General features: G+C 61.8%; 108 protein-coding genes and 1 tRNA gene (1 of these 109 running past the window's edge). 51 read left to right on the top strand and 58 right to left on the bottom strand.

From position 1 onward, the window contains the following. The 4 genes in view from rnr to dapE are tightly spaced (at most 51 nt apart) and all read right to left on the bottom strand, a layout consistent with a single transcriptional unit that may run on beyond the window. Positions 1-1,898: the 5' portion of a ribonuclease R gene (gene rnr / locus RA26_RS13780; protein ID WP_039184388.1), read on the bottom strand. It extends 376 nt beyond the left edge of the window; 1,898 of the gene's 2,274 nt are visible here — the first part of the coding sequence; its start codon is at positions 1,896-1,898; its stop codon lies off the left edge, out of view. Positions 1,899-1,949: 51 nt separating this feature from the next. Further along, entirely contained in the window at positions 1,950-2,522 is a 573-nt protein-coding gene (locus RA26_RS13775) for a TIGR04282 family arsenosugar biosynthesis glycosyltransferase (protein WP_039184387.1), read from the bottom strand. Beyond that, the gene (locus RA26_RS13770; protein WP_039184386.1) at positions 2,519-2,944 is read right to left on the bottom strand and encodes a GNAT family N-acetyltransferase; all 426 of its coding nucleotides are present in this window, start codon (positions 2,942-2,944) and stop codon (positions 2,519-2,521) included. Before RA26_RS13770 ends, RA26_RS13775 begins: the two co-directional genes overlap by 4 nt. Further along, positions 2,941-4,086: a succinyl-diaminopimelate desuccinylase gene (dapE, locus tag RA26_RS13765; RefSeq protein ID WP_039184385.1), complete on the bottom strand. Its 1,146-nt coding sequence runs from the start codon at positions 4,084-4,086 to the stop codon at positions 2,941-2,943. The genes RA26_RS13770 and dapE overlap by 4 nt, the downstream gene beginning before the upstream one ends. Before the next feature lie 318 nt (positions 4,087-4,404). On the opposite strand from dapE, the gene RA26_RS13760 reads away from it, so the two are divergent. Beyond that, entirely contained in the window at positions 4,405-5,409 is a 1,005-nt protein-coding gene (locus RA26_RS13760) for a transporter substrate-binding domain-containing protein (RefSeq protein ID WP_446720178.1), read from the top strand. A gap of 9 nt (positions 5,410-5,418) precedes the next feature. Here RA26_RS13760 and RA26_RS13755 read toward each other — a convergent pair whose 3' ends face one another. Next, complete coding sequence (locus RA26_RS13755) at positions 5,419-5,766, bottom strand: hypothetical protein (RefSeq protein WP_029204715.1); 348 nt, start codon at positions 5,764-5,766, stop codon at positions 5,419-5,421. A 145-nt stretch (positions 5,767-5,911) separates the two neighbouring features. On the opposite strand from RA26_RS13755, the gene RA26_RS13750 reads away from it, so the two are divergent. After that, complete coding sequence (locus RA26_RS13750; protein ID WP_039184382.1) at positions 5,912-6,445, top strand: HutD/Ves family protein; 534 nt, start codon at positions 5,912-5,914, stop codon at positions 6,443-6,445. Here RA26_RS13750 and RA26_RS13745 read toward each other — a convergent pair. The 4 genes from RA26_RS13745 to RA26_RS13730 form a co-directional block, all read right to left on the bottom strand. After that, positions 6,442-7,809 carry a formimidoylglutamate deiminase gene (locus RA26_RS13745; protein ID WP_039184381.1) on the bottom strand — a complete coding sequence of 456 codons (1,368 nt, stop codon included), beginning with the start codon at positions 7,807-7,809 and terminating at the stop codon, positions 6,442-6,444. The genes RA26_RS13750 and RA26_RS13745 overlap by 4 nt on opposite strands. A 153-nt stretch (positions 7,810-7,962) precedes the next feature. Further along, complete coding sequence (gene dapD, locus RA26_RS13740) at positions 7,963-8,790, bottom strand: 2,3,4,5-tetrahydropyridine-2,6-dicarboxylate N-succinyltransferase (protein WP_039184380.1); 828 nt, start codon at positions 8,788-8,790, stop codon at positions 7,963-7,965. Between the two features lie 118 nt (positions 8,791-8,908). Beyond that, positions 8,909-9,508: a GntR family transcriptional regulator gene (locus RA26_RS13735; protein WP_039184379.1), complete on the bottom strand. Its 600-nt coding sequence runs from the start codon at positions 9,506-9,508 to the stop codon at positions 8,909-8,911. Between the two features lie 38 nt (positions 9,509-9,546). Further along, complete coding sequence (locus RA26_RS13730; RefSeq protein ID WP_039184378.1) at positions 9,547-10,467, bottom strand: threonine/serine dehydratase; 921 nt, start codon at positions 10,465-10,467, stop codon at positions 9,547-9,549. Between the two features lie 148 nt (positions 10,468-10,615). Between RA26_RS13730 and RA26_RS13725 the strand changes: the two genes are divergently transcribed. Beyond that, entirely contained in the window at positions 10,616-11,464 is an 849-nt protein-coding gene (locus RA26_RS13725; RefSeq protein WP_039184377.1) for an LOG family protein, read from the top strand. 30 nt (positions 11,465-11,494) lie between these two features. Here the strand turns inward: RA26_RS13725 and RA26_RS13720 are convergent, their stop codons facing one another. The 4 genes from RA26_RS13720 to RA26_RS13705 all read right to left on the bottom strand — a co-directional run bounded on the left by RA26_RS13720 (position 11,495) and on the right by RA26_RS13705 (position 14,202). Then, positions 11,495-11,704, bottom strand: coding sequence for a hypothetical protein (locus tag RA26_RS13720; RefSeq protein ID WP_039184375.1), 210 nt, complete (start codon positions 11,702-11,704; stop codon positions 11,495-11,497). Between the two features lie 201 nt (positions 11,705-11,905). Continuing rightward, the gene (rlmN, locus tag RA26_RS13715; protein WP_039184374.1) at positions 11,906-13,093 is read right to left on the bottom strand and encodes a 23S rRNA (adenine(2503)-C(2))-methyltransferase RlmN; all 1,188 of its coding nucleotides are present in this window, start codon (positions 13,091-13,093) and stop codon (positions 11,906-11,908) included. A 95-nt stretch (positions 13,094-13,188) separates the two neighbouring features. Further along, the gene (locus tag RA26_RS13710) at positions 13,189-13,572 is read right to left on the bottom strand and encodes a lysozyme inhibitor LprI family protein (RefSeq protein ID WP_039184373.1); all 384 of its coding nucleotides are present in this window, start codon (positions 13,570-13,572) and stop codon (positions 13,189-13,191) included. A 99-nt stretch (positions 13,573-13,671) separates the two neighbouring features. Continuing rightward, a complete protein-coding gene (locus RA26_RS13705) occupies positions 13,672-14,202 on the bottom strand; it encodes an invasion associated locus B family protein (RefSeq protein WP_039184371.1) in 531 nt (176 codons plus the stop codon). A 181-nt stretch (positions 14,203-14,383) separates the two neighbouring features. Here RA26_RS13705 and RA26_RS13700 point away from each other — a divergent pair, with 181 nt between their 5' ends. Further along, a complete protein-coding gene (locus tag RA26_RS13700; protein WP_039184370.1) occupies positions 14,384-15,382 on the top strand; it encodes an asparaginase in 999 nt (332 codons plus the stop codon). A gap of 35 nt (positions 15,383-15,417) precedes the next feature. Here the strand turns inward: RA26_RS13700 and RA26_RS13695 are convergent, their stop codons facing one another. The 6 genes from RA26_RS13695 to RA26_RS13670 form a co-directional block, all read right to left on the bottom strand. Further along, positions 15,418-15,738: a YciI family protein gene (locus RA26_RS13695; RefSeq protein ID WP_039147683.1), complete on the bottom strand. Its 321-nt coding sequence runs from the start codon at positions 15,736-15,738 to the stop codon at positions 15,418-15,420. Positions 15,739-15,767: 29 nt separating this feature from the next. Then, the gene (locus RA26_RS13690) at positions 15,768-16,205 is read right to left on the bottom strand and encodes an SRPBCC family protein (RefSeq protein WP_039184369.1); all 438 of its coding nucleotides are present in this window, start codon (positions 16,203-16,205) and stop codon (positions 15,768-15,770) included. Next, positions 16,202-16,522 carry an ArsR/SmtB family transcription factor gene (locus RA26_RS13685; protein WP_039184368.1) on the bottom strand — a complete coding sequence of 107 codons (321 nt, stop codon included), beginning with the start codon at positions 16,520-16,522 and terminating at the stop codon, positions 16,202-16,204. The genes RA26_RS13690 and RA26_RS13685 overlap by 4 nt, the downstream gene beginning before the upstream one ends. 65 nt (positions 16,523-16,587) lie before the next feature. Next, positions 16,588-17,346, bottom strand: a complete 759-nt coding sequence (locus RA26_RS13680) for a TSUP family transporter (protein ID WP_039184367.1) — start codon at positions 17,344-17,346, stop codon at positions 16,588-16,590. A 7-nt stretch (positions 17,347-17,353) separates the two neighbouring features. Next, the gene (serB, locus tag RA26_RS13675; RefSeq protein ID WP_039184366.1) at positions 17,354-18,229 is read right to left on the bottom strand and encodes a phosphoserine phosphatase SerB; all 876 of its coding nucleotides are present in this window, start codon (positions 18,227-18,229) and stop codon (positions 17,354-17,356) included. Positions 18,230-18,296: 67 nt separating this feature from the next. Next, the gene (locus RA26_RS13670) at positions 18,297-18,758 is read right to left on the bottom strand and encodes a hypothetical protein (protein WP_039184365.1); all 462 of its coding nucleotides are present in this window, start codon (positions 18,756-18,758) and stop codon (positions 18,297-18,299) included. Positions 18,759-18,978: 220 nt separating this feature from the next. Between RA26_RS13670 and RA26_RS13665 the strand changes: the two genes are divergently transcribed. Next, a complete protein-coding gene (locus RA26_RS13665; protein ID WP_039184363.1) occupies positions 18,979-20,133 on the top strand; it encodes a phosphoserine transaminase in 1,155 nt (384 codons plus the stop codon). Positions 20,134-20,196: 63 nt separating this feature from the next. Further along, complete coding sequence (gene serA, locus RA26_RS13660) at positions 20,197-21,792, top strand: phosphoglycerate dehydrogenase (protein WP_039184362.1); 1,596 nt, start codon at positions 20,197-20,199, stop codon at positions 21,790-21,792. A gap of 56 nt (positions 21,793-21,848) precedes the next feature. Here serA and RA26_RS13655 read toward each other — a convergent pair whose 3' ends face one another. After that, on the bottom strand, positions 21,849-22,241 hold the full coding sequence (locus tag RA26_RS13655; RefSeq protein ID WP_039184360.1) for a hypothetical protein: 393 nt from the start codon (positions 22,239-22,241) through the stop codon (positions 21,849-21,851). 179 nt (positions 22,242-22,420) lie between these two features. Between RA26_RS13655 and RA26_RS13650 the strand changes: the two genes are divergently transcribed. Beyond that, complete coding sequence (locus RA26_RS13650) at positions 22,421-23,149, top strand: metallophosphoesterase family protein (protein ID WP_039184635.1); 729 nt, start codon at positions 22,421-22,423, stop codon at positions 23,147-23,149. 134 nt (positions 23,150-23,283) lie between these two features. Here RA26_RS13650 and tdh read toward each other — a convergent pair whose 3' ends face one another. Further along, entirely contained in the window at positions 23,284-24,312 is a 1,029-nt protein-coding gene (gene tdh, locus RA26_RS13645; RefSeq protein ID WP_039184359.1) for an L-threonine 3-dehydrogenase, read from the bottom strand. Positions 24,313-24,326: 14 nt separating this feature from the next. After that, complete coding sequence (locus RA26_RS13640; RefSeq protein WP_039184358.1) at positions 24,327-25,514, bottom strand: glycine C-acetyltransferase; 1,188 nt, start codon at positions 25,512-25,514, stop codon at positions 24,327-24,329. 161 nt (positions 25,515-25,675) lie between these two features. Between RA26_RS13640 and RA26_RS13635 the strand changes: the two genes are divergently transcribed. Continuing rightward, complete coding sequence (locus RA26_RS13635; RefSeq protein ID WP_039184357.1) at positions 25,676-26,077, top strand: VOC family protein; 402 nt, start codon at positions 25,676-25,678, stop codon at positions 26,075-26,077. A 62-nt stretch (positions 26,078-26,139) separates the two neighbouring features. On the opposite strand, the gene RA26_RS13630 is transcribed toward RA26_RS13635, so the two are convergent. Together RA26_RS13630 and RA26_RS13620 are read right to left on the bottom strand one after the other, a co-directional pair. Next, the gene (locus RA26_RS13630; protein WP_039184356.1) at positions 26,140-26,346 is read right to left on the bottom strand and encodes a cold-shock protein; all 207 of its coding nucleotides are present in this window, start codon (positions 26,344-26,346) and stop codon (positions 26,140-26,142) included. 528 nt (positions 26,347-26,874) lie between these two features. Further along, entirely contained in the window at positions 26,875-27,441 is a 567-nt protein-coding gene (locus RA26_RS13620) for a helix-turn-helix domain-containing protein (RefSeq protein ID WP_039184354.1), read from the bottom strand. A gap of 198 nt (positions 27,442-27,639) precedes the next feature. On the opposite strand from RA26_RS13620, the gene RA26_RS13615 reads away from it, so the two are divergent. Both RA26_RS13615 and RA26_RS13610 read left to right on the top strand, forming a co-directional pair. After that, positions 27,640-28,815 (top strand): acetyl-CoA C-acyltransferase family protein, encoded by a 1,176-nt coding sequence (locus RA26_RS13615; RefSeq protein ID WP_039184352.1) that lies wholly within the window; start codon positions 27,640-27,642, stop codon positions 28,813-28,815. Positions 28,816-29,078: 263 nt separating this feature from the next. After that, positions 29,079-29,465, top strand: coding sequence for a response regulator (locus RA26_RS13610; protein WP_039184350.1), 387 nt, complete (start codon positions 29,079-29,081; stop codon positions 29,463-29,465). Positions 29,466-29,477: 12 nt separating this feature from the next. On the opposite strand, the gene RA26_RS13605 is transcribed toward RA26_RS13610, so the two are convergent. The 5 genes from RA26_RS13605 to ubiE form a co-directional block, all read right to left on the bottom strand. Beyond that, complete coding sequence (locus RA26_RS13605) at positions 29,478-30,641, bottom strand: sensor histidine kinase (RefSeq protein ID WP_241482649.1); 1,164 nt, start codon at positions 30,639-30,641, stop codon at positions 29,478-29,480. Positions 30,642-30,732: 91 nt separating this feature from the next. Beyond that, complete coding sequence (locus tag RA26_RS13600; RefSeq protein ID WP_039184347.1) at positions 30,733-34,011, bottom strand: chemotaxis protein CheB; 3,279 nt, start codon at positions 34,009-34,011, stop codon at positions 30,733-30,735. A 78-nt stretch (positions 34,012-34,089) separates the two neighbouring features. Continuing rightward, a complete protein-coding gene (locus RA26_RS13595; RefSeq protein WP_241482648.1) occupies positions 34,090-34,530 on the bottom strand; it encodes a response regulator in 441 nt (146 codons plus the stop codon). 270 nt (positions 34,531-34,800) lie between these two features. Then, on the bottom strand, positions 34,801-36,330 hold the full coding sequence (gene ubiB / locus RA26_RS13590; RefSeq protein WP_039184345.1) for a 2-polyprenylphenol 6-hydroxylase: 1,530 nt from the start codon (positions 36,328-36,330) through the stop codon (positions 34,801-34,803). A gap of 3 nt (positions 36,331-36,333) precedes the next feature. Further along, positions 36,334-37,086 (bottom strand): bifunctional demethylmenaquinone methyltransferase/2-methoxy-6-polyprenyl-1,4-benzoquinol methylase UbiE, encoded by a 753-nt coding sequence (ubiE, locus tag RA26_RS13585; protein ID WP_039184344.1) that lies wholly within the window; start codon positions 37,084-37,086, stop codon positions 36,334-36,336. Positions 37,087-37,172: 86 nt separating this feature from the next. Between ubiE and mutM the strand changes: the two genes are divergently transcribed. The 5 genes from mutM to rarD all read left to right on the top strand — a co-directional run bounded on the left by mutM (position 37,173) and on the right by rarD (position 42,376). Next, positions 37,173-38,024, top strand: a complete 852-nt coding sequence (gene mutM, locus RA26_RS13580; RefSeq protein WP_039184343.1) for a bifunctional DNA-formamidopyrimidine glycosylase/DNA-(apurinic or apyrimidinic site) lyase — start codon at positions 37,173-37,175, stop codon at positions 38,022-38,024. 63 nt (positions 38,025-38,087) lie between these two features. Then, entirely contained in the window at positions 38,088-38,864 is a 777-nt protein-coding gene (locus tag RA26_RS13575) for an enoyl-CoA hydratase (protein WP_039184342.1), read from the top strand. Positions 38,865-39,075: 211 nt separating this feature from the next. Next, on the top strand, positions 39,076-39,339 hold the full coding sequence (gene rpsT, locus RA26_RS13570) for a 30S ribosomal protein S20 (protein ID WP_019295144.1): 264 nt from the start codon (positions 39,076-39,078) through the stop codon (positions 39,337-39,339). A 546-nt stretch (positions 39,340-39,885) separates the two neighbouring features. Beyond that, a complete protein-coding gene (gene dnaA, locus RA26_RS13560) occupies positions 39,886-41,289 on the top strand; it encodes a chromosomal replication initiator protein DnaA (protein WP_039184340.1) in 1,404 nt (467 codons plus the stop codon). Positions 41,290-41,473: 184 nt separating this feature from the next. Then, on the top strand, positions 41,474-42,376 hold the full coding sequence (rarD, locus tag RA26_RS13555; protein ID WP_039184338.1) for an EamA family transporter RarD: 903 nt from the start codon (positions 41,474-41,476) through the stop codon (positions 42,374-42,376). Positions 42,377-42,383: 7 nt separating this feature from the next. On the opposite strand, the gene RA26_RS13550 is transcribed toward rarD, so the two are convergent. Next, entirely contained in the window at positions 42,384-43,133 is a 750-nt protein-coding gene (locus RA26_RS13550; RefSeq protein WP_039184337.1) for a phosphodiester glycosidase family protein, read from the bottom strand. Further along, positions 43,130-43,525 carry a 30S ribosome-binding factor RbfA gene (gene rbfA / locus RA26_RS13545; protein ID WP_019295139.1) on the bottom strand — a complete coding sequence of 132 codons (396 nt, stop codon included), beginning with the start codon at positions 43,523-43,525 and terminating at the stop codon, positions 43,130-43,132. Before rbfA ends, RA26_RS13550 begins: the two co-directional genes overlap by 4 nt. Positions 43,526-43,611: 86 nt before the next feature. On the opposite strand from rbfA, the gene dapB reads away from it, so the two are divergent. Continuing rightward, positions 43,612-44,421, top strand: coding sequence for a 4-hydroxy-tetrahydrodipicolinate reductase (dapB, locus tag RA26_RS13540; protein WP_039184336.1), 810 nt, complete (start codon positions 43,612-43,614; stop codon positions 44,419-44,421). Between the two features lie 123 nt (positions 44,422-44,544). Here dapB and RA26_RS13535 read toward each other — a convergent pair whose 3' ends face one another. Beyond that, positions 44,545-44,736: a DUF1674 domain-containing protein gene (locus RA26_RS13535; protein WP_039184335.1), complete on the bottom strand. Its 192-nt coding sequence runs from the start codon at positions 44,734-44,736 to the stop codon at positions 44,545-44,547. A gap of 77 nt (positions 44,737-44,813) precedes the next feature. Here RA26_RS13535 and RA26_RS13530 point away from each other — a divergent pair, with 77 nt between their 5' ends. From RA26_RS13530 to RA26_RS22440, 9 genes are all read left to right on the top strand, one after another. Continuing rightward, complete coding sequence (locus tag RA26_RS13530; protein ID WP_039184334.1) at positions 44,814-46,076, top strand: RsmB/NOP family class I SAM-dependent RNA methyltransferase; 1,263 nt, start codon at positions 44,814-44,816, stop codon at positions 46,074-46,076. A gap of 99 nt (positions 46,077-46,175) precedes the next feature. Continuing rightward, positions 46,176-47,918, top strand: coding sequence for a heparinase II/III family protein (locus tag RA26_RS13525; RefSeq protein ID WP_039184333.1), 1,743 nt, complete (start codon positions 46,176-46,178; stop codon positions 47,916-47,918). A gap of 24 nt (positions 47,919-47,942) precedes the next feature. Beyond that, positions 47,943-49,532 carry a bifunctional phosphoribosylaminoimidazolecarboxamide formyltransferase/IMP cyclohydrolase gene (gene purH, locus RA26_RS13520; protein ID WP_039184332.1) on the top strand — a complete coding sequence of 530 codons (1,590 nt, stop codon included), beginning with the start codon at positions 47,943-47,945 and terminating at the stop codon, positions 49,530-49,532. Between the two features lie 16 nt (positions 49,533-49,548). After that, positions 49,549-50,031, top strand: a complete 483-nt coding sequence (gene lspA / locus RA26_RS13515) for a signal peptidase II (RefSeq protein ID WP_039184331.1) — start codon at positions 49,549-49,551, stop codon at positions 50,029-50,031. Between the two features lie 55 nt (positions 50,032-50,086). Beyond that, complete coding sequence (locus tag RA26_RS13510; RefSeq protein ID WP_039184330.1) at positions 50,087-50,608, top strand: DUF3035 domain-containing protein; 522 nt, start codon at positions 50,087-50,089, stop codon at positions 50,606-50,608. Between the two features lie 175 nt (positions 50,609-50,783). Continuing rightward, complete coding sequence (locus RA26_RS13505; RefSeq protein ID WP_039184329.1) at positions 50,784-52,127, top strand: M16 family metallopeptidase; 1,344 nt, start codon at positions 50,784-50,786, stop codon at positions 52,125-52,127. Further along, the gene (locus RA26_RS13500) at positions 52,124-53,443 is read left to right on the top strand and encodes a M16 family metallopeptidase (protein ID WP_039184328.1); all 1,320 of its coding nucleotides are present in this window, start codon (positions 52,124-52,126) and stop codon (positions 53,441-53,443) included. Before RA26_RS13505 ends, RA26_RS13500 begins: the two co-directional genes overlap by 4 nt. 247 nt (positions 53,444-53,690) lie before the next feature. Continuing rightward, positions 53,691-55,832: a polyribonucleotide nucleotidyltransferase gene (gene pnp, locus RA26_RS13495; RefSeq protein ID WP_039184327.1), complete on the top strand. Its 2,142-nt coding sequence runs from the start codon at positions 53,691-53,693 to the stop codon at positions 55,830-55,832. 143 nt (positions 55,833-55,975) lie between these two features. Further along, positions 55,976-58,033: a rhamnan synthesis F family protein gene (locus RA26_RS22440; protein ID WP_082015833.1), complete on the top strand. Its 2,058-nt coding sequence runs from the start codon at positions 55,976-55,978 to the stop codon at positions 58,031-58,033. A gap of 29 nt (positions 58,034-58,062) precedes the next feature. On the opposite strand, the gene RA26_RS13485 is transcribed toward RA26_RS22440, so the two are convergent. Continuing rightward, positions 58,063-58,716: a peroxiredoxin gene (locus tag RA26_RS13485; protein ID WP_039184325.1), complete on the bottom strand. Its 654-nt coding sequence runs from the start codon at positions 58,714-58,716 to the stop codon at positions 58,063-58,065. A gap of 267 nt (positions 58,717-58,983) precedes the next feature. Between RA26_RS13485 and RA26_RS13480 the strand changes: the two genes are divergently transcribed. Then, on the top strand, positions 58,984-60,423 hold the full coding sequence (locus RA26_RS13480; protein WP_039184324.1) for an aldehyde dehydrogenase family protein: 1,440 nt from the start codon (positions 58,984-58,986) through the stop codon (positions 60,421-60,423). Positions 60,424-60,626: 203 nt separating this feature from the next. Here the strand turns inward: RA26_RS13480 and RA26_RS13475 are convergent, their stop codons facing one another. After that, positions 60,627-60,920 carry an AzlD family protein gene (locus RA26_RS13475; RefSeq protein ID WP_039184321.1) on the bottom strand — a complete coding sequence of 98 codons (294 nt, stop codon included), beginning with the start codon at positions 60,918-60,920 and terminating at the stop codon, positions 60,627-60,629. Next, positions 60,913-61,626, bottom strand: a complete 714-nt coding sequence (locus RA26_RS13470) for an AzlC family ABC transporter permease (protein ID WP_052272430.1) — start codon at positions 61,624-61,626, stop codon at positions 60,913-60,915. The genes RA26_RS13475 and RA26_RS13470 overlap by 8 nt, the downstream gene beginning before the upstream one ends. 105 nt (positions 61,627-61,731) lie before the next feature. Here RA26_RS13470 and RA26_RS13465 point away from each other — a divergent pair, with 105 nt between their 5' ends. Next, a complete protein-coding gene (locus RA26_RS13465) occupies positions 61,732-62,286 on the top strand; it encodes a helix-turn-helix domain-containing protein (RefSeq protein ID WP_241482647.1) in 555 nt (184 codons plus the stop codon). Between the two features lie 6 nt (positions 62,287-62,292). Here the strand turns inward: RA26_RS13465 and RA26_RS13460 are convergent, their stop codons facing one another. Next, entirely contained in the window at positions 62,293-62,946 is a 654-nt protein-coding gene (locus RA26_RS13460; protein WP_039184318.1) for an RluA family pseudouridine synthase, read from the bottom strand. A gap of 137 nt (positions 62,947-63,083) precedes the next feature. Here RA26_RS13460 and truB point away from each other — a divergent pair, with 137 nt between their 5' ends. After that, positions 63,084-64,010, top strand: a complete 927-nt coding sequence (gene truB / locus RA26_RS13455) for a tRNA pseudouridine(55) synthase TruB (protein ID WP_039184317.1) — start codon at positions 63,084-63,086, stop codon at positions 64,008-64,010. 106 nt (positions 64,011-64,116) lie between these two features. On the opposite strand, the gene RA26_RS13450 is transcribed toward truB, so the two are convergent. Beyond that, the gene (locus RA26_RS13450; RefSeq protein ID WP_152612611.1) at positions 64,117-65,424 is read right to left on the bottom strand and encodes a hypothetical protein; all 1,308 of its coding nucleotides are present in this window, start codon (positions 65,422-65,424) and stop codon (positions 64,117-64,119) included. A 118-nt stretch (positions 65,425-65,542) separates the two neighbouring features. Here RA26_RS13450 and RA26_RS13445 point away from each other — a divergent pair, with 118 nt between their 5' ends. The 3 genes from RA26_RS13445 (at position 65,543) to rpsO (ending at position 67,576) form a co-directional block, all read left to right on the top strand. Further along, positions 65,543-66,064, top strand: a complete 522-nt coding sequence (locus RA26_RS13445) for a DUF1643 domain-containing protein (RefSeq protein WP_039184315.1) — start codon at positions 65,543-65,545, stop codon at positions 66,062-66,064. A gap of 114 nt (positions 66,065-66,178) precedes the next feature. After that, positions 66,179-67,141 carry a calcium-binding protein gene (locus RA26_RS13440; protein ID WP_342586115.1) on the top strand — a complete coding sequence of 321 codons (963 nt, stop codon included), beginning with the start codon at positions 66,179-66,181 and terminating at the stop codon, positions 67,139-67,141. A gap of 165 nt (positions 67,142-67,306) precedes the next feature. Next, a complete protein-coding gene (gene rpsO / locus RA26_RS13435) occupies positions 67,307-67,576 on the top strand; it encodes a 30S ribosomal protein S15 (protein WP_019295116.1) in 270 nt (89 codons plus the stop codon). 269 nt (positions 67,577-67,845) lie between these two features. Here rpsO and RA26_RS13430 read toward each other — a convergent pair whose 3' ends face one another. Then, the gene (locus RA26_RS13430; protein ID WP_039184313.1) at positions 67,846-70,182 is read right to left on the bottom strand and encodes an aldehyde dehydrogenase family protein; all 2,337 of its coding nucleotides are present in this window, start codon (positions 70,180-70,182) and stop codon (positions 67,846-67,848) included. 11 nt (positions 70,183-70,193) lie between these two features. After that, entirely contained in the window at positions 70,194-71,183 is a 990-nt protein-coding gene (gene deoC, locus RA26_RS13425) for a deoxyribose-phosphate aldolase (RefSeq protein WP_039184312.1), read from the bottom strand. Between the two features lie 232 nt (positions 71,184-71,415). Between deoC and mutL the strand changes: the two genes are divergently transcribed. The 4 genes from mutL to RA26_RS13405 all read left to right on the top strand — a co-directional run bounded on the left by mutL (position 71,416) and on the right by RA26_RS13405 (position 76,492). Then, positions 71,416-73,362, top strand: coding sequence for a DNA mismatch repair endonuclease MutL (mutL, locus tag RA26_RS13420; protein WP_039184311.1), 1,947 nt, complete (start codon positions 71,416-71,418; stop codon positions 73,360-73,362). A 31-nt stretch (positions 73,363-73,393) separates the two neighbouring features. Continuing rightward, positions 73,394-74,776: a DNA recombination protein RmuC gene (gene rmuC, locus RA26_RS13415; protein WP_039184310.1), complete on the top strand. Its 1,383-nt coding sequence runs from the start codon at positions 73,394-73,396 to the stop codon at positions 74,774-74,776. Further along, the gene (locus RA26_RS13410) at positions 74,777-76,081 is read left to right on the top strand and encodes an adenylate/guanylate cyclase domain-containing protein (protein WP_052272429.1); all 1,305 of its coding nucleotides are present in this window, start codon (positions 74,777-74,779) and stop codon (positions 76,079-76,081) included. An 87-nt stretch (positions 76,082-76,168) separates the two neighbouring features. Next, positions 76,169-76,492, top strand: coding sequence for a DUF3775 domain-containing protein (locus tag RA26_RS13405; protein ID WP_019295110.1), 324 nt, complete (start codon positions 76,169-76,171; stop codon positions 76,490-76,492). A 69-nt stretch (positions 76,493-76,561) separates the two neighbouring features. On the opposite strand, the gene RA26_RS13400 is transcribed toward RA26_RS13405, so the two are convergent. The 5 genes from RA26_RS13400 to RA26_RS13380 are packed head-to-tail and all read right to left on the bottom strand — an operon-like array spanning position 76,562 to position 80,314. Beyond that, positions 76,562-77,704 (bottom strand): saccharopine dehydrogenase family protein, encoded by a 1,143-nt coding sequence (locus RA26_RS13400; RefSeq protein WP_039184309.1) that lies wholly within the window; start codon positions 77,702-77,704, stop codon positions 76,562-76,564. Further along, positions 77,701-77,967: a SemiSWEET family sugar transporter gene (locus tag RA26_RS13395; protein WP_039184308.1), complete on the bottom strand. Its 267-nt coding sequence runs from the start codon at positions 77,965-77,967 to the stop codon at positions 77,701-77,703. Before RA26_RS13395 ends, RA26_RS13400 begins: the two co-directional genes overlap by 4 nt. Continuing rightward, on the bottom strand, positions 77,964-79,016 hold the full coding sequence (locus RA26_RS13390; protein ID WP_039184307.1) for a saccharopine dehydrogenase: 1,053 nt from the start codon (positions 79,014-79,016) through the stop codon (positions 77,964-77,966). Before RA26_RS13390 ends, RA26_RS13395 begins: the two co-directional genes overlap by 4 nt. 11 nt (positions 79,017-79,027) lie before the next feature. Continuing rightward, the gene (locus RA26_RS13385; RefSeq protein WP_039184306.1) at positions 79,028-79,642 is read right to left on the bottom strand and encodes a glutathione S-transferase family protein; all 615 of its coding nucleotides are present in this window, start codon (positions 79,640-79,642) and stop codon (positions 79,028-79,030) included. 21 nt (positions 79,643-79,663) lie between these two features. Next, positions 79,664-80,314: a histidine phosphatase family protein gene (locus tag RA26_RS13380; RefSeq protein WP_039184303.1), complete on the bottom strand. Its 651-nt coding sequence runs from the start codon at positions 80,312-80,314 to the stop codon at positions 79,664-79,666. A 143-nt stretch (positions 80,315-80,457) separates the two neighbouring features. Here RA26_RS13380 and RA26_RS13375 point away from each other — a divergent pair, with 143 nt between their 5' ends. After that, positions 80,458-81,657: a Zn-dependent hydrolase gene (locus tag RA26_RS13375; RefSeq protein ID WP_039184302.1), complete on the top strand. Its 1,200-nt coding sequence runs from the start codon at positions 80,458-80,460 to the stop codon at positions 81,655-81,657. A 73-nt stretch (positions 81,658-81,730) separates the two neighbouring features. On the opposite strand, the gene RA26_RS13370 is transcribed toward RA26_RS13375, so the two are convergent. The 3 genes from RA26_RS13370 to RA26_RS13360 all read right to left on the bottom strand — a co-directional run bounded on the left by RA26_RS13370 (position 81,731) and on the right by RA26_RS13360 (position 84,723). Beyond that, a complete protein-coding gene (locus RA26_RS13370) occupies positions 81,731-81,958 on the bottom strand; it encodes a WGR domain-containing protein (RefSeq protein WP_039184301.1) in 228 nt (75 codons plus the stop codon). A 162-nt stretch (positions 81,959-82,120) separates the two neighbouring features. After that, positions 82,121-82,825 carry a response regulator transcription factor gene (locus RA26_RS13365; RefSeq protein WP_039184300.1) on the bottom strand — a complete coding sequence of 235 codons (705 nt, stop codon included), beginning with the start codon at positions 82,823-82,825 and terminating at the stop codon, positions 82,121-82,123. Further along, a complete protein-coding gene (locus RA26_RS13360) occupies positions 82,822-84,723 on the bottom strand; it encodes a hybrid sensor histidine kinase/response regulator (protein ID WP_039184299.1) in 1,902 nt (633 codons plus the stop codon). The genes RA26_RS13365 and RA26_RS13360 overlap by 4 nt, the downstream gene beginning before the upstream one ends. Before the next feature lie 456 nt (positions 84,724-85,179). Here RA26_RS13360 and RA26_RS13355 point away from each other — a divergent pair, with 456 nt between their 5' ends. After that, entirely contained in the window at positions 85,180-87,144 is a 1,965-nt protein-coding gene (locus tag RA26_RS13355; protein ID WP_039184298.1) for an AMP-binding protein, read from the top strand. 53 nt (positions 87,145-87,197) lie between these two features. On the opposite strand, the gene RA26_RS13350 is transcribed toward RA26_RS13355, so the two are convergent. Then, on the bottom strand, positions 87,198-87,383 hold the full coding sequence (locus RA26_RS13350; RefSeq protein WP_019295098.1) for a hypothetical protein: 186 nt from the start codon (positions 87,381-87,383) through the stop codon (positions 87,198-87,200). Positions 87,384-87,471: 88 nt separating this feature from the next. Between RA26_RS13350 and RA26_RS13345 the strand changes: the two genes are divergently transcribed. Together RA26_RS13345 and RA26_RS13340 are read left to right on the top strand one after the other, a co-directional pair. After that, entirely contained in the window at positions 87,472-88,290 is an 819-nt protein-coding gene (locus tag RA26_RS13345; protein WP_029204703.1) for an ABC transporter ATP-binding protein, read from the top strand. A 102-nt stretch (positions 88,291-88,392) separates the two neighbouring features. After that, the gene (locus RA26_RS13340) at positions 88,393-89,379 is read left to right on the top strand and encodes a branched-chain amino acid ABC transporter permease (RefSeq protein ID WP_019295096.1); all 987 of its coding nucleotides are present in this window, start codon (positions 88,393-88,395) and stop codon (positions 89,377-89,379) included. A 27-nt stretch (positions 89,380-89,406) separates the two neighbouring features. On the opposite strand, the gene RA26_RS13335 is transcribed toward RA26_RS13340, so the two are convergent. Continuing rightward, positions 89,407-89,739, bottom strand: a complete 333-nt coding sequence (locus RA26_RS13335) for an SHOCT domain-containing protein (protein WP_039184297.1) — start codon at positions 89,737-89,739, stop codon at positions 89,407-89,409. Between the two features lie 102 nt (positions 89,740-89,841). Between RA26_RS13335 and RA26_RS13330 the strand changes: the two genes are divergently transcribed. The 6 genes from RA26_RS13330 to RA26_RS13305 all read left to right on the top strand — a co-directional run bounded on the left by RA26_RS13330 (position 89,842) and on the right by RA26_RS13305 (position 96,656). After that, on the top strand, positions 89,842-90,105 hold the full coding sequence (locus tag RA26_RS13330; protein ID WP_039147757.1) for a hypothetical protein: 264 nt from the start codon (positions 89,842-89,844) through the stop codon (positions 90,103-90,105). 74 nt (positions 90,106-90,179) lie between these two features. Further along, positions 90,180-91,256 (top strand): branched-chain amino acid ABC transporter permease, encoded by a 1,077-nt coding sequence (locus RA26_RS13325; protein ID WP_039184296.1) that lies wholly within the window; start codon positions 90,180-90,182, stop codon positions 91,254-91,256. Between the two features lie 92 nt (positions 91,257-91,348). Beyond that, a complete protein-coding gene (locus RA26_RS13320) occupies positions 91,349-92,632 on the top strand; it encodes an ABC transporter substrate-binding protein (RefSeq protein ID WP_039184295.1) in 1,284 nt (427 codons plus the stop codon). Positions 92,633-92,749: 117 nt separating this feature from the next. Further along, the gene (locus RA26_RS13315; protein WP_039184294.1) at positions 92,750-93,586 is read left to right on the top strand and encodes an ABC transporter ATP-binding protein; all 837 of its coding nucleotides are present in this window, start codon (positions 92,750-92,752) and stop codon (positions 93,584-93,586) included. A 17-nt stretch (positions 93,587-93,603) separates the two neighbouring features. Continuing rightward, positions 93,604-94,821, top strand: coding sequence for a phenylacetate--CoA ligase family protein (locus RA26_RS13310; protein ID WP_039184626.1), 1,218 nt, complete (start codon positions 93,604-93,606; stop codon positions 94,819-94,821). Positions 94,822-94,976: 155 nt separating this feature from the next. Continuing rightward, positions 94,977-96,656, top strand: a complete 1,680-nt coding sequence (locus RA26_RS13305) for an ABC transporter permease (RefSeq protein ID WP_039184293.1) — start codon at positions 94,977-94,979, stop codon at positions 96,654-96,656. A gap of 21 nt (positions 96,657-96,677) precedes the next feature. Here RA26_RS13305 and RA26_RS13300 read toward each other — a convergent pair whose 3' ends face one another. From RA26_RS13300 to RA26_RS13285, 4 genes are all read right to left on the bottom strand, one after another. Further along, a complete protein-coding gene (locus RA26_RS13300; protein WP_039184292.1) occupies positions 96,678-97,538 on the bottom strand; it encodes a CobW family GTP-binding protein in 861 nt (286 codons plus the stop codon). Between the two features lie 258 nt (positions 97,539-97,796). Then, complete coding sequence (locus RA26_RS13295; RefSeq protein ID WP_039184290.1) at positions 97,797-98,813, bottom strand: Fe(3+) ABC transporter substrate-binding protein; 1,017 nt, start codon at positions 98,811-98,813, stop codon at positions 97,797-97,799. A gap of 231 nt (positions 98,814-99,044) precedes the next feature. Continuing rightward, positions 99,045-99,170 (bottom strand): type B 50S ribosomal protein L36, encoded by a 126-nt coding sequence (gene ykgO, locus RA26_RS13290; RefSeq protein WP_005648635.1) that lies wholly within the window; start codon positions 99,168-99,170, stop codon positions 99,045-99,047. Between the two features lie 79 nt (positions 99,171-99,249). After that, a tRNA-Val gene (locus RA26_RS13285) sits at positions 99,250-99,324 on the bottom strand. A gap of 163 nt (positions 99,325-99,487) precedes the next feature. Here RA26_RS13285 and RA26_RS13280 point away from each other — a divergent pair. Next, a complete protein-coding gene (locus RA26_RS13280; RefSeq protein ID WP_039184289.1) occupies positions 99,488-100,348 on the top strand; it encodes an N-formylglutamate amidohydrolase in 861 nt (286 codons plus the stop codon). Between the two features lie 15 nt (positions 100,349-100,363). Here the strand turns inward: RA26_RS13280 and RA26_RS13275 are convergent, their stop codons facing one another. After that, the gene (locus RA26_RS13275; RefSeq protein WP_082015831.1) at positions 100,364-101,617 is read right to left on the bottom strand and encodes a DNA polymerase IV; all 1,254 of its coding nucleotides are present in this window, start codon (positions 101,615-101,617) and stop codon (positions 100,364-100,366) included. Between the two features lie 89 nt (positions 101,618-101,706). Between RA26_RS13275 and RA26_RS13270 the strand changes: the two genes are divergently transcribed. Next, positions 101,707-102,129: an NUDIX hydrolase gene (locus tag RA26_RS13270; RefSeq protein ID WP_039184287.1), complete on the top strand. Its 423-nt coding sequence runs from the start codon at positions 101,707-101,709 to the stop codon at positions 102,127-102,129. Positions 102,130-102,526: 397 nt separating this feature from the next. Here the strand turns inward: RA26_RS13270 and pyrF are convergent, their stop codons facing one another. Further along, on the bottom strand, positions 102,527-103,243 hold the full coding sequence (gene pyrF / locus RA26_RS13265; RefSeq protein WP_039184625.1) for an orotidine-5'-phosphate decarboxylase: 717 nt from the start codon (positions 103,241-103,243) through the stop codon (positions 102,527-102,529). 337 nt (positions 103,244-103,580) lie between these two features. Here pyrF and clpB point away from each other — a divergent pair, with 337 nt between their 5' ends. Then, entirely contained in the window at positions 103,581-106,199 is a 2,619-nt protein-coding gene (gene clpB / locus RA26_RS13260; RefSeq protein WP_039184286.1) for an ATP-dependent chaperone ClpB, read from the top strand. A 61-nt stretch (positions 106,200-106,260) separates the two neighbouring features. On the opposite strand, the gene RA26_RS13255 is transcribed toward clpB, so the two are convergent. Together RA26_RS13255 and RA26_RS13250 are read right to left on the bottom strand one after the other, a co-directional pair. After that, the gene (locus tag RA26_RS13255; RefSeq protein WP_039184285.1) at positions 106,261-106,542 is read right to left on the bottom strand and encodes a twin-arginine translocation signal domain-containing protein; all 282 of its coding nucleotides are present in this window, start codon (positions 106,540-106,542) and stop codon (positions 106,261-106,263) included. Then, positions 106,542-106,832: an antibiotic biosynthesis monooxygenase gene (locus tag RA26_RS13250; RefSeq protein WP_039184284.1), complete on the bottom strand. Its 291-nt coding sequence runs from the start codon at positions 106,830-106,832 to the stop codon at positions 106,542-106,544. Before RA26_RS13250 ends, RA26_RS13255 begins: the two co-directional genes overlap by 1 nt. A gap of 171 nt (positions 106,833-107,003) precedes the next feature. Here RA26_RS13250 and RA26_RS13245 point away from each other — a divergent pair, with 171 nt between their 5' ends. Continuing rightward, positions 107,004-107,894, top strand: a complete 891-nt coding sequence (locus RA26_RS13245) for an AraC family transcriptional regulator (RefSeq protein ID WP_039184283.1) — start codon at positions 107,004-107,006, stop codon at positions 107,892-107,894. 16 nt (positions 107,895-107,910) lie between these two features. Here RA26_RS13245 and RA26_RS13240 read toward each other — a convergent pair whose 3' ends face one another. Beyond that, positions 107,911-108,477 carry a hypothetical protein gene (locus tag RA26_RS13240; RefSeq protein WP_039184623.1) on the bottom strand — a complete coding sequence of 189 codons (567 nt, stop codon included), beginning with the start codon at positions 108,475-108,477 and terminating at the stop codon, positions 107,911-107,913. A gap of 276 nt (positions 108,478-108,753) precedes the next feature. Here RA26_RS13240 and msrP point away from each other — a divergent pair, with 276 nt between their 5' ends. Continuing rightward, entirely contained in the window at positions 108,754-109,659 is a 906-nt protein-coding gene (gene msrP, locus RA26_RS13235) for a protein-methionine-sulfoxide reductase catalytic subunit MsrP (protein WP_039184282.1), read from the top strand. Positions 109,660-109,671: 12 nt separating this feature from the next. Further along, a complete protein-coding gene (gene msrQ, locus RA26_RS13230; protein WP_039184280.1) occupies positions 109,672-110,295 on the top strand; it encodes a protein-methionine-sulfoxide reductase heme-binding subunit MsrQ in 624 nt (207 codons plus the stop codon). Positions 110,296-110,618: the final 323 nt, after the last annotated feature.

Below are 110,618 nucleotides of genomic sequence, written 5' to 3'. Positions count from 1 at the left end.
CCTTCGAATTCATTGCCCACACGCTCACTGAGGTAGGAGGCCAAATAGCGGTCGGTGGTGTCCCGCTCCGCAATCATCGAGCGCCGCTCGGTGTCGGAAATATGGGTGGCAGTGTCTTCCAGCCGCTCGATCTGAGCCTCATCGAGCCCGTCATCCCCCCAGCCGTGCGAGGAGATCAGCGAGCGGTGCACGATCAGGTCAGCGTAACGGCGGATCGGCGAGGTGAAATGCGCGTAGTTTCTGAGCGCCAGGCCGAAATGCCCGAAGTTTTCCGGGTTGTAGTAGGCCTGCTGCATCGAGCGGAGTGTGGAGATGTTGATCAGCTCCGCGTCATCCGTTCCCGCGGCCTGGTTCAGCAGCGCATTCAGGTGCCGGGTCTGCAGAACCTGACCCTTGGCCAGGCTGAGGCCCGCTGCCTGCGCAGTTTCACGCAGGCTTTCCAGTTTCTCCTGTGCCGGTTCCTCGTGCACCCGGAACAACAGCGGCGAACGTTTTTTGATCAGCGTTTCGGCTGCGGCCACATTGGCGAGGATCATGAACTCCTCGATCAGCTTGTGCGCATCCAGCCGGTCGCGGAAGGCGACCGAGGTGACATTACCTTCGTCATCCAGCACGATCTTGCGTTCCGGCAGGTCCAGGTCCAGCGGCTCACGTGCGGCCCGGGCCTTTGTTAGAGCCTTGTATGCAGCAAACAAGGGTTTGATGACATCGTCCAGCAGCGGTGCGGTTCTGTCGTTTGCATTGCCGTCCTGCGCCTCTTGCACCTCGGCGTAGTTGAGCGAAGCGACAGACTGCATCAGCCCGCGCACGAATGTGTGGGCAATCTTGTTGCCCTCGGCGTCCACCTGCATCCGAACGGCGATACAGGCCCGCGGCACGCCTTCGTGCAAGGAGCACAGATCGCCAGACAGCCGGTCCGGCAGCATTGGCACCACCCGGTCGGGGAAATAGCTGGAGTTGCCGCGCTTCTTCGCCTCGCGGTCCAGTGCTGAACCTGGGCGCACGTAGGCAGCGACATCTGCAATCGCCACCCAGATCACATGACCGCCGGGGTTCTTCGGGTCATCATCGGCATGGGCATAGCAGGCGTCGTCATGGTCGCGCGCATCTGCAGGGTCAATGGTGACCAGCGGAAGTTCGCGCAGGTCCTCGCGGCCCTTCAGGCCCACGGGTTTGGCGGCATCAGCCTCTGCCATCACCGGATCGGGGAAATGGTCTGGAATGCCGTGCTGGTGTATGGCAATGAGCGACACGGCCTTGGGCGCCGTCGGGTCGCCCAGCCGTTCCACGACGCGCGCGCGCGGCAGGCCCATGCGGCCCTTGGGACCGGCCTGCTCGGCTTCGACCAGTTCGCCGTCCCGGGCACCATTGACGGCGTCTTGCGCCACCATCCACTCATTCGACGCCGCCTTGTCGATCGGCACGATCCGCCCGCCCTCGGATCCTTTGCGGAAGATACCCAGGACCCGCTTGGGGTTGGTTCCGATGCGGCGGATCAGGCGGGCCTCGTAATTGTGGTCCTGATCCGGAACCATCTGCAGCTTGGCCAGGATCTTGTCGCCCTCTCCCAGTGCCGGGTCCGAGGGTTTGGTCAGGATCAGAATAATGGGTTCCACACCCTCGCCGTGCCATTCCAATGGACGTCCGTACAGGTCGCCATCCTCATTCGGCGCCTTCACCTGCAGGACCGTTACCGGCGGCAGCTGGTCCGGGTCACGGTAGGTCTTCTTACGCTTCTGCAAATGCCCTTCGGCCTCCAGCTCCTTCAGGATGCGCTTGAGGTCGATGCGGTCGGCGCCTTTGATGCCAAAGGCCTTGGCAATGTCGCGCTTGGAGGTGTGGGTCGGGTTGGCGGAGATCCAGTCGAGGATTTCGGCCTTGGAGGGAATGCGGCTCATACTTCCCGCGTAACATGGCGCGGGGGCGGCGTCATGGTGAAAAGCGAAGCGTCAGCGCCGCGGCAGATCCGCGGCGGTGTCGACATCCTGCAGGGTATCGGTCAGCGCGATGCGCCAGCCAGGCAGAGTCTGCAGCGTGTCGGCCAGTGCATGTACACTGGACCAGCGGACATCCTCGAACATGTCTTGCGGCAGGCGGGACGGATATTTAGCGCCCGCTAACCAGTAACCCCCATCCGCTGCCGGGCCGAAGACTGCGTCGTGATTGCCGAGGGCCGAGAACGCACGAGAGATATGGCTGCGGGTAATGCCGGGAATGTCGGCACCGATCAGGCAGACATGGCCTGTCGCGGATTGAAGCATCCGCTTCATGCGTGCGCCCAGATCGCCTTGCCCTTGCGGCCAGCGCGGCAAATCAGCAGGCCAGACCTTGGAGCGCACTGCCAGGTCCGGCGCCACCGCCAGCACAATCTGCCAGCGCGGATCCCGCAGGGACAGGATCAGCCGGGCGGACTGATGGCGGAACCACCAGGTGGCCGGGATCACGCCGATATCGCGGCCCAGACGTGTCTTGACCCGTCCGGGGCGCGGTTCCTTGATCATGATGATCAGGGTGCGTTTCACGTGAAATCACGCACCATGTCCCGATGGTCGATGCCGGCATCGTCATAGACCGGGCCAAAGGCGATGAAGCCAAGCTTTTCATAGAACCCGAGCGCATGGATCTGCGCGCCAAGCTTGGCCTTGGTTACGCCGGGATGTGCCCGTGCGGTATCCACTGCAGCCTCAATCAGCTTGGCGCCAAGCCCGGTGCCGCGGGTAGAGGACAGCACGCAAACCCGGCCGATCTTGGCAGTGTTCCCATTGAACACAATCCGCGCCGTCCCAACCGGGACACTGTCCTGCAGCGCCAGAAGATGAGTGGCGGAGGCGTCCAGGTCGTCCTGCTCCTCCTCCACCGGCACACCTTGCTCCTCGACAAACACACGGTGGCGCAAGGCAAAGCATGTTTTGAGATCCTCGGTGACCGAGATGCTCAGGCTCATGCGAAATAGTCCTGCAGGATGCGGGTATAGATGGCTTTGAGCTGATGGATCTGGGCGACCTCGACCCGCTCATCCACCTGATGCATGGTCTTGCCAACCAGGCCGAATTCCACCACGGGGCAGTGGTTTTTCACAAAGCGTGCATCCGATGTGCCGCCGGTGGTCGACAGCTCAGGCTTGCGGCCGGTTTCTGCTTCGACCGCTTTTGAAACCAGATCAGAGAGCGCCCCGGGCGGGGTAATGAAGCTCTCTCCTGAGATCTTCACCTTCATCCCGATATCAACGCCGAATTCAGCAGCCACTTTGTCCGCCTCGCTTTGCAGCCAGTCTGAGAGGCCGGCACCTGTATGGGCGTCGTTGAAGCGGATGTTCACCGCAGAAGTCGCCTGCGCCGGTATTACATTGGTTGCGGCATTGCCGGTGTCGATGGTGACCACTGCCAGGGTGGAGGCATCGAAATGCTCGGTGCCCTTGTCCAGCTCATGGCTTGCCAGCCGGTCCATCAGCCGCGCCATTGCATTCAGCGGATTGTTGGCCCGGTGCGGATAGGCCGAATGCCCCTGCACACCGGTGACCGTAAACCAGGCGGTCATCGACCCCCGGCGGCCGATCTTGATCATCTCGCCCATCTCGTTGGGGCAAGTAGGCTCGCCCACAAGGCAGACAGACATCTGTTCGCCCGCATCTGCCATGTAGTCCAGAAGCGCGGTGGTTCCGTCGACGGCATCGCCTTCCTCGTCGCCGGTGATGGTCAGGATGATGGCGCCATCCGGCGGGGTGTCCTGCACGAGGTCCACAGCGGCCGCGGCAAAGGCGGCAACCCCGGACTTCATGTCGGTGGCGCCGCGGCCGTACATGAAGCCGTCCTTCTCCTCGGCTCCAAAGGGAGGCATTGTCCAGGCAGCTTCATCCCCCAGCGGCACCACATCGGTGTGGCCGTTGAAGCCAAAGGTTTTGGCGTGGCCTTTGGCGCCCCAGCGGGCAAACAGGTTGCTGACTTCGCCGCGGTCGGCGCGCGTACAGGTGAAACCAGCCTGGCTCAGCAGTTTTTCCAGCAGAACCAATGCGCCGCCCTCCTCAGGCGTGACCGACGGGCAGCGGATCAGGTCGGCGGTCAGGCGGGCGGGATCGGTTGGCGGCATCGTCTGGCTCCTCAGGTTCCTGTTGGCACAGGCCTAGCCCGGATCGCGGCGCAGCGCAATTCACAGCACAGGCAATGAAACTGGCAAGATCTCGACGGACAGCACCTCACCTGCAGCGGCGGCCAAACAGCTCAAAACTGCCGCTTCGGCTGCCTGCCGGACACAGTTCCGGCGGCAATTCTGCCTCTGTTGCCAAAGCGCTTGCTTGAAAAACGTGATCCGCCTAAGGACGTTGAAACTCTGTCAGAGGCCAAACCGAGCGTTTCCGTGCTGTACTCCCGCCTGATCACCGCTGCCCTTTTCATGCTTTGGGGGCAAATGCTCTCTGCGCAGGTTCTGACGGTCAACACCGTGACCCGCCCGCCGTTCTCCATGGTCGAAGAGGGTGGCGACACCGGATTTTCGCTGGAACTGTTCAAGATCCTGGCTGAGCGGCTGGATTTGGAGTACCGCATCAACCGCACCGGCAGTTTTGCAGAGATGCTGGACGGTGTCCGCAACGGCGAGGCGGATCTGGCAGCGGCCAATATCTCGATCACGGCCTCCCGTGAGATCCAGATGGATTTCAGCCATCCGATCTTCGAAAGCGGCCTTCAGATCATGGTGCAGGCCGATGATATCCGCGAGCCGTCTCTGTTGCGGGCGCTGCTGTCCTGGGACCTGGCCGCCGCCATCGGCATCGCCTTTCTGCTGCTGTTCGGGGGCGGCATGATGATGTGGGCGTTTGAACGCCGCGCCCAACCCTACTTCGACCGCCCGCTGAAGGAGGCTTGGTTTCCGTCTTTCTGGTGGGCATTGAACCTGGTGGTGAACGGCGGATTTGAGGAACGGGTGCCGCGCACGCCCATTGGCCGCATGTTCGGCGTTCTGCTGGTGATCTCCTCGCTCTTCATCGTCTCCATTTTTGTTGCCAAGATCACGGCAGTGATGACGGTGGAAGCCATCAGCGGCTCCGTGAACTCTGTTAATGACCTCTACGGCAGATCTGTCGGCACCATTGGCGGCTCCACCGCTGCGGGTTTCCTCGACCGGCGTGAGATCGATTATGCCGCCTTTGAAGGCCTGGAAGGTATGCTCGCCGCGTTTGAGGCGTCTGAGATCAAGGCGGTGGTCTTTGATGCGCCGGTGCTGAAATTCTACGAGCAGCAGGGCGGGCATAAGTACGGGCAGACCATCGGTCAGCCGTTTTTGCGCGAAAACTACGGGCTGGTCTTCCCGGCCGGATCACCGCTGGTAGAGGATGTGAATCAGGTGCTTCTGACGATGCAGGAGGACGGCAGCTATGACGCCCTATACCGCAAATGGTTCGGCAGTCAGAACTGACGTCTTCTGCTAGTGGAAAACCGGCTCTTCGCCGTCGAAGAATGGGGTCATCTGAGCGACAATCACTGCGTTTTCCTCCAGCGCCCGCTGCATCAGATCACGTTCTTCGTCCCCGATTTCATGGCCTTCGGCCTCGCGCTCTTCCAGGGTGCCATATCCGGTCACATCCAGCGGTGCGGTGTCGGCCTGTTTAAGGATCGCCACGGTTTCCCGCACCGCCTCAGCTTCATCAATGCCAGACGCATAGATCATCAGCGCAGCACCGGTGGCGCCATCGGGCAGGCCGTCTCCTTCCTTGCGTCCGATCTGGACAAGCAGGGTATAGACTTGCTGGCGGGAGGGTTTCTTCTTTTCCATGGCGCCGCCATAGCGCCGGGGCAGGGGGATGGTCAATCAAATTGCGCGGGCGGCACGGGCCGGGTGAGCGGGAAATGGAAACCTTGCAGTTCCAGGCATCCGGGTTTTATGCCTGTGCTGAAATACCCTCTGCAAGGATTCTGCAATGCGCTTCTCTGCCCTGACTGCCCAGCCTGTTCCGTGGAAGAACGGCGGCGGCGTGACCCGCGAACTGGCGTCTCATGCTGAAGGTGGAGAGCTGGTTTGGCGCCTGAGCTTGGCGGACATCACCCGGGACGGCCCGTTTTCCTCATTCCCGGGCCTCGCCCGTATCCATTGCGTCGTCGAAGGGGCCGGACACACCCTGTCGAATGAAACCGCACGGGTGGAAGCCCGGCCGCTCGATCCGCTGTGTTTTGATGGCGAAGCAGCGCTGGGCTGCCAGTTGCGCGATGGGCCCTGCAAGGCCTTCAATGTGATATATGATCCGGTACTGGTGACGGCAGAGCCCAGTATTCTCGCTGACGGCCCGGTGCCGGAGACCGAAGGGCTGCGCGTTCTGTTTGTGGTCTCAGGCGGCCTGGAGGCGGCAGGCACAGGCCGGCTTGGTCCGGGCGAAGGGGTTGTTACACAAGGCGCCGGCGCCGCGGTGGTCACCGGCGGCGGCACCGTTGTCCAAGTGCGGATATTGTGTGCTTAGAGACTGTTCAGCAGTTCCTTGATTGCTGTCTTGTAGCCTGCAACCACGCTGTCCCGTGCGATATGGCGGCCTTGCTGAACCACATGGCGGCCAGCGCTCCAGACATCCGTGACGATGTCATCGCCTGCCGCAAAGCAGAGACCGTCCAGCAGTTGTTCTGGTTTCAGTGCGCAAAGAGCCGGCACGCCACCGTCTATTGCCACCAGATCAGCCAGCGCGCCTTCCTCAATCCGCCCGGCATGGCGCCCGAGTGCCTGAGCGCCGCCTTTCGCCGCGCCCAAGTACAAGGTCTCTCCCACCGAGCCCTCACCTGGCACCAGTACATTGCGCGCCAGGTCCCGCAGGCGCTGGGAATACTCCAGCGTGCGCAACTCCTCCGGCAGCGATATCCGCACATTGGAGTCTGATCCGATCCCAAATGCGCCATCATGCGCCAGGTATTCGACCCCGTTGAACGGTCCGTCGCCCAGGTTGGCCTCGGTGATCGGGCAGAGACCCGCAACAGCACCGGATCGCGCCATTCCGATTGTCTCGGCGCTGGTCATATGAGTGGCGTGGATCAGACACCATTTGCCATCAACGGCTGTGTTTTCCAGCAGCCATTCAACAGGCCGCGCGCCCAGCCAGGCGCTGATGTCGGCCACTTCCTTGGGCTGCTCGGAGATGTGGATGTGCACCGGCAGCCCGTTCTGGATCTGCAGCACCTCGGCCAGATCCTCCGGGCATGTGGCGCGCAGCGAATGCGGTGCGATACCGACACATGCATCCTGGGGCAGGTCCCGCGCGGCAATGTCCCGGGCGCGTCCAACCAGTTCGGAAAACGCGCCAACCGAGTTGCCAAACCGCTGCTGCCCCCCGTTCAGAGCCTGTTTTTCGGCACCGCCGAAGGTGTAAAGCACCGGCAGATGAGTAAGGCCGATACCTGTCTGGCTGGCGGCAGCAAATACCCGCTCGCTCAGCTCTGTAACCGACGCAAAATGCGCACCGCCGGGTTGGTGGTGGACGTAGTGAAACTCGCCGACAGATGCGTAACCGGCCTCCAGCATCTCCATGAACACCAGCGCGGCAATGGCCTCGTACTGCTCAGGCGTGATGCGGTCCATAAAGCGGTACATCAGCTCGCGCCAAGTCCAGAAGCTGTCCTTACCGGCGGCTCGGTACTCGGTCATTCCGGCCATGGCACGCTGGAAACTGTGGGAGTGCAGATTACCCAGCGACGGCAGAAGCACGTCTGCCTGCGCGTCCCCAGCTTGCGGTTGGGCACCGGTTTCCACTGAGGCAATCCGGCCGTTGTCTACCGTCAGCCGGAGGTTTTCGGCCCATCCTTTGGGCAGGCGGGCGCGCTGGGCGAAAATGGTCTGCATCTGACTCTCTTATGTGTAGATGTAATATCATTAGCGCCATGTTTATTGCGCGGCAAGGGGTTTGCACTTAGGGGGCAAGCGGCCGGCCGCTGGAGACAAAAGAAAACGCGCCCCGCAAGAGGCGCGTTCTTTGCTTCAGACTTGCGTTGCGGGTCAGTCGCGCAGCAGCTCGTTGATGCCGGTCTTGGAGCGGGTCTTCTCATCAACGCGCTTCACGATCACCGCGCAGTAGAGGCTGACGTTGTTCTTAGACGGCATCGAACCTGCAACAACAACAGAGTAGGGTGGCACTTCGCCGTACATCACTTCGCCGGTCTCGCGGTCGACGATCTTGGTCGACTTGCCGATGAACACGCCCATACCCAGAACCGAGCCTTCGCGCACGATGCAGCCTTCGACTACCTCGGAACGGGCACCGATGAAGCAGTTGTCCTCGATGATGGTCGGGCCGGCCTGCATCGGCTCCAGCACGCCGCCGATGCCGACGCCGCCCGACAGGTGCACGTTCTTGCCAATCTGGGCGCAGGAGCCGACGGTGGCCCAGGTGTCCACCATGGTGCCTTCGTCGACATAGGCGCCGAGGTTCACGAAAGAGGGCATCAGCACCGCGCCGGGCGCGATGTAGGCGGATTTGCGGACCACGCAGTTCGGCACCGCGCGGAAGCCTGCGGATTTCCAGTCAGCTTCGCCCCAGCCGTTGAACTTGCTGTCGACCTTGTCCCACCAGCCGCCGGCCTGCGGGCCGCCTTCGTGGATTTCCATGTCCTTGATGCGGAAGCCCAGCAGCACGGCCTTCTTGGCCCACTGGTTCACATGCCAGTCGCCGTTCTCCAGTTTCTCGGCCACCCGCAGCTTGCCTGAGTCAAGCGCGTTCAGGGTGTCTTCGATCGCTTCACGCTGTTCGCCGGTGGTGGCGGGGGTGATGGTGTCGCGCGCCTCCCAGGCGGCTTCGATTGCTGCTTCCAGCTGGGCGTTGGACATGGATGTTCCTCCGGCATCGGTTAGATTCGGAGCTTCATACCGGCAAACTGCCCGCAGGTCATGTCCGGATTGCGTCCAAATTGCCGCCCCTGACGGCGTTTCGCCGGGTTCCAGCCGGTCAGCGCACCCGTCGCAGGTGGCGGCGCAGGATCTCGCAGGCTCCGGCAGCATCGCGCCGCGCCATCGCCTGGACAATGGCGGTGTGATCGGCGTCCACCCTGCGGCTCCATTGATGCTGCCAATTGGCGAACAGATGCCGGGCAGCGGCAATATGCAGATCGTCGATCGAGGCCAGCAGCCGCGGCATTGCGCAGGGTGTCAGTATCACCCGGTGAAAGGCGCGGTTCAGCCGTTCCCAGCTGGCCATGTCCTCGGCGGCATCGCAGGCCAGGCGGGCAGCGTTGGCGGCTTCGATGTCCTCGGCGGTTAGCCGGGGAAAGGCATGGGTCAGGGCCAGAACCTCCAGCGCCACCCGCATCTCTATCACTTCGCGGATCTCGGCGGGGTTCAATGCGCTGACCCGTGTGCCGCGCCGCGGTTCTGACACCGCCAGCCCGTGTGCCTCCAGCCGCAACAGCGCCTCGCGCACCGGCACATGGCTGGCTTCGAACTCGCGCGCGATATGATCCTGGCGCAGCTTTTCGCCTGCCGGAAGAGCACCGGTGATGATGCGCTCGCTCAGGCTCAGATAGATTGTATCGGCGATGGTTGCGGACATGTTATTGCGATAGGGCTGCCTGCGGATTGCTGCAAGGGTTATCCCAGCGGATCCGGTGCAATGTTGCCGCCGCAGATCAGCACTGCCACACGCTCTCCAGCGGCAGGACGGTAAGCGCCGCCCATAAGCGCCGCCAGCGCGGTGGCGCCTGCGGGCTCCACCAGGATCCGCCGTTCGCGCCAGAGCGCTGTCTGGGCCTGGGTGATAGCGTTGTCTGGCACGGTGAGGGATGTGACACCCTGCACCGCGGCCAGTTCAAAGCAGATGCTGCCGATGCGTTTTGCCCCTAGCGCGTTGGCTGCCACACCTGAGACCTCGACATCCATCGGCTGCCCGGCCGCAAGCGCTGCGTTCAGTGCACAGGAAGTCTCTGGCTCTACCGCGACGATTTTGCGCGCGCCTTGGAGCCAGGCCAACGCACCGCTGATCAACCCGCCGCCGCCTACTGCAATCAGCAGGGTATTGGCTTTCAGCCCCTGTGCCTGCCACTCGGCAAAACAGGTCCCTTGGCCCGCCACGGTGGCAGGCGCGTCATAGGCATGGACCTGCATGGCGCCAGTCTCTTGCTCGTATGCCTGCGCCATTTCCAGCGCATTGGCATAGGCGCCGGATACCACTTGCAGATCGGCGCCGGTGCGTTCGATCAGGGAAATCTTGGCGGGGCCTGCCATCTCGGGCACATAGATGCGCGCTTTATGGCCCAGCTGATGCGCGGCATGTGCAACGGCTGCCCCGTGATTTCCGCCGGATGCTGCAACCAGACCGGCGGCGGGCACCTCCTGGCTCAGCAGTGTGTTAAAGGCACCGCGGGCCTTGAAGCTGCCGGTGTGCTGCATGTGCTCCAGCTTCAGTTCAACCGGGTAGTCCAGCCCGAACCCGCAGGTCTGCATCACCGGGGTTTGCTGCACGTGAGGGCGGATGCGCTTTGCCGCCGCTTCGATTTCACCCTGCCAGTCCATGCGCATTCCTCCCTGCCTGCCTGGCCGGAACCTTAGCCGCGCCGGGACGGGGTGCAAGCGGAACGGCGCGTTTCCTGCTTTCTTGATTGGCGCTAACGGCCAAGGAGGGTTACAAAGGAAGTCCTGTTATTTCTTACCTGGATTGCCAATGACCGAAGATCGCCACAGCCGTTTCCGCGACGCACATTCCGACCGGGACCGGGCCGAACATGTGCCTGCCACGCCGCAGACCCAGGCGCCTGCCTACCGGCTGGCCTTTGCGGATGACGAGTTTTTGTGCCGGGATGAATTGCGCCCGGTGCGCCTGCAGCTGGAGCTGTTGAAGCCGGAGCTGATGCTGAACGAGCATGGCATCGAAAGCACCATCGTGATGTTCGGCGGCGCCCGCATTCCGGATCCTGCGCATAAGGACAAGGCACGCACCCAGACGCTGGCCGATCTGTCGCATTTCTACGATGAAGCGCGTGAGTTTGCCCGGTTGATGACCGAAAAGTCCAAGGAGAGCGGCGGCCGCCATAACGTCGTGGTCACGGGTGGCGGACCGGGTGTGATGGAGGCGGGCAACCGTGGCGCACAGGATGCCGGCGGCCATTCTGTCGGCCTGTCAATAGTGCTGCCGCATGAGCAGGCGCCCAACGGCTATGTGACGCCGGATCTCAGCTTCAACTTCCACTATTTTGCGATCCGCAAGATGCATTTCCTGATGCGGGCGCGGGCGATTACCGTTTTCCCGGGCGGCTTTGGCACCCTGGATGAGCTGTTCGAGAGCCTGACCTTGATCCAGACCGGCCGCATGGAGCGGGTGCCGTTCCTGCTGTTCGGCAAGGATTTCTGGAACAAGATCGTCAATTGGGAGGCGCTGGCCGATGCCGGCACCATTTCCGATCAGGATCTGGACCTGTTTCGTGTGGTCGACACCGCCCAGGAAGCGGTGGAGATCATTGAAAACTGGGAGCCCGCACCGCCGCGCGACAGCCTGCCGGGCCGCGAATGCTAAGACAGGGCAATCCGTCTGCTGCTGCCGGGTTCAGCTGAATTCCGGCGGCAGTTTCCCCAGGGCCGCACCTGTGGTCAGCCGGGTCAGAATCTGGGCGCCGCCTACGGTTTTCACCGCATAACCGTACCCGCGCAGGCGGAATTTCCATTCCCGCGGGCTCAGCGCTTTTTCGCGTTCGCTGCGCACCAGTTCCAGCACGCCAGCTTCGATCATGGCTGTATTCTGTTCCATCGGGGACATCCTCTGATTCCTTTTGAAATTGACTGTCCGCAATTTGGAAACTGTCTGCAGGAATCGGCGGAAATTGAGCTGGAATTGGGAAAAATTGGGGCGACGGAACCAGCGGGATGGGATTGGTCCCGCGCTGCGCAAACAAAAAAGGCCGCCCGCGGCGGCCTGATCTGAAGATTTACCGGCAAGCCGGCGGATAGCTGAGCCAGGTCATTTCATACCGGCTTCAGCCTCAATCTGCTTGCGGCTCTTGCGGGCGCGTTCGGTTGCCGATTTCAGCTGCCCGCAGGCGGCCATGATGTCATCGCCGCGGGTCTTGCGGATCGGCGAGGCATAGCCCGCCTGATAGATGATATTGGCAAAGGCCCGGATGCGGTTGTTGGAGGACCGTTTGTAGGGCGCGCCCGGCCATTCGTTGAAGGGGATCAGGTTGATCTTGGCCGGGATGTTGTAGCGCTTGATGTGGTCGAGCAGCCGGTGCGCGTCCTCGTCCGAGTCGTTCACCCCGTCCAGCATCACGTATTCAAAAGTGATCCGCTCAGAGTTGGATGCTTTCGGATAATCCGCCAGCGCCTGCAGCAGCTCGTCGATGTTCCAGCGCTTGTTGATCGGCACCAGCACGTCGCGGGTTTCGTTGGTGGTGGCATGGAATGAAATCGCCAGCAGGCAGCCGATTTCGTCGGCTGTCCGGGCGATTTCCGGCACCACGCCGGAGGTCGACAGGGTGATCCGGCGGCGGCTGAGAGAAATGCCTTCCGGATCCATCGCGATCTTCATCGCGTCGCGCACGTTGTCGAAGTTATAAAGCGGTTCACCCATGCCCATCAGCACGATGTTCGACAGCAGCCGCGTCTCATCCTTCGGTGCGCCCGGCACCGGCCATTCCTCCAGATCGTCACGCGCCATCATCACCTGGCCGACGATTTCAGCCGGGGTCAGGTTGCGCACCAGCTTCTGGGTGCCGGTGTGGCAGAAGGAGCAGGTCAGGGTGCAGCCCACCTGGGAGGAAATGCACAGGGTGCCGCGGTCATCCTCGGGGATGTAGACCACCTCGACCTCGTGACCGCCGTTGATCCGCACCAGATACTTGCGGGTGCCGTCGGTCGACACCTGCTTGCTCACCACTTCTGGGATGCGGATCTCAAACGTCTCCGCCAGCTGCGCGCGATAGGCCTTGGCCAGGTTGGTCATATCGCCAAAGTCGCGCTTGCCCCATTGATAGATCCACTGCCAGATCTGGCCGACCCGCATTTTGGCCTGCTTTTCCGGCGTTCCATGCTCGATCAGCACTTCGCGCATCCGCTCGCGGGTCAGGCCGACAAGATTGATCTTGCCGCCCTCGGGCTCCTTGCGGGGCAGGGTCATAACGTCCTGGGTGATCGGCGCGCTGGCGGTCATGGCAAAAGCCTCGGGTCATGGAGAGCGGATGCGGCTCTATATAGGATTTCGAACGGAGATCAAAAGGAATCCTGTGAAAATGCCGGCAGAGCCTGCTACCGGGCGTAGCGCATCAGCTCATCAACCCTGGCACGGCCAAGTGATGTCCAGCAGGAGCGGATTGCAATGCCTGTTCCTGATCCGCCGCCGTATGTTGCTCCGACAAAGGCGCAATGTTCCTCACGGTAGGCTTCCCAGGCCTTTTGCCCTGCCTCAAGCGCCGGAACCGCAACAACCCGTTCAGTGACGTTGTCCAGTTCTGCAGCGGCATCCAGCGCAAAACGCAAAGCCGTGGCCAATGCGGCTTCCACGCGCTCCTCGTCGTCGGCAACACATTCGCCGATTTCCACCTGAGAGCCGGCATCGCCGCACTCCATCGCGGGATCGGCAAATCCGGGTGTCGCCGCCAGCAAAAGAAAAGAAATAACGTAGCGCAGCATGGCTGGTACCTCCTGCCTCATTTTATGCGCCGCTCCGGTCTTAAACAAGAAAACCCCGGCGCTGGCCGGGGTTTGCCCTGTCTGCACATCTAGCGCGGCTTACTTGCTGCAGCGCTTTTCCGCGTCTTCCACCGCCGCGGTGAACCCCAGCAGAGAGAAGGTATCCTTGGTTTGGGTGCCCCGCGCCGACCGCGCGGTCAGCACCGCATCAGCACCGCGCTTCATGGCGGTAACGATCTTGGCATCATCCGCAGGGGTTGCCGGCCAGGCCCATTCGCCTTCGGTGAACAGCTCAAACTCGGAATCGCCGATTGCCATGTTTACGGTGGATCCCGGTGCAAACGGATAGCCGCCGGTAAAGCTCACCTCGCCCTTTGGCGCATCGCTGCTGCGGAAGGTGACAAACAGCTGGATCTCGCTGCGGCGCACCGCCACGACCCGGCCGTCGCGGGTGTTCACGGTCTCCTTCGGTGCGGAAACCCCCCAGCATTCGTTGGGGTCATTGCCCTCGAAAACGCTCCAATCGACCTTGGCCGCAACCCGGTTGTTCGACGTTTCCTGTGCAGTTGCGGTGGTTGCCAATGCTGCCAGACACAGGCCCGCAGCCACGCGGGCGAGTTTCAATGCCATTTGTCCCGACTCCAAGACTGTTCTTTCATACCTCAAAACCAAGCAAAGGGCCCGCAGCGTTCTTCCGCTGTCTGGTCCCGATCCCTTCGCTTGCGCTACACAAGCACACTAACGTAACTAGCACCACGGGCGAAAGTGCGTTTTGGCAGGATTTCGCCCAGAAAATATGAGGGGAGACATCATGCCGAATCCAGTGCCCATGGCCGAAGTCTGGCGCGGTCCGCTGCTGGAAAGCTTGCATCTGGGCCATGCCGTCATCTGTGACGACAGCGGCCAGGTGGTGCGCAGCTGGGGCGATCCGGACGCAGTCATCTATCCGCGCAGCTCCGCCAAGATGATCCAGGCGCTGCCGCTGATCACCTCCGGCGCCGCCGCGCGTTATGGTCTGAACCCGGAACAGCTGGCGCTGGCCTGCGCGTCGCACAACGGCGCGCATATCCATACCGACCGGGTCAACGCCTGGCTGGGCCAGCTGGGTATGACTGATGACGACTTCCGCTGCGGCCCGCAGCTGCCGGACGATATCCCCGCCCGCAATGAGCTGATCAAGACCGACAACAGCCCCTGCCAGGTGCACAACAACTGCTCCGGCAAGCACGCAGGCTTTTTGACCCTGAACCAGTACCTGGGCGGCAATGCCGAATACATCGAGGTGGACCATCCGGTGCAGCAGGCCTGCCTTGCGGCGTTTGAGGAAACCACCGGTCAGGACAGCCCTGGCTATGGCATCGACGGCTGCTCAGCGCCGAACTTTGCCACCACCGTTACTGGGTTGGCGCGCTCAATGGCCTGGTTTGCCAGCGCCGCGGACCGCTCCGACCGCGCGTCTGAGGCGGCGCAGCAGCTGGTTGCTGCAATGACAGCGCATCCCGATCTGGTGGCTGGCGAGACCCGCTGCTGCACCAACCTAATGCGGGCGATGGGCGGCAAGGTGGCGATCAAAACCGGGGCCGAGGCGGTGTTCATCGCCATCCTGCCGGAACAAAAATTGGGCGTGGCGCTGAAGATCTCCGATGGCAGCACCCGCGCCAGCGAATGCGCGATTGCGGCGCTGATGGTCAGCCTCGGCGTGCTGGATGCAGATCACCCGGAGACGGCCAAATACATGAACAAGATGCTCTACAGCCGCCGCGGGCTGGAATGCGGTTCCATCCGCCCCGCCGCCGAACTGCTGTTCTGAAAACAAATGCCCCGGTTCAGGACCGGGGCATTTTCTTACATTTCCATGTCGATGATTTCAGCGACTTCAACCGAGCCGCTGCCGTCTGCCACCATCGGGCAGCCCTTGGCCATCTCGCAGGCCGCGTCCTGATCAGCGGCTTCCACCACCGAATAGCCTGACAGCGGATTGGCGCCGCCATTGTCCACCACCCCGCCGGCGCTGACCGTCTTGGACATCCCAACCGGTGCACCCGGCACCTTCAGGGCATCGCCCATACCTCCCATCCAGTCCTTCCAGGCCTGCATGACCCTGGCGCCTTCTTCCTCGCTCTCCGGGGTCTTGCCGCCGTGATAGGCAAAAACGAACTGTGGCATTGGTCTACTCCCTTGGTGTTGTTGATGGATCAGGTCTTTGCGGCTAGCAGCGCCTCTAGTTTGCGCAGGGTTGAGGTCCAGCCGTCTTCGTGGCGCGCGGCAAACTCGTCATCGCCCAGATCCCGGTGGTCGACCACCAGCATGGCACCATCCCCGGTGGCTGCGACGGTCAGGGTCACATGGCTCTCATCGCCGCGGCTGCCGTCGTCGCCGTGCCAGGCCCAGGTGAAGCCAACGGATTTCGGCGCATCAACATGGGTCACCTGGCCGGAGACATGGAACCGCTGGCCGTCACTGTTCTGCATGACCGAGTACCAGGGGCCGGTGCGGCTCAGGTTCAGGTCATGTTCCGGAATGGTAACCCCTTCCGGCCCCCACCATTGCAGCAGCTTGTCCGGCGTAGTCACCCAGGCAAACAGTTTCTCCGGGCTGACCGGAAATGTGCGCTTCAGCTGCAGGTCGCTCATGCCTCGTCCTCCATCAGTGCCGCTTCCAGCCTGTTCAGGCTTCCTTCCCAGAAGGCACGGCGTGATTGGGTCCATTCAGCGATCATCCGCAGCCCTTCCGGGCGGGCGGAGTACAGCCGCTTGGTGCCCACGGCTCGCTGGGTCACAAGCCCGGCCTCGCGCAAGACCTTCAGATGACGCGAGACTGCGGGCGCAGAAATGCCTGCGCCGGGTGCCAGATCACCGGCGGGCAGTTCGCCCTCAGTAATCAGCTGATCCACGATCATCAGGCGGGTTTCGTCCGACAGCGCGGCAAAGGACTTCAGAATCGGTGTCATGCTATTTATTAGCATGTTTGTTAATTAATGGAAATGTTAAATATGATGTAAAGCCAGAGCCGGCCTTACATCATATCCCACAGCAGTTTGGCGGCGAGCGAGACAGAGGTTACAACCAGCAGCGGCTTGATCACCTTTGCCCCCTGCTTCTTGGCCAGCCCCGCACCCGCCCGCGCACCGGCAATCTGGGCGCAGCCCATCAGCAGGCCGGTGATCCACCACGGTGTCGCAAAGAAGGAAAACGCCAGCAGACCGCCTGCGTTAGAGGCGAAATTCAGCAGCTTGGTATGGGCGGTTGCACGCAGGATGCCGTAGCCCGCCAGCGACACAAAGGCGAGCATGTAGAAGCTGCCCGCCCCAGGTCCCAGCAGCCCGTCATAGGCCCCGCACAGCGGAACGATGAGCGCGGTGAACAGGGCAGGGGACAGGCGGCGGTGCCGGTCGAGATCATCCAGCCCCTTCTTCAGCGCAAAGAAAATGGCGATCCCGATCAGCAGCACCGGCAGGATAACCCGGATCCATTCGGTGGGCAGGTATGCCACCAGAAACGCACCCGCAACTGCCGCGGCAAAGGCGATCAGCGCTGGGCCGATCTGCGTCTTCAGGTCGACATGCCCGGCGCGCGCATAGGTGGCCGCCGCCGTCGCGGCACCAAACAATCCCTGGATCTTGTTGGTCGACAGCGCCGTCACCGGATTGGCCCCGGCCAGCAGCAGAACCGGCACTGTTATCAGCCCGCCGCCGCCTGCAATCGCGTCGATGAACCCGGCGGCAAACCCCGCCGCCAACAAGAGCAGCAGGGTCTCAATACCCACTTCCAGCATGCGATTATCAGTCCTTGAATTCGTCGTGGGCATAGCCCTGGATGTACAAGAGTGCCGTCAGGTCGCCGTGGTTGATGCGGATATCGCATTCCGCCGCGACAGAGGGCTTGGCATGCAGCGCCACGCCCGCGCCCGCGCGCTTCAGCATCCCCAGGTCATTGGCGCCGTCACCTACTGCAATCACATCCGCCTCAGCGATGCCCAGCCGCGCGCTGATCTGCTCCAGCGCCTCGACCTTGGCCTCCCGCCCCAGGATCGGCCGGCCCGCCTCGCCGGTCAGCTTGCCGTCCTCGGCCAGCAGCGTGTTTGCGCGGTTTTCGTCAAATCCCAGTACTTCTGAGACCCGCGCCGTGAACGCCGTGAAGCCGCCAGAAACCAAGGCCGCGTAGGCGCCATCCGCCTTCATCGTTGCCAGCAGCTGCTTGCCGCCGGGCATCAGCGTGATGCGCTCTTCCAGAACCTTGGCGATCACCGTTTCCGGCAGTCCCTTCAGCAGCCCGACCCGCTCAGTCAGCGCGCCCTCGAAATCCAGCTCGCCGTTCATAGCCCGCGCGGTGATGTCCTTCACCCGCGCGCCGACGCCTGCCTCCTCGGCCAGCTCATCAATGCACTCCTGCTGGATCATGGTCGAATCCATGTCCGCCAGAAGCATCTTCTTCCGGCGTCCGGCACTGGGTTGAATGACCAGATCCACGCCCATGCCCTGCAGATCTTTCCAGACGTCCCATCGGTTATCCGGCATCTGTTTCAGCGGAAACTCGGCTGCCACTCCCAGCGCCAGCCAGACCGCCTCATCACCGCCCCAGGCATTGCGCAGCGATTCGATCAGCGCGGGCTCCAGCACCGGGCTGGCGGGATTGCAAAGCAGCGTTGCAGTATACATGGGGCGTCTCCTTGGTTGACGCTGCTCCTAGCAGGACCGGAATCCGATAACCAGCCGGCTGCGGCAATCAGCAGCTATCGAGGAAACTGACCCGCACCGCTCCGTTCGGCCAATCCATCCCGGGTTTGGAGCCTTGGATAAGCTGCTGGCGGATCATGTGGTACTTCTGCGGTGTCAATGCTCCGGTCTGGATCATCGTTTGCTTGGCCCAGCAGTCTGCGGCCTTCTCACTGCCGGGTCCGTAGGTGCCCAGCGGGTGGGCAAGGGCATGGTGGGCGCATTCGTGATAGTAGAAAAATTCGACCGTGAACGGGTGCATGGACCCGGCTATCTGCGGATTCCAAAGAACAATGGGCATACCGTTCGGTGCTGTTCGGGCAATGGCGATGTCCGGCACCGACATATCGGGCAGATACGTCACGGGTAAGTTCTGGGCATTGAAACAGGGAGGGTAATTCTGCGCGTGGGCCCCCCGGCTGGACAGAAACATGCCGGCTACGGCCAGCAGCAAAACAAGTGCACGGATCATTCCAATATCCTCCAAACTATGTCACGGCGATTATTTTCTGAGTGGCGCAATTTAAACGTGTTAGCATGAAGTTTCCGATGGTGGAAATGCGTGTCGCAAAAAATGGATGAACAGCCGCATTTTCTCAAAATACCAGTTGCGTGCCGCGCTGCAGCACACTAGCTCTGATGGCGGGACACCCCTCCCCAACGAGGGGCGCTTATCTGGAAGGGTAGCATTTATGGCTATTGAACAACCTGCCGCGCGGCCGGCCAATCCGCGTTTTTCGTCTGGCCCCTGCGCCAAACCCCCTGTCTTTGATCTGAGCAAACTTGCAGGCGCCCCGCTGGGCCGCTCGCACCGCGCCGCGGTTGGCAAGGAGAAGCTGAAGGCTGCGATCGAAGGCACCCGCGAAATCCTGAACATTCCGGCCGATTACAAGATTGGCATTGTGCCCGCCTCCGACACCGGCGCGGTGGAAATGGCGATGTGGAACCTCCTCGGCGCCCGCGGCGTCGAGATGCTGGCCTGGGAAAGCTTCGGCTCCGGCTGGGTTACCGACGTTGTGAAGCAGCTGAAGCTCGACGCCACCGTCAAGACCGCTGACTACGGCCAGATCGTGGACCTCTCCACCGTCGATTTCGCCAATGACGTCGTCTTCACCTGGAACGGCACCACCTCCGGCGTGCGCGTCCCCAATGGCGACTGGATCCCGGCGGACCGCGAAGGCCTGACCATCTGCGACGCCACCTCCGCCGCCTTTGCGCAGTACCTGCCCTGGGACAAGCTGGATGTGACCACTTTCTCCTGGCAGAAGGTGCTGGGCGGCGAAGCGGCGCACGGCATGATCATTCTCAGCCCCCGCGCTGTCGAGCGTCTGGAGAGCTACACTCCCGCCTGGCCGCTGCCCAAGATCTTCCGCCTGACCAAGGGCGGCAAGCTGATCGACGGCATCTTCCAGGGCGCAACCATCAACACCCCTTCGATGCTGGCGGTGGAGGACTACCTGCTGGCGCTCGACTGGGCGCGTTCGGTGGGCGGTATGGAAGGCCTGCGCGAGCGCGCCTATGCCAACCTGGCCGCGGTGCAAAGCTTCGTCCAGGACAACCCCTGGATCGCCTTCCTGGCCGAGCAGCCGGAATACCGCTCCAACACATCAGTCTGCCTCAAGTTCTCCGACGAGCGCATCCAGGACGGCGCCGCCTTTGCCAAGGCCGTGGCCAAACGTCTGGAAGCTGAAGGCGCCGCTTACGACATTGGCGCCTACCGCGACGCGCCTCCGGGCCTGCGTATCTGGTGCGGCGGCACGGTGGAGGCTGCCGACGTGGCAGCCTTGATGCCCTGGATCAAATGGGCCTTCGAGGCCGAGATCGCCGCGCAGACCGAAGCGGCCTGAGCAACCTTAAAGGCGGGCGGCAGCGCCCGCCGTCCCAGCACAGACATTCTAAGGACCACAGTCATGGCTCCCAAAGTACTCATCTCCGACAAACTGTCCGAGGCCGCCGTCCAGATCTTCCGCGACCGCGGCATCGACGTCGACTTCCTGCCCGACGTGGGTAAGGACAAGGAAAAACTGGCCGAAATCATCGGCCAGTATGACGGCCTCGCCATCCGCTCCGCCACCAAGGTGACCGAGAAGATCCTCGAGAACGCCGATAACCTCAAGGTGATCGGCCGTGCCGGCATCGGCACCGACAACATCGACAAGGAAGCCGCCTCCAAGCGCGGCGTCATTGTGATGAACACCCCCTTCGGCAACATGATCACCACCGCCGAACACGCGATTGCAATGATGTTCGCGGTTGCCCGCCAGCTGCCGGAGGCCTCCGCCTCCACTCATGCCGGCAAATGGGAAAAGTCCAAGTTCATGGGGGTTGAGCTGACCGCCAAGACCCTGGGCGTAATCGGCGCGGGCAACATCGGCGGCATCGTCTGCGACCGCGCCCGCGGCCTCAAGATGAAGGTTGTGGCCTTTGACCCCTACTTGAGCCAAGAAAAGGCCGACAAGATGGGCGTCGAAAAGGTTGAGCTGGATGAGCTTCTGGCACGCGCCGACTTCATCACTCTGCACGTGCCGCTGACCGATCAGACCCGCAACATCCTGTCCAAAGAAAACCTGGCAAAGACCAAGAAGGGCGTGCGCATCATCAACTGCGCCCGCGGCGGCCTGGTGGACGAGGGCGCGCTGGCGGAATTGCTGACCTCCGGCCATGTGGCAGGCGCCGCTTTCGATGTGTTCTCGGTTGAGCCGGCCAAGGAAAACGCCCTGTTCGGCTTGCCGAACGTGGTCTGCACCCCGCACTTGGGTGCCGCTACAACCGAGGCGCAGGAAAACGTCGCCCTGCAGGTGGCAGAGCAGATGTCCAACTACCTGCTGACGGGCGCCGTCGAAAATGCGCTCAACATGCCCAGCGTGACGGCTGAGGAAGCCAAGGTCATGGGCCCCTGGATCAAGCTTGCCGATCACCTGGGCAGCTTTGTCGGCCAGATGACCGACGAGCCGCTGAAGGCGATCAACATCCTCTACGATGGTGTTGCGGCGGGCATGAACCTGGACGCGCTGAACTGTGCGGTGATCGCCGGCATCATGAAACGATCCAACCCTGAGGTGAACCTGGTCTCCGCGCCGGTCGTTGCCAAGGAGCGCGGGGTTCAGATTTCCACCACCAATCAGGACAAGTCCGGCTCATTTGACGGCTACATCAAGGTGACAGCGGTGACCTCCAAGCGCGAACGCTCGGTGGCTGGCACCGTGTTCTCCGACGGCAAGCCGCGGTTCATCCAGATCAAGGGCATCAACATCGAGGCGGATGTGGGCGCGCATATGCTCTACACCACCAACGAGGACGTGCCCGGCATCATCGGCACCCTGGGCCACACCATGGGCGATCACGGCGTCAACATCGCCAACTTCACCCTGGGCCGGTCCGAGGCCGGCGGCGAAGCCATTGCGCTTCTCTACGTGGATGACGAGGTTCCGGCAGAGGTGCGTGCGAAGCTGGCGGAAACCGGTCTGTTCAACCAGATCAAGCCGCTGCAGTTCGACGTCGCCTGACCTGTTCAGACAATCTCTTGCAGAAGCCCCCGCCATTGCTGCGGGGGCTTTTCATATTACCTCTGGTGCACGAATGCCGCCTTTTCCGGCCGACTGCGCAGGACAACAAAGCCGAACAGGAGCATCGACACCAGCGCCGCCAACGATCCGGCTTTTGCCAGCATGTCTGTTTGCTCCAGAATTGCCAGCGGAATACCTGGAACCAGCAGTGCCAGTGACAGCACTGTTGCAGCCAGATGCAACCGCGGCAGCGTGCCTTCACCGGCACCAGGCACCAGGAAATAGTAAAAGGCATAGATTGAGCAGCTGACCCATCCCAGCAGGTTCAGATGCCCGTGCGCTGGCGACAGCAGGTGATCTTGGCTTGCAGACATCTGGATCCCCCAAACCATACCGCCCAGGGCGCATACCACTGCAATCAGCATGAACGGCCGTGCGATTCCATTCATCGTTTGTCTCTCCCATGACGCGGTTCCGTTTCACCCATCACCGGAACTCCGCGGATTTCGAAGTGTCAGCCTAACATACTTCTCTGATTTTTTGGGAAATTCGGCTGCAAGGGTATTTCTGCGGGGTTGAGGTGCAAGGCCTGATCCGGCATCAAAACTGCAGCAGCAAAGGACAGGTGATGACTTCCCCGATCTACGCCATTGGCGATATTCACGGCCAGCTGGCGATGCTGGAACAGGCGCTGGCCTTGATCGAGGCGGACGGCGGCCCGCAGGCCCGCATCGTGTTCCTCGGCGACTACACAGATCGCGGCCCGGACAGCCGCGGCGTGATCGAACGGCTGACGCAGGGACAAGCCGCGGGCCGCAACTGGATCTGTCTAAAGGGCAACCACGACCGCATGTTCTCGATGTTTCTTGAGGGCTACCCGCGCAACGACGCCCGGCTGCTGGTCGGCTACCACTGGCTGCACGAACGCATCGGGGGCATTGAGACCCTGCAATCTTACGGCGTGGAGGTGGCGGAGGGCGACCGCATCTACCAGACCCACGCCCGCGCCCGTGCTGCGGTGCCGCAGGCGCATCTGGATTTCCTCGCAGGCCTCAAACCCTATCACCAGGAGGGGGAGCTGCTGTTTGCTCACGCAGGCATCCGCCCCGGCCTTCCGCTGGAAAGCCAAAGCGAGGACGATCTGATCTGGATCCGGCAGGAGTTCTTGAACGACGAACGCGCCCACCCCTGGCTGGTGGTGCATGGCCATACCCCGGCGAAACAGGCAGAGAACCGGGTAAACCGCATCAACCTCGACAGCGGTGCCGGTTACGGCCGCCCGCTTACTGCCGCGGTGTTTGAGGGCCGGGATTGCTGGCTGCTGACAGAAGCAGGCAGGGTGCCGCTGGAACCCTGATCTGCTTGTTCATCTTTCTGGAAATACTCTGGGGGTGAGGGTCGTCCAGGAAATGATCCGGGGGATCATTTCATTCCCGAACGGGCGAAGCCCAGCCAAAGGGCGCGAGGGGGCAAAGCCCCCTCAACGCAGCTCTACGTCCAGTCCAGCACAACCTTGCCGCTGGAGCCGGATTTCATTGCCGCAAAGCCGTCGGCAAAGTCATCAACCCCGAAGCGATGGGTGATCACCCGGCTCACATCCAGCCCGTTCTGCAGCATTGCGATCATCTTGTACCAGGTCTCGAACATCTCGCGCCCGTAGACGCCCTTGATGGTGATCGCCTTGAACACGATGCGCGACCAGTCGACCGGCGACTTGCCCGGCGGAATGCCCAACAGGGCAATCTTGCCGCCCATCACCAGCGCCTCCACCATCTGGTCCAGCGCGGCCTGCGAACCGGACATTTCCAGTCCAACGTCAAACCCCTGTTTCAGACCCAATTCGCGCACCACGTCCTGCAGGTCTTCCTGTGCCACGTTCACAGCACGCACCGCCGGCACCACATGTTCCGCCAGTGTCAGCCGGTCCGGGTTGATATCGGTGATCACCACATGCCGCGCGCCGGCATGTTTCGCCACCGCCGCTGCCATGATGCCGATGGGGCCCGCGCCGGTGATCAGCACGTCCTCCCCCAAGAGGTCAAAGCTCAGCGCCGTATGCACGGCATTGCCCAGCGGGTCGAGGATGGCGCCGATCTCATCCGGAATGTCATCCGGCAGCGGCACCACGTTGAAGGCAGGCAATTTCAGATACTGGGCAAAAGCCCCCTGCTCGTTCACCCCGATGCCGCGGGTGCCGGGGTCCAGGTGGAACTTGCCGGCCCGGCTCTGGCGCGAGTCTGTCTTGATCAGATGCCCCTCACCGGAGCAGCGCTGCCCCACCTCCAGATCGGTGACATTGCGGCCGATCTCGACGATCTCGCCCGCGAACTCATGGCCGGTGATCATCGGCACCGGCACGGTGTGCGCCGCCCATTCGTCCCAGTTCCAGATGTGAATATCGGTGCCGCAGATGCCGGTCTTCTTCACCTTGATCAGCACCTCGTCGGGGCCGATCTCCGGCACCGGCGCCTGCACCATCCACAGGCCCTCCCGCGGATGGCTTTTCGCCAGCGCCTTCATCGTGTTCGGTCGGCTCATGACACAATCCCCAGTTCCTTGCCCACCTTGCCAAAGGCGGCCAATGCCCGGTCCAGTTCCTCCCGCGTCAGTGCGGCATTCATCTGCGTCCGGATCCGCGCCTGGCCGCGCGGCACCACCGGGAAGAAGAAGCCGGAGACATAGACGCCCTCGTCGAACAGCCTTGCCGCCATGTCCTGCGCCAGCTGCGCCTCGCCCAGCATCACCGGAATGATCGGATGCTCACCCGGCAAGAGGTCAAAGCCAAGTTTTTCCAGCCCCGCCCGCCAGTATTTCGCATTCTCGAACAGCTGCGCCCGCAGGCCGTCGCCTTCCTCCACCAGCCGGATGGCTTCCAGCCCGGCAGCAACAATTGATGGCGGCAGCGAATTGGAGAACAGATAGGGCCGCGCCCGCTGCCGCAGCAGGTCGATCACTGGCTGCGGCCCGGCGATGTAACCGCCGATGGCCCCCCCAAGTGCTTTGCCCAATGTTCCGGTGACGATATCCACGTCCACCCCGAAATGCTCCGGCGTGCCGGCCCCCGTCGTCCCCATAAATCCGGTGGCGTGGCAGTCATCCACCATCACTACCGCATCGTATTTGTCCGCCAGCGCCCGGATCTCCGGCAGCTTCGCCAGATATCCGTCCATCGAGAACACGCCGTCGGTGGCGATCATGATATGCCGCGCCCCGTCCTCCCGGGCCTGCTTCAGCCAGGCCTCCAGATCGTTCATGTCGCTGTTCAGGTAGCGGTAGCGCTTGGCCTTGCACAGCCGGATGCCATCGATGATCGACGCATGGTTCAAGCTGTCGGAGATGATCGCATCCTCCGGCCCCAACAGCGGCTCGAACAAACCGCCATTGGCGTCGAAACAGGCCGCAAACAGGATCGCGTCATCCTTGCCGAGGAACTTTGCCAGCCTTTGCTCCAGTTCCCGGTGAATGTCCTGGGTGCCGCAGATGAACCGCACCGACGCCATGCCGAACCCTTTCGGCTCCATCGCGTCCTTGGCAGCTTTGATCAGGGCGGGGTGGTCGGCCAGACCCAGATAGTTGTTGGCGCACAGGTTGATCACTTCGCGCCCGCCAACCGTGATCTCGCCCCCCTGCGGGGAGGTGATCATTCGCTCGCGCTTGTACAGACCCTCAGCCTCGATCTGGGCCAGCGTGTTGGAGATGTCGGTCAGAAAAGCAGTGGACATGCGCAAACTCCCTTGGTGTCTCGAGTCGCGTGTCTATCATAGCGGATGCGTTTCCGGAATACAGGATTTCACCATTGCGGAAAAAAATCCGTGAAACTGGAATGCGTGGGTGAAAATCCGTCGAACCGGACTATTTGCCCCGGCAACAAGGAGGGCACGGCATGGCCAGAGTCACGGGAATAGGCGGGGTTTTCATCAAGGCGCGCGGCGACGCCAAGGCGCTGGCAGCGTGGTACCGCGATCATCTGGGACTGGACCTGCAGGACTTCGGCGGTGCGGTTCTGAACTGGCAGGACGACACGGCAGAGGACGGCGGCCTGACCGTCTGGGCCACTGCCGAAGCGGAGGGCACCTGGTTTGATCCCAGCACCGCGGGTTTCATGATCAACTACCGGATCGACGATATGGATGGGATGATTGCGCAGCTCATGGCCGCAGGTATTCCGATCCTCAAGGGGCCAGACACCCACGAGAACGGCCGCTTCGCCTGGATCATGGACCCGGAAGGCAACAAGGTGGAGCTGTGGGAGCCGAAGCTCTGGGATGAGACGGACAAGGGCTGACGGCCCAAAAGAAAACGCGGCCCCCAAGGGAGCCGCGCTTCCAATCAGCAAAGCTGTTTGGCTTATGCCAGTTCCAGGTTCACCGCCGACTCGCGGCCGTCACGGCCGGGCTCGATGTCGAAGGTGACTTTCTGGTTGTCGGCGAGGCCGGTCAGGCCGGAACGCTCAACAGCGGAAATGTGCACGAACACATCTTTGCTGCCGCCCTCGGGCGCGATGAAGCCGTAGCCTTTGGTGGTGTTGAACCATTTTACGGTGCCGGTGGCCATATCCGTAGTCTCCTGTTTGATGCTGCCCGCGGAACTGCGGCAGCCTGGCGTAGTCGGTCTGGATCGAGAGACTGATAACGCCGCGAAAACGGGAGACAGTGGATCGACAAGAATAACGTTAGCGGACCACATATGGGCCGGACCCCCGAGTCGTTCAAGGGGAATGTGCATAAAAGGCACAAGGTGGGGATTTTAAGCCGATGGATGCCGTTTCCGAATTTCGTGAAAGGGCCTGGCCCTCCAAGCATGGGGTGCGGCCCCAAAAGCAGGGGATGAAACCGGCTGTTATCGTTGGGAAATTCTCGGCCTTCGAAGCGCCGCTCCTGCAATGGCTGGCAGGAACGTAATTACCGCAAATATGCTGCTGCAACGAAGATCAGAACAGCAGTGGATGAGAAGCCGAGATGAAAGAGAGGCTCACTAAGGCAAATGGGCGAGAAGATTCCGAGCAAGTCTATGACCACAAGCGGCAGAAAAGCCGTCGTGCCAAGCACCACATACAGTATGCCTATTGTGCCAAATTTCTTGCTACGCATTCTTTACAATCAGAAACACCCGCGCCGCTCCCCCGGGCGCAGTGATCGAATGCGCGACATCAGCCGCATAGCGCGCGGTGTCGCCGGCCTGAAGCTGGTCCCTGGCATTGCCGGAACTGACCGCGATTTCCCCCTCCAGCACCGTCAGCTGTTCCACTGCGCCGCGGGTGTGGGGCTGGCTGATCAGCGCGCCGCCCTGGTCGAAGCGGATGTCATAGACCTCATGTCCCCCGGCCTCTTCCGGCGGCGACAGGATTCGGATGCGGCAGCCCTGGCCCATGTTCTCGATTTTGGGCACGTCCGCCGCACGCAGCACCTCGATCCGGTCCTGCATGTCGCCCGCTTCCAGCAGCCCTGCAAAATCCACCTGCAAGGCACGCGTGAGGTTCCACAGCGTCGCAATGGTGGGGGAGCTTTCGCCGCGCTCGATCTGGCTCACCATCGAGCGGCTGACGCCCGACAGGTTCGCCACCGCTTCCAGGCTCAGGCCTTGGGCACGGCGCGCCTCTTTCAGTCGGGCGGGCAGCAGGGTCAGGATATCGTCTGTGTTTTCCGTCATGACGGATTCTCTGCGCCGATGGGCGGCATTTGTCAATTGATCCGGCAAACTGCAGATGCAGCGCCGCGGCGGTGCACAGGGGGTGTACAAGGGGTGCACTGGGGGTGACGCGGCGTTTCGATGACGGCACGTCCCGGCAGACAGGCCCATGCTGCAGGCGCATACTAACGCCAACGCAGGAGTTGAGGAGAAAGACCAATGACAGACATCGTGATCCTGGACGGCGCCCGTACCGCCATCGGCACCTTCGGCGGCGCGCTGGCAAACACCGCGCCAATCGACCTGGCCGCCACCGTGTCCAAGGCGGCGCTGGAGCGTTCCGGAGTGGAGGGCGGCCAGATCGGCCATGTGGTGTTCGGCCACATTATCAACACTGAGCCCCGCGACATGTACCTGAGCCGTGTCGCAGCCATGCAGGCAGGCGTCCCGGACGTGGTGCCGGCAATGAATGTGAACCGCCTCTGCGGCTCTGGCGTGCAGGCAATTGTGTCTGCTTATCAATCGCTTGCCTTGGGGGATGCGGAGTTCGCCCTGGCTGGCGGCGCTGAGAATATGTCGCGCAGCCCCTACATCATCCAGCAAAGCCGTTGGGGCGCCAAGATGGGCGATGTAAAATCGCTCGACATGATGCTGGGCGCGCTCAACTGCCCCTTCGGCACCGGCCATATGGGCGTGACGGCAGAGAATGTCGCAGATGAGCACGGCGTTACCCGCGAACAGATGGACGCATTTGCCCTCACCAGCCAGACCCGCGCCGCCGCGGCGATTGAGGCCGGGTACTTCGGGTCCCAGATCACGCCCGTGGAGGTCAAGGTGAAGCGCGACATGGTGCCGTTCGAAGTGGACGAGCACCCCAAGCCCACCACACCTGAAGCACTCGCGGGCCTGCGGGCGGTATTTCAGAAGGACGGCCGGGTAACTGCCGGAAATGCCAGCGGAATCAACGATGGCGCCGCGGCCATGGTGCTGGCCACTGCGGCGGCGGCTGAGCGGGCCGGGCTGAAACCGAAGGCTCGGATTCTGGGCTATGCCCATGCCGGGGTGCGGCCCGAGGTGATGGGTATCGGACCGGTTCCCGCGGTGCGCAACCTGCTGACTAAAACCGGTCTGTCTGCCGGCGATTTCGACGTCATTGAATCAAATGAAGCCTTTGCTTCGCAGGCGCTGGCGGTGAACAAGGAACTGGGGCTGAATCCGGCCAAGGTGAACCCAAACGGCGGCGCCATCGCGCTGGGCCACCCGGTGGGCGCAACTGGTGCTATTATCACCTTGAAAACGCTGTATGAATTGGAGCGCACCGGAGGGTCCAAGGGGCTGATCACCATGTGCATTGGCGGTGGTCAGGGAATTGCCCTTGCAATTGAGCGTCTTTGAAAAAGGAAGGGCATGGGAGCCGGCAGGCGGACCCCATGCCCGCCCTGACCAGCCAGTTGTCTCGGGTTTTGCGGACAGGTTACGGTTTTCTCGTATACAGCGAGTGCAATCCAAAGTAGTATTTTAATTATGATAAGAATCGCAATAAGTTACTCGTTTCATGTCATGTGTGCGCTGGACTGGCCTCCGTAGGGGGTGAAATGCCAGCTAAAGGCGAAGCAAGAGCGCAGTTCGCGCAGCGAGCCGGTCGGTAAGGGGATGTAATGACAACTAAGGTGCTGCTTCTGGAAGATGACCAAGGTGTCCGTTTCACCTTCACAATGGCACTGCAAGACGCGGGATATGATGTAAAACCTGTTGCCAGTTGTGCCGAAGCAATTGCGGCCCTTTCCGACATCGAAACAGGTATACTGATCCTGGACTTGAAGATCGGAGAAGAAATGTCGCTGCATGTGGCTGACTATGCTGCTCTGATGCGCCCGGATATGCCGGTTGTCTACATAACCGGCAGCCGCCTGTTCACCGGCGGCGAACTGTTTGGACTGAGCCGCAATATCCGGTGGGTGCTGCACAAGCCGGTCAACCTGTCTGATCTTGTCAGCATGATCGACTATGTCGCCGGTCAGATGGTCACCGCTGAGGCCTGCTGAACCGGGCTTTTCCTAACCGAAAGAAATGGTGAAGACTGCGCCCTTGCCGGGTTCTGCATCCGCAGTGAGCAGCCAGTTGTGGCGGCGGCAGATCTCAGCGCAAGTCGACAGCCCGATGCCGCTGCCTTCTATCTCGCGGTGCGCCCGGTGGAAGGGCTGAAGGATCATGTGCCGGTCTTGCGGATCAAAGCCGGTTCCGTTGTCGGCAACCGATATTTTCCACTGATCCTGCCTGGCGCCGCTGAGATCAATTGTAATTTGCAAAGGCCGGTCAGGATGCCGGTATTTGATCGCATTCGACAATAGATTTATGAGCACCAGATGCAGCAGCGTCGGATCTGCATGCAGCCGGAAGCCGTCACCGTTGACGCGGATATTCCCGCTGCAGGCTTGCAGTTCCTGCGTCAGGCTTGTGCATGCCTCAGACACCGCGTCCCGTGCGGCGATTTCCTGAACGTTTATTCTGGCTGACGTCGACACGGAATGGTCCAGCAATTCGGTTGTCAGCCGATCCATCTGCCTGGTGGCTCGGGTCATGTGCTGCAGGAATTCCCGCGCTGTTTCGGGCAGGTCGTCGGCGTAATGCTCCCAGAAATAATGCAAAGAACCGGCGAGAGTGCTGATGGGTGTGCGAAGGTCATGGGATGCCGCGTGGGCGAAGGCCTCCATCGACAGCAGAGTTTCCTGCAGCTTCAGGTTGGCGTGTTTAACACCGTGCAGTTCACTGTTCAGTTTGCCGCGAAACTCGTTCATCTGCCGGAGGGAGTCCGCGGTCACCCTGAGCTGGTCGTGGGTCAGCAGGATCAGCCGCTCGCCCTGTGCATCGGAACGCAGCAAAGAAACGCGGAATTCCGTTTCCGGAGATGCCGCCGTGCGGATGCCAGCGGTCATGGGCAGGGTCATGGCACCCTTGGCCGTACCATCCCGGAGCCGCTCGACGACGCGCTTGGTTTCCAGCGTCGTCAGCTTGCTGATACAGGTTCCATTCAGCGCACCGCAGCCAGGCTGGGAGCCTGGGGCAAAGCTGCGCTCTGCCCGCCTGTTGCAGACAAGAATACGGCCGTTCCAGTCGAGAATGAGTGATGCGTAAGGGGAGGCCAAATAGGCTCTCCCCAATAGTTCAGCCTCCAGGGCGTCATTTCCCGCCGGTAACTGCATCAATGCCGGTCGTCGCAAGTTTCGCGACGTTCTGCGTGAAGGCACGGCTGCCGAAGCCAAAACCGGTCGCAAGTGCATTCCGGGCAAATATTTTTTAAGCGGGCCTGGTTCACTCTGGTCCGCTCCGGTAAAGCTTCATGCCGCCAAAGACATGGGTCGTGCGGCCCGCCCCGTCCTGACGGGCTTGAGCAAACAGCTCGCCTCTTTGGTAGCTGCCATCCGAAGACATTAGCCTGATCGGATAGAGGAAGGGCTGTCCTGCAGTCAGCGCGTCCTGCAGCCCGTCGTTCACATAGTCCCGATCCTCCGGGTGGAGGCGCTCCAGCAGCGTTTCCACGGATGGCACGTCCTTGCCTTGAACACATCCCAGCAGGTTATACATCGGCGCATTCCAGAGCGGCACATTGTTCCTTACGTCAAATGAAAAGGTGCCTACTGAGAAGTGGTTCAGCACCGCTGCGCTGGATCCCAGCATCAGGTTGCGTTCTTCGAATTTCGCTTTGTCCCAGCACACGCCAATCAGTTGGACTTTCTCGCCGTGGGAGTCCTGAAAGACCATCAGGCTCCCTGCTATGCCAAGCGTGTTACCCGCATCATCGAAGAAACGGGCTTCATACTCAAATGACCCTCCCTCTTCCATCAGCTTGTCCAGCCGCGCTTGCAGGCGGGGCTGGTCTTCCGGATGGGCCCGGGTCAGCAATTCATCGAGGTCAAGGCCAGCCTCGCAGTCTTCGATTCCCAAAATGGAGTGTGTTTCCGGGGAGAGATAAGTCTCCTTCGTTTGCAGGTTCTGAGTCCAGAAACCAACATTTGTCACCTTGCTTACCAGCTTCAGAACATCGTTAAAGCGCTCGTTGTCGAAACGGGAAACGGTGATCGAGATGCCGATCAGCTTTTGATGAAGATCCAGCACCGGAGACAGGATCAGTGTGTAGTACTCGTTGCCTGAAAGTACTGGAATGCGCCGGGTTTCCTGCAGCCGCAGCACAGTGTTTGCAATCGGCGCCAGTGCTGGGAAGCCGCTGGGCAGGTTGCAATGGCTCAAGTGCAACCCGGTTGGTGGAAGCTCGCGAATGCCAAACACATCCTGCGCTACGCGAGACAGCCGCCGGATAATCAGTGCTTGATCAGCAAGCGCAACTGCGTAAGGCGAAGATGCCAGCATCGCTTCCAGCTCTGAGGCCAGCGCCTGGCGTTCCGCAGAGCTGATCTGTAACTCTTCGTTAACGGTCAGCAGTTCTTCGTTTGTAGATTGCAATTCCTCGTTGGAGGTTTCCAATTCCTCGTTTGTGGCCTGGAATTCCTCATTGGTGGATTGCAATTCCTCGTTGGAGGACTGCAGCTCTTCATTGGCGGTTTGAAGTTCCTCGATTGTCTGCTGAAGCGCTTCCTGGGTGGACCGGATCTCAAGTTCCATGCGCTCGACATAGTCGCGCTGTTCGCGGTCGGAAATATCTTCGAAATTGATTTCCTTCTGCTCTTCGAACTTGGAATTGATTGCCAGCAGGCAGTGTACTTCACCGCCCTTTCGGCTGAAGAAAGGGAAGGCCTGCAATTGAACGCGGTTGCCGTTTGGCAAGGATACGCTGTGCCAGCGCCCGTCGCGGCGCTCCTCGTTGCGGATGGAAACCGCGATCAGGCTTGCAGCCTCGCTGCGCAATGGCTCAATCAGCATTTTCACGTTCAGCGATGTCGACATTCCAGCCCGGATCTCGCTGTAGATGCTGATATCGCCCAGGACCTCGATGATGTCTCCGTTACGGGTGCAAATCATACCATTGGGCGCAACGGCGCGCGCCAAGGAAAGGTCGGCTTGGTCCGCCTGTTCCGCTGCCGCCTGCGCCGCCGAGCGCCGCATGCTTTGGGATCGCAGATAGGCGCTGCCTGGCGTGCTGGGGGAAACTGTCAGCTCCCGTGAAATGCCGCGGCGTTTTCCGAAAATCTTATCGGCACCTTGCCTGGCTTCGAAATAGATGCCCATTTCACCAACGGTTTCAGACGTGCCCAGGAACAGAAGCCCGCCTGAAGCGAGGGAATAGTGCAGCCGGGTCAGCACACGTTCCTGAAGCGCCAGATTGAAGTAGATCAGAACGTTCCGGATGGTGACCAGATCCAGATTTATGAAGGGCGGATCCTGGAACACATTGTGCTGTGAGAACAGGGTGACATTGCGCAGTTCCTGGCGGACAGCGATGTCGCTTTCGCCGAGGTTAAAATACTCCTTCAGATAGGACGCTGGAATATCCTGGGCCGCTGAAGCCGGGTAAATGCCCCTGCGCGCGATCTCGATGGCATTCTGATCGATATCGGTGGCAAATATCTGCACGTTGCTCTTGGTCAGCGCGTGGAGGCCGCCAAGAAGCTCCGCGATCAGAATGGCAATGGAGTAGGCTTCCTCTCCAGTGGCGCAGCCTGCGACCCAAACCCGGATCGGGCCGGGACCGCGGCTTGCCAGCTGCTTTTCCAGCTGGTCGTTCAGTTTGCGGAACTGTTCCGGGTCGCGGAAGAAACGGGTAACTGAAATCAGCAGATCCCGGTGCAGAGCGTCGACTTCCTCGAAGTTTGATCTGCAATAGTCGACATAGCTCTCGTAGTCTTCGATGCCGAGCGCGGTCATCCGGCGGGCTACCCGCCGGTTTATGGTGTTTTCCTTATAGTTGGCAAAATCCACCTGGGTCCGCGCCATCAGGATGGCAAACAGATCGCTCAGCTTGCTGGGTTCACCTGCGCTGGGCTGCAACATCGACAGATTGCGCGGCCTAGTCAGGATCTTTTCAAAATGCTGGCCGATCTGTTCCGGCGTCAGCGTCAGGTCGATGCAGCCGCTTTCAATGGCGGAAGAAGGCATCCCGTCGTATTTTGCAGAACTGGGGTCCTGGGCAATGGTGATGCCGCCGCTTTCACGGATGGCCTGCACACCATAGCTGCCATCGCTGCCCGTCCCGGACAGCACAATGCCAACACAGCGCTCCGCGCATTCTTCGGCAATGCTCTTGAACAGGCGGTCAGCTGAGGGTTTGGGGGAAGCTGGGTGGCCAGCAGGATTGCGCAGCCGCAGCACGCCATGTTCCAGTACCACGTCGGTGTCCGGCGGTGTAATGTAAATTGTGCCGGCTTCCGGCTGTGTCTCGCGCCCCAGTTCCATGACCGGCAGTTTCGTTTCGCGTGCAATCAGAGAGGACAGCACGCTTTTGTGAGTGGGCGACATGTGCTGCGCAATAACATAGATGGCGTTGGCCGCCGGAGGAAGGTTCTGCACCAGCGAAGACAGCGCCTCCAGCCCGCCGGCAGAAGCGGCGATGCCGACCACATGGAGGCCATTCTCCTCTTCTCCCTCCGGTGAAGCAGAGGTGGTACCAGCACTCATCTTCTGATCCATATCTTCCATTTGTCGATGGCCGTTTCAAATAAATGTCAAAAGGAATGTATCCATTCCCGAAGCTGTCCGGGATGTGAAGCGCGGGATCTATGCCGCTGCGCAGAATGTGTCGATGATTTTGAGAATCCGGCCCGGAGAAACTGGTTTAGGTGTAAAACCGTCCATGCCCAGCTTCTTGATAATCGCCTCGTCGTGATAGGCGGCATCTGCGGTCACCGCGATGATCGGTACATTGTTGGGGGGATTCATCGGGGCTTCCCGAATCTTCTTGGTCGCGTCGATCCCCGAAAGCAACGGCATGTGAAGATCCATCAGGATCAGGCCGTATTCGCTTGGGGAGCTGCTGACCATGTCGATGCAGGTCTGACCATTCTCCGCGATACCGACTTCGACCCCAAGGGCAGTGATGATCTCGCGCATCATGTATCGTGTAAATTCGTCATTTTCGACGAGCAGAACTTTACGCGGGTTGTTCATCAATTGGTTCCGTTGTTGCTGCAGCTTGAAGTCAGGAACAATGCATTCCATCACGGCCTTACTGCAAGAATGAATTGGCAGGCTAAATAGTGCTCCTGCTGCATCAAGTACTTATGCGGGAAACCCGGTCACGGCTCCTGCTGTTATAATGGTGATGTTTAACCTGCGGGTCAACGTGTCTGGAGCGCTTGAATTTCGTCCAATAGGCGAGTACCCAGTGGGCATTAGCTGATCGGACTGGTGCAGCATCCGTTAGGCCGCCCGCTGGATTTCCGGACCGGCTTGGGATGCTGCAAGTGATGATGGTTAGACTTCTCTTGTTCAGACCAGCAAGGCAATCACGGCGCAGACGCCGGTGGCGCCGGCTGCACCCAGCACCGCTGGTGCGACCCAGCTTCGCGGGCTGCGTGGCCGTGCGCCATTCTGCGCGGCTTGTGCGATCAGCGCCTGTTCCACCAGCGCAGGCAGGCGGGGGCCAAAGCGGGCCATCACCTTGGCGGTGTCCAGCAGGTCGGTGACAACAGCGCGGGGGCCGATGGATTTCTTGATGTAATCCTCAACCACCGGCCGGGCAGCTTCCCAGATGTTGATATGCGGATCCAGCGACCGTGCGACGCCCTCGACCACCACCATGGTGCGCTGCAGCAAGATCAGCTCGGTGCGGGTTTCCATGCCAAAGCGTTCGGTGACTTCAAACAGGTAGTTCAGAAGGCGGCCCATCGAGATCTGTGAGGCGTCCATGCCGAAGATCGGCTCGCCCACGGCGCGCAGGGCACGGGCGAATTCATCGACATCGCGGTTGGCGGGCACATAGCCGGCTTCGAAATGAACCTCGGCCACGCGTTTGTAGTCGCGCTTGATAAAGCCATAGAGAATCTCGGCATAAACCCGGCGGGTGTATTCGTCGATGTGGCCCATGATGCCGAAGTCATAGGCGATGATATCGCCATTGGCCGCGACCTTAAGGTTTCCCTGGTGCATGTCGGCATGGAAGAAACCATCGCGCAGCGCATGGCGCAGGAACAGCGACAGCACCCGGTCAGCTAGGATCTTGCGGTCGTGGCCGGCCGCATCCAGGGCGTCATTGTCGCCGAGCGCAATACCATCGGCCCAACCCATGGTCATCACCCGGCGGGCGGAATAGGCCCAGCGGATTTCCGGCAGCTGGAAGCCTTCGTCCTTTGCCGTATTGGCCGCAAATTCCGAGGCGGCTGCGCTTTCAAGACGCAGGTCCAGTTCACCCTGCACCACACCGTCGAAATGCTCAATCACATCCATTGGCTTCAGGCGCCGGGCGCCGGGCGCAAACAGGTCGACGATGCGGGCCGCGAAATAGAAGGCGTCCACGTCCTTATTGAACGCGCGTTCAATGCCGGGGCGCAGCACCTTGACAGCGACTTCCTCGCCGGTCTCGGCCAAGGTTGCGCGGTGCACCTGGGCGATGGAGGCAGCGGCGATCGGGTCGCTGAAGTCTGAGAAAATCTCGGAGACCGGGCGGCCCAGTTCCCGTTCCACTTCGGCCAGTGCCTCGGCGCGGGAGAATGGGGGCAGCTTGTCCTGCAGCACGCGCAACTGGTTGGCCAGATCCTTGCCCACCACATCCGGTCGGGTCGAGAGCACTTGGCCGAACTTGATGTAAGCAGGCCCCAACGCGTTCAGCGCGCGGGTTTCGGGCGGCATCGCGGGGTCACCCTTGTAGCCCAGCCATTTGAACGGCCAGCCCAGGGTGCGGGCCAGAATGCGCAGGGGTTTCGGCGCTTCAAACGCCTCCAGCACCGAATGCATGGCGCCGGTGCGCTCGAAAGTGGCGCCTGTACGGATCAGGCGCAGTATGTTGTGTGGCCCGCGCATGGATCAGATCTTCCAGCCGGAGTGCAGGCAGGCGATGCCCATCGACAGGTTGCGGTACTTCGCGTTTTCAAAGCCCGCCTGTTTCACCATTCCCAGGAAGGTTTCCTGATCCGGGAAGTTGCGGATTGATTCCACCAGATACTGATAACTGTCGTAATCCCCCGCAATCATCTGCCCCATCCGCGGGATCACGTTGAAGGAATAGAGGTCGTACAGCTTCTGCAGCCCGTCATTGGGCAGCTGCGAGAACTCCAGCACCATAAGCCGCCCGCCGGGGCGCAGCACCCGGTAGGCTTCGTTCAGGGCCTCCTGGGGCCGGGTCACGTTCCGAATGCCGAAGGAGATCGTGTAGACGTCGAAGGTGTTGTCCTTAAACGGCAGTTTCATCGCGTCGCCAGTGACCCAGTCGAGGCTGTCTGCCATCTGCTCCGCCTCGGCGCGTTTACGGCCCTCCTCCAGCATGGGGCGGGTGAGGTCGAGCACGGTGGAATGGCCGTGGCCTGCGCGTTTCAGGAAGCGGAAGGAGATGTCGCCGGTACCGCCCGCCACGTCCAAGAGCCGCTGACCGGGCCGTGGCGCCAGCCAGTCCATCATCGCGTCCTTCCAGACCCGGTGGATGCCGACGCTCATCACATCGTTCATGATGTCGTATTTCGAGGCGACCGAGTTGAAGACCCCCTGCACGCGGCCTGCCTTCTCCTCCTCGCGGACGGTTTCGAACCCGAAATGGGTGGTGTTGTCGCTCGTGTTGCTCATCAGGCTTGCCGTTTGCTGAGTTTCGCCCTTGTTATAAGGCGCTGTGGGGCAGGCACAATGCGGCCCGTTGGTTCAGGAGGGGTGTAATGCCAGAATTGCCCGAGGTCGAGACGGTGAAACGCGGTTTGGCGCCTGCGATGGAGGGGGCGGTGATCACAAAGGCAGCTGTGAACCGCCCGGATCTGCGCTGGCCGTTTCCGGAGCGGATGGCAGAGCGGCTGATCGGGGCGCGTGTGAATGGGCTCCGGCGGCGGTCAAAGTATATTCTGGCGGATCTTGATACCAATGAGACATTGCTGATCCATCTCGGCATGTCCGGGCGGATGACGGTGTCGGGCGATCCGCTGGGACAATTCCTGCATGAGCATCCCAAAGCGGAGAAGCATGACCACGTGGTGCTGGACATGGACAATGGCGCCCGTATCACCTTCAACGACCCGCGCCGGTTCGGGGCGATGGATCTGCTGGAGACCGCAACCGCCGAAAGCCACAAGCTGCTGGCAGTTCTGGGGCCGGAGCCGCTGGGCAATGATTTCCACGAGGATCACCTGGTGGCGGCCTTCCAGGGGCGCAACACGCCGGTGAAATCCGCATTACTGGATCAGGGAATCATCGCGGGTCTCGGTAACATTTACGTCTGCGAAGCACTGTTCCGTGCGGGAATTTCGCCACGCCGCAAAGCCGGGCAGATTGCCGCGCATCGGGTGGCGGCGCTGGTGCCGATCATCCGTGATGTGCTGCAGGACGCCATCCGTGCTGGCGGGTCATCGCTCAAGGATTTCAGGCAAGCCTCTGGCGAACTTGGATATTTTCAGCACAGTTTTGATGCCTACGGGCGCGAGGGCAAGGCCTGCCGCCGCGAGGGCTGCGCCGGGTCAATTGCCAGAATCACCCAGTCGGGGCGTTCCACCTTCTACTGTGTAAAGTGCCAAAGATAGCTTGATCAGAGGGACCCTTTTGGTAAGGACTCAGGATTGAACGGAACAACCGAAAGAGAAATCATGGCCTACGAGACGATCACCGTCGATGTGCAGGACCACGTTTGCCTTATCAAGCTGAACCGCCCGGAGGCGATGAACGCTCTCAACAAGGAGCTCATTGGCGAGCTTTGCGATGCTCTGGAAGAGGCTGATGCCAGCGACAAGGTGCGCTGTATCGTGCTGACCGGGTCGGAAAAAGCCTTTGCTGCCGGTGCCGATATCAAGGAGATGTCGGAGCTGAGCTTCACCGAGGTGTTTTCCACCAATCTGTTCGCCGACGCCAATGACCGCATCTCGGCGATCCGCAAGCCGGTTATCGCTGCAGTGGCAGGCTATGCGCTGGGCGGAGGCTGCGAACTGGCGATGCTGTGCGATTTCATAATTGCTGCCGAGACCGCCAAGTTCGGCCAGCCGGAAATCAACCTGGGGGTTGTGGCCGGCATCGGCGGCACCCAGCGCCTGACCCGGTTTGTGGGCAAGTCCAAGTCGATGGACATGAACCTGACCGGCCGCTTCATGAACGCTGAAGAGGCAGAGCGTGCAGGCCTGGTGTCGCGCGTGGTGCCAGCGAAGAAGCTGATCGAGGAAGCCACTGCTGCAGCGCAGAAGATTGCCGAGAAATCGCAGCTGACTGCAATGGCAGTGAAGGAAGCGGTGAACCGCTCCTATGAGCTGCCGCTGAGCGAGGGCATTCTGTTCGAACGCCGTGTGTTCCACTCGATGTTTGCGACCGAAGACCAGAAAGAGGGCATGGCCGCCTTTCTGGAAAAGCGCGAAGCGCAGTTCCGCGACAAGTAAGCGGCACAGCAGCCACTTGAACGGCGGGCCGCACAGCCCGCCGTTTTGCATTCCGGGCCGGTGCACTTGCATTTCCGTGCAGAGTTGGATAAACGCCGCCCTCATACATGCGCGTGCAGCCCGCTCAGGCTAGAATCACACTGGTGACTGATCCGGGGCTGGCTGGCATTGCGTCCGATAGAAACAGAACCCGAAGATAAGGTCAGACACCATGGCAAATTCGCCCCAGGCCAAGAAGCGCGCACGTCAGAACGAAAAGCGCTTTGCCGTCAACAAAGCCCGTCGTTCGCGCATCCGCACCTTCCTGCGTAAAGTTGAAGAAGCAATCGCTTCCGGCGACAAAGAAGCTGCAACCGCAGCTCTGCGCGCGGCTCAGCCCGAGCTGATGCGCGGCGTCACCAAGGGTGTGTATCACAAAAACACCGCTTCCCGGAAAATCTCGCGCCTGTCCGCACGCGTGAAGGCACTGGCCTGAGATTCGCTCCGCTGAGCAGGCTCACGGGCCTTTGAAAAGTTGTCAGGGCGCTGCAGATTGCAGCGCCTTGTTTTTTGGGAAAACCCTTGCCGGGACTCGCTGGGCGCAGGAGATTCTTTGCCGCCAAAGACAGAGTCAACATCATAGTTTCGTTGCCGCTGCCCCCCTCAAATTGCTACCACTGTATCAGCGATTCACTCGCTGGGGGGACAGGCTGCTCGCGGCAATCTTGACGGGCATCAAGATTGCCAGGTTGCTCGGCATGACGCGTACTTGATGCGCTAACATGCCGTGATCCACTGCTGTATCGGTTATGGTCAGCAGCCTTGTCTCAATTGTGTGCGATACTGTTCGTAACGGCGAATCTGCCGCATTTAGCGGTTTGTTTTGCTGTTCCAAGCGAACGTCATGCCTTCGGGTAATGCGGCCACTGCTGGTCCGTACACGGTAACCCTGTGCGTGAATGCCCCCCGGGTGGTTGGGGGTAAGAATAGAATTGGCCCGGCAAAGGGGCCGCTGCTTTTTTGGGGATGCGTGAGGCGCAGCATGACAGAAGAAAAATGGGGACAGCTCAGAAACCGGCTGTTGAAGACGGTCGGCCAAAACAATTTTACGACCTGGATTGAGCCGCTTGAATTTGACGCCGTGGACGGTGGTGTTGCCGTCTTCAAAGTGCCGACCAATTTCATGGGCAACTACGTCAGCCAGAACTTTGCAGATCTGATTCTGCATGAACTGACGATGTCAGGCGAGCAAGTGCAGCGTCTGGCCTTCCGGGTGGCGGCGAACAACCCGGCGCGTCCGGTACAATCCGCCGCTGCAGCTGAGGCATACGGCAGCGCTGACGGTGATGTAGCCGTGATGACTGCGCCCGCGGCTTCTGCCTCGGGCAAGGACACCTTGGAGGCTCTTCAGGCCGCACCGCTCGACCCGCGCTTCACCTTCGACAGCTTTGTTGTCGGCAAGCCGAACGAGCTGGCTCATGCTGCCGCGCGCCGCGTCGGCGAAGGCGGTCCGGTCACCTTCAATCCGCTGGTTCTGTATGGCGGCGTGGGGTTGGGTAAAACCCACCTGATGCATGCCATTGCCTGGGAGCTGAAGGAAAAGAATCCGTCCCTGAACGTTCTGTACCTGTCGGCGGAACAGTTCATGTACCGCTTTGTTCAAGCCCTGCGTGAGCGCAAGATGATGGACTTCAAGCACCTGTTCCGCTCGGTCGACGTGCTGATGGTGGATGACGTTCAGTTCATCGCTGGAAAGGATTCGACCCAGGAAGAGTTCTTCCACACCTTCAACGCGCTGGTGGACCAGAACAAGCAGATCATCATCTCTGCCGACCGCGCGCCAGGCGAGATCAAGGATCTGGAGGAGCGGGTGAAGTCGCGCCTCCAGTGCGGCCTGGTGGTGGATCTTCACCCCACTGACTACGAGCTGCGTCTGGGCATCCTGCAGACCAAGGTGCAGCAGCAGCGCGAGACCTATCCGGATCTTCGCATTGCTGAAGGCGTGCTGGAGTTCCTGGCGCACCGGATCTCAACCAACGTGCGTGTTCTCGAAGGCGCGCTGACCCGGCTGTTCGCCTTTGCCTCGCTGGTTGGCCGCGAGATCGATATGGATCTGACCCAGGACTGCCTGGCGGACGTTCTGCGCGCCTCCGAGCGCAAGATCACTGTCGAGGAAATCCAGCGCAAGGTTTCCGAGTATTACAACATCCGCATGTCCGATATTATCGGCCCCAAGCGCCTGCGCTCCTATGCGCGCCCGCGCCAGGTGGCGATGTATCTGTGCAAGCAGCTGACCAGCCGCTCTCTGCCCGAGATCGGCCGCCGGTTCGGCGGGCGCGACCACACCACCGTGATGCATGGTGTGAAGCGCATTGAGGAGCTGAAGCTGACTGATGGCCAGATCGCCGAGGACGTCGAAATGCTGCGCCGGTCGCTGGAGGCCTGACGCGCTTTAAGCTTAAGCTGCAAACCCCAAATTGCACTGCGGCCCCGGTTTTCGGGGCCGTTTTTTGCTGGCTTCATGGCCGCCGGGATAACCCATAACGGTGGTGAATGCCCGGTATCACAGAAAACGAAGTTTCAAGGCCCGCAAAACCGGTCATAACGGCGCCCTGGACGAGGAGCGCGGCATGACAGATCAGACGTCTAAGAACATGGACACGCCCCGCGGGCTGGCCTTTGCCGTCGCTGCTTATCTCATGTGGGGATTCCTGCCGCTTTATATGAAGGCGCTTTCGCACATTCCTGCGGCTGAGGTTGTTGCGCATAGGGTGATCTGGTCGGTGCCGGTGGCAGGCGCGCTGCTGATCGTGTTGCGCCGTACCAAAGATCTACAGGCGGCACTGAAGAATCCCCGCATGCTCGGCATGGCTTGCATCACCGCGGCGCTGATTTCGGTCAACTGGGGCATCTACGTCTGGTCTATCGCGGCCGGACGGGCGCTGGATGCTGCGCTTGGCTATTACATAAACCCGCTATTCAGCATTGCGCTTGGTGCCATCCTGCTGCGCGAACCGCTGGGAAAGGCGCAGATGGCGGCTGTTGCGCTCGCTGCCGCTGCAGTGCTGGTGCTGACGCTGGAGGCGGGCAGGGTGCCTTGGGTGGCAGTGGGACTTACCTTGTCCTGGGGGTTCTATGCCTTCTTCAAGAAGTCCTTGCCGATCGGACCCAATCAGGGATTTCTGCTCGAAGTGTTGATCCTTCTGGCGCCGGCGCTGGGGTACTTCGCTTATCTGACAGGCACGGGCAGCAGCAGTTTTGGTGTCTCGCTGACGGACACTTGGCTGCTCCTGGGCTGCGGCGTGGTAACTGCGGTGCCGCTGATCGTCTATGCCAACGGCGCCAAACTGGTGCGGCTCTCCACCATGGGGATCCTGCAATACATTGCCCCGACGATGATCATGCTGGCCGCCGTGCTGCTGTTCGGTGAGGAATTCGGCCGCGCCCGGATGATCGCTTTTCCGATGATTTGGGCCGCATTGGTAATTTATTCGGTGCCGATGATCCGGCAGATGCGCAAGCGTCCCGGCTGAAGGAGATTCAGCCGTCTGGCTGGGCGCCTTCAACCACACCTACGATCGGCCCCATCATGAATCCGGCATCGCTGCGGCCCAGCTGCGGCGCGTGCAGCCGCGAGATGTTTCCGTCAAAATACAGTGCGCTGGGCAGGTTCAGGTAATCCCGGAACAGGCTGCCGAACTGATGAAAGGTCACCGCATTGCGCGAGATAGCAAAGACCGCGCGTCTGCCGTCCACCGAGGTGCCAACACCGTTGCGGATGTAATAGCTGTCGGAATCGGCCAGGAACCGCGGATGCAACTCGCCATCGATCACCAGCATTGGCCCGGACTGTGTGGCATAGGTGCAGTCAGGCGCTGTTTGTTCGAAGGCCAAGGTTTCAAAAACATCGGCCCGGCCGTCCCGGATGCACAGCACGCCGTTCGGCAGCAGGCCGAAGTTGCCTGGACCGGCATTGGTCACCAGCCGCATCGCCTCACCGTTTTCATCTACATACAGGCCGACGGGGGAGCGGTCCGTGTGATACATGCCGGCGTTGGTCGCAAAGGCCAGCGTCTTGCCGTCCTTTACTAGCGCATCCTCCAGCGAGGAGAAGTGTCCGTAGACCTGGTTTTCGCCATCCTTCAGGAACAGCTGAAGCTGTTCCTGTGCGGTGTCGACTTCGCAGATTGAGTACCGGTTGCCCTCATAGGCCACATCGCTGCACTCGACGGCGCCGGCCGCGGGTGCGGTCCATAGCGCTGCCAGCAGAAATGCGGCCTTGCGGATCACTCTTCCACGTCGCGGCGCACCGCGTCCTGGCTCAGCATCCGGCGGGTTTCGTCCATCTGGTCGAAGGTCTCATCCAGCCGGAACCGAAGATCCGGGGTGAACTTCAGGCCCAGCTTCTTGCCGACCATCCTGCGCAGCTCACTCTTGTTGCGGGCCAGCAGCTTCAGCACATCCTCTTGCCCCTTGCCGCCCAAGGGCAGCACAAAGGCGGTTGCGATTTTCAGATCGGGGGAGGTGCGCACCTCACCCACGGTGATCGACATGCGGTTCAGGTCCGGGTCATGCACATCGCCGCGCGCCAGCACTTCGGAGAGCGAGCGGCGGATCAGTTCGCCAACGCGAAGCTGGCGCTGGGAGGGGCCGGGGCCATCGTGGAATTTGTTCTTTGCCATAGTTCCGATCTATGCCGGATCGCAGGCTTTGCCAAGCGCTGCCCGGCGATGTAGGACAAAACCAGCTTGAACAAGGAAATGGGCCAATGACTCACAAACCAGGGATCGTGATTACCGGCGCTTCGGGCCGCATGGGGCAGATGCTGATCAAGACGGTGCTGGAAAGCGACAAGGCTACGCTGGCCGGAGCCGTGGAGCGTGAGGGTCACGATTGGGTTGGCCGTGATGTGGGCGAAGCCATGGGCGGGGCGCCGGTTGGCGTCACCGTGACATCTGACGTGCTGGAAGCGTTTTCCAAGGCGCAGGCCGTGATCGACTTCACAGCGCCGGAGGCGACGCTGGCATTTTCTAAGCTCGCGGCGCAGGCCCGCGCGGTGCATGTGATCGGCACCACCGGCATGACCGATGAGCAAATTGCCCAACTGGAACCGGCCTCGCGCCACGCGGTTATTGTGCGTGCAGGTAACATGAGTTTGGGTGTGAACCTGCTGATGCAGCTGACCAAAAAGGTCGCCGCCGTGCTGGATGAGGATTTCGACATTGAGGTGATCGAGGCGCATCACCACCACAAGGTGGATGCGCCGTCGGGCACTGCGCTGATGCTGGGAGAGGCCGCTGCCGAAGGCCGTGGTGTCAAGCTGGCGGATGTGCGTGATTCCGGCCGTGATGGCATCACCGGCGCCCGTAAGCGCGGTGATATCGGCTTCACCGCCATCCGCGGCGGTGACATTGTGGGCGAGCATGACGTTCTGTTTGCTGCAGCAGGCGAGCGCATTGTGCTGCGCCACCTGGCGACAGACCGCGCGATCTTTGCCCGCGGGGCGCTGAAAGCCGCGCTTTGGGGGCAGGACAAAGGCCCGGGCCAGTACGACATGGTGGATGTGCTGGGGCTATGAACCGCAGTTAGCGGTCCCTAGGGGCCGCTGCTTCCGGCGGGAATATTTTGGCAAAGTAGAAGCAGTGGCTCTTCTTCTTTGAGGCAATGCTCCGGGGGTTCGGGGGCTGGCCACCGCGAGCCGTTAGAAATCGACTGCGATGCCCTTTTTCTCCCAATCGCCATAGCGCGCGGGGTCAGGGCCGTCGCGGCCGCCAAGCTCTTTGGGGCGCGGTTCCTGCGCCTCTGCTGCCTTGCGGCGCTCCTCTGCCTCTGCAAGGGCGCGCAATGCAGCAGGCGGCAGGTCTTTTTTCACGGGCGCAGTTTCGTCGCTCATCGCGGGTTCCTTTATCCTTCGCCCATGATATACGCCCCTGTCCCGTGCGCACAAGGCGCGCCCTAAGGAGTTGCCCCATGTCCGATGCCAACCACGCCCGCCGCACTGCGGTCTACCTGCTGGATCAGGTGCTGGGAGAGGGGCGGCTCTTGGCGGAATGCTATGCAGCCGGGGCATTGGAAAAGCTGGCGCCGGAGGACCGCGCCCGTGCGCAGCGGCTGGCCGCAGAAACCCTGCGCAGCCTGGAACGTGCCGACCGGGTTCTGAAGAAGCACCTGAAGAAATCACCACCTCTGACCGTCATGAACGCCCTGCGGCTGGGCACGGTGGAGCTGTGCTCGGGTGGCGCGGCGCATGGGGTCGTGAATGCGATGGTGGCAATAGTCTCCAAACACCGGCGTCACGGGCAGCTTAAGGGACTGGTCAATGCTGTTCTGCGCAAAGTCGCAGACGAAGGACCGGCAGAATGGGCCAAACTGCGCACCCCGCGCTTGCCGAATTGGATCCGGAAACCCTTGGTGCAGGCTTGGGGCGCTGAGGCGATGCTTGGCATGGAGGCTGCGCACTTTGCCGGTGCGCCGCTGGATATCACGGGCAAGCCCGGAGCGGATCTGGCTGCGCTTGGCGGAGAGGTGCTGCCAACCGGCTCTGTCAGACTGGCCAATGCGGGCCAGGTGTCCGCTCTGCCGGGCTATGAGGCTGGCGATTGGTGGGTTCAGGACGCCGCCGCCGCGCTGCCCGCCCGCATTCTGAACGTCCAGCCCGGTGAACAGGTGCTGGAACTGTGCGCGGCACCAGGCGGCAAGACCATGCAGATGGCAGCTGCCGGAGCCAGGGTGACAGCTGTAGATGTTTCAGAAGGCCGGGTTGCCCGGCTCAGGGAAAACCTGGAGCGCACTGGGCCGCAGGCGGAACTGATCGTGGGCGATGCGCTGGAGCAGACCGGCCAGTATGATGCGGTGCTGCTGGACGCGCCCTGTTCCGCCACTGGCACCATCCGCCGCCATCCCGACCTGCCGCATGCGAAGGACGGCAGTGAGTTTGGTCAGCTCATCGAGCTTCAGGCGCAGATGCTGGCCCATGCCTGGACATTGGTGAAACCCGGCGGGCGGCTGATGTTCTGCACCTGCTCGCTGCTGCCGGATGAGGGCGAATGCCAGGTCGAGGAGGCGCTGGATATTTTCCCGGAGATGGCCGCAGACCGTGATGCGCTGGATGTGCCAGGCGTCGATGCGGACTGGATCACCGAGGAAGGCGGCCTGCGGCTGCGCCCGGACTACTGGCCGGAGCGCGGCGGCATGGATGGTTTCTACATGGCTCTTCTGCGCAAATCCGCGTGACGGTGTGGCGTCTCCGGCATTCGCCGGTGACTTGGCCTGAACCCCGCGCTATGCTCCTGCCAAAACGCCCTGGCAAAATCCGGCGTGAGGCAACAGAGCATGTCCACTTATGACAGAATGGCAGGCCGCGGCACCCGGCTGCTGAACCGGTTTTACGCCTGGCGGGCGCGCAGTCAGCCTGCGGCAACTGGCTTTGTCTCGCAGCCCGAACCACGCACCATCGGCAGTTTTGCCCGCGGGCGGCAGCTGGTGGCGGGCAATCTGCTGTTTGCCGGCTACCTGGTCGAATCGCCTGACACCGGCCTGTGGGAAGTTACCGCGCCCGACACGGCCTTCGACGCGGAACGGCATGGGTTTGCCTGGCTGGACGACTTGGCAGCAGTGGGCGATTACAAGGCGCGGCTGAAGGCGCAGAAATGGGTCTGGGGTTGGATTGAACAGCATGGCCGCGGCAGCGGGCTGGCCTGGCTGCCGGACCTGACCGGGCGCCGGGTGATCCGTTGGATCAACCACGCGCTGTTCCTGCTGAGCGGCAAGGACAAGGATGAGACCGAAGTCTTCTATGGCTCACTGGCGCGGCAGACCTGGTATCTGGCGCAACGCTGGCAGGGGGCTGCCCCTGGCCTGCCGCGGTTTGAGGCGCTGTGCGGGCTGATCTATGCCGGCCTGGCCCTGCAGGGGCGGGAGGAACTGGCGGACCCGGCGGTCAGGGCGCTGGCATTGGAGTGCGCCTCTCAGATTGATGAGCAGGGAGGCCTGCCGACCCGCAACCCTGAAGAACTGCTGGAGGTGTTTACCCTCCTGACCTGGGCGGCGGCAGCGCTGCATGAGGCCGGCCGGATGGTGCCGCCTGCCCACATCGCTGCGATCGAACGGATTGCGCCGACCCTGCGCACGTTGCGCCACAGTGACGGCGGGCTGGCGCGTTTCCATGGCGGCGGCCGCGGGCTGGAGGGGCGGCTGGACCATGCGCTGGCCGCCAGCCATGTGGCCGAGCGTCATGCAGACGGGCTGGCGATGGGCTTTGCCCGGCTGTCGGCGCGGCGGACCTCTGTAATCGTGGATGCCTCGGCGCCGCCCAAGGGCAAAGCCTCCTACAATGGCCATGCCTCGACCCTGGCGTTTGAGCTGACTTCGGGGCGGCGCCCGCTGGTCGTGAACTGCGGTTCGGGCGAAACCTTTGGGGTGGAGTGGCGCCGCGCCGGGCGGGCGACGCCGTCGCACAGCACGTTGTGCATCGAAGGTCATTCCAGTGCCCGGCTATCGGCGCCGCAGAAAACCACCGGCCATGAAGAGCTGGTCGAAGCGCCGGACGATGTCCCGCTGGATCTCGCTGACCTGCCTGACGGTTTCCGGTTTCAGGGCGGCCACAATGGTTATGCCGTGCATTTCGGCCTGACCCATGCCCGTACTCTTGATCTGTCCTTTGATGGCCGCGCCCTGGCGGGAGAGGACATGCTTCTAGCGCTGGAAGACCCGGCCAAGGCCCGCTTTGACAAGGCCAGCAGCAGCAACCCGGATGGCGGTGTCAGCTTTGATATCCGCCTGCATCTGCACCCTGAAGTCGATGCAACCCTTGACTTGGGCGGCGCAGCAGTATCCATGGCGCTCAAGAGCGGGGAAATCTGGGTGTTCCGTCATGACGGCGCCTGCCATCTGCGGCTGGAGCCAAGCGTTTTCCTGGAAAAGACCCGCTTGAAGCCGCGTGCGGCAAAGCAGATCGTTTTATCCGGGCGGGCGATGGGATATGCCACCCGCGTCCGGTGGACGCTCAGCAAAGCGCAGGAGACTGCCATTGCCGTGCGAGACCTGAACCGGGACGAACCCGAGACGTTTGACTGAGCCTTTAAAAGGACCTGCCCTGCCATGACCGACCTTCACCCCGTACGCCGTGCGCTGCTTTCCGTATCCGACAAGACCGGCCTGATTGAGCTGGGCCAGGCGCTGGCCGCGCGCGGTGTCGAGCTGCTCTCGACCGGCGGTTCTGCCAAAGCGCTTCGTGATGCAGGCCTGACGGTCAAAGACGTCTCCGACGTGACGGGTTTTCCGGAAATGATGGACGGCCGCGTAAAGACGCTGCACCCGATGGTGCATGGCGGCCTTCTGGCGCTGCGCGACAACGACACCCACGTCGCCGCGATGAATGAACATGGCATTGGCGCCATCGACCTGCTGGTAGTGAACCTCTATCCGTTCGAGGCAGCGCTGGCGCGTGGCGCGGATTACGATGAGATGATCGAAAACATCGACATCGGCGGCCCGGCGATGATCCGCGCGGCCTCCAAAAACCACCAGTTTGTTAACGTGGTGACCGACGTCCAGGATTATGAAGCGCTGCTGGCAGAGCTGGACGCCAACGACGGTCAGACCTCTTACGCCTTCCGTCAGCGTCTGTCGCAGACCGCTTATGCCCGCACTGCTGCCTATGACGCTGCGGTGTCAAACTGGATGGCCTCTGCAATTGAAGAAAAGACCCCGCGCCGCCGCGCCTTTGCCGGTGAACTGAAACAGACTCTGCGCTATGGTGAGAACAGCCACCAGGAAGCGGCCTTCTACACCGATGGTTCGAACCGCCCGGGCGTTGCCACTGCGGTTCAGCTGCAGGGCAAGGAGCTGAGCTACAACAACATCAACGATACCGACGCGGCCTATGAGCTGGTGGCGGAATTCGATCCGGCCGAAAGCCCTGCAGTTGCGATCATCAAACACGCCAACCCCTGCGGCGTCGCCAGGGGCGCAACCCTGGCAGAAGCCTATCAGAAGGCGTTTGATTGCGACCGTACCTCGGCCTTCGGCGGCATCGTGGCACTGAACCAGCCGCTGGACGCGGAGACCGCTGCCAAGATTACCGAGATCTTCACCGAGGTGGTGATCGCACCGGGCGCGTCTGACGAAGCCCGGGAAATCTTTGCCGCCAAGAAGAACCTGCGCCTGCTGCTGACCGATGGCCTGCCCGACCCGCGCAAGCCCATCGTCGCTTATAAGCAGGTAGCCGGCGGCATGCTGGTTCAGGACAAGGACGTAGGATATGTCGGCATGGAAGATCTGAAGGTGGTGACCGAAAAGGCGCCGTCTGACGCCCAGATGCAGGACCTGCTGTTTGCCTGGAAGGTCGCCAAACACGTCAAGTCCAACGCCATCGTCTATGTAAAGGACAACGCAACCGTCGGCGTTGGCGCGGGCCAGATGAGCCGTCTGGACAGCGCCAATGTGGCGGCTGCCAAGGCTGGCCGCATGGCTGCCGAACTCGGCCTGGACGAAAGCCTCGCCAAGGGCTGCGCTGTGGCGTCTGACGCCTTCTTCCCCTTCGCCGACGGTCTGCTGGAAGCTGCCGCTGCGGGCGGTGCCTGCGTGATCCAACCGGGCGGCTCTATGCGCGATGACGAGGTGATCAAGGCGGCCAACGAAAAAGGCCTTGCTATGGTCTTCACCGGCATGCGCCACTTCCGCCACTAAGCAGGGCGATTAAGTCATGGCAGCACGTTGGATGATCTGGGGCGCGGCGCTTTCCTTCCTGGCGGACCAGGCCAGCAAGTACCTGGTGGTCCACTGGATGGGGCTTGATCAGCGCCACCGGATCGACGTGCTGCCGCCGTTTCTCAACTTTCGATACGGCGAGAACACCGGCATCAACTTTGGTCTGTTTGGTGGCGGCGACGAAGCTGCGCGCTGGACCCTGATCGGGCTTTCGGTGGTGATCTGCATTGCACTGGCTGTCTGGATTCACCGGGCGCAGAAAGCGTCTTGGGGAATGCAGCTGTCAGCAGGGCTTGTGATCGGCGGTGCGCTGGGCAATGTCGCGGACCGGCTTTTGTACGGCTACGTTCTCGATTTTCTTAACACATCCTGCTGCGGAATTCAGAACCCGTTTGTGTTCAATGTGGCGGATATTTTCATTTTTGGCGGCGCCGCCGGGCTGATTTTCTTTGACGGGAGCAGCAAAAAGCCTGCGTAGACCTCGCCAGGCAATTGCGTTAAAAGCGCTGGGAAACAGGCAGGAGTTTGGGGCAATGCGGATCCCGTTCGGAGTGATCGTTCTGGCAGGCGCGCTGGCAGTGTCCGGCTGTGCGCAAAAGGGGCTGCGCGTCCTCCAAAAACCAGGGTCCGGGCCGGATGAGTTTTTGATTTTGCCGTCCAAGCCTCTGAGCACACCGGACAGTTATGCAGCCCTGCCTGCACCGACCCCCGGCGGCAGCAACCTGACCGACCCCAATCCGAGCGCTGACGCTGTCGCTGCTCTGGGCGGGAAGCCAGGCGCGATTGTTCCTGCTGCCGGTGTGCCGTCAGGCGATGCAGCGCTGGTCACCGCTTCCAGCCGGTATGGGGTTGAGCAGGGAGTGCGGGAGACGCTGGCCTCGGAAGATGCCAAATTCCGCCACCGCAACCGCCACCTGGGCCGGATCAAAATCGTGCCGGTGGACCGCTACGAGCAGCTGTATCGCAAGCACAGCATCGATCCGTTTGCCGTGAGCGAACAGTTCCGCAAGGCGGGGGCGTCCACACCCTCTTCGCCGCCTGAAGAAGAGTCCTGAACGCTCACTTTTCCGCCAGCCGCACTTGCATGATGCCAGCCGCAACGTAGGTTGACAGCAGTCTTTCTGCTGGCAATGGGCGGCGAATTGTGGCTGCATTGATCAAAATGAACAATAGAGCAGTAACCGCACCCTGCCGGGCAAGGGCAAAGGTGCAGAAATTGGAGGATGCCAGATGATCCAGAGGATCACATTGGCCGCCGCGGCGCTGAGCGCTGTCTTGTCCGCCCCGGCACGGGCAGAGGACGAGGCAGTTACCGCCTTCACATTGGACAATGGCATGGATGTGGTGGTGATCGAGGATCACCGCGCACCGGTGGTTCAGCAAATGGTCTGGTACCGGGCGGGATCCGCGGATGAGCCGCCGGGCCAGTCCGGCGTGGCCCATTTCCTGGAGCACCTCCTGTTCAAGGGCACTGATAAGCTGGCACCGGGTGAGCTGTCGGCCACCGTGCGCGCCAATGGCGGCCAGGACAATGCCTTCACAAGCTATGATTACACGGCCTATTTTCAGCGTGTTGCCGCCGACCGCCTTGAATTGATGATGCAGATGGAAAGCGACCGGATGACCAACCTCCGCCTTAGCGAGGAGGATATCGCCACCGAACGTGAAGTCATTCTGGAGGAACGCAACCAGCGCACTGACAATGATCCGGTGGCACTGTTCCGGGAGCAGCTGCGGGCAGTGCAGTACCTGAACCACCGTTACGGCCAGCCGGTGATCGGGTGGCGGCATGAGATGGAAAGCTTGGATATGGAGGACGCGCTGTCCTTCTACCGAACTAACTATGCTCCCAACAACGCCATCCTGGTGGTGTCCGGCGATGTGCAGCCGGATGAGGTGAAGGTGCTGGCAGAAGAATACTACGGTGCGATCCCGCCAAATCCGGACTTGCCGGAACGGTTCCGCAGCCAGGAACCACCACAAACAGCCGCCCGCCGGCTTACGTTCGAGGATCCGCGCGTTGCGCAGCCCTATGTGCAGCGATCCTATCTGGCGCCGGAGCGGGATAGCGGAGATCAGCAGAAGGCTGGCGCCCTCTACCTGCTGGCTGAGCTTTTGGGCGGGGGAAATACCTCATTCCTGGCGAACGCTTTGCAGTTCGACCAGCAGGTCGCCGTTTACACGGGCGCCTTTTATTCGGGCAGCACCCTGGACGATACGTCGTTTACCCTGCTGATCGTGCCTGCTGAAGGCATTAGCATGGAACAGGCCGAGGCGGCGCTGGACGCCACCCTTGCCCGTTTTCTGGAGGAAGGCGTGGACGAGGCCCAGCTGGAACGGATCAAGCTGCAGTTGCGCGCTGCCGAAATTTACGACCGCGACAACGTGAATGGCATCGCCAACCGTTATGGCCAGGCGCTCAGCATCGGGCTGACGGTGAAGGATGTGCAGGACTGGCCGAAAATTCTGCAATCAGTCACTGCGGACGAGATCATTGCCGCCGCGAATGAAGTTCTGCGCCCTGAAACATCGGTGACAGGCTGGATGACGCGCAGCCAGGAGGTGACCCAATGAGCATGCTGAAATACATGGCTGCGGCTTTGGTGGCTTGTTTCGTGGCGCTGCCTGCCTGGGCCGAAATCAAGATCCAGGAAGTGGTCTCGCCCGGCGGCATCATTGCGTGGCTGGTAGAGGATCATTCGATACCGTTCTCTGCGCTTGAGTTGCGTTTCCGCGGCGGCACCTCTCTGGATGCGCCGGGCAAGCGCGGCGGAGTCTATCTGATGACAGGCTTGCTGGAGGAAGGCTCGGGCGATCTCCGCGCGCAAGATTATGCGCGGGCGCTGGAAGCCCTTGCCGCTGACTTCAGATATGATGCAGACAAGGATTCGGTTTCTATCTCCGCCCGCTTTCTGACTGAAAACCGCGATGATGCCATTTCGCTGCTGCGCCAGACCCTGTTTGAGCCACGGTTCGACCAGGATGCGCTGGACCGGGTGCGGGCCCAGGTTCTGGCGGGGCTGCGCTCCGACGCCAAGAACCCAAACAACATTGCCGGTTTGGCTTTCGCCAAAATGGCCTACGGTGATCACCCCTATGGTAGTGACGGCAAGGGCACATTGGACTCGGTTGCCGCGCTCAGCCGTCAGGACATATTCGACGCCTATGAGGCCGTTTTCGCCCGCGATAGGCTCTATGTGAGTGCCGTGGGTGATATCACGGCGGATGAGCTGGGCGGATTGCTGGATGGCCTTCTGGGTGCGCTGCCGGAAAAAGGCGCGCCAATTCCGGGCCCTGCCGACGTGACGATTGAGGGTGGTGTGACAGTTGTCGATTTCGAAACCCCGCAATCAGTTGCGCTGTTTGCCCAGAAAGGGATCGAGCGCGAACATCCGGATTTTTTCACCGCCTATGTGATGAACCAGATCCTGGGCGGAGGCTCCTTTGAAACCCGGCTGATGAGTGAAGTGCGGGAGAAGCGTGGGCTGACCTACGGGGTCTATTCTTATTTGGTGCCGCGGGATCTCGCTGCCGTCTACATGGGGTCAGTGGCCTCCGCCAATGGCAAGATGGCTGAGGCAGTCGAGGTGATCCGCAATGAGTGGCGCCGCATGGCAGAGGAAGGGGTGACGGAGAAAGAGCTGCAGGATGCTCAGACCTACCTGACCGGTGCCTACCCGCTGCGGTTCGACGGCAACGGCCAAATCGCCTCGATTCTTGCGGGAATGCAGATGGATGATCTTCCGATCAGCTATGTGGAGACCCGAAATGACCGCATCAACGCTGTCACCTTGGAAGATGTGAAGCGATTTGCGGCGGAATTCCTGGATCCGGACGGGCTGCACTTCACCATCGCGGGCCGCCCGGAAGGACTGGAAACCACCAACTGATGCGGGGGGGCGCGCGGCCTGGATCTCCGCCAGCAGTCTCGGCTTAGCACGCCGCCGCCCACGGCGGCGGCACCCTGCCGCTTTCTCTTTCATTTTGCCTGAAACTCCTGTATGGGCGGGCCTGTCTGAGACGATGTGCCAGGGCCCCGGCACGCGAAAGAAAGATAGATGGGGCCGGCGGCAATGGGGCCGCCACGCAAACGGGAGACCCGGAGGGCCGGGAGTGCTCCCAATTAGGATACGCTAGATGTTTAACGTTTCGAAAAAAACGATGCAGTGGGGCGAAGAGACGCTCACACTGGAAACCGGCAAGGTTGCCCGCCAGGCTGATGGCTCTGTGATTGCCACCCTGGGCGAAACCTCGGTCATGGCCAACGTGACCTTTGCCCGTCAGCAGAAGCCCGGCCAGGACTTCTTTCCGCTGACCGTGCACTACCAGGAAAAATACTATGCTGCGGGCAAGGTGCCCGGCGGCTTCTTCAAGCGCGAAGCGCGCCCGACCGAAAAAGAAACCCTGACCGCGCGCCTGATCGACCGTCCGATCCGCCCGCTGTTCGTCCCCGGCTTCAAGAACGAAGTGCTGGTGATGTGCACCGTGCTGAGCCACGATCTGGTCAATGACCCGGACATCGTTGCAATGATCGCGGCCTCCGCTGCGCTGACCCTATCCGGCGCGCCCTTCATGGGCCCGATCGCGGGTGCGCGGGTTGGCTTCGAAGACGGCGAATACGTTCTGAACCCGACCGTCGACGACATGCAGGATCTGCGCCTCAACCCCGAGCAGCGTCTGGACCTGGTTGTTGCCGGCACCAAAGACGCGGTGATGATGGTTGAATCGGAAGCCTATGAGCTGTCCGAAGCCGAGATGCTGGGTGCGGTAAAGTTCGCCCACGAGCAGATCCAGCCGGTGATCGACCTGATCATCTCGCTGGCAGAAGAAGCCGCAAACGAACCCTTCGACTTCACCCCGCCGGATTACGCTGACCTCTATGAGGCGGTCAAAGCCGCAGGTGAGACCGAGATGCGTGCCGCCTTTGCGATCACCGACAAGCAGGAGCGCACCGCTGCTGTTGCCGCAGCCCGCGAGACCATCAAGGAAAAGCTGACCGAAGAGCAGCTGGAAGATGCCAACCTCGGCTCCGCGCTGAAAAAGCTCGAAGCAGGCATCCTGCGCGGCGACGTGGTCAAGACCGGCAAGCGTATCGACGGCCGCAAGACCGACGAGATCCGCGACATCGTGTCGGAAACCGGCCTGCTGCCGCGTACCCACGGCTCCGCCCTGTTTACCCGCGGCGAGACCCAGGGCCTGGTTGTGACCACCCTTGGCACCGGCGACGACGAGCAGTTCATCGACGCGCTGCACGGCAACTTTAAATCCAACTTCCTGCTGCACTACAACTTCCCGCCGTACTCGGTCGGCGAAGTGGGCCGTGTCGGCTCCCCTGGCCGCCGCGAAATCGGTCACGGCAAGCTGGCCTGGCGTGCGCTGCAGGCGGTTCTGCCGGCGCCGACCGACTTTCCCTACACCGTGCGCGTGGTTTCCGAGATCACCGAATCCAACGGCTCCTCCTCGATGGCTTCCGTCTGCGGCGGCTCGCTGTCGATGATGGACGCTGGCGTGCCGCTGAAGGCACCGGTTGCCGGTGTGGCGATGGGCCTGATCCTGGAAGACGACGGCTCCTATGCGATCCTGTCCGACATTCTGGGTGACGAAGACCACCTGGGCGACATGGACTTCAAGGTAGCGGGCACCGAAAACGGCATCACCTCGCTGCAGATGGACATCAAGGTTGCAGGCATCACCCCGGAAATCATGGAGAAAGCCCTGGCCCAGGCCAAGGACGGCCGGATGCACATCCTGGGTGAAATGGCCAAGGCGCTGTCCGAGACCAACGAGTTCTCGGTCCACGCCCCGCGCATTGAAACTATGCAGATCCCGACCGACAAGATCCGCGAAGTGATCGGCTCCGGCGGCAAGGTGATCCGCGAGATCGTTGAAGTGTCCGGCGCCAAGGTCGACATCAACGACGATGGCGTGATCAAGATCGCCAGCCCGAACGGCGACGCCATTCAGAAGGCCTATGACATGATCTATTCGATCGTGGCAGAGCCTGAAGAAGGCCAGGTGTACACCGGCAAGGTCGTGAAGATCGTCGATTTCGGCGCCTTCGTGAACTTCTTCGGCAAGCGCGACGGCCTGGTGCACGTTTCCCAGATCGAAAACCGCCGCCTGAACCATCCGTCGGACGTTCTGAAAGAAGGTCAGGAAGTGAAGGTGAAACTGCTGGGCTTCGACGATCGCGGCAAGGTCCGCCTGTCGATGAAAGTGGTCGATCAGGAAACCGGCGAGGAAATCCAGCCGGAGAAAAAGAACGCCGAAGACGCCTGATTTAGGCATCGGAGAATGGTATTGCGCACCCCGTGCAACGGGGTGCGCAGCAATTTTTTAGACTGTTTCCCTGGAATGGCTGCTTTGCGTGCTCTGCCTGCGCAGCCGCGGCTGCCCCACTTCGAGCGAGCTGAGAAAGACGTATGAGTTCCTCCTTTACACTTTCGGACGTGACTGTTGTTTCGGTCAGCTACAAGAGCGCGCCTGTTCTTGAAAGAATGCTTAATTCTCTGCCGGATGGCGTAAAAGTCATTCTCGTGGACAATGCTGGCGAAGACTCAGAAGCCCTGAAAGCTTTGAACAGCCGTCTGGATGTCAAAGTTCTGTCACCAGAAACAAATTTGGGCTTCGGGCGCGCTTGCAACCTCGGTGCGCGGGAGGCCGCTACCGAATTTCTGCTCTTCTTGAACCCGGATGCAGCCGTTGAGCCGGGGTCCATAGAAGCCTTTTTGGAAGCCGCGGAACGTTACGGGCCGAAGACGGCCTTTACACCCAAGATCGCAAACAGCGACGGCAGTCCGAATTTCAAGCGCCGCTCAGTCCTGCTGCCGCGCAACGAATGGATGCCGCGGGGCTGGCCGGAAGAGGAGTGCGAGGTTCCGGTAGTTTCGGGGGCCGCGATCTTTGTCAGGCGTGCCTATTTTGAGACAGTGCGCTTTGATCCCGCCATTTTCATGTACCACGAAGACGACGACTGGTCGCTGCAGGTGCGGGCAGATGGCGGCCGTCTTATTTTCGTTCCCGGTGCGTTGGTTGTTCATCAGTCGGGACACTCGTCTGGCCGGGATGACGCGATCACCCGGTTCAAGGCGTATCACCTGGGACGCTCCAAAGTGTACGCCTTTGGAAAGCACGAGATTCCATTTTCGAAACCGAAGCTGCTGATGCAGGCCTTCGGGCAGCTTCTGTTGCCGCACAATCTGATTTCCAGCCGCAAACGTGCCAAACATCTGGGCTTTCTGGAGGGGGTGCGCCGGCCGCACAGGGATTACCGCTCGCCCAAGGACATTAAGAAGATTCTGCGCTTGCCGTTGTGGAAAGTTAAGCGGGAGCTGTCACGCCCGTTCAAACAGCTGCGCCCGCTTCCGAGCAGAATTGCCAGTTACCTGTTCGGTGCCCGCTATTTTGACTGCCTCCTTGCCCATCGTTCCAAGTTCACCGAGGGACAAGTGGCATCTAACGGCCGCGTTGCAGTTTATCTGATTTTTCCTGGTAATGGTCTTCTGGAATCCCATCTGGCGGCTTTGAACTACTTGAATGAAAGCGGTTATGCGCCTCTGGTTGTGTCAAACATTCCCTTGCAATCCGCTGATCGTGAGCGGCTTAGCGAACTAAGCTGGCTGTGTATCGAACGGGAAAATTTCGGTTATGATTTCGGTGGATACCGGGACGGCATCCTGACGGCGCTGAAACGGCTTGAAACGATTGACAGGCTGGTGCTTGTGAATGATTCATCCTGGTTCCCGCTTCCCGGGTCCAAGGATTGGCTGATGCAGGCTGAATCGATGGACCTGGATTTTGTCGGTGCCGCCTCAAACTACGGGCATTCAAGAGTGGATGCTGCCGACTTCAGGGATATCAACTGGAATTACCGGACGACGCACAAGAATTTCCACTATTGTTCTTATGCGTTGATGTTTTCTTCCCGGCTGGCCAATGACCCGCAGTTCCGCAAGTTCTGGCGTAAGTTTCCACTGACCAACAGCAAGAAGGTTACAGTGCGCCGCGGCGAAATCGGCCTGAGCAAATGGGTGATCTCAAATGGTTTCACACATGGGATGACAACGGGCATCTTTGACCTGGATAAAGTCCTTTCTGGTCTGTCGCAGGAGGAAATGCGAAAAGTTGCTCAGGACATCATTATTCCGGAAGCGCCTCAGCTCTCCAAACTCAGGCGCCGCTTGCTGTCAGAAAACTCCTCTGCCGAGGACTTGGCATCTTTTGTTCTGACAGCGGTTGCCGGACAGGGATCAAGCTATGTTCTGCCGGTGCTTCTGCATGAGCGGTTTGGATTTGCATTTCTCAAGAAGTCGCCTGTCTGGCTGAACGAGGAAGCCTCGGACACGACGATTGAGTTTGCCAAACGGCTGGGCGGTGAATTCGGAAAAGTAATCGCGGCCGAGGCAACAGAAGTGCGGCGCAAGCGAGCACCAGGTTTTGCGGATCCTGAAGGTATTCTTGAAGAATCGGCTGCATCCTAGGGGATGCAGCCTTTGATCTAATTGCGGTTTTAGTCCGGTGCCTTCACCTTGCGCAAGTAGGGGAAGATGGTCTCGAACTCGCCGAACTTAGCCTTGGCGTCCTCGTTTGACACGGTGGGCGGGATGATCACGTCTTCGCCGGGGACCCAGTTTGCAGGGGTGGCAACACCCTTGCCGATCGACATCTGCAGCCCGTCCAGTGCCCGCAGGATTTCAGCAAAGTTGCGGCCAACTGTCATCGGGTAGGTCATTGAAAGTTTTAGCTGTTTGTCCGGGCCGATGATGAACACTGAGCGCACGGTGGCGCTGTCAGCCGGGGTGCGGCCATCAGGCAGATAGGCTTCGGCTGGCAGCATATCGAACGCCTTGGATACCGCCAGACCGTCATCGGCAATGATCGGGAAACCGGGGGCGGCCTTGCCGTATTCCTCGATGTCTTTCTTCCACTTCTTGTGGTCCTCGACACCATCCACCGAAACGCCGATCACCTTGGTGTTGCGCTTGGCCCATTCATCGCCCAACTGCGCAACTGCCGAAAACTCGGTGGTGCAGACAGGGGTGAAATCTTTGGGGTGAGAGAACAGAATCGCCCAGCTGTCGCCGATCCAGTCATGGAAGGTAATGGTGCCCTGATCCGTTTCCGCGGTAAAATCCGGGACCGTGTCGTTAATGCGCAAACCCATGGCGGTATCTCCTTGTCAGTTAAGTATTGAGTCGTCTTGTCTGCTACCCAAGTACTCTAACGCAATGATAAAGCAGCCGAGCAAGGAAACCGTAAAATATCACCTCTTTCCGGTGCAGGCCGCTGGCGCAAATGGGCATTGGCAGCGCATGTAAAAATTTGATCAAATTATGCGCAAATCCCCTTGCCCCCTCCAAAGTGCAGTGACAGAGTGGCGGCCAAACCGGCATGCCGGGACCAGAAACACCTCTGAATTGGGAGTTCCCAGATGATCGAGAAACGCGACTTTTACATCAACGGCCAATGGGTCGCCCCCTCTGCCGCCAACGACTTCGAGGTAATCAATCCCTCGACCGAAGAGCCCTGCGCAGTGATTTCGCTGGGGTCTGAGGCCGACACCAACGCCGCCGTTGCCGCGGCCAAGGCGGCGTTGCCGGGCTGGATGGGTACCCCGGTGGAAGAGCGCATCGCGCTGGTCGAGAAGCTGATCGACGTCTACGAGGCCCGTGCAGAAGATCTCGCTCAGGCGATGTCTCTGGAAATGGGCGCGCCGATCGATATGTCGCGCACCTCGCAAGTGGGCGCGGGCAGCTGGCATCTGCGCAACTTCATCACCGCGGCCAAGGAGTTTCCCTTTGACGCACCGCTGAATGAGCGCAGCCCCAACGACCGCATTATTCACGAGGCAGTCGGTGTCTGCGCCCTGATCACGCCCTGGAACTGGCCGATGAACCAGGTGACGCTCAAGGTCGGCGCCGCGGCTGTGGCCGGCTGCACCATGGTGCTGAAGCCGTCAGAGCAAAGCCCGCTCAACGCAATGATTTTTGCCGAGCTGATGCACGAGGCCGGCTTCCCGGCGGGCGTCTTCAACCTGGTGAACGGCGACGGCCCGGGCGTCGGCTCACAGCTGACCACTCATCCGGACGTGGACATGATCTCCTTCACCGGCTCCACTCGCGCAGGCGTCGCCATTACCCAGGCCGCGGCACCGACGCTGAAGAAGGTGGACCTGGAGCTGGGCGGCAAAGGCGCCAACGTGATCTTTGAAGATGCCGATGAAAAGGCCGTGAAGCGCGGCGTGCTGCACATGATGCAGAACACCGGCCAGAGCTGCAACGCGCCCAGCCGGATGCTGGTTCAGAACAGCATCTATGACCGCGTGGTTGCCGAAGCGGCGGAAGTGGCCGCCAAGGTCGAGGTCGGCCCGGCAGATCAGCAGGGACGCCACATCGGCCCGGTGGTCAATGAACTGCAGTGGAACAAGATTCAGGACCTGATCCAGAAGGGTATCGACGAAGGTGCCAAGCTGGTGGCCGGCGGCACCGGCCGCCCGGATGGCCTGAACAAGGGCTTTTACGTTAAACCAACCGTCTTTGCCGATGTGAACAACCAGATGACCATCGCGCGCGAGGAAATCTTTGGCCCGGTGCTGTCGATCATTCCCTTCGAGACAGAGGAAGAGGCGATCGAGATCGCCAATGACACGCCCTATGGCCTGACCAACTATGTGCAGACCCAGGACGGCGCCCGTGCCAACCGCATGGCCCGCGCGTTGCGTTCCGGTATGGTGGAGATGAACGGCAAGTCCCGCTCGGCCGGCTCGCCCTTCGGCGGCATGAAACAGTCCGGCAAGGGCCGAGAAGGCGGCAAATGGGGCATTGAGGACTTCCTGGAAGTGAAAGCCGTCGGCGGCTGGGCTGCCGAGTAAGCCTTTTACGTTCGAGGCAATGGAGAGCCGCCTTCCGGGGCGGCTTTCTTTTTGCGCCATCGTGCGCGACGGGGCGGTGCTCCCGCGCCTTCAGGCCGCCCGGCTGCGCCGGACCGCATTCTGGCTTGGGCGCGGCCCGTGCTGCGCGCGGGCAGGGGACTGCTGAGCGGTGCTTGACCCTCAATGGGTGCTGAGAGTTCTGGTCAGAAATAGGCTCTAAGCAAGCAGATCGCGGCGATACCAGCGCCCATCGTCAGCGGCAGGCTGCGGGTGATCAGTGCCACTGCCAAAGCGGCCGCGCCTGCGGTCCATTCCTGCGGCCCGCCCTGCATCAGCAGATAGGTGACCAGTGACAGGATCAGGCAGCCCGGCAACGCCTGCAGCCCTCGGGCCCAGGGACCGTGATCCGGCAGCCTTCGGCCCAGCAGGTAGCCTGACAGCCGCACTGTGAAGGTGGCGGCAGAGAGGCCTAGGATCAGGGTCCAAGTCTCAGTCATTTCCCAGCACTCCGGCAATCGTGGCTCCGCCCAGCCCGCCCAGGATCAGCGTCCATGTGGGATCCAGCGGCGTTAGCACCCCGGCCATCAGCACAACAGCAACAGATCCGGCCCAGGGCAGCAGCATCGCCATGCCGCTCCACAATGAACGCAGGATGGCAATGAAGGCGGCGGTGAACGCAAAGTCCATGCCCAAGGCGCGCGGCTCGGGCACTGCCGAGGCGAAACCTGCCCCCGCCAACGTGGCCAGCACCCAGACCGTTACCAGGCCCAAACCACCGCCTACCAGATACCAGTAGCCCGCGGGGCGGCCGCGGCCGCGCGTCGCGTGCATCAGCGCCCAGTTCTCATCTGTGGCCAGATGCACCCCCAAGAGGATCTGCCACCAGGGGCGCCCCGCCAGCTCGTCCCGCAAGGACGCAGTGATCAGCAACAGCCGCAGGTTCAGCGCGAGGCCCGCCAGCAGCGCAGTACCGGCTCCGGCACCTGCCACCAGACGTTCGACCGCTATGATCTGTGAGGAGCCGGCAAAGACGATGGTCCCCATCACCCCTGTCTGCAGGCCGCTCATCTGTGCCTGGGCAGCCAACAGCCCGAAGGCCACCCCGTAGACGGCTACACCTACCGCCAGCGGCACGATGTCCCGCAATCCCGCCAGCAGCTGGCTGCGGGCGGCGGGTAGAACATTCAAGTCTTGAATGGCCATTGACAAGCTCCTCTGGAAACAGGCGAAGCGTTCATTTAAACCGTTCGCGAGGCTTCTATACCGAACGAACGGTTCGTTCGTCAAGTCGAACAAGTGGACGAAATAGTGAACACGTCAGCACCCCACAAGATGATAGCCGCGGCCATCCAGCGCGAGCGCAGCCGCGCGGGAAAGTCGCTTTCTGCCCTGGCTGCCGACGCCGGCATCGCCAAATCGACGCTGTCCCAGCTGGAGGCAGGCAACGGAAATCCCAGCGTAGAGACGCTTTGGGCCTTGGCCGCCGCATTGGATGTTCCGTTGAGCCTGCTGTTTGAAACCGAGGCGCCTGCCACCCGGCTGATCCGTGCGGATGAGGGCGAGGTGCTGGCATCGGAGCAGTCGGACTTCGCCGCCGTGCTGCTGTCTCGCAGCCCGCCGAGCGTGCGACGGGATGTCTACCGGGTGGTCATGCAGCCCGGAGAGATCCGCCGCGCCCAGCCGCATCCGCGCGGAACGGTGGAGCATATGCTGGTCTGTTCCGGTCAGATGCGGGCCGGGCCTGAGGGGCAGGAGGAGCTTTTGCAGCCGGGGGACTATTTCACATACCCAGGAGATCATCCGCATACCTACGAGGCGCAGCACGCGGATACGATGTTCCTGATGGTGATGGAGGCGCCATGATAGGCTCTAAAACTGGGGTTTTACCCGGAACTTCAGCGACTCGCCGCTGTCAGGGTGCTTGATCCGCAGCTCCTCTGAGTGCAGCATCAGGCGCGGATGCTCCAGCGCGGCACCAGTGGCATAGAGCGGATCGCCCAGTATCGGGTGGCCCAGCGACAGCATATGCACCCGCAACTGATGCGAACGCCCGGTCTTGGGGGTCAGCCGCACCCGAGTGGCATCGTCCTCATACTTCATCACCCGCCAGTCGGTGACAGCAGGCTTGCCGGTCTCGTGGCAGACCATTTGTTTGGGCCGGTTCGGCCAGTCGACGATCAGCGGCAGGTCCACGGTGCCGCTGCGCGGTTCCAGCCGGCCAGCTACCCGCGCCACATATGCTTTTTTCGCGGTGCGCTTTTCAAACTGCATCGACAGGTGCCGCTGCGCATGCGGGGTCAGGCCAAACACCATCACACCGGAGGTATCCCGGTCCAGCCGGTGCACCAGAAGCGCCTCTGGAAACACCGCCTGGATGCGGCTGATCAGGCAATCGGCCAGATGCTCGCCGCGGCCCGGGACTGACAACAAACCTGCAGGCTTGTTCACAGCCAGCAGTTCTGCGTCGTGGTGCAGGATCTCCAGCGGATCCTGCGGGGGGGTGTATTCGCTTGATACGGCCATGGGGGATTGCCTACTGCGGGATCCTGGCAAGGGCAAGCAGTCCCGCGCCGCTTTCCTGCCTGCCGTGCCTTTGCTAAATTGACACTGTCCCGGCGATCCGGTAACCGGCGCGCCTCACGTACACATGGGGACGATGCATGGCACGCAAACGCAAAGGGCGCGATATTTCCGGCTGGCTGGTGGTGGACAAGCCCGCGGGGCTGACCTCGACAGCGGTTGTGAACAAGGTGCGCTGGGCGCTGGAGGCCAAGAAGGCCGGCCATGCGGGCACCCTGGACCCGGAGGCAACCGGCGTTCTGGCGGTGGCACTGGGCGAGGCGACCAAAACCGTTCCCTACATCACCGACGCGCTGAAGGCCTATACTTTCACCGTGCGTCTGGGGCAGGCAACCAACACTGACGATGCCGAGGGTGAGGTGATTGCCGAAAACGCCGAACGTCCCAGCGATGAGCAGATCAAGGAGGCGCTGCTGCCTTTCCTGGGCGAGATCATGCAGGTGCCGCCCAAGTTCTCTGCGGTGAAGATCGATGGCCAGCGCGCCTACAAGCTCGCCCGTGATGGTGAGGATGTGCAGATTGAGGCCCGCCCGCTCTGGGTCGAGGAACTGATCATGCTGGATCGCCCCGATGCTGATCACGTGGTGCTGGAAATGACCTGCGGCAAGGGTGGTTATGTCCGCTCTATCGCCCGTGATCTGGGCGCGGCGCTGGGCTGTCATGGCCATGTCAAGGAACTGCGCCGGATCTGGTCCGGCCCGTTTGATGCGGCTGAGGACGGGATTTCGCTGGAGGAAATCGACCGCCTGGCCCGGACCACGGAACTGGACCAGTACCTTCGTCCGCTGGAGGAAGGGCTGGCTGATCTGCCGGAAGTCAAATGCACCCCCGAAGGGGCGGTGCGGCTGCGTAACGGCAACCCGGGCATGGTGATGCCCAATGATGAGGTTGAATACGGCGATGAGGCCTGGGCGTCGCTCGACGGCCATGCGGTTGCGGTCGGCGTCTACAAATCCGGCACTCTGCATCCCAGCCGGGTCTTCAATCAGGACAGCAGCGCCGGTTAACAGAACGTAACTTTTTGGGTCAGCAGCGTTGACCGGATGTTTCGCGCGCGAAACATTTGGACAGAAATGCTGACCTTATATCCTTGGTGGTATTCTGCGGTCTTGCCTAGGCTGGGCTGGCTGAGCCGTTGTCTCCGAATACAGAGTAATACTCTTGTGCGGTCAGGAGGATACTGGCCTGCGCGCCCTCTTCGGCACTGATCTGATTGCCAGCCGCATCGCGCCAACGGTCCTCGCTGGTGGAGTAGTCGTCGTGGAAGGCGATACTGACCCCTGACTGATCCCCGGGCAAAGTTGCGATGGCAATACCGTCCATGGCGATCAGAGTGCTGTCCTGATCTGCGTCGTAGCTGACGCTCAGCCCAGCAATTGCATCTTCGAAGCTGTAGCTGGGAATGGACCCGAAGCCGGCAACGACCGGGATGTCGATCCGCAGCTGATCCTCTGACGGGTCGAAATCGGTGATTTCCGCCGCCGGAGTTCCAGCCTCGTACACATTTGCAAAGGCTTGGAAGGTGTCCGCACCTGCGCCGCCGGTGGCCGTTGTCCCGGGACCGATCCACAGGCGGTCATCTCCAGATCCACCGTCGAGCACATCACCGTCGTCACCCACACGGGTCAGGTCACCGGGGTAGTGATTGTACGACCCTTCATAGTGGACCGAGCCACTGCCGCTGTAGAGCGTGTCGTCACCTTCACCTCCAGTAAGGGTGTCGACTCCGCCTTCGCCAAAGATCACATCATCGCCTGCGGTGCCGTCCAGTGTGTCACTGCCCGAAGTGCCGCGGATCGCATCCAGGGCAAAGGGGGCGCTGAAGCCAGGGTTTTCAAAACGTTCTGTCCGTTCAATGTCTCCATTTCCGTTCAGAAAATCCACTTCCAAGACCTCTCCCTCTGCAAGCGAAACGCCGGGCAGGGTCAGGATCGTTTGGTTGTTGAGAGTGTCGATAAAGCGCAGGCCGCTGCCGTCCTCGGTCTCTATCAGTTCAACGTAACCGGAGGAATACGGCGTCAGTGCCAGCTGGTCGGTACCCAGTTCAAAATCCTCGATCACCGTTTCACGGCTGCCCGCATCGTCCAGAACGAAACGGTCCGCGCCTTGGCCGCCGGTGGCCGTATTGCCGGCACCCAGATGCAGCTCATCATCGCCGCCGCCGCCTGCCAGCAGATCCAGGTCGCCGGCGTTGCCTGTCAGCGTATCGTTTCCATCGGCACCGTCCAGGATGTCGTTTGTCCCAGCGGTGCCGGACAAGCTGATGTTTTGGGGCAGCGGATCAGGCTCAACCGGCGTTTCGGGGTCTATTGGAGGTTCCGGTTCAGACCGCTCAGAGGATTCTTCTCCGGAACCGTCCGCATTATCGAAACCAACCGCGATTGCGGAGCCAGCCAGTGCCAGAAAGAAAAAAAGTTCCATATCGCTCAGGTTATTAAAATTGATCAAAACCATCGCGGTCAAAATATGCCCGCGGCTCAGCTGCAGGGTGAGGGTTAACGGCTTGGAATGCAACCTTCGACGTTCTAAAACCGCTGCCATGATCACCCGCAGCCATACCAAGGGCGATGCGCCCTCGACCGCCGTGTATTCCGATTGCGAAAGGTACCGCTACAGCCTGACCCGGATCTGGGAACCTGCTGGCCTGCGGGTGATGTTCGTGATGCTGAACCCTTCGACTGCAACCGAGGTGCAGAACGACCCAACCATTGAACGCTGCGAGCGCCGTGCCCGGGCACTGGGATTCGGCGGATTCCGCGCCACCAACATCTTTGCCTGCCGCGTCACTGACCCGCGGGAGATGCGCAGGCTGGATGCGCCGGAAGGGCCGGATAACATGGCGGCCGTTCTTGAAGGCATGGATTGGGCCGATACAGTCATCTGCGCCTGGGGCACACATGGCGCACACCGCGGACAGGGCGCGCTGGTCGAAGAGGCGCTCCGCTCAACAGGGAAGCCGCTGCATCATCTTGGCCTCAGCAAGGCAGGCCATCCCAAGCATCCCTTGTATATTCCCTACCGCCAGCAGCCGGAACTGTGGGCGGGCATCGCAGGCCACTGACCCGAATTAACCGGCGTTCCTGTTTTGTTTTGCAATTTGCGGCGCCCTGTGTGAGTGTGCTCGCGTATGAGTAAATCCTCCAGGAGTTGAGCGCCAATGTTGTGGCTGGCAAGCATGTTGGGACTGGTAGCAATGGGCGGCGCGGTTCTGGCCAATGTCGACGGCGCAGATGACGAAGACACTGCAGCCGCCGAGGAGGATGGCCTGGACGGCGGGTATATCGAGCCTGGCAGTGAGGAACCGGCTGACGGTGAAACTGTAACAGGCACTGAGGACGGTGATGTGCTGGCAGGCAGCAGCGCATCAGACAGCATCAGCGGCGGCGGCGGCGACGACCAGATCGGCGGCTACGGCGGCGATGACTGGCTGGACGGCGGAGACGGCCGCGATGTCCTGCATGGCGATGGCGGCAATGACAGCCTGTTTGGCGGCGGTGGAGACGACCTTCTGCACGGTGAGGATGGCGCCGATGTTCTGGAAGGCGGCGACGGGGCTGACAGCCTCTACGGCCATTTCGGAACAGACAGCTTAGTTGGCGGCGGCGGAGATGATGTGCTTCACGGTGGTCAGGACGGCGACTGGCTGGAGGGCGGAAGCGGTGCGGATTCACTGCACGGCAATGACGGCGATGACAGCCTGACTGGCGGTGCTGGTCAGGATGCGCTGTTCGGCGGCACGGGCGATGATGTGGTGTCCGGTGCCGGGGATGGCATTGAACAGGATTTTGTAAACGGCGGCGACGGTGACGATACGCTGATTGCCGGGGCCGCGGATGTCCTGACCGGAGGTGCAGGCGCGGATAAGTTCACCGCAGGCAGCTGGACCGGCACGGCGGAAGCTGTCCAGCTGATGGACTACGATGCTGCCGAGGATCAGCTGGTGCTGGTCTGGGATTTTGACGGCGGTGCCGAACCATCCGTGGAAGTGCAGCAAAACCCCGATGTCGAGGGGGAACAGCTGGTCCTGGTGGATGGCGAGCCGGCCCTGCGTGTGTCCGGTGCCGATGGGCTGACGGCCGGCGACCTGGTGCTGATGGACAAGGCTTCGGCTGCAGCGGCAGGAATGCTCCCTCTATAGGCACGGGGATCCTGGCGGAGGCACCTGCACATAACCTTTGCCTTTGCGCCGGAATCATCTTATACGCCCGCATCTGCCGCGACTCTGCGGCAGATAGCTCCATGGGCCTGTGCTGGACGACATCCCGGCCTGTGCCATCCACTCTAACCTATGAAGGAGACCCCGATGTCGATCACTGCGGAAGAAAAAGCGCGCCTGATGAAAGAATTCGCAACCAAAGAAGGCGATACCGGTTCCCCGGAAGTCCAGGTTGCAATCCTGACCTCGCGCATCAACACCCTGACTGAGCACTTCAAAACCCACAAGAAGGACAACCACGGCCGCCGTGGCCTCCTGAAAATGGTTGCTCAGCGCCGCAAGCTGCTGGACTACACCAAAGGCAAGGATGAGGCCCGTTACCAGGACCTGATCAAACGCCTGGGCATCCGCCGCTAATCCGCGCTTAACCGGATTTCTGCGCCCGTTCCGAAAGGAGCGGGCGTTTTCTATTGCGCGGGTGTCATCTGGCGGTGGAGTGCTCCCGCGCCCGCTGGCTCCCCGGCTGTGCCGGGCTGCCCTTGGCCTTGGGCGTGGCCCGTGCTGCGCACGGGCGGTTGCCACGTGACGCAAGCCGCGGCTTTGAAAGCGGGGGCGAGGGGCCGGTCAGAAAGAATAACGCCGCCCCAGAGGGAGCGGCGTTTGGTTCGTTCTTAAAACCGGCAGGATTACTCGCCGTAGGGCACCCAGATGTTCTTCACCTCTGTGGCTTCCTGCAGGAAGCGCTTGGTGTGGTCCTGCATCCAGTCGGTTGCAGCGCCATTGTTGACCCAGGTGCGCTTCAAGTTGCCTGCCGAGGCCGCTTCGATTGCCGCAGACAGATCGGTCGAGGAGAAGCTCCAGACCGCGTCCACGTTCAGATGCGAGGCCAGCGGTTTTGCCATTTCTGCATGGCTGCCGGTCAGGATGTTGACCACGCCGCCGGGCACGTCTGAGGTGTCCAGCACCTGATAGAAATCGGTTGCCGCCAGCGGGAAGGGCTCAGAGGCCGCCAGCACCACCCGATTGCCCATAGCAATGGCCGGCGCCATCACCGAGACCAAGCCCAGCAGCGGCGCCTCATCAGCGCAGAGCGCGCCGATCACGCCAACCGGCTCTTTCATCGCCAATGCTACGCCGCGGATTGGCACGCCATGCACCTGCCCGTCGTATTTGTCGGCCCAGGCCGCAGCGGAGAACAGGCGCTGGATCGAGGCTTCGACCTCTGCCGCGCCGCCCTTCTTCCCGGTCATGGCGTCGATGCGGGCCGCGAACTCGTCCGCACGGGCGGAGAGGTTCTCTCCAATGTAGTAAAGGATCTGCGCCCGCAGGTGGCCGGTGGTTTTGGACCATTTGCCGGCGCCTGCGGCGGCTTCAACCGCGTTGCGCACGTCCTTGCGGTTGGCAAGGCCAACGTGGCCCAGCAGCGCGCCGGACTTGCTGTGGATGGCCTGGCTGTAGCCGCCATCCGGGCGCGCCTGCTTGCCGCCAACATACAGCTTGGAGGTGCGGTCCAGCGGGTCCATTGGGGCGCCATTGCCGGCAAACGCCTCAACCTTGGCCAGTTGCTTGGCCTTGGATTTCGGGCGGGTATACGCAGACAAACCCTCCCAGCCGCCTTCGCGTCCGAAACCGCTTTCACGCACGCCGCCGAAACCGGCTGCGGCGTCGAATATGTTGGTGCCGTTGATCCAGACCACGCCGGCCGTCAGCTTCGGTGCCATGTCGAGCGCCAGGTTCACGTTCTCGGTCCAGACGGTTGCTGCGAGGCCGTAACGGGTGTTGTTGGCCAGCTCCACCGCTTCCGCCGGGGTGCGGAAGGTGCAGGAGACCAGAACGGGGCCAAAGATTTCCTCTTGCATCAGCGGATCTGCGGGCGACAGCCCTTCGATCAGGGTCGGCGGGTAGAAGCAGCCGCCTTCGGGCATCTCGACCTGTGCTTGGTGCATGCTGCCTGCGGTGTTGGCTGCAACCATGCTGCTGATGGTATCCAGCTGAACCGGGTCCACCACGGCGCCAACGTCGATGCATTTGTCGAGGGGGTTTCCAACGCGCAGGCCGTCCATGCGGGCCTTGAGCTTGGCGTGGAAACGCTCCGCGATGCCTTCCTGGACCAGCAGGCGGGAGCCCGCGCAGCAGACTTGGCCCTGGTTGAACCAGATGGCGTCCACCAGACCTTCGATCGCGGAGTCGATGTCAGCGTCGTCAAAGACGATGTAGGGGGATTTGCCGCCCAGCTCCAGCGTCAGCGCTTTGCCGCTGCCTGCGGTGGCTTCGCGGATCCTGCGGCCAACGGAAGTGGAGCCGGTAAAGGCGATCTTGTCGACTTTGGCGCCAGTGATCATCTCGCCTACGGCACCGTCGCCGGTCACGATGTTGACGACACCCTTGGGCAGGCCCGCCTGGCGGCAGATGTCAGCGAACAGCAGTGCGGTGAGCGAAGTGTATTCCGCAGGCTTCAGCACCACGGTGTTGCCCATGGCAATGGCTGGTGCGATCTTCCAGGCCAGCATCAGCAGCGGGAAGTTCCAGGGAATGATCTGGCCGCAGACGCCCAGGGCCTCGGCGTCCGGCAATTCGCTGTCCATCAGCTGGGCCATGCCAGCGTGGTAGTAGAAATGACGCTGCGCCAGCGGGATATCGATGTCGCGGCTCTCGCGGATCGGTTTGCCGTTGTCCAGCGTTTCAAGCACGGCAATCAGGCGCGCGTGCTTCTGCAGCAGGCGGGCGATGGCATAGAGGTATTTGGCGCGGCCCGCGCCGCCAAGACCGGCCCAGCCGCCCTGCGCCTTGCGGGCAGCTTCAACAGCTGCGTCCACATCCGCTTGCTTGGCCTGGGTCAGGCTGGCCAGTACCTCGCCGGTGGCCGGATTCTTGCTGTCGAACCCTTCGCCCGGGCTGGTGAATTCACCGTTGATGAAATGGCCGAACCGGCTGCCCTGATCAACCAGCCAGGCCAGTGCCTCGGCAGCGCTTTCGGGGGCAGGACCGTATTCCATAGTGTCGAAGATCTCTTTGATGGTCATGTGTTCAGCCCTCAGCCCATCGCGTGGCGGTAGCCGGCGGAGTATGCCCCGGTGACATGGTGTTCCAGCTGGCGCTCAATGTCGTTCAGCAGCGAGGAGGCGCCAAAGCGGAACAGATCGGGCTGCAGCCAGCGGTCGCCCAGCTCATCCTTCATCAGCGCAAGGTAGACCAGCGCGTCCTTGGCCTTGGAAATCCCGCCCGCGGGCTTGTAGCCGACGCGGTAGCCGGTGCGGTCGTAATAGTCGCGGATCGCCCGGATCATCACCAGCGAGACGGGCAGGGTGGCGTTGACGCTTTCCTTGCCGGTGGAGGTCTTGATGAAATCTGCGCCGGCCATCATGCAAACCAGCGAGGCGCGCGCCACGTTGCGCAGGGAGCCCAGCTCGCCGGTTGCCAGGATTGCCTTCACATGGGCATCGCCGCAGGCCAGGCGGAAGGCTTTCATCTCGTCATACAACGCCTGCCAGTTGCCCTGCAGCACATGGCGGCGGGTGATCACGATGTCGATCTCCTCAGCCCCGTCTTTGACGCTCTCCTCGATCTCTGCCACCCGCAGGTGGAACGGCGACAGGCCAGCCGGAAAGCCGGTGGAGACGGCGGCAACTGGAATGCTGGTGCCCTCCAGCGCCTTTACGGCGGTCGGGATCATGTCGTGATAGACACAGACTGCACCAGTGGTGAGGCCTTCCATGCCCAGCCTGCGCAACAGGCCGGCACTGACGGGCTGGCGCGCCTTGGCACACAGGCGGCGCACGCGGCCCTCGGTGTCGTCACCGGACAGGGTCGTGAGGTCAATCAGGCTGATCGCCTTCAGCAGCCAGGCGGCCTGGTGGTCCTTCTTGACGCTGCGGCGGCCCGGCAAGGTGGCGCAGCGGCGTTCGATGGCCGATGTGTTGGCCTGCACGGCAGCGACCCAGTCCAGGTCCAGCTCCATGCCCGGGTTGCGCGGCTCTGCCAGCTGCGGCAGCTGCGCGCTTCGTTCAGCGGTTTGGCTATCCATTGGAAATCCTCGGAAGAGTTCTGTGCGAAAATCGCACGGGTGCGGCATATTGGCAAGCGAACGCCCCCGCAGACGGGCATGTTTTTTGACTAAATGGACAAAAAAATCAAGGGGCGGAACATCAGGCGCGCAGAATGCTGCCAGGTGAGGGGGATTCCAGTTTCGTGATCCTGCAGAGGCTAGGCTGCGCATTCCGGTGGCAGAATCGGCCACACATGCTAAATTTAGGGGTATGAGCAGTGCAGAACCCCATATCGGCGACAAAAACGCCCTGAACAGCCGGCCGATCATCCGCCAGCTGGACGACAGTGCCATCAACCGGATTGCCGCGGGCGAGGTGGTGGAACGCCCCGCCTCAGCTGTGAAGGAATTGGTGGAAAATGCCATTGACGCCGGTGCCGCACGGATCACGGTGGAGATTGCCGATGGCGGCAAGACCTTGATCCGGGTCACCGATGATGGCTGCGGCATGACACCGGAGGATCTGCCGCTGGCGCTGAGCCGCCATGCGACCTCCAAGATCGATGGCTCCGACCTGCTGAATATCCACACCTTCGGGTTCCGGGGCGAGGCGCTGCCGAGCTTGGGCGCTGTCGGGCGGCTGACCATCGCCAGCCGGGCAGCGGGCCATGAGGCCGCGCAAATCCGGGTGTCGGGCGGCAAGCTGGAACCGGTGAAGCCGGCTGCCTTGCGGGCAGGCACCATCGTTGAGCTGCGGGATCTGTTCTTTGCCACGCCTGCACGACTCAAATTCATGCGAACCGACCGGGCCGAAGCGCAGGCGATCGGGGATACGGTGAAAAGGCTTGCGATGGCGGAGTCCTCGGTGGGCTTCACCCTGCGCGACGTCTCGGGCGGCGGTGAGGGGCGGGTCACCTTCCGTGCCGATCCCTTGAGCGGCGACCTGTTTGATGCGCTGCACGGACGGCTGGCCTCGGTGCTGGGACGGGAGTTTGCGGAAAACGCGCTGAAGATCGACGCGACCCGCGAGGGCATCCGGCTCTATGGTTACGCGGCGCTGCCGACCTATTCGCGAGGTGCAGCGGTGGCGCAGTTCCTGTTTGTGAACACGCGGCCCGTGAAGGACAAGATGCTGACCGGGGCGCTGCGCGCAGCGTATTTCGATTTCCTGAGCCGCGACCGGCACCCGGCGGCGGCGCTGTTCATCGATTGCGACCCGCAGCTGGTGGATGTGAACGTGCATCCAGCGAAATCCGAGGTTCGGTTCCGCGACCCCGGCCTGGCGCGCGGGCTGATTGTGTCCTCCCTGCGCCATGCTCTGGCAGAGGCAGGCCACCGCGCCTCAACCACTGTAGCGGGCGCCACACTGGGAGCGATGAAGGTAGAACAGCCCACCGCCAGCGGTGCGCCCCGGATCTATCAGATGGACCGGTCTTCATATGGTGCGCGGTCCACGTCTTTTGCTGGACAACAGCCTGAAGGCTTCACGCCCGCCCCCGCTTATCAGCCGCCGGCAGCACCAGGCTTTGCAGAATTGGCCGGCCTTTACAGCGGCCAGGTGACGGATGCTCCTGAGGTTCCGATGGCCCCGGGTCAGCCTTTGGATGCGCCCGAAGCCACCGTGCCCGGGGCCGAAGCCCTGCCGCTGGGGGCGGCGCGCGGCCAGGTGCATGAGAACTACATCATCGCCCAGACCGCCGACGGCATGGTGATTGTTGACCAGCACGCCGCGCATGAGCGGCTGGTCTATGAGAAACTGAAACGCCAGATGGCCGAGAACGGCGTCGCAGCACAGGCGCTGCTGATCCCGGAGATCATCGAACTGAGCGACAACGATTGTGCCTGCCTGCTGGGCGTTGCCGATGAGCTGGCGAAATTCGGTCTCGGCATCGAGGCCTTTGGCGGCAATGCCATTGCGGTCAGGGAAACCCCGGCAATCCTGGGAGAGGTCAACGCCGAGGCGATGATCAAGGACATCCTGGACGAGCTGTCGGATCAGGGAGAAAGCCAGCTTGTGCAGGCCCGTGTCGAGGCGATCCTGAGCCGGGTGGCCTGCCACGGCTCGATCCGTTCGGGGCGCCGGATGCGGGGGGAGGAGATGAATGCGCTCTTGCGGGAGATGGAAGCAACGCCGCATTCCGGCCAGTGCAACCATGGCCGCCCGACATATGTGGAACTGAAACTGGCAGATATCGAGCGCCTGTTCGGGCGCACATGAACAAGAACCCCCGTTAAAGGGAGGACGAGCAGTGACATTGGAACAGGCCCATTGGGCAATCTACGCGCTGGCTGGATTGGCTGCGCTTTTGGCGCTGGCTGGGCTTCGGCTGCGCGGGACGGCGCGGCAGCTGGAACAGGTAAACGCGGATCAGCGCAGTCATATCGCCGGGCTGAAGGCCGAAGTTGCGCGGCTTCCGGGGCTATCGGACGAGCTGGCCACCCTGCGCCGCGTGCACGAGAACGAGCGCAGCGCGCGTTACCAGGCAGAGGCGCAGGTGCAGGCGCTGAAAGCCGAGCACGCAGTGCGGCTGGAAGAACTGAAGCACATGAACCAGCAGATGGAGCACAAGTTCGCTTCGCTGGCTTCGGGTGTGCTGAAGCAGAATTCTGAAAGCTTCCTGAGCTTGGTCAGCGAACGCTTCCAGGCCCACAGCAAGACGGCGGACGAGGATCTGGCCAAGCGCCACGCAGCGATCGAGAACCTGGTGAAGCCGCTGGACCAGAAGCTGGGCCAGTTCGGCGAGCGGATCAAGGAAATCGAACAGGCCCGCAACGAGGCCTATGGCGCAATTCAGACCCAGGTTAAGCACTTGGCGGAGGGGCAGGCGGCGCTGGGCGGCGAGACCCGCAAGCTGGTGCAGGCGCTGCGGGCGCCCAAGACCCGCGGCCGCTGGGGTGAGATGCAGTTGCGGCAGGTATTCGAAATGGCCGGCATGGCCGAACACGTGGATTATGAGCTGGAGAAAAGCGTCGGCACTGATGAAGGCCTGCGCCGTCCCGATGCGGTGGTGCGCATTCCAGGCGGTAAGAGCATCGTGGTGGATGCCAAGACCCCGCTGGAGGCCTATCTGGATGCGCTGGAGGCAGAGACGCCGGAACAGCAGCAGGCGGCGCTGGCCCGCCACGCAAACCACGTGAAGACCCATGTGCGGCAGCTGGCCTCGAAATCCTATCAAAGCGCCCTGGGTGAGACACCGGACTTTGTGGTGATGTTCATCCCCGGTGAAACTTTCGTGTCGGCCGCAGCAGAAGCGGATCCGGGGCTGATTGAATACGCCTTTGAGAGCAAGGTTCTGATTGCCACGCCGACCACGCTGATGGCTCTGGTCAAGTCAATTGCCTATGGCTGGCAACAGGAGAAAATGGCGGAGAACGCTGTTGAAGTGCAGAAGACCGCCAAGGAGCTCTATGACCGGCTGGCGACTTTCTCCAAGAACCTGGCGTCGGTGGGGCGGTCGCTGTCGTCCTCGGTGAACAACTACAACAAAGCGGTTGGCTCGCTGGAATCCCGGGTGCTGCCTTCGGCCCGCAGGTTTGAGGCGATGGGCGTGGTTGCCAATGGCGCTGAACTGGAGGATCCCGGCCAGGTGGAGGTCGAGCCGCGCCAGGTGGCGCTTCTGGCGGAAGAGTAGATGCAGCTGCTGCCGGCACTGAAAGCGCTGAGGCCGCAGGAGCCGGCCCTGCTGAGCGCAGCAGAGGTTGAAGCGGAACGCATCGTTGCGCTGTTGCGGATTGTTGTGGCGCTGGGTCTGATGCTGGCGATGCTGCTAGCCGTAGAAGCCGTGCGGGTGATTGAAGAGCCGCATTTGCGGCGGCAGGTCGGCCTGGCTGCTGCGACCATGCTGTCCTATCTGGCAGTGGGGACGCTGATTTACTGGGCAATTTGGCGACAATTGTTCAGGCCCTGGATGATCTGGCTGGCGGTTTTTGCGGATTGTGCTTTTTTGCTGCTGAACTCATTCCTGTCGTTGGTGAACACCGGCGTGCCTGGTGCGGCGTTATTTGCCATGCCCGCCGTTTGGATGGCCCCAGTCGTGCTGGCCTTCGGCGTCCTTAGGCTGAACCCGCTGCGGCTTGCCGTGAAGCTGGTTCTAATCGCAGCGGGATTTGCATGGATGATCCTATGGCAGCCTCCTGAAGCCGCGCCGGATCTGGTTGGGCGGATCAGGCTGACACTCGACTTGCCGCCGAATTTCATACGTTTGGTGATGCTGTGCTTGGCTGGCGGTGTACTGGTGGTGGCCGCCGTGCGGATGCGCACGCTTTTGCACCGTTCCATTGAAGAAGCCCGCCAGAAGGCGAACTTGACCCGCTACTTGCCGGCGCAGTTGGCAGGCCGCCTGGCTGGTGGCGGGCTGGAGGCGATGCAGGAGGGCCGGCACCAGAAGATGGCCATCCTGTTTATCGATATCCGCGGCTTTACCAGCTGGTGCGAGGGCCGCGAACCGCAGGAAGTGAGCCGACTGATCACGGAATTCAGGACGCGGGTGGAAAGTGTTGCGGCCCGGACCGCCGGTTTGATCGACAAGTATATCGGCGATGCCGCGATGGTCCTGTTCGAAGGCGAGCGCGCGGCGGCGCAAGCGCTGGAATGTGCTGATGGCCTGGTGGCGCAAATGCGCGACTGGCGCCAGACACGGGAACAGGCCGGGGACACGGGCTTGGGCGTTGGGATCGGGGTGCACTGGGGAGAGGTGTTTTCAGGTGTGACCGGCACGCCGGAGCGGCTGGAATACTCCGTTTTTGGCGACACGGTGAACACCGCGGCGCGGCTGGAGCAGCTGACCAAAGCGCAGGGCATGGCCGTGATTACGTCAGCGGACTTGCTCCAAGCTGCTGGCACAGAGCCAGCGCAAGAGGGCTGGGCTGCTCTGCCGGAGGAGGTCTTGCGCGGGCGCAGCAAGGGACTCGCGCTCTTTGGGAAGGCGCAAGGCTAGCCGCCGCTCCATTTGCCTCAGATCAAAGACTTAGGTGTTTAGCCTGCGGTTTGATATGCTGAGGCTGCGAACAGAAGGAATGGAGCAATGCTGGAGATTTCAGTCCGCAAGGTGGCACAAGTGGCGATGATGGCCCGGGAGCTCGGCCGGGCTGAAGGTGAGCTGCGCGCCTTCATCGACCGGATGAGCGAGGACCAGCAATCGGAACTGGTCGGCATCATGTGGGTCGGCCGCGGCAGTTTCGAACCGGAAGAGCTGGGTGAGGCGATCTACACGGCGCGGCAGGAAGCCACGACGCCGACCGTCGATTATCTGCTTGGGACGCCGCATCTGGCGGACAACCTAGAGGCCGGGCTGGAGGCGCTGGGGATCGACGTTAATGATGTTGAGGACGACGTGATCGGCCGCTGACGTCACCGCACAAATCCGTAATGCATAAGGGCGCCGGAAACCGGCGCCCTTTGCGATACCAACATGTGGTCAGGACTTGCTGTCGACGACTTCAAGGTGCTGAGCAAGCTTGCCGATTTCGGCCATCCATTTTTCGACCAGAGCAAGGTCACTGGGGGCCGCATGGACGCCGGGTGCGATCTTGCCGTTCATCGCGGCTTCGATGGCAAAGGACACCGGACAGGACACAAGGCGCGCCATAGCGGTGCCGCGCTCGTCGCCCCAGGCATCCATCACATAGGTCTTGTGCCAGACTTCAGTGCCATCCTTTTCGGCTTTCAGGCCGACACACAGTACCACCCGGTCCGGCTCGCCTTCGTCGTAGGCATTCTCGGCCCAGAACTGGTCAGACATTTCCTTGAGCCGGGCGTCGCCTTCGGAGCCGGAAAGGGTTTCGACCTCTTTGAACACATCCGCCCAGGCATCGGCCCAGCCGTTGAGGCGCAGGGTGCCGCGGACGAACTCCTTCACTTTCCAGTCTTCGCCGAATTCATACTGGCCCATGAAGGGGATCGAGTCACGGTTCGGGTAGACCTCAAAGCTTTCGGGCGCGGGCAACGGTGCTTCATAAGAGGAGATCGCATCCCACGGGCGGGCAACGTCCAGTTCCTTGAAATCGCGGATCGACTTCGACGGCGAGCGCAGCGCTTTCAGCACGCCCAGAGGCGACCAGCTGAATTTGTAGCGGAACGGGTTCGGGATCTTGGGGATGCCGCCGCAGTAGGAGATGAAGCTGATCTCGTTTTCGGGGTCAAAGGCATCGGAGGCCTTGTAGTCTGCGACCAGCGCATGCGCCATCAGGTGGTCGATGCCCGGATCCAGCCCGACCTCGTTCACCAGGCAGACGCCTGCATCCTTTGCCTTCTGATCCAGCGCGCGCATTTCCGGTGCGATGTAGGAGGAGGAGACAAAATGCGCGCCGTGCTCAATCGCCAGCTCAGCCAGCGGCACATGCCAGTCGCCGGGCAGCATCGAGACGATGACGTCCTTGGGACTCAGCATCTGGCCCAGGTTGGCGATGCTGAAGGCGTGAATGTTGGTGGTCAGGTCGCCCACGGCCTCGCGCGCCTTGTCGGTGGTCCGGTTCCACACCGCCACGTCGTGGCCCGCTTCCAGCAGGCGGCGCAGGCCGGGGATTGCCGACAGGCCGGTGCCGCACCAGTGAATAGTCATGTGTCAGTCCCTTTCTTATATTTCAGGATTGCCCCGATGATCGCCAGAACGATGACGATGGAGCAGGCATTGGCAAGGATGATGGGCGCATCACCCACCAGCAAACCATAGATCAGCCACAGGCTGACGGTTCCGAGAAACATCAGGTTTGCAGGCAGCGACAGGCCAGCCGTGTCGCGCGTTGCCCAGGCTTTCCAGGCCTGCGGGAGCCAGCAGATAGTGCCGAGAAGGGCTGCCAGAAATCCGATGTAAGTCGCAGTCATTCGGGCAGATGCTCCTGGAAGGTGGCCTTGGCCCGGCCCCAGACGCCGCTCTCCAGATCGGTCAGGGTCAGCAGCGAGGGCAGCAGCTGCGCCGCGTAGTCCTCGGAGCTTTCCACCGGCAGCATCGACGGCAGGTTGTCGATTGCCATCACGTCCAGCACCGGGTTTTCGGCGACGCGTAGAGCGGGTGCTTCCCAGGTGGTCGCACAGTCATAAACCGGCACCGGGTTGTAGTCGCTGTCCGGATCGCAAGCGACGTCGCCGATGGCAGTGAGCTTGCGGTCCGCGGCCAATGCTTCACGTGGGACAAAAACCGGTGTGCCGGGTCGGGCGAAGATGCAGTTCAGGAACAAGTCATGGTCCAGGATCTCGGGGAAAGGACCGCCGCTGGCGGTTTCGGCCATGTCCCATTTGGTGACCTTCACGCCCATCGCCTCGCAAAGGTCTGCAGCGCCGGTGCCGACACGGCCAAGCGCGCCGATCACGATGGCAGAGGGGCGGTCCTTTTTCAGTGCGCTGAGTTCTTCACCGAGTTCTGCCAGCAGCGCGTCCTTGCCGGGATAAACACCAACCGGCCCGCACAGTTCGCCGCGTTGCTGGGCTGCCCAGGCTTTCAGGGTGACTGCGGCACCGGCATAGCCTGCCCAGTAGCCAAAGGCGGCGACCCGGCGGCCGGTCTCATCGACCAGATACTCCAGATCGTAAAGGGTTCCGCCGCCGGCCTTGAACCGCTCCAATAACGCCTTGCCGGAGTGCTGACCCTTGAAGGCATGTCCGAACATGATGTGGCGGTGCGGCAGCGGCGTGCCGTCCTCGGGCAGTTCCTTGAGGCCGAAGATGATCGCGTCCGCAGGCGCGCCGGGCCAGGAGTTCTCCGGTGCAATCTCGCAGCCGGCATCGACATAGCCCTGCAGCGGGATTGCCCGGACAGAGCTTTCTTCGACCGTGACCTTGATGCCCGTGGCCAGCAGCGCCTTGGCGCCTTCGGGGGTCAGGCCCACCCGGTCTTCGTTGGGGCGCTGTTCGGCCCGTACCCACAGATGCGTCATTGTCATGTCCTTCAAAGCATTCCCTTGGCATAGACCGCGCGCACAGACGCGCGCTGTTCCATTGCCGTCATGAAGTTCTGGATTTTCGGGAAATCCGCGGTGTTCACGCCGTCACCGTCGAGCCAGGTGCAGACCACATAGAGGTAGCAATCGGCGATGCAGACCTCGTCCCCCAGTACAAACGGGCCGCGCAGTCCGGACCGGCTGATGTAGTCGCAGGAGGCCGCCATAGTTTGCGGCACCATCTTCTGCATGTCTTTCCAGCTGGTCCGCTCCTTGGCCCAGCGGGCGCCGCGCAGGCGGTGGGCGTGGTTCACATGCATGGTGGAGGCGAGGTAGAACATCAACTCGCGCATCCGTGCCAGCAGAACCGGGTCCTGCGGCCGCAGGCCCGCGTCCGGAGCCATGTCGGCGATGTATTCCAGCAGCGCGCCGGTCTCGGTCAGGATGCCGCCTTCCACCGCCAGTGCCGGCACCCGGCCCTTGGGGTTGATCTGGGCATAAGCCGCACCGGTCTGTTCCTTGGCGGCAAAGTCGATCTTGACCGCCTCATAGTCTATCCCGGCTTCCTCTAGTGCAATGGCGACGGCCACCGAAATGGTATTGGGGGCATAGTAGAGCTGCATGTCTTCCCTCCCGTTCGTGTCTCAGAGATGTGTCTGGGCAAAATGCCGGTCCGGCGCTTCCAGATGCGGAACCGCGTTGAACAAAACCGGGCTCCAATGGCCGCCGATCGGGAACAGCCGGTGCATCGAGGTGTTCATCACCGCCAGGGCAATCCGGGCCATCCCCGTAGTGTCCAGCCCCATCGCCTGCCGCAGCGCCATCGAGATCAGCCCGCCGGAGGTCACCACCAAGGCCGGACCCTCGCCTGACGCGATCTCTTCCAGCGCCTGCCGGGTGCGGGTTTCGAATTGCGACCAGCTCTCGTAAGGCTCGGCAATGTCGCCGGCTGCCCAGGCGGCGAAGACCTTTGGCAGATGGTCGACAAACCCCTCACGCTCTTCCGGGATCGGCAGGTCGTGCTGATCGCGCATTGCCTCGGCAAGTGTGAAATATTCCATCTCGTTCAGCCGCGTGTCCTGCACCGGATCTGCAAAGCCCATTGAGGCTGCGGTTTCGATATGCCGGGTCAGCGTGCCGCAATAGACCCTCGGATGATGGCTGCCGCTGGCCCGCAGATGGTCTCCCAGCCAGGCGGCCTGCTGATGGCCCAGATCGCTGAGCCGGTCATAGCTGGCCTCGTCGCGGGCCTGGGTGTTGGCCTGGCCGTGGCGGATCAGCGTGATGTGGGACATGGGCGGGCGGCTCCGTTGTTACCGGGGGAGTCTTAGGGGAGCTTGCAGGCGGAGGAAAGGGCGGCTTGAAGCTGTGCCTGCTAAATTGATTGTGGGCGGGAAAGACATGGCGCAGTGTGCATCTGCCGGATTGGAGACCTGCCATGCCCCTAGACCCTCAGCGATTTCTCGATGACCTGCACAAGCTGCGCAGCTTTGGCGCGTCAGGTGCGGGCAAGGGAGTGGTGCGTCAGGCCTACTCCGATGCCGACATTGCCGCGCGCAATTGGCTGGCGGAACGGATGAAAGATGCCGGTTTAGAGCCGCATCTCGACCCGCTCGGCAACCTGTTCGGACTGGCGGACGCGAAGAGCCTGCTGCTGGGATCGCATAGTGACAGCCAGCCCGAGGGCGGCTGGCTGGACGGCGCGCTGGGCGTGATTGCCGGGCTGGAAATTGCCCGCGCAGCCAAAGAGGACGGCGGGCCGCCCATCTCCTGCGTCAGTTTCCAGGATGAGGAAGGTCGGTTCGGGGTGCTGACCGGCTCGGATGTCTGGAGCGGCAAGCTGACACTGGCGGAGGCTGACCGGTTTGCCGACAATCAGGGGAACACGCTTGCGGACATGCGCGGCCGGATGGCGGATCTGGCTAGGGATTTCCTGCCGCATGACAGGTTCACCGGCTTTCTTGAAATGCACATCGAGCAGGGTCCCTATCTGGAGGAAACCGGCCTGGCGATCGGAGTGGTGAGGGACATCGTCGGCATCCGGGACATGCGGATCTGTTTTGAGGGCAGGCAGAACCATGCGGGCACAACACCAATGCATCTGCGCCGGGATGCCTTTCAGGCGCTGACGTCATTCAATGCGGCTCTAAACAGCCGCTTTGCAAATGTGGTGACGCCTGCAACGGTTTGGACCATCGGCCATGTGGCGCTGCATCCCAATGCGTCTTCCGTGGTGCCGGGGCGGGCGGTGTTTTCCATGCAGTGGCGCGATGCGGATGCAGACCGTCTGGCGCGGATGGAGGAAATCATCAAGGAAACTGCACAGGAGATTGCAGCGGGTCACGGTGTAAAGGCAGAGTTCGGCCCGGTAATGGGGATAGAGCCGGCGGCAATGGATGCACGGTTTCAGGCGGAACTGGCTGACGCAGCGGAGGCGCTGGCCCCCGGCAAGTGGCAAAAGATGCCTTCAGGCGCGCTGCATGATGCGGCCAACCTGGCAACGGTGATGCCTGCAGCGATGCTGTTTGTCCCTTCGATTGGCGGTATCAGCCATGCCTTTGACGAAGATACCGAAGAGACTGACCTGGTGCTGGGTCTGCAGGTGCTGAACCGCGCTGCCCGGGTCTTGGCCGGGTGATCTCCCGCCTGTTTCCGGCCCTCCTGCCGGAGGCCCGTCACAGTTGGGCCGGGCGCCGCTGACGCGGCGCGGGTCAGGCCCGGCCGTAGCCGCGTTTGATCATCCGGTTGCGGTGCCTGTCGGCGGCCAGTGAGGCCTCGCGCAGGTTGCCGTAGATATTGATCACGCTTTGCCCGTTGCCGCCGGCCACACCCCATTCCCGCAGCACGGAGACTTCGGAAAACAGGTTCATCGCCAGCTCAATGCGGTAGAACCGCGACGGGCGCGAGGGGGCTTGGCGATAGAGCAGACAGGTGGCCATAGGGTGATTCTATGCCAAGCGATTCGCCCGGGCAAGAATCTCTGTGCGGTCCCACGATGGGCAATGACCCCGAACACCGGGAACCGCGATGCGCCTTTTCCGCTTCTGCCGTCCTTCAGAAGGAATGAAGAGCGCAGCGGCAGCCGTTCTGCCTTGTGGGTGTCAGGCCCAGTCCACATCTCCCAAAAAGATATAGCCTGCGCCATAGATGGTCTTGATCAGCCGCGGGTTCTTGGGGTCTTCGCGCAGCTTGGTGCGCAGCCTTGAGATGCGCACGTCCATCGCACGGTCAAAGCTGTCACCGGCTGCGCCGCCCAGCATCTCCTGCATCTGGGCACGGGAGATCAGCCGCTTGGGGCTGTCCAGGAACAGGCGCAGCACTTCACCCTCAGCGTGGGAAAACGGGGTTTCGCCGCCCTGCTCATCCTCCAGAACATAACGGTCGAAATGGGCGGTCCAGCCGGCAAACCGCGCGGTGTTGCCGGCGGGGGCCGCCGTTCGCGGGCCGGCACGCAGCCGGGCACGGACCCGGGCCACCACTTCTGCCGGATCAAAGGGCTTGGTGATGTAATCATCGGCACCCAGTTCCAGCCCGGTCACCCGGTCCTGAACCTGCGCCCGGCCGGAGATGATGATGACCGCCGCCCCCTGCTCCAGCGCCAGACGGTGCACCAGTGCCAGCCCGTCGGTATCGGGCAGCGACAGATCCACCAGGCAGACGTCCGGCGTCACCCGGTTCAGGGCTGCCTCGAATTCCCGCGCGCGTGCAAAGCTTTGGGTGCGAAAGCCCGCGTCCTCCAGCGTGTCGGTCAGGATCTGCCGGATTTCCGGCTCGTCATCCAGGATGGTGACCAAGGGCGATGTCATACGGCGGGCTCCGGTTGGATCAACTCAGACAGCTGGTGGATGGTGAAAGGTTTGCGCAAAACCGGGCCGCATTTCAATGCCTTGCGGAACAGCGGGTCGCTGACAGGCAGGGAGGTCATCAGGATGCACGGCAAGCCGGAGCCGTCGAGCCGGGCGGCCAAATCAACACCGGTTGCACTGCCTTCCAGCATGATGTCCGACAGCACCAGTGCAATGTCCGGCAGGTCAGCGGTCAGCGCGCAGGCCTCGTCCACGCTGGCAGCCTCAATAACCGAATAGCCAAGATCGATCAGCATATCCCGGAAGGCGGCCCGCAGTTCTTCGCTGTCTTCTACCAGCAGCGCCATACCGCCGCCGGCATCCGGCGCCGGGCGATAGGGGAGGCGCAGGGTGATCGCCGCGCCGGAAATGCCGTTGCCGATCCGCATGTCGCCGCCCGCAAGTTTTGCCATGTCATAGACCATCGGCAGGCCTAGGCCGGAGCCCTCGCTGCCTTTGGTGGTGAAGAACGGGTTCAGAGCTTTTCCCAGTGCTTCCGGCGAAAAGCCAGGACCAGTATCGGTGACGGTGATTTCAACCCATGTCTGGCCGACCGAGTGGGCACTGACAGTGATTTGGCCGGAGGTGCCGCAGGCGTCCCGGGCGTTCAGGATCAGGTTCAACAGTGCATCCTGCAGCTTGCCCGCGTCCAGCAGCAGGGCCTGATCCGGCAGATTGTCGAGAATGCTGAGCCCCAGCCCTTGCGGCAGAGAAGGCGACGCCAGCACTTTCAGTTCATCGAGCAGCGCGTGCATATCCGTCGCCTGCGGCCGCAGGGTGCGTTGGCTTGTCATCTCGGCAATCCGGTTCAGCAGCCGCCCGCCGCGCCGCGCTGCAGACAAGGTGCCTTGCACCAGTCCCCCGGCCTCGCCTTCCAGTCCCATCTTCTCCAGTTTGCCCTGCATGCCCAGAATGATGGTCAGCAGGTTGGAGAAATCATGTGCCAAGCCGCTGGTCATCTGCGCGGCCATTTCGCGGCGCCGAGCCTGCTGCAGCGCCACCCGGGCCTGGGTTTCCTCGGTCACATCCATCGACAGTATATAGACGCCACCCTGCTGGTCGGGGGTGAAGGCGACCCTGATGCGGCGGCTTCCGTGGCTTTCGGTGAACTCAAACACCGGGCTGCCGCCCTTATAGGCTGCCAGCAAATGCGGCTCGATCCGTTCAAACGCAGCCTCCCCCAGTGCGTCGGAGATATGCATTCCAAGAATGTCTGAGGGACGGCCCGGAAACACCGCGCTAAGGCGGCGGTTGGTATAGGTATAGTACCCGTCCGCATCCACATGGGCGATGTGGGCGGGCATCATTTCGGTTGTCAGGCGGGTGCGGCCCTCGATTTCCGTCAGCTGCCGTTTGGTCTCTTCCAGTGCAGTGTTGGCAGCCTCCAGCTGCCGGTTTGCGGCGGACAGGTCCTCGGTATGGGCAATCAGCTTCTCCGACAGCTCTTCGGACCGGGACCGCAGCAGCTGTTCAGCGCGCTTGGCCCGGGTGATGTCCGTATAGACGGTGACCCAGCCGCCCTGCGGCAGCGGCGAGCCTTCGATCGATATCATCTGCCCGTTGGGGCGCTCACGCTCCAGGTAATGCGGCACGAAATCCAGCGCCTGCTCCACCCGGCTTTGAACGATCTCCTCGATATCCGTTTCCGGCGCATATTCCCCGGCCTCTGCGAGAAAACGGATAGTCTCGGCAAAGGAGGCTCCGGGCTGCACCAGATGATCCGGCAGATTGAACATTTCCTGAAAGCGCCGGTTGCTGACCGACAGCCGCAAGTCGTTGTCATAGATCGACAGTGCCTGGGCGATCAGATTCAGCCCGGCAGTGGTCATTGCGGCGTTCTGTTTGCTTGTCCGGTTCATGGCTCTCCCCGGTTCATGGCTAGCACCGGGACGGGTGCGGGGCAAATTGCCATTCGGCCGCGGGGAAAGAGGTGCCTGTGCGTCAGGATGGATAGTCGCCTTTGGGTTGCTGGGTGCAGAGCGCAGCGTTCGGGGGCGTCAGGCTTGCCAGGCCGGGCGTTTCAAGAATCGTCTGATCGTGATTGATTCGAAACATCATCTTTTTGTTCGCATCCCGCGCGAATGCGCTTGGCTGGTTAATATCCAGCGTAAGGTTTGGCCTGAGAGGGGTGTGATCGGCCGGCGTAACAGTCTTAAAAACAAAGGTATTTAGGCTGTTACAATTCGTAAGATTTGGGAAAACATCAGGAAAAAGTTGACGCGCTACTCTACCGCTGTCCCTAATCGGGGCCAGAGCCGCGGGCAGCGGCCAGTCCGGCAGTAACGCCGGAAAGGGAGGAGAGAAAGTTGGCTCAGATGCAGACGGGCGCCCAGGGTATGCAATCCCTGCCGGCGCTGCTTCAACGCAATGCGGCGCAATTCGCAAACGCGCCGGCCTACCGGGAAAAGGAATTCGGCATCTGGCAATGCTGGACCTGGTCCGAGACGGCAAAGGAAATCGAGGCGCTGGCGCTGGGTCTCATCAACCTTGGCGTGAAGGAAGGCGACTTTGTCGCCATCATCGGGCGCAACCGTCCCTATCTCTACTGGTCGATGGTTGCCGCTCAGGCGGTGGGCGCTGTGCCGGTGCCGCTCTATCAGGACGCGGTCGCCGAGGAGATGGCCTATGTGCTGGGTCACTGCGGCGCGCGCTTCGTGATCGTTGGAGATCAGGAGCAGGCCGACAAGGTGATCGAGATCCAGGATCAGCTGCATCAATTCGAGCATATGATCTACCTCGATCCGCGCGGCATGCGAAAATACGACCACACCCAGCTGCACCAGTTCAGCCACATCCAGGATCAGGGCCGGGCGGCTCATGATGAGCTGATTGGCGAGTTGAACAAGCGCCAGACCAAGCTGGACTACGACAGCACCTGTGTAATGCTGTATACCTCCGGCACCACCGGCAAGCCCAAGGGTGTGGTGCTGTCGAACCGCAACGTGGTTCAAAGCGCCAAGAACTCTGCCGAGTTCGACCATCTGACCCAAGGCGAGAACATCCTGTCCTACCTGCCGATGGCCTGGGTGGGCGACTTCATCTTCTCGATCGGCCAGGCCTACTGGTGCGGTTTCTGCGTGAACTGCCCGGAAAGCCAGGACACCATGATGACCGACCTGCGCGAGATCGGGCCGACTTATTTCTTTGCACCGCCGCGGGTGTTTGAGGGCCAGCTGACCAACGTGATGATCCGGATGGAGGACGCAGGCGCCCTGAAGCGCAAGATGTTCCACCATTTCCTGGCGCACGCAAAGAAGGTTGGCGGCGACATCCTGGATGGCCGCCCTGTGGGCCTGATGGACCGCCTGAAATACGCGCTGGGCAATGTGCTGGTCTATGGCCCGCTGAAGGATACGCTGGGCTATGGCCGCATCCGCGTGGGCTACACCGCCGGCGAGGCGATCGGGCCGGAGATCTTTGATTTCTACCGTTCTCTGGGCATCAACCTGAAACAGCTGTACGGCCAGACCGAGGCCACCGTTTTCATCACTGTTCAGCCTGATGGCGAAGTGCGGGCTGATACCGTTGGCGTGCCGGCGCCGGAGGTCGAGATCAAGATCGATGACAGCGGCGAGATCCACTACCGCTCGCCCGGAACCTTTGTCGAATACTTCAACAACCCGGAGTCCACTGCCTCAACCAAGGATGCAGAGGGCTGGGTTGCGACCGGCGATGCGGGCTTCTTCGAAGAGGGCTCGGGCCACCTGCGGATCATCGACCGCGCCAAGGACGTGGGCAAGATGGCCGACGGCAGCATGTTTGCGCCCAAGTATGTGGAAAACAAGCTGAAATTCTACCCGGATATCCTGGAAGCGGTGCTGTTCGGCAATGGCCGCGACCGCTGCGTAGCTTTCATCAACATCGACCTGACGGCGGTCGGCAACTGGGCGGAACGCAACAACATTGCCTATGCTTCCTACCAGGAACTGGCAGGCCATCCGCAGGTTCTCGAGTCCATCCGCTCGCATGTGACTGAGGTGAACAAATCAGTGGCAGAGGATCCGATGCTGTCGGGCTGTCAGGTGCACCGCTTTGTGGTGCTGCACAAGGAACTGGATGCCGATGACGGTGAAATGACCCGCACCCGTAAGGTGCGCCGCCGCATCGTGGAGGAGAAATTCGACGATATCATCACCGCTCTCTATGACGGCTCCGAACAGGTCTCGACAGTGACGGAAGTGACCTATGAGGACGGCCGCAAGGGCTCCATCAAGGCGACGCTGACCATTGTCGACGCGGAGGTGAAACCGGGAGCGGTTCACAAGGTGGCCGCAGAATGATGCACGTTTCACCGGATAATTTCCCGCCCCGTGCCGGGCAGGCCGGGCCGCCCTCAGATCAGGTCGGGGTTGAGGCCGGGATTGTAGGCCGTGTTGACCACCTGCTGAATCTTGAAGGGGGAGCTGAACCCGTGAGTCTGCTCCATGATGGAGGCCAGGCTTTCGGATTGGCTGAGGCCCATCTGCTTGCATTCAAGTGCCATCTTCAGAAGGCAGGAATGCTCAAGTTCGCCGAACATAACGTCGATCTCCTTGCTGCTCGTTTTAAACAAGTATCGCACGGAAATCTTAAAATTTCTATGCGGCAGAAATATGGAGGCCGTTGTTATGCTTGACAATTCCTTAAGCTATGTGACCGACGACGGCCGCACCATCGGCGGTGTGGTGATGGAAATGAAGAACATCACCCTGCGCTTTGGCGGTGTGGTGGCGATCCAGGACATCTCCTTTGACATCCGCGAGGGCGAAATCCGCGCGATCATCGGCCCGAACGGTGCCGGCAAGTCGTCGATGCTGAATGTGATCTCCGGCTTCTATGTGCCGCAGGAAGGCGAAGTGCTGTTCCACGGCAAGAAGCGCCCGCCGATGCGCCCCTATGAGGTCGCCCGACAGGGCATTGCCCGCACCTTCCAGAACATCGCGCTGTTCGAGGGCATGAGCGTCCTGGACAACGTCATGACCGGGCGCCTCAACTATATGAAAACAGGCCTGTTTTCGCAGGCCCTGTGGAAGGGGAAGGCCGAGGCCGAAGAGACCGAGAACCGCGAAGTGGTGGAGCGGATCATCGACTTTCTGGAGATCCAGCACATCCGCAAGACCCCTGTTGCGCGGCTGCCCTATGGCCTGAAGAAACGGGTCGAACTGGCGCGGGCGCTGGCGGCGGAACCAAAGCTTTTGCTGCTGGACGAACCGATGGCCGGCATGAACGTCGAGGAGAAGGAGGACATGTCCCGCTTCATCCTGGATGTGAACGACGAGTTCGGCACCACCATTGCGCTGATTGAGCACGACATGGGCGTTGTGATGGACCTCAGCGACCGGGTCGTGGTGATGGATTACGGCAAGAAAATCGGCGACGGCACCCCGGATGAGGTGCGCAACAATCAGGATGTGATCGACGCCTACCTGGGGGTCAGCCATGACTGAGTTGCACCGCAGCAACACCCGGCCCCGGCAGGGTGACATCCGTACACCCCCTGTGCACCCCTTGTGCACCGCCGCAGTGCAGAATTCCGAGGAGAGCCTCTAATGCCCGAACAACTCGTCTTTGCGATGGAAGTGACGCTCAATGGCCTGATGGCGGGCGTTCTCTATGCGCTGGTCGCGCTGGGGTTTGTCCTGATCTACAAGGCCTCCGGCATCTTCAACTATGCCCAAGGCGTTCTGGCGCTGTTTGCGGCGATGACGCTGGTGGGGATCATGCAGGGTCAGGTGCCGTTCTCGCATCTGATCAACGCGGTCTTTGGCGGCCATGTCACCCACTTCGGATGGAATGTTCCGGGCGTCGTGGCAATCGCGCTGACGGTCGCGGTGATGGTGCTGCTGGCCTGGCTGGTGCAGGTGCTGGTGATGAAGCATCTGGTCGGGCAGGAGCCGATCATCCTGTTCATGGCCACCATCGGTCTGGCCTATTTCCTGGAAGGCGTCGCCGACCTGATGTGGGGTTCTGAGATCAAGACGCTGGACGTCGGCCTGCCGCAGGGCATCAACCTGTGGATCGACGAGACCACCTTCAACATCTTCGGCTACGGCTTCTTTATCGACAATCTGGATATCGTGGCGACGGTGATTGCAGCGCTGCTGGTGGCGGGTCTGGTGGCCTTCAGCCAGTACACCAAGCAGGGCCGGGCAATGCGCGCGGTGGCGGATGACCACCAGGCAGCGCTGTCGGTTGGCATTTCGCTGAACTTCATCTGGGTACTGGTGTGGTCGGTTGCCGGGTTCGTGGCGCTGGTTGCGGGCATCGTCTGGGGCACCAAGTCCGGCGTGCAGTTCTCGCTGTCGCTGATCGCGCTGAAGGCGCTGCCGGTTCTGATGCTGGGCGGCTTCACCTCGATCCCCGGCGCCATCGTTGGCGGCCTGATCATCGGTGTGGGCGAGAAGCTGTTCGAATTCGCGGTCGGCCCGCTGGTGGGTGGCGCGACCGAGAACTGGTTTGCCTATGTGCTGGCGCTGCTGTTCCTGGTGTTCCGTCCGCAGGGTCTGTTCGGGGAGAAGATCATTGAACGGGTCTGAGACTCATATGATCTGCTCCCGGCACGCTCAGCCCTCGAGCCGGCGGAAGGCGGCGACAACGATGGCGGCGCAGACCGTGGCGACCAGAGTAAAGGCGATGGTGATGTTGCCGATCAGCTGCCCGGCCACAAAGGTCAGCAGCCCGGCCATCAGCAGCCCGATCATCACGGTACCCCACGGGCCGGGCGCTGCTTTGGAAGCCTGCCGCCGCGGCGGTTCAAACTCAAAGGGCGGCAGCACGGTTGCATCCTCCACCGTTTCCAGCAGCCGGCCCTTGGCCTTGGCAAATTCGGCCTCGGATATGTCGCCCTTCTTCCGCGCGGCCTCCAGCCGCCGGATTTCCTCTAAAATCACGGTCATTGGTTCCACTCACTCTACCCAAGCGCAGGGTTCCACAAAGAAGTGGGCAAAATATGTCCAAGCCCGGAAATCTGACAAAGTGGTTAATGCCGGGGGTGCGGCATGACCAAGCTGATCGCCGTGATCAACGTCATTGCCTGGGCCGGTTTCTGGGCCTTCGGCTACCTGGCGCTGACCGCGGAAAGCTACAGCGAAACCCAGGTGGTGACGGCGGCGCTCTTGGCCTCCGCCGGGCTGATCACAGGGATCATCGCCTATTTGCGGCTGGTGCGCGGCAGCGAACGCAGCGGCTATGCCAAACCGTCGAACAGGATGACGCGCGATCAGCGCGACGCGGCGCAGGCCCAGTGGGGGCAAATCGAATGAGCGCCGCAGCAACCAACAACAGTATCCGCGCAGGCAACAGTGCCAACGCGCAAAAGAAAGGGAGCATCTGAGACATGTTCTACCGTGAAGCCGGGGATTTCAAAGTCTCCTATGCCGATGACAGCCAGACGTTTCCGATCAAGTTCGACCGTTACCGGTACTATGTCGTGCTGGCGGTTGCGTTCGGCCTTATCCCCTTCCTGATCAATGACTACTGGGCCAATGCGATCCTGCTGCCCTTCCTGATCTATTCGATTGCAGCCATCGGGCTGAACATCCTGGTCGGCTACTGCGGGCAGGTCAGCCTCGGCACCGGCGGGTTCATGGCAGTGGGTGCTTATGCCTGCTACAAGCTGATGACCGCCTTCCCGGAGGTCAGCATGTTCATTCATGTGATCCTGGCGGGCGGCATCACCGCGTTTGTCTGTGTGCTGTTCGGCCTGCCGTCCCTGCGCATCAAGGGCTTCTACCTGGCGGTGGCGACGCTGGCGGCGCAGTTCTTCCTGGTGTGGCTGTTCAACCGGGTGCCGTGGTTCTACAACTATTCCGCCTCGGGCCAGATCAACGCGCCGGAGCGTGATACCTTCGGCATCATCATCACCGGCCCCAACGCGCCGGCCTGGGCCACCTATCTGTTCTGCCTGATCTTCCTGGCCGTCTGCGCACTGATTGCCCGCAACCTGACCCGCGGCACCGTGGGCCGGACCTGGATGGCGATCCGCGACATGGACATCGCTGCCGAGATCATCGGGGTAAACCCGCTGAAAGCGAAACTGACGGCCTTTGCGGTCTCCGGCTTCTTCATCGGGATTTCCGGCGCGCTGTTCTTTGCGGTGTACCTGGGCGCGGTCGAAGTTGGCGAGGCCTTCGGCATCCAGAAATCGTTCCTGGTGCTGTTCATGGTGATCCTGGGCGGGCTGGGGTCGATCTTCGGATCCTTCGCAGGTGCGGCTTTCCTGGTGCTGCTGCCGGTGATCCTCAAGGTGGTTGGCGTCGATCTTCTGAACTGGCCCACCGATATCGTGGCGCATTTCCAGCTGGTGATCGTGGGGGCGCTGATCATCGTCTTCCTGATCGCGGAACCGCACGGCATGGCGCAGCTGTGGCGCGTCGCCAAGGAAAAACTGAGACTGTGGCCTTTCCCGCACTGATGCGGGCGGCCTCGAGAGCTGGCGGGGAGAAAAGTAAGACCACCCCCGTTTTTGGAAACCATCGGATAAGACCAAAGGGAGGATTTAAGCCGATGAAAAAGACACTGACCACACTGGCGCTGGGCGCCGCGATGGCAGCCGGTCCGGCAATGGCGGACCTGGTGTTCCCGGACCTCAGCTACCGGACCGGGCCTTATGCGGCGGGCGGCATCCCGTTCTCGGACGGCTACAACGACTATTTCACCCTGCTGAACGAGCGCGATGGCGGCATCGGCGGCGTTAAGGCCAAGGTGATCGAATGCGAGACCGGTTATAACACCGAGAAGGGTGTTGAATGCTATGAATCGACCAAGGGCCAGGGCGCGCTGATCTATCAGCCGCTGTCCACCGGCATCACCTATCAGCTGATCCCCAAAGTGACCGCGGACAACATCCCGCTGCACACCATGGGCTATGGCCGGACCTCGGCTGCCAACGGTGAAGTGTTCAGCCATGTGTTCAACTACCCGGCCAACTACTGGAACGGCGCCTCGGGCGTGGTGAACTACCTGCTGGAATCCAATGGCGGCGACATCAGCGGCAAGAAGATTGCGCTGATCTACCACAATTCCGCCTATGGCAAGGAGCCGATCCGCACCCTGGAAGAACTGTCCAAGAAGCACGGCTTTGAGCTGATTGCTCTGCCGGTCGACCATCCCGGCCAGGAGCAGAAATCGCAGTGGCTGCAGATCCGCCGTGACCGTCCCGACAACGTCGTGATGTGGGGCTGGGGCGTGATGAACCAGGTGGCGATCCAGGAAGCCGCCAACATCCGCTTCCCGATGGAGAACTTCATCGGCGTTTGGTGGTCCGGTGCCGAGCATGACGTGATGCCGGCAGGTGACAAGGCCGACGGTTACAAGGCTGTAACCTTCCATAACGTGGGCCGCGACTTCCCGGTGTTTGACGACATCCAGAAGTACGTCGTTGATGCGGGCAAGGCCGCGGGCGCCGGCGATCAGGTGGGCAACGTGCTGTATAACCGCGGCATGTACGCGGCGATGCTGGCAGCAGAGGCCGCCAAGACCGCTCAGGAGATCCACGGCACTGCGGACATCACCGCTGCGATGATGCGCGACGGCATGGAAGCGCTGGTGATCGATGAGGCCAAGATGGAAGCGCTGGGGATGCCGAACTTCGGCCCGAGCTTCAACGTCTCCTGCGAGAACCACGGCGGCCCCGGCCTGGTGGGCGTGACCCAGTGGGATGCGGAGAGCAAGACCTGGTCGCTGATCTCGGACTTCAAACCGTCCGACACCGAAGTGATCGGCAAGCTGATCGAAGAAGACTCTGCCGCCTACGCGTCTGAGAACAACATCGAGCCCGGCTGCAGCTAAGGGCTCTCTCCGGCCCTGCCTTGGCGGGGCCGGGAACAAACGGTGCGGCGGGGAGCCGCCGCGCCACGCAAACAGGGTCCCGGACAAGAACCGGGACAGGCATGAGGATACGCTTTGATGCTGGATGCAGCGAACACCGCCGAGGTGCAGGCCGAGACCCTGCTGGAGGTCAACAATATCGAGGTGATCTACAATCACGTGATCCTCGTTTTGAAGGGCGTGAGCCTGAATGTGCCAAAGGGCGGCATCACGGCGCTGCTGGGCGGCAACGGGGCCGGTAAAACCACGACGCTCAAGGCAATCTCGAACCTGCTGCATTCGGAACGCGGTGAGGTCACCAAGGGTTCGATCAAGTACCGCGGCGCGCATGTTCATGAGCAGGACCCGGCGGAGCTGGTGAAAAAGGGCGTGATCCAGGTGATGGAGGGCCGCCACTGCTTTGAGCACCTGACGGTGGAGGAAAACCTGCTGACCGGCGCCTATACCCGCCGCGACAGCGGTGCCGACATTCAGAAAGACCTGGAGATGGTCTATCACTATTTCCCGCGCCTGAAGGAGCGCCGCAAGTCGCAAGCTGGTTATACCTCCGGCGGCGAGCAGCAGATGGTGGCGATGGGCCGGGCGCTGATGTCGCGGCCGGAGACGATCCTGCTGGACGAGCCGTCGATGGGCCTGGCGCCGCAGCTGGTGGAGCAGATTTTCGAGATCGTGAAATCGATCAACGAGCAGGAGGGCGTGACTTTCCTGCTGGCCGAGCAGAACACCAACGTTGCCCTGCGCTATGCCCATTACGGCTACATCCTGGAATCGGGCCGGGTGGTGATGGACGGCCCCGCGGCGGAGCTGCGGGAGAACCCGGATGTGAAGGAATTCTATCTCGGCATGTCGGATGAAGGGCGCAAGAGCTTCCGCGACGTGCGGTCCTACCGCCGCCGCAAGAGGTGGCTGAGCTGATGCGGGGAGACGAAGTGATGAGCTTTTTTGATACGCTTGAAACCCGCAGCGAAGACGAGCGCGCCGCCGGCCTGGCCCAGGCGCTGCCGGAGCAGATCGCCCGCGCCAAGTCCGCCCCCGGCTACGCCAGCCTGCTGGACGGGGTGGACCCGGCTGCGGTGACCTCGGCAGGAGCGCTGGCTTCATTGCCGGTGCTGCGAAAATCCGAGCTGAGCCGCGCCCAAGCCGCGCATCCGCCTTTTGGCGGCTTCACGGTGAAGCCTGCAACCGGCTTTGCCCATATCTTCCAGAGCCCGGGCCCGATTTATGAGCCGGGCGGGGTGGACGGCGACTGGTGGCGGATGGGGCGGTTCCTGAATGCTGCTGGCATCGGCCAAGGCGATGTTGTGCAGAACTGCTTTGGCTATCATCTGACGCCTGCAGGCATGATCTTTGAAAACGGGGCACGAGCGGTTGGCGCAGCGGTGCTGCCGGCTGGCACCGGCCAGACCGAACTGCAGGTGACGGCGGCGCATGATGTGGGTGCCACCGCTTACGCCGGGACACCGGATTACCTGAAAGTGATCCTGGACAAGGCCGATGCGATGGGTGTGGAGCTGATGTTCTCCAAGGCCGCGGTGGGCGGCGGCGCACTGTTCCCCAGCTTGCGCCAGGAATATGCCGACCGCGGAATTTCCTGCCTGCAGTGCTATGCCACAGCCGATCTGGGCAATATCGCCTATGAAAGCCCGGCGATGGAGGGGATGATTGTCGACGAGCATGTGATCGTCGAGATCGTCACCCCCGGCACCGGTAACCCGGTGGCGGCGGGTGAGGTCGGCGAGGTTGTGGTGACAACGCTCAATCCCGATTACCCGCTAATCCGCTTTGCCACTGGTGATCTGTCGGCGGTTATGCCGGGTGTCTCGCCCTGCGGCCGCACCAACATGCGGATCAAGGGCTGGATGGGACGCGCCGATCAGACCACCAAGATCAAGGGCATGTTTGTGCGCCCGGAGCAGGTGGCGGCGCTGGTTGAGAAGCATGACGAGATCGTCAAGGCGCGGGTGATTGCCAGCCGCGATGGCGAGATGGATGCGATGACTGTGCAGATCGAAGCCAAGGGCGGTGATGAGGCGGCCTTTGCCCGGTCAGTGGCCGAGGTGCTGAAGCTCAAGGGCAAGGTCGAGGTGGTGGCGCCGGATGCGCTGCCCAAGGACGGTCTGGTGATCGAGGATCAGCGGACCTACGACTGAGACCGTCATGGAAGCAGTTGATGCGGGCGCCTTTATCCGGCGCCCGTTTGCTGTTTTGGAAGGGCCGGTCCGTGCCGCGCTTTCGGCTGGAATTTCTGACTGGAATAGTCGAAATAGGGCGGTGAGACCTATCAGCTGGACCCAGACTGCCGCACATGACCGCTGCCAATGATCCCATAGAATACGCGCCGCACGGGCGCCGCCGCGGCGGCAGGACCGGGGGCGGGGTCTTTGCCGTGCTGGCCTGGGCTGTGGCGCTGTCCTGCCTGCTGCCGATGGTGGCGGTGGCGCTGGCGGCGGCCTTTGGCGGCACGGAAACCATCCGCCATCTGGCTGAGACCGTGTTGCCGGGGTACTCGCTGACGACGCTGGCCCTGGTGGCTCTGGTGGGGCTGGGAACCTTTGCCATCGGAACCGGGGCGGCCTGGCTGGTGACGATGACGCGGTTCCCCGGTGTCCGGCTGTTGGAGGTGGCGCTGGTGCTGCCGCTGGCCTTTCCAGCCTATGTGCTGGCTTATGCCTATACCCACATCCTGGATCACCCCGGCATCGTGCAATCCGCCTTGCGCGAGGTGACGGGCTGGGGGCCGCGGGACTACTGGTTCCCGGAGATCCGTTCCACTGGCGGGGCGGCGGCGATGCTGGTGCTGGTGCTGTACCCCTATGTTTATCTGCTGGCGCGGGCCGCCTTCATGCAGCAAAGCGCAGGCGCCTTCCTGGCGGCACGCGCGCTTGGCAAGAACTCCTGGCAGGCGTTTTGGCTGGTCAGCCTTCCGATGGCGCGGCCGGCCATTGCCTCGGGCGTTTTGTTGGCGGTGATGGAGACCATCGCGGACTTTGGCACGGTTAGCTACTTCGGGGTGCAGACCTTTGCCACCGGCATCTATACCAGCTGGTTCTCGCTGGGCGACCGCGGTGGAGCGGCGCAGCTGGCGCTGTGCCTGCTGGGGTTCGCGCTGACGCTTGCGGTGGTGGAGCGGGCGACGCGCGGGCGGGCGAAATACCACCACGCGGGCAAGCACCACAACCAGATGCCGCCGGCAGAGCTGAGCGGGATCAAGGCGGCGGTGGCCGTGTTCTTCTGCGCGGTGCCGGTGGTGCTGGGTTTTCTGCTGCCGGTGGCGGTGCTGTTTGCGATGAGCTTTGACTCCGAACAGAACTTGTTCAGCCGCCGCTACATCGATTTCACCACCAATTCGATCACTTTGGCCACGGCGGCGGCAGTGCTGACCGTGGCGGCGGCGGTGTGCCTCGGCTTTTACCAGCGGCTGCGGCCCGGCCGGGTGTCTGCTGCCGCGGCCTATTTCGCGCGGCTGGGTTATGCGGTGCCGGGCGGGGTGATTGCGGTGGGGCTGATCGTACCCTTTGCGGCGTTTGACAACGCGCTGGATGGCTGGATGCGCGAAGCCTTCGGCATCCGCACTGGCCTGCTGGTCACCGGTTCGATCTGGCTGCTGGTTGCGGCCTATGGCGTGCGGTTCATGGCGGCGGCGCTTGGCGCCTATGAGGGCGGGCAGGCGACGATGCATTCCAACATGGATGCGGCTGCGCGGTCGCTGGGGCAGGGACCGATGGGGATGCTGCGCCGCGTGCATCTGCCGATCTTGACGCCCAGCCTGCTGACAGCGCTGCTGATTGTCTTTGTCGATGTCATGAAGGAGCTGCCCGCGACATTGATCATGCGGCCCTTCAATTTCGACACGCTGGCGGTGCAGGCGCACAGGCTGGCGGCGGACGAACGGCTGGAAGGCGCCGCTGTGCCGTCTCTGGTGATCATGGCGGTGGGGCTGCTGCCGGTGATCCTGATCTGCCGCCAGGTGGGGCGGCGGCGGTAGAGTGCGGCGGCTTGGGGCGGTCTATGCCACCCACCACGCCTCTATTTCTTCGCGGGAAACCCGGTTGGCCGGGCCAAGGCCGACCAGGAGCGTTTCCTCCGCCTCGCAGCGTTTCGCTTCAACATGGCGGCCCACCACATGCAGCTCATAGGCACCGCCGCTGGTCAGTACAAAGCCCTTCATCCGGTAAAGCCCGGCAGGGCGTTCTGCCAGTTTGTCACCAAGGGCGCGGCGGTCCAGAACGGTGCCGCTGCGGTGCTGCCAGGTGGTGTAGGCCGGATGCGCCGCAACCGCGCGGCCCTTGGGCAGCGGCACCACGTCGAACAGCAGCTCTGCCACGGGTGAGCCGTTCAGCACCGTAGGGGTGCGGGCGCCGGCCTTGTCGAGCAGCGCAGCGAGCGGATCACCGATCCCGTCGCATTTGGTGGCAATCACCAGGTCTGCGGCGCGGATCTGTTGTTCTGCCTGCGGTGCAAGCAGCGGGTCATTCAGCAGGGTTGCGGCATTTTCTGCATCCACCAGGGAGACAATGCCGCCGTAGCTGAGGCCGGATTCATTCAGGACCGAATTGGCGATGGCAACCGGGTCGGAGATGCCGCTGGCCTCGATCACCAGGTGGTCCGGGCGCTCAGGGCGGTTCAGCACCTCGCGCAGGGCCAGCGCAAGGTCATCGCCCATGGTGCAGCAAACGCAGCCGTTGGTCAGGGCAATCTTGCCGCCATCGGTTTCCCGGATCAGCGCGTCATCAATGTTGACGGCGCCGAAATCGTTGACGATCACCGCCAGTTTCAGCCCGTGGTCTTCTGCCAGGAGGCGGTTGATCAGGGTGGTCTTGCCAGCGCCCAGATAGCCGCTGATGATTGTGACCGGCAGCCTGTTCATGCGCTCTGACCCTTTAGGGTGAGACGTCCGTTCAACCGCATGATTCCTCCCAAAACGACATTTTTCAATGCGCAGGCAGCTATAGGCGCGATGTGGTGCCGGGTCTAGTGAAAGCTGAATGGGCGCGGCCTGGCCCCGCGGAACAGCTGGCTCCGGCCAATGGGGTGCCTGGAAGCCGGACGGCTTGGGGAGGAGCGGATTAAGAAAATGGCGCGGAGAGGCCCCGCGCCATGCTGAATCCGCTTTTCCGGCCAGGACTTACTTCCAGCCGACGTCGTTGAAGATCTTCTGTGCCTCGGGCAGGTTCTTGGCAACCTCGGACAGGTTCACGTCATCCGGCTTGAAGTGGCCAAGCGCCGCAATCGAGGGGGCCAGGCCGACGCCGGACACGGCCGGGTATTCGTCATTGCCGGCGGAGAAATACGCCTGGGCGGAATCGCCGGAGAGATACTCCAGGAACTTGATCGCGTTTTCCTTGTTCGGAGCGTGCACGGCCACGCCGCCGCCCGAAAGGTTCATATGCGCGCCTTCGGTGTTCTGAGAGGGGAACAGCCAGCCGATCTGATCGCGGTTTTCCGACACGCCCTTGACCTCCTTACGGATCGAGCGGGCGAAGTAATAGCTGTTGGCAACGGCGATACCGCATTCACCGGAGACCAGGCCGCGGATCTGGTCAGTGTCGCCGCCTTGCGGATCGCGGGCCATGTTGGCGACCACGCCTTCGGCCCATTCACGTGCCTTTTCGGCACCGTGGTGGGTGACAATGGAAGCCAGCAGAGTCTGGTTATAGGTGTTCTTGGACGAGCGGATGCAAACCTGGCCCTTGTAGGCGGGATCTGCCAGATCCAGGTAGGTCTGCGGCGGGTTGGCCACACCGTCCTTGTCGAAGAAGATGATGCGGGCGCGCTGGCTGAAGCCGAACCATTGGTTGTCCTCATCCTGAAGGTAGGCCGGAACCCGGGCCTCCAGCACGTCGCTGTCGATGCTTTGCAGGACACCGGCCTCCTTGGCGCGGGTCAGGCGCGAGGTGTCGACGGTAATCAGGATATCAGCTGGGGAGTTTTCGCCCTCGGCGTTCATCCGGGCGATCAGCTCATCGGCGTTGCCCTCGATGCGGTTGATGGTGATGCCGGTGGCCTCTTCGAAGTCCGAATACAGCTGCTCGTCGGTGTCGTAATGGCGCGAGGAGTAGATGTTCAGCTCGCCTTCGGCAGCAGCGGCGGTGGCAACGGCGGCGCTCAGCGCGCCGGCCAGTACGGTTGTGGCTTTCAGCATTGGATGTCCCGTTCTTGGTTAGATCAGTTTTCCGACTGAAAGAGTCGATTAAAGCATCTGACGGGAGATGCAATGAATTTCCGACTGAAACAGTCAGAAAGTCGCAATCAGCTGTTGCCTTGCCAGGCTCTGAACGCGCGCTGTCTTTACAGCGCTTGTCCGAACTGACCCCCCAAACGCAAAAAAACCGCATCGGATGATGCGGTTTTCTGCATGTCGCTGTGGCGGATCTTAGCCCTGGCGCGCTTTGAACTTGCGCTGGGTCTTGTTGATCACGTACACGCGGCCTTTACGGCGCACAACCCGGCAATCGCGGTGCCGGTTCTTCAGCGAACGGAGCGAGTTCTTGACCTTCATGGTCTCTCTCCTTGTCTGCGGCGCGAACCAGCGCCTGGGTTAGCGGGTGCTTGGGCCGGAGCCGAAGCAGTGAATTGAATGGTGGGCGATACAAGGATCGAACTTGTGACCCCTTCGATGTCAACGAAGTGCTCTACCGCTGAGCTAATCGCCCACTCTGGCCTGCGCTGCGTTCCTGCCCCTTAGAAGTGAAAGGGGCGCGGGGTGCCGCGCCGGTGAGGGGGTCTATAAATAGAGTCGCCGGCGTGCGCAAGAGCTTTTGACCGCAGAAATTTCCGCGATATGCTGTTTCTTGCACAAGAAGCACCGGAGCAAGGATGCCTGATACAGCGTTTTCCGTGATTTCCCCGCAGAAACTGGCCTCGGCAGTGGTTTTTGCCTCTCCGCACAGCGGCGCGGAGTATTCCGATTCCTTTCTGGCACAGTCGATTCTGGGGCGGAAAGAGATCCGCAGCTCAGAAGATGCCTTTGTGGACCAGCTGTTCCGGGCAGCGCCGGAGTTTGGGGCGCCGCTGCTTCGGGCCCTGAAGCCAAGGGCCTATCTGGACCTGAACCGTTCGCCGGATGAATTGGACCCGGCGGTGATTGAAGGGGTGCAGAAGCGCGGCCAGAATCCGCGGGTGGCCTCTGGTCTTGGGGTGATCCCGCGTGTGGTGGCCAATGGCCGGTCGATCTACAGCGGCAAGCTGCCTTTGGCGGAGGCAGAGCGGCGGATCCGGACATGCTGGCATCCCTACCATCAGGCGCTGAAAGGGCTGCTGGATCAGGCGCACGCGCAATTCGGGCAGGCGATTCTGGTGGATTGCCATTCGATGCCGCATGAAGCCGTCGACGCGATGGCCCCGCGCGGTGCGGGCAAACCCGAGATCGTGCTGGGCGACCGCTTCGGGGCGGCTGCGGATGGCGGCGTTGTGGACCGGATCGAGGCGGCCTTTGCCGCCGCCGGTTTGCGGGTGGCACGCAACACGCCCTTTGCCGGTGCCTATATTGCCCAAACCTATGGCCGCCCGTCGCGGCGTCAGCATGCGGTACAAATCGAGATCGACCGGGCGCTGTATATGGACGAGGCCAACATCCGCCCCAATGCGGATTTTGATGCGCTGCAGACGCTGTTGCGCCAGGTGGTGGCGGAAATCGCAGCCATCGGGCGGGAGGAACTGCCGCTGGCTGCGGAATAGCCAACGGCTGCATATTCAGCGCAGGGCGCGGCCCTTCAGGATCGCGCTGTCCCCGAATCTTCTGCGGATGGCGTCGGTGGCGCGTTCGGCTTCTGCCCGTTTGCCTGCATTCGGGTCCAGGAGATCGCCGGTTTCATCGGCATGCGATTCGGGAACCAGGTCCGATATCCCGCAGCCCAAGAGGCGGTAGGGGCCTTCGTCGCCGACCTGATCCAGCAGGCCGCGGGCGGTGCGGTAGATGCGGTCGGCGATCTGGGTCGGGCTGCGCAGGGTGACACGCCGGGTCAATGCCGAATGGTTGGCGCGCTTCAGCTTGAGCGTCACCACCCGCCCCGCCAGTTCCCGCGCCTTGGCCCTGTCGGAGACCTTCTCCGCTAGCCGCCACAGGTGGCCGTCGAGCACCTCCAGGCAAGCGGTGTCCTCAAAGAAGGTGGTTTCATTGGAGATCGACTTGACCGGTTCATGCGCGGAGACCCGGCGCCGGTCCTGGCCGCGGGCCAGGTGCCAGAGCCGGTCGCCCATTGAACCGAAGCGGACGTGCAGTGCCTCGCGGTCCCAGCGCAACAGGTCGGAGAAGGTGCGGATGCCGGCCTTGTCCAGGCTTTCCTGCGCAGCCGGGCCGATGCCCCAGATCAGCCGCACCGGTTTTTCACTCAGAAAGTCCGCCGTCTCTGCCTTGCCGATCACCGAAAACCCGCGCGGCTTATCGAGATCGGAGGCAACCTTGGCCAGGAACTTGTTGTGGGACAGGCCGATGGAGCCGGTGACGCCCAGCTCATCCTTCATCCGCTTGACCAGCCGGGCTAGCATCACTGCGGGCGGTGCGCCATGCAGCTTTTCGGTGCCGGTGAGGTCCATGAAGGCCTCATCCAGCGACAGGGGCTCCACGTCCGGGGTCAGCTCATTCATCATCTTGCGGATTTCGCGGCTGACCTCGACGTAGACATTCATCCGCGGCTTGATCACCACACCATCGGGGCAGAGTTTCAGGGCCTGGAACATCGGCATGGCAGACCGCACCCCCCGGATGCGGGCGACATAGCAGGCGGTGGAGACCACGCCGCGTTTGCCGCCGCCGATGATCACCGGCTTTGTTGCCAGCTCAGGATTGTCGCGTTTCTCGACGCTGGCGTAGAAGGCATCGCAATCCATATGGGCGATGGTGAGCGACAACAGTTCTTCATGCGCCTTGATCCGCGGGCTGCCGCAATGGGGGCAGCGCCGGGCGGGGGCGATCTGGCTGAGGCAGTCTCGGCAAAGGGCGTGCATTGGTACGGTGGGCTGTGGTCGTGGATGGACAAGTCTAACTTGCGGTGAAGGCCTTGTCTTTAGCGTGGCGGGTGGCCAAGTGACAGATCATGACAACAGCAGGCGAAGATTTTGCCGGCGCAAAGCTGGCGGTGTTTCTGGGGCAGGATCTGCTGGTCATCCAGCGCGATGACAAGCCGGAAATCCCCTATCCGGGACATTGGGACCTGCCGGGCGGCGGGCGTGAGGCGGATGAGAGCCCGGCGGCCTGCGCGCTGCGCGAGACGCGTGAAGAGGTCGGGCTGGTCTTGAGGCCGGAGTTGCTGATCTGGTCAAAGGCCTACCAGCGGCCGCACGGGCGGGTCTGGTTCTTTGCCGCGCATTTGCCCGCCGAGACCGTCAGCGCAGTCCGGTTCGGAAACGAAGGCCAGGGCTGGGCGCTGATGGCGCCGGAAGCCTATTGCGCGCACCCGTTGGCAGTGCCCCACTTTGCGGACCGGCTGCGTGAATATCTTGCGGCGCGGCCTGTGTGACTGGGGGCTGAAAAGAAAGATCCCCCGCAGGTATGCGGGGGGAAAGGTGACGGGTCTCAGGAAGAAAAGCCCGTCTGGGGAGTGTCTCAAGATGAGAATCTCTCACATGGCGCTGTTTCGCAAAGTTTGCGGGGCTTGGCAGTGGCTGCGGGTTTTGCGGGTGTGCTTTTTTAGGCACAGGACGATTTGGCGCAGAAATTGCCTTGGGTGCGGGTTTCGTCAGCGAAATGAGCGGCTTGACGTTACGTCACTGGCAGGCAGCGCCGTGCCTGCTCAAAAAATGGTGCACCTGCCGCGCATTTTTCTTTCTGCCTAATTTTTAGGCAGGCGGACGCGGAAAGAACTTGCGGCAGGGCAATACAGCCGTTGCTGCCTGTGCCGGAAGCGGCATGGGTTGCTATGCTTTTACGCCTGCCAGCTCTGCCAGGATGGCCTCGGCCGCGGCACGGGGGCTGTCGGCTTTCCAGATCGGGCGGCCGACCACGATATGGTCAGCGCCGTCTGCAATGGCGCTGGCCGGGGTGGCGACGCGCTTCTGGTCGCCCAGGTCAGCACCGGCAGGGCGCACGCCCGGGGTGACGATCAGCTTGCCTTCAGCCTCGGGCAGAGCGCGGATCAGCGCCGCCTCCTGCGGGCTGGCAATGACGCCGTCGGCGCCCGCGGCAAAGGCATTGCCGGCGCGTTCCAGCACCAGATCCTGCACCGCGCCGTCCTTGATCAGTGCGCCGTCCAGATCCTGGCGGTCGAGTGAAGTCAGGATGGTCACGGCGAGAATCTTGAGGTCCTTGCCGGCCGCGCCTTCCTTGGCGGCGCGCACCACATAGGGGTCGCCATGCACGGTGAGGAAGTCGAGGTCAAACTGAGCAAGGCCGCGCACCGCGCTTTCCACGGTGGCGCCGATGTCAAAGAGTTTCATGTCGAGGAAGATGCGCTTGCCGTGCTCCTGCTTCAGCTCATTGGCCAATGCGAGGCCACCGCCGGTGAGCATGCCGAGGCCGATCTTGTAGAAGGAGACCGCATCGCCCAGCTGTTCGGCGAGCTTGAGGCCTGCCAGTGCATCGGGGACATCCATGGCAACAATCAGGCGGTCGTCGGCGCGCGGGGCTTGGGTCATGGCGGGGTCCTTTGTGGCAGGTTCGGCGTGAAACTGGCGTTTCATACGCAAGGGGCTGCAGTTGGGCAAGGCTCAGCGGGGCCCTCCCGCAACTGAAGCTGCCCCGGCGGGACAGATTACAGTTTAGGGCAGGGCGCCGCGCTGGCGCGCGGCGCGGTTGCAACCGGCCCGCTGCAGGGGCGCAAAGTTGACGCAGGTCAGGGATTTGCTCACCTTTTCCGGTGAATATGGGTTGAAGCGGCGGGATCGCTTCCCAAATTGAACCTTGAGGCCCGGACCGGGGCGTGCCGCCTAGCGGGCGCTGCCAAGAACAGGGCGCTTGAAAAAGGAGAGCAAGATGGACTTGAACAAGTTCACGGAGCGTGCACGGGGATTCGTGCAGGCAGCGCAGACCATTGCGATGCGCGAGGGGCACCAGCGGCTGGTGCCTGAGCATATTCTGAAAGCTTTGATGGATGACGATCAGGGGCTGGCAAGCAACCTGATCTCCCGTGCGGGCGGGGTGCCGTCGCGTGTCGTCGAGGCAGTAGAGGCCGCTGTTGCCAAACAGCCCAAGGTGAGCGGTGATGCGGCCCAGATCTATCTGGACGGGCAGACCGCCAAGGTGCTGGATGAGGCCGCAAAGATTGCCGAGAAGGCAGGCGACAGCTTTGTGCCGGTCGAGCGGCTGCTGATGGCGCTGTGCATGGTGAAGTCCAAGGCCAAGGATGCCTTGGAGGCCGGCGCAGTTTCCGCGCAGAAGCTGAACGAAGCGATCAACGACATTCGCAAGGGGCGCACCGCTGACTCAGCCACGGCTGAAGAAGGTTATGACGCGCTGAAGAAATACGCCCGCGACCTGACCGAGGCGGCGCGTGAAGGCAAGATCGATCCGATCATTGGCCGCGATGAGGAAATCCGCCGCTCGATGCAGGTGCTGTCGCGCCGGACCAAGAACAATCCCGTCCTGATCGGTGAGCCGGGCGTGGGTAAGACCGCGATTGCCGAGGGCATGGCGCTGCGCATCATCAATGGCGATGTGCCGGAGAGCTTGCGGGACAAGAAACTGCTGTCACTGGACATGGGCGCGCTGATTGCTGGCGCCAAATACCGCGGCGAGTTTGAAGAGCGCCTGAAGGCGGTGCTGACTGAGGTGACTGAGGCCGCGGGCGAAATCATCCTGTTCATCGACGAAATGCACACGCTGGTCGGCGCCGGTAAGTCCGACGGTGCGATGGATGCGGCCAATCTGATCAAGCCGGCCCTGGCACGCGGGGAGCTGCATTGCGTTGGTGCGACAACGCTGGATGAGTACCGCAAGTATGTGGAGAAGGACGCGGCGCTGGCCCGCCGGTTCCAGCCGGTGATGGTGACGGAGCCGACGGTGGAGGACACCGTATCGATCCTGCGGGGCATCAAGGAGAAGTATGAGCTGCACCACGGCGTGCGCATTGCCGATGCGGCACTGGTGGCGGCGGCAACGCTGTCGAACCGCTATATCACCGACCGCTTCCTGCCGGACAAGGCAATCGACCTGATGGATGAGGCCGCCAGCCGCCTGCGGATGCAGGTGGATTCGAAGCCGGAGGAGCTGGATGCGCTCGACCGGCAGATCCTGCAGATGCAGATCGAGGAAGAGGCGCTGAAGCTGGAAGACGATGCCGCCTCCAGGGACCGGTTGGAAAAGCTGCAGAAGGAACTTGCTGAGCTGCAGGAGCAGTCCGCCGAGATGACCGCCCAGTGGCAATCGGAGCGGGACAAGCTGGCCTCCGCCCGCGACCTGAAGGAGCAGCTGGACCGGGCCCGCGCGGAACTGGATATCGCCAAGCGGGAGGGCAATCTCGCCAAGGCGGGTGAGCTGTCTTATGGCGTCATTCCGGGGCTGGAGAAGCAGCTGGCGGATGCCGAGAAAAAGGAAGAGCAGGGGCTGATGGTCGAGGAGGCCGTGCGGCCTGAGCAGATCGCCGCTGTTGTCGAACGCTGGACCGGCATTCCGACCTCCAAGATGCTGGAGGGGGAGCGCGAAAAGCTGCTGCGCATGGAAGATGAGCTGCACCGCCGGGTGATCGGCCAGAACGCGGCTGTGACTGCGGTGGCCAATGCGGTGCGCCGGGCGCGGGCAGGTCTGAATGACGAGAACCGGCCGCTGGGCTCCTTCCTGTTCCTTGGGCCGACCGGCGTTGGCAAGACAGAGCTCACCAAGGCAGTAGCGGGTTTCCTGTTCGACGATGAGCACGCGATGGTGCGGATCGACATGTCGGAGTTCATGGAGAAGCATTCGGTGGCCCGCCTGATTGGCGCGCCTCCGGGCTATGTCGGCTATGACGAGGGCGGGGTGCTGACCGAGGCCGTGCGCCGCCGCCCCTATCAGGTGGTGCTGTTCGACGAGGTCGAAAAGGCGCATCCGGATGTGTTCAACGTGCTGCTGCAGGTGCTGGATGACGGCGTGCTGACCGACGGCCAGGGCCGCACCGTTGACTTCAAGCAGACGCTGATCGTGCTGACCTCCAACCTTGGCGCGCAAGCTCTGAGCCAGCTGCCGGAGGGCGCCGATGCGTCTGACGCGCGGCGCGATGTGATGGACGCGGTGCGGGCGCACTTTCGGCCTGAGTTCCTGAACCGTCTGGATGAGACTATCATCTTTGACCGTCTGGCACGGGGTGACATGGACGGCATTGTCGAGATCCAGCTGACACGTCTGCTGAAACGCCTGGCAGGGCGCAAGATTGCGCTGGAGTTGGACGAGGCGGCCAAGACATGGCTGGCGGATGAGGGCTATGACCCGGTGTTCGGCGCTCGGCCGCTGAAGCGGGTGATCCAGCGCGCGCTGCAGAATCCGCTGGCAGAGGCCCTGCTGGCGGGAGAGATCAAGGACGGCGATACCGTTCCGGTCTCGGCCGGCAGCGACGGGCTGATCATCGGCGACCGGCTGGGGACGTCGGACCGGCCCAAGCCCGATGATGCCGTGGTGCATTGAGAGGTAGAGATTGAGAAAGGCCCGCCAGAGATGGCGGGCCTTTGATTTGCGAAGAGGTGCGTTACAGCTCCAGCCGGTGCGCGCCGGTGTGGGAGCGCTCGCCGGCGAGAACCAGGCAATAGCCCTCACCTTCCAGTACCAGTTGGCTGATGGACGACCGGTTCCGGCGCAGTTCCTGCAGATACCCTGTGGTGCTGGACTTGCTGAGTTTCACGAAACGGAAACGCACATCTGCCGGGGCTGCCGCTGCAGCAAATGATGGAAGCGTGCCAACTGCCGCAGCCGCTGCAACAGTGCTGGCCATGAAATCACGGCGCGAAATGTCGGCGCGGAGTCCTGCCATTAGATTACCAGCCTCTTGAAGTACTGCACCTTTGGAGGCGCAGTCATGAAGGAGACAAGCTGGGCCATGACGCCGTTTTCGGAAATTGCCTGGATGTAGCTGGCGTGATGCGCTTTGGAGAGCCACTCTTCGGCAATGAGCTGGCTGCGCGTTTCCTCGTCATAATAGACAGTGACCGACAAGGCGCCATCAAAGCCGCGCACCGCTGGCAGTCTCTCAGCCAAAAAGAGTTCCAGTTCGCCGAACTTTCCCTTTGCCACTTCCATCTCAAGCGTTACCCAAATGCTCATCGGGGTCTCCTTTTCTCTTTGGATGACCCGTTCTTTGCCTGCGGTGCCCGGCCGCCGCTAACGCGATCCGATCAAGGATATTGCAATCGGATCAGAAACCCTCATTAGTTTGCGGCACGTGTAAGAAGCTGCTTGCCGCGGCCTGCACGGAACAACCTGTGGAGCAGCCGCGTGACCCGCACACAGAACAAGCTGATTGTTATCCCTGAGGCTTTGGCGGCCTTTTCCTTTACCAGGGAAATCCTGTCGAGCAGACATGGCCGGCTGTTGCATAAGGTTTTGCGCGCAGATCTGCGGGACTTGGAATTTGTCTGCAGCGAAATCTGTATTTGCTACTTGCTGAAGGGGCGTGAGCGTTTTTTTGACACTGCCGGAACCTGCACTGAAATCCAGGCGGGCGAACTTGTCATTGTTCCGCCTAACGTTCTGTTGCAGTCCGATTTCCGCAGCCAGGACGGCCCGCTGGAAGCTATGATGATCTTTCTGTCCCCGGCGCTGGTCAGCGATGTGCTGCCTCGATTGGGCGGCGGGCGGGCAGCTGAACGGGCAAGTCTGGCAACCGTTCCAGCGAGTCAAAGCCTGGCAGCCTTCATGAGCGGCATCGTGGAGGTCTACGACAGCTTGCAGGTGGATGCCGATCTGGCGCGCCTGAAACTGGTTGAGCTGATCATGCTGCTTGCGTTGCTGCATGACCGCAGCGAGCTGGCCGGTACGCTCGCGGGCAGTTTGGGCACGCAGCACCACCGCTCGGTTGCTCATGTCGCCCGGGCTTACCTGGATCATGATTTGCGCACTGCGGACCTGGCGGCGCTGTCCGGGCGCTCAGTTCCGACTTTCAACCGGGAGTTCCGGCGGATCTTCGGCGCGTCACCCGCAAAATGGCGCAAGCAGCGGCGGTTGGATCAGGCAAAGACGATGCTGGAAAGCACCAACGATGCGATTACCAGTATTGGTCTGGCGGCAGGGTACGAAAGCACATCCAATTTTATCAGCGCCTTCAAGAAGGAATACGGGCTGACGCCTGGCCAGTTCCGGGCGGCAGCCTTGGCGGCAGGTCTCTAGCTGTGCTGAAGACGGCTTAACCAGCCCCGGCCTCCTTGGCCATCTTGCGCTCATACTTCCGTCGCAGAACTTTAAGCCTCGGTTCCCAGTTGTATCGCGGGTCTTCGGTGGTCTCTGACCAGTAAAGCTTGCCGCCATAGCGCCAGGGGTCGAGCACGATGCCCTCGTAGATACCGTCGCCCTTGGCCGCGATCACCGCGGTGGAATGGTCGATGCGGAACTCATTCTTCGGCTCGGCAATGGCGCGCAGCATCGATAGCGTCTGGAAGTTCTCCTGGTTGAGGCGCGCCTGCATGTCCTCGGCGTAATGCACGCAGATGCCGCGTTCCTTGACGCCGCTGTTCACCAGCGTGTTGTGGATGATCGGCGAGGTGGTGACATTATACTGCTCCGCCAGCCGGGCAGAGTGGCTGTAAGCGATCTCCGCCGCGCGGCGGGCCTCCCCGGCGTCCACCTGCGGATCCAGGGACTGGATGGCGAGGGACAGGGCCTCGACATCGGTCTTGGTGGCCGTGGGTGCGGCGGCGCAGCCTGCCAGGGCGGCGGCGGCAAGCATCATCAGCGGTGCAATTAGGGATTTCATCATAGTCTGCCCGAAGCGGTTTTGATTTCCAGCCAGCATAGTGAAACCGTGCAACGGGTGCAGCGGGGAAATGTGCTGCCACAGCGCATTTTCCGGCCATTGGGCGCTGGGCCGCTTCACATCTGCGTCAGCAGGGGCGCCCGCAGCCGGGTTTTCGCAGATACTGGCAGGGCTTCCAACGTTACAATTCTCTCGCGCAGTCGTGACGGGATATGTTTTGGGTTTTGCGCCCGGGGCCGTTACCTCAGGAGAGACCCGCAATATCAGGAGACGCAGATGGCGCGCCGCTGGACCAATGACTTGACCCTTGCCGATGCTACCCCGGAGGCAGATTTCTGGAACCGCCGCCGGATCATGGCCGGGCTGGCAGGTGCCGGGCTGGCCGCCGCGCTGGGCAGCCGCGCGCAAGCGGCGGAGGGGCTGGAACCCAACACCTGGGAAGAGGTGACCAGCTACTGCAATTTCTACGAGTTCGGCACCGGCAAGAGTGATCCTGCGGCCTATGCCGGCCGGATGACCACTCAGCCGTGGAGCGTGAAGATCGACGGTCTGGTGGATCGCCCGGGCGACTATTCCCTTGAGCAGATCCTGGGGGAGATGACGCTGGAGGAGCGTATCTACCGCTTCCGCTGTGTCGAGGCCTGGTCGATGGTGGTGCCCTGGCGGGGATTTGAGCTGGCCGACCTCTTGAATATGGCAGGCGTGCAGGAGGGGGCCAAGTACGTTGCCTTTGAAACCCTCTACCGCCCGTCGGAGATGCCCGGCACGGCTTATAAGGTGCTGGAATGGCCTTATCGCGAAGGCCTGCGCCTGGATGAGGCGATGCACCCGCTGTCGATCATGGCGACCGGGATCTTCGGTAAGCCGCTGCCAAACCAGAACGGCGCGCCGCTGCGGCTGGTGGTGCCGTGGAAATACGGCTTCAAGTCGATCAAGTCGGTGGTGCGGATCACATTGACTGACGAGGAACCGCCCACCAGCTGGAACATGGCCAACCCGCGCGAGTACGGCTTCTACAGTAATGTGAACCCCAATGTCTCGCATCCGCGCTGGAGCCAGGCCAGCGAGCGCCGCATCGGCGGCGGCCTGTTTGCCAAGCGCCAGCCGACACTGATGTATAACGGGTACGAGAAAGAGGTCGCCTCCCTGTACGCAGGCATGGACCTGGCCGAGAACTTTTGACCGGAGGAGTTTATGGACACCGCAAACCGCCTTCTCCGCCGCCTGCCTGTCTGGGCGGTCTACTTGCTAGGGGCACTCCCCGCGCCTTGGCTGTTTTACCAGGGGCTCACCGGCGGGCTGGGAGTGGAGCCGATCAAGGCGCTGGAGCATGAATACGGGGAAATGGCGCTTCAGCTGATGATCCTGACGCTGGCGGTTTCGCCGCTACGCCGCCTGGCGGGCCTGAACCTGATGAAGTTCCGCCGCGCAATTGGGCTTTTGTGCTTCTTCTATGTGCTGTGCCACCTGCTGGTCTGGCTGGTGCTGGATGTGCAGATCCTGGGCCAGATCATCGCGGATATTGCGAAACGGCCCTATATCACCATCGGCATGGCGGCGTTTGTCCTGATGCTGCCGCTGGCGCTCAGTTCGAATAACCTGTCCGTGCGGGCGCTGGGCCGGACCTGGGCGCGGCTGCACCGGCTGACTTATGCGGCTGCGCTGCTAGGGGGCCTGCACTTTGTGATGCTGTCGAAAGGGTTTCAGATCGAGCCGCTGATCTACCTCGGGCTGACCCTGCTTCTCTTGGCCCTGCGCTTGCCAGTGCTGAAGCGGTCCAAACATCTGGAATCATCCGGAACGCCCAGCCGGACCTAGTCCGGAGAAACTGGTCCCGGGGTCCGGGAGGCGGCCCTCCCTGGCGGCGGTTTTGCTTCCGAGTCGCAGTTGTTTTCTTCGATTCCGTGGTTTGGTTTTGTGGATATGTTTGTTGAGTCTGTGGGTAAGTGGTTTCTGGCGGGGTTTTGGTGTGATTGGGTTGGTCCGGGGTTTGAGCGGTCCTTGTATTTTGGGTCAGTGTTGCTGACTTTGTTGTGCTGTAAGTTGTTGATATTGTTTGATTTGTGATTTTTCTTTTTGGAAAGTTCTGTTTTTTGCGTTTTTTGGGTTGCGGGTGTTCGGGGGTATCCGTAAAAGCCCCC

Source organism: Leisingera sp. ANG-M7 (assembly GCF_000813965.1).
Taxonomy (GTDB): Bacteria; Pseudomonadota; Alphaproteobacteria; order Rhodobacterales; family Rhodobacteraceae; genus Leisingera.
Note: the sequence above shows the minus strand (reverse complement) of the source record. Positions and strands in the feature narration are given on the sequence as shown.

What these genes read in the sequence shown, in the direction of transcription:
- RA26_RS13770 (WP_039184386.1), bottom strand. Translation starts at nt 2,944, where the DNA reads ATGAGCCTGAGCATCTCGGTCACCGAGGATCTCAAAACATGCTTTGCC.
- dapE (WP_039184385.1), bottom strand. Translation starts at nt 4,086, where the DNA reads ATGCCGCCAACCGATCCCGCCCGCCTGACCGCCGACCTGATCCGCTGC.
- RA26_RS13760 (WP_446720178.1), top strand. Translation starts at nt 4,405, where the DNA reads ATGCTCTCTGCGCAGGTTCTGACGGTCAACACCGTGACCCGCCCGCCG.
- RA26_RS13755 (WP_029204715.1), bottom strand. Translation starts at nt 5,766, where the DNA reads ATGGAAAAGAAGAAACCCTCCCGCCAGCAAGTCTATACCCTGCTTGTC.
- RA26_RS13750 (WP_039184382.1), top strand. Translation starts at nt 5,912, where the DNA reads ATGCGCTTCTCTGCCCTGACTGCCCAGCCTGTTCCGTGGAAGAACGGC.
- RA26_RS13745 (WP_039184381.1), bottom strand. Translation starts at nt 7,809, where the DNA reads ATGCAGACCATTTTCGCCCAGCGCGCCCGCCTGCCCAAAGGATGGGCC.
- dapD (WP_039184380.1), bottom strand. Translation starts at nt 8,790, where the DNA reads ATGTCCAACGCCCAGCTGGAAGCAGCAATCGAAGCCGCCTGGGAGGCG.
- RA26_RS13735 (WP_039184379.1), bottom strand. Translation starts at nt 9,508, where the DNA reads ATGTCCGCAACCATCGCCGATACAATCTATCTGAGCCTGAGCGAGCGC.
- RA26_RS13730 (WP_039184378.1), bottom strand. Translation starts at nt 10,467, where the DNA reads ATGGACTGGCAGGGTGAAATCGAAGCGGCGGCAAAGCGCATCCGCCCT.
- RA26_RS13725 (WP_039184377.1), top strand. Translation starts at nt 10,616, where the DNA reads ATGACCGAAGATCGCCACAGCCGTTTCCGCGACGCACATTCCGACCGG.
- RA26_RS13720 (WP_039184375.1), bottom strand. Translation starts at nt 11,704, where the DNA reads ATGTCCCCGATGGAACAGAATACAGCCATGATCGAAGCTGGCGTGCTG.
- rlmN (WP_039184374.1), bottom strand. Translation starts at nt 13,093, where the DNA reads ATGACCGCCAGCGCGCCGATCACCCAGGACGTTATGACCCTGCCCCGC.
- RA26_RS13710 (WP_039184373.1), bottom strand. Translation starts at nt 13,572, where the DNA reads ATGCTGCGCTACGTTATTTCTTTTCTTTTGCTGGCGGCGACACCCGGA.
- RA26_RS13705 (WP_039184371.1), bottom strand. Translation starts at nt 14,202, where the DNA reads ATGGCATTGAAACTCGCCCGCGTGGCTGCGGGCCTGTGTCTGGCAGCA.
- RA26_RS13700 (WP_039184370.1), top strand. Translation starts at nt 14,384, where the DNA reads ATGCCGAATCCAGTGCCCATGGCCGAAGTCTGGCGCGGTCCGCTGCTG.
- RA26_RS13695 (WP_039147683.1), bottom strand. Translation starts at nt 15,738, where the DNA reads ATGCCACAGTTCGTTTTTGCCTATCACGGCGGCAAGACCCCGGAGAGC.
- RA26_RS13690 (WP_039184369.1), bottom strand. Translation starts at nt 16,205, where the DNA reads ATGAGCGACCTGCAGCTGAAGCGCACATTTCCGGTCAGCCCGGAGAAA.
- RA26_RS13685 (WP_039184368.1), bottom strand. Translation starts at nt 16,522, where the DNA reads ATGACACCGATTCTGAAGTCCTTTGCCGCGCTGTCGGACGAAACCCGC.
- RA26_RS13680 (WP_039184367.1), bottom strand. Translation starts at nt 17,346, where the DNA reads ATGCTGGAAGTGGGTATTGAGACCCTGCTGCTCTTGTTGGCGGCGGGG.
- serB (WP_039184366.1), bottom strand. Translation starts at nt 18,229, where the DNA reads ATGTATACTGCAACGCTGCTTTGCAATCCCGCCAGCCCGGTGCTGGAG.
- RA26_RS13670 (WP_039184365.1), bottom strand. Translation starts at nt 18,758, where the DNA reads ATGATCCGTGCACTTGTTTTGCTGCTGGCCGTAGCCGGCATGTTTCTG.
- RA26_RS13665 (WP_039184363.1), top strand. Translation starts at nt 18,979, where the DNA reads ATGGCTATTGAACAACCTGCCGCGCGGCCGGCCAATCCGCGTTTTTCG.
- serA (WP_039184362.1), top strand. Translation starts at nt 20,197, where the DNA reads ATGGCTCCCAAAGTACTCATCTCCGACAAACTGTCCGAGGCCGCCGTC.
- RA26_RS13655 (WP_039184360.1), bottom strand. Translation starts at nt 22,241, where the DNA reads ATGAATGGAATCGCACGGCCGTTCATGCTGATTGCAGTGGTATGCGCC.
- RA26_RS13650 (WP_039184635.1), top strand. Translation starts at nt 22,421, where the DNA reads ATGACTTCCCCGATCTACGCCATTGGCGATATTCACGGCCAGCTGGCG.
- tdh (WP_039184359.1), bottom strand. Translation starts at nt 24,312, where the DNA reads ATGAAGGCGCTGGCGAAAAGCCATCCGCGGGAGGGCCTGTGGATGGTG.
- RA26_RS13640 (WP_039184358.1), bottom strand. Translation starts at nt 25,514, where the DNA reads ATGTCCACTGCTTTTCTGACCGACATCTCCAACACGCTGGCCCAGATC.
- RA26_RS13635 (WP_039184357.1), top strand. Translation starts at nt 25,676, where the DNA reads ATGGCCAGAGTCACGGGAATAGGCGGGGTTTTCATCAAGGCGCGCGGC.
- RA26_RS13630 (WP_039184356.1), bottom strand. Translation starts at nt 26,346, where the DNA reads ATGGCCACCGGCACCGTAAAATGGTTCAACACCACCAAAGGCTACGGC.
- RA26_RS13620 (WP_039184354.1), bottom strand. Translation starts at nt 27,441, where the DNA reads ATGACGGAAAACACAGACGATATCCTGACCCTGCTGCCCGCCCGACTG.
- RA26_RS13615 (WP_039184352.1), top strand. Translation starts at nt 27,640, where the DNA reads ATGACAGACATCGTGATCCTGGACGGCGCCCGTACCGCCATCGGCACC.
- RA26_RS13610 (WP_039184350.1), top strand. Translation starts at nt 29,079, where the DNA reads ATGACAACTAAGGTGCTGCTTCTGGAAGATGACCAAGGTGTCCGTTTC.
- RA26_RS13600 (WP_039184347.1), bottom strand. Translation starts at nt 34,011, where the DNA reads ATGGAAGATATGGATCAGAAGATGAGTGCTGGTACCACCTCTGCTTCA.
- RA26_RS13595 (WP_241482648.1), bottom strand. Translation starts at nt 34,530, where the DNA reads ATGGAATGCATTGTTCCTGACTTCAAGCTGCAGCAACAACGGAACCAA.
- ubiB (WP_039184345.1), bottom strand. Translation starts at nt 36,330, where the DNA reads ATGCGCGGGCCACACAACATACTGCGCCTGATCCGTACAGGCGCCACT.
- ubiE (WP_039184344.1), bottom strand. Translation starts at nt 37,086, where the DNA reads ATGAGCAACACGAGCGACAACACCACCCATTTCGGGTTCGAAACCGTC.
- mutM (WP_039184343.1), top strand. Translation starts at nt 37,173, where the DNA reads ATGCCAGAATTGCCCGAGGTCGAGACGGTGAAACGCGGTTTGGCGCCT.
- RA26_RS13575 (WP_039184342.1), top strand. Translation starts at nt 38,088, where the DNA reads ATGGCCTACGAGACGATCACCGTCGATGTGCAGGACCACGTTTGCCTT.
- rpsT (WP_019295144.1), top strand. Translation starts at nt 39,076, where the DNA reads ATGGCAAATTCGCCCCAGGCCAAGAAGCGCGCACGTCAGAACGAAAAG.
- dnaA (WP_039184340.1), top strand. Translation starts at nt 39,886, where the DNA reads ATGACAGAAGAAAAATGGGGACAGCTCAGAAACCGGCTGTTGAAGACG.
- rarD (WP_039184338.1), top strand. Translation starts at nt 41,474, where the DNA reads ATGACAGATCAGACGTCTAAGAACATGGACACGCCCCGCGGGCTGGCC.
- rbfA (WP_019295139.1), bottom strand. Translation starts at nt 43,525, where the DNA reads ATGGCAAAGAACAAATTCCACGATGGCCCCGGCCCCTCCCAGCGCCAG.
- dapB (WP_039184336.1), top strand. Translation starts at nt 43,612, where the DNA reads ATGACTCACAAACCAGGGATCGTGATTACCGGCGCTTCGGGCCGCATG.
- RA26_RS13535 (WP_039184335.1), bottom strand. Translation starts at nt 44,736, where the DNA reads ATGAGCGACGAAACTGCGCCCGTGAAAAAAGACCTGCCGCCTGCTGCA.
- RA26_RS13530 (WP_039184334.1), top strand. Translation starts at nt 44,814, where the DNA reads ATGTCCGATGCCAACCACGCCCGCCGCACTGCGGTCTACCTGCTGGAT.
- RA26_RS13525 (WP_039184333.1), top strand. Translation starts at nt 46,176, where the DNA reads ATGTCCACTTATGACAGAATGGCAGGCCGCGGCACCCGGCTGCTGAAC.
- purH (WP_039184332.1), top strand. Translation starts at nt 47,943, where the DNA reads ATGACCGACCTTCACCCCGTACGCCGTGCGCTGCTTTCCGTATCCGAC.
- lspA (WP_039184331.1), top strand. Translation starts at nt 49,549, where the DNA reads ATGGCAGCACGTTGGATGATCTGGGGCGCGGCGCTTTCCTTCCTGGCG.
- RA26_RS13510 (WP_039184330.1), top strand. Translation starts at nt 50,087, where the DNA reads ATGCGGATCCCGTTCGGAGTGATCGTTCTGGCAGGCGCGCTGGCAGTG.
- RA26_RS13505 (WP_039184329.1), top strand. Translation starts at nt 50,784, where the DNA reads ATGATCCAGAGGATCACATTGGCCGCCGCGGCGCTGAGCGCTGTCTTG.
- RA26_RS13500 (WP_039184328.1), top strand. Translation starts at nt 52,124, where the DNA reads ATGAGCATGCTGAAATACATGGCTGCGGCTTTGGTGGCTTGTTTCGTG.
- pnp (WP_039184327.1), top strand. Translation starts at nt 53,691, where the DNA reads ATGTTTAACGTTTCGAAAAAAACGATGCAGTGGGGCGAAGAGACGCTC.
- RA26_RS22440 (WP_082015833.1), top strand. Translation starts at nt 55,976, where the DNA reads ATGAGTTCCTCCTTTACACTTTCGGACGTGACTGTTGTTTCGGTCAGC.
- RA26_RS13485 (WP_039184325.1), bottom strand. Translation starts at nt 58,716, where the DNA reads ATGGGTTTGCGCATTAACGACACGGTCCCGGATTTTACCGCGGAAACG.
- RA26_RS13480 (WP_039184324.1), top strand. Translation starts at nt 58,984, where the DNA reads ATGATCGAGAAACGCGACTTTTACATCAACGGCCAATGGGTCGCCCCC.
- RA26_RS13475 (WP_039184321.1), bottom strand. Translation starts at nt 60,920, where the DNA reads ATGACTGAGACTTGGACCCTGATCCTAGGCCTCTCTGCCGCCACCTTC.
- RA26_RS13470 (WP_052272430.1), bottom strand. Translation starts at nt 61,626, where the DNA reads ATGGCCATTCAAGACTTGAATGTTCTACCCGCCGCCCGCAGCCAGCTG.
- RA26_RS13460 (WP_039184318.1), bottom strand. Translation starts at nt 62,946, where the DNA reads ATGGCCGTATCAAGCGAATACACCCCCCCGCAGGATCCGCTGGAGATC.
- truB (WP_039184317.1), top strand. Translation starts at nt 63,084, where the DNA reads ATGGCACGCAAACGCAAAGGGCGCGATATTTCCGGCTGGCTGGTGGTG.
- RA26_RS13450 (WP_152612611.1), bottom strand. Translation starts at nt 65,424, where the DNA reads ATGGAACTTTTTTTCTTTCTGGCACTGGCTGGCTCCGCAATCGCGGTT.
- RA26_RS13445 (WP_039184315.1), top strand. Translation starts at nt 65,543, where the DNA reads ATGATCACCCGCAGCCATACCAAGGGCGATGCGCCCTCGACCGCCGTG.
- RA26_RS13440 (WP_342586115.1), top strand. Translation starts at nt 66,179, where the DNA reads ATGTTGGGACTGGTAGCAATGGGCGGCGCGGTTCTGGCCAATGTCGAC.
- rpsO (WP_019295116.1), top strand. Translation starts at nt 67,307, where the DNA reads ATGTCGATCACTGCGGAAGAAAAAGCGCGCCTGATGAAAGAATTCGCA.
- RA26_RS13430 (WP_039184313.1), bottom strand. Translation starts at nt 70,182, where the DNA reads ATGACCATCAAAGAGATCTTCGACACTATGGAATACGGTCCTGCCCCC.
- deoC (WP_039184312.1), bottom strand. Translation starts at nt 71,183, where the DNA reads ATGGATAGCCAAACCGCTGAACGAAGCGCGCAGCTGCCGCAGCTGGCA.
- mutL (WP_039184311.1), top strand. Translation starts at nt 71,416, where the DNA reads ATGAGCAGTGCAGAACCCCATATCGGCGACAAAAACGCCCTGAACAGC.
- RA26_RS13410 (WP_052272429.1), top strand. Translation starts at nt 74,777, where the DNA reads ATGCAGCTGCTGCCGGCACTGAAAGCGCTGAGGCCGCAGGAGCCGGCC.
- RA26_RS13405 (WP_019295110.1), top strand. Translation starts at nt 76,169, where the DNA reads ATGCTGGAGATTTCAGTCCGCAAGGTGGCACAAGTGGCGATGATGGCC.
- RA26_RS13400 (WP_039184309.1), bottom strand. Translation starts at nt 77,704, where the DNA reads ATGACTATTCACTGGTGCGGCACCGGCCTGTCGGCAATCCCCGGCCTG.
- RA26_RS13395 (WP_039184308.1), bottom strand. Translation starts at nt 77,967, where the DNA reads ATGACTGCGACTTACATCGGATTTCTGGCAGCCCTTCTCGGCACTATC.
- RA26_RS13390 (WP_039184307.1), bottom strand. Translation starts at nt 79,016, where the DNA reads ATGACGCATCTGTGGGTACGGGCCGAACAGCGCCCCAACGAAGACCGG.
- RA26_RS13385 (WP_039184306.1), bottom strand. Translation starts at nt 79,642, where the DNA reads ATGCAGCTCTACTATGCCCCCAATACCATTTCGGTGGCCGTCGCCATT.
- RA26_RS13380 (WP_039184303.1), bottom strand. Translation starts at nt 80,314, where the DNA reads ATGTCCCACATCACGCTGATCCGCCACGGCCAGGCCAACACCCAGGCC.
- RA26_RS13375 (WP_039184302.1), top strand. Translation starts at nt 80,458, where the DNA reads ATGCCCCTAGACCCTCAGCGATTTCTCGATGACCTGCACAAGCTGCGC.
- RA26_RS13370 (WP_039184301.1), bottom strand. Translation starts at nt 81,958, where the DNA reads ATGGCCACCTGTCTGCTCTATCGCCAAGCCCCCTCGCGCCCGTCGCGG.
- RA26_RS13365 (WP_039184300.1), bottom strand. Translation starts at nt 82,825, where the DNA reads ATGACATCGCCCTTGGTCACCATCCTGGATGACGAGCCGGAAATCCGG.
- RA26_RS13360 (WP_039184299.1), bottom strand. Translation starts at nt 84,723, where the DNA reads ATGAACCGGACAAGCAAACAGAACGCCGCAATGACCACTGCCGGGCTG.
- RA26_RS13355 (WP_039184298.1), top strand. Translation starts at nt 85,180, where the DNA reads ATGCAGACGGGCGCCCAGGGTATGCAATCCCTGCCGGCGCTGCTTCAA.
- RA26_RS13350 (WP_019295098.1), bottom strand. Translation starts at nt 87,383, where the DNA reads ATGTTCGGCGAACTTGAGCATTCCTGCCTTCTGAAGATGGCACTTGAA.
- RA26_RS13345 (WP_029204703.1), top strand. Translation starts at nt 87,472, where the DNA reads ATGCTTGACAATTCCTTAAGCTATGTGACCGACGACGGCCGCACCATC.
- RA26_RS13340 (WP_019295096.1), top strand. Translation starts at nt 88,393, where the DNA reads ATGCCCGAACAACTCGTCTTTGCGATGGAAGTGACGCTCAATGGCCTG.
- RA26_RS13335 (WP_039184297.1), bottom strand. Translation starts at nt 89,739, where the DNA reads ATGACCGTGATTTTAGAGGAAATCCGGCGGCTGGAGGCCGCGCGGAAG.
- RA26_RS13330 (WP_039147757.1), top strand. Translation starts at nt 89,842, where the DNA reads ATGACCAAGCTGATCGCCGTGATCAACGTCATTGCCTGGGCCGGTTTC.
- RA26_RS13325 (WP_039184296.1), top strand. Translation starts at nt 90,180, where the DNA reads ATGTTCTACCGTGAAGCCGGGGATTTCAAAGTCTCCTATGCCGATGAC.
- RA26_RS13320 (WP_039184295.1), top strand. Translation starts at nt 91,349, where the DNA reads ATGAAAAAGACACTGACCACACTGGCGCTGGGCGCCGCGATGGCAGCC.
- RA26_RS13315 (WP_039184294.1), top strand. Translation starts at nt 92,750, where the DNA reads ATGCTGGATGCAGCGAACACCGCCGAGGTGCAGGCCGAGACCCTGCTG.
- RA26_RS13310 (WP_039184626.1), top strand. Translation starts at nt 93,604, where the DNA reads ATGAGCTTTTTTGATACGCTTGAAACCCGCAGCGAAGACGAGCGCGCC.
- RA26_RS13305 (WP_039184293.1), top strand. Translation starts at nt 94,977, where the DNA reads ATGACCGCTGCCAATGATCCCATAGAATACGCGCCGCACGGGCGCCGC.
- RA26_RS13300 (WP_039184292.1), bottom strand. Translation starts at nt 97,538, where the DNA reads ATGAACAGGCTGCCGGTCACAATCATCAGCGGCTATCTGGGCGCTGGC.
- RA26_RS13295 (WP_039184290.1), bottom strand. Translation starts at nt 98,813, where the DNA reads ATGCTGAAAGCCACAACCGTACTGGCCGGCGCGCTGAGCGCCGCCGTT.
- ykgO (WP_005648635.1), bottom strand. Translation starts at nt 99,170, where the DNA reads ATGAAGGTCAAGAACTCGCTCCGTTCGCTGAAGAACCGGCACCGCGAT.
- RA26_RS13280 (WP_039184289.1), top strand. Translation starts at nt 99,488, where the DNA reads ATGCCTGATACAGCGTTTTCCGTGATTTCCCCGCAGAAACTGGCCTCG.
- RA26_RS13275 (WP_082015831.1), bottom strand. Translation starts at nt 101,617, where the DNA reads ATGCACGCCCTTTGCCGAGACTGCCTCAGCCAGATCGCCCCCGCCCGG.
- RA26_RS13270 (WP_039184287.1), top strand. Translation starts at nt 101,707, where the DNA reads ATGACAACAGCAGGCGAAGATTTTGCCGGCGCAAAGCTGGCGGTGTTT.
- pyrF (WP_039184625.1), bottom strand. Translation starts at nt 103,243, where the DNA reads ATGACCCAAGCCCCGCGCGCCGACGACCGCCTGATTGTTGCCATGGAT.
- clpB (WP_039184286.1), top strand. Translation starts at nt 103,581, where the DNA reads ATGGACTTGAACAAGTTCACGGAGCGTGCACGGGGATTCGTGCAGGCA.
- RA26_RS13255 (WP_039184285.1), bottom strand. Translation starts at nt 106,542, where the DNA reads ATGGCAGGACTCCGCGCCGACATTTCGCGCCGTGATTTCATGGCCAGC.
- RA26_RS13250 (WP_039184284.1), bottom strand. Translation starts at nt 106,832, where the DNA reads ATGAGCATTTGGGTAACGCTTGAGATGGAAGTGGCAAAGGGAAAGTTC.
- RA26_RS13240 (WP_039184623.1), bottom strand. Translation starts at nt 108,477, where the DNA reads ATGAAATCCCTAATTGCACCGCTGATGATGCTTGCCGCCGCCGCCCTG.
- msrP (WP_039184282.1), top strand. Translation starts at nt 108,754, where the DNA reads ATGGCGCGCCGCTGGACCAATGACTTGACCCTTGCCGATGCTACCCCG.
- msrQ (WP_039184280.1), top strand. Translation starts at nt 109,672, where the DNA reads ATGGACACCGCAAACCGCCTTCTCCGCCGCCTGCCTGTCTGGGCGGTC.